This window comes from Sphingobacterium sp. UBA5996 (assembly GCF_002429765.1).
Classification (GTDB): Bacteria; Bacteroidota; Bacteroidia; order Sphingobacteriales; family Sphingobacteriaceae; genus Sphingobacterium.
Genome location: NZ_DJAS01000003.1, coordinates 57,672 through 173,014, shown reverse-complemented (window position 1 = coordinate 173,014; position 115,343 = coordinate 57,672). Strand labels below are relative to the sequence as shown.

78 protein-coding genes (2 of these 78 cut by a window edge) are annotated in these 115,343 nt (G+C 41.5%); 32 read left to right on the top strand and 46 right to left on the bottom strand.

Annotated elements, in window-relative coordinates; genetic code table 11:
- From B3E00_RS01970 to B3E00_RS01850, 25 genes are all read right to left on the bottom strand, one after another.
- Positions 1–82, bottom strand: the 5' end (the start) of a protein-coding gene (locus tag B3E00_RS01970; RefSeq protein ID WP_293936538.1) for a SusC/RagA family TonB-linked outer membrane protein. Its footprint begins 3,035 nt before the window's first position; 82 of the gene's 3,117 nt are visible here — the first part of the coding sequence; the start codon lies at positions 80–82; its stop codon lies off the left edge, out of view.
- Positions 83–170: 88 nt separating this feature from the next.
- A complete protein-coding gene (locus B3E00_RS01965; protein ID WP_293936536.1) occupies positions 171–2,567 on the bottom strand; it encodes a glycoside hydrolase family 2 TIM barrel-domain containing protein in 2,397 nt (798 codons plus the stop codon).
- A gap of 154 nt (positions 2,568–2,721) precedes the next feature.
- Positions 2,722–3,837, bottom strand: coding sequence for a glycosylase (locus B3E00_RS01960; RefSeq protein ID WP_293936534.1), 1,116 nt, complete (start codon positions 3,835–3,837; stop codon positions 2,722–2,724).
- 105 nt (positions 3,838–3,942) lie between these two features.
- On the bottom strand, positions 3,943–6,681 hold the full coding sequence (locus B3E00_RS01955; RefSeq protein WP_293936531.1) for a family 78 glycoside hydrolase catalytic domain: 2,739 nt from the start codon (positions 6,679–6,681) through the stop codon (positions 3,943–3,945).
- 39 nt (positions 6,682–6,720) lie between these two features.
- A complete protein-coding gene (locus B3E00_RS01950) occupies positions 6,721–8,184 on the bottom strand; it encodes a glycoside hydrolase family 28 protein (protein ID WP_293936529.1) in 1,464 nt (487 codons plus the stop codon).
- Complete coding sequence (locus B3E00_RS01945) at positions 8,181–9,062, bottom strand: sugar phosphate isomerase/epimerase family protein (protein ID WP_293936526.1); 882 nt, start codon at positions 9,060–9,062, stop codon at positions 8,181–8,183. Before B3E00_RS01945 ends, B3E00_RS01950 begins: the two co-directional genes overlap by 4 nt.
- Positions 9,059–10,471 carry an acetylxylan esterase gene (locus B3E00_RS01940; protein WP_293936523.1) on the bottom strand — a complete coding sequence of 471 codons (1,413 nt, stop codon included), beginning with the start codon at positions 10,469–10,471 and terminating at the stop codon, positions 9,059–9,061. Before B3E00_RS01940 ends, B3E00_RS01945 begins: the two co-directional genes overlap by 4 nt.
- Entirely contained in the window at positions 10,452–11,600 is a 1,149-nt protein-coding gene (locus B3E00_RS01935) for a sialidase family protein (protein ID WP_293883883.1), read from the bottom strand. The genes B3E00_RS01940 and B3E00_RS01935 overlap by 20 nt, the downstream gene beginning before the upstream one ends.
- A 40-nt stretch (positions 11,601–11,640) precedes the next feature.
- The gene (locus B3E00_RS01930; RefSeq protein WP_293936521.1) at positions 11,641–14,382 is read right to left on the bottom strand and encodes an alpha-L-rhamnosidase; all 2,742 of its coding nucleotides are present in this window, start codon (positions 14,380–14,382) and stop codon (positions 11,641–11,643) included.
- The gene (locus B3E00_RS01925) at positions 14,382–17,159 is read right to left on the bottom strand and encodes a glycoside hydrolase family 2 protein (RefSeq protein WP_293936518.1); all 2,778 of its coding nucleotides are present in this window, start codon (positions 17,157–17,159) and stop codon (positions 14,382–14,384) included. Before B3E00_RS01925 ends, B3E00_RS01930 begins: the two co-directional genes overlap by 1 nt.
- 12 nt (positions 17,160–17,171) lie before the next feature.
- Positions 17,172–18,605: a sialate O-acetylesterase gene (locus B3E00_RS01920; RefSeq protein ID WP_293936516.1), complete on the bottom strand. Its 1,434-nt coding sequence runs from the start codon at positions 18,603–18,605 to the stop codon at positions 17,172–17,174.
- The gene (locus tag B3E00_RS01915) at positions 18,606–20,438 is read right to left on the bottom strand and encodes an exo-alpha-sialidase (RefSeq protein WP_293883889.1); all 1,833 of its coding nucleotides are present in this window, start codon (positions 20,436–20,438) and stop codon (positions 18,606–18,608) included.
- Between the two features lies 1 nt (position 20,439).
- Entirely contained in the window at positions 20,440–21,369 is a 930-nt protein-coding gene (locus B3E00_RS01910; protein WP_293936514.1) for a glycoside hydrolase family 43 protein, read from the bottom strand.
- Positions 21,369–22,769 (bottom strand): glycoside hydrolase family 140 protein, encoded by a 1,401-nt coding sequence (locus B3E00_RS01905; RefSeq protein WP_293936512.1) that lies wholly within the window; start codon positions 22,767–22,769, stop codon positions 21,369–21,371. Before B3E00_RS01905 ends, B3E00_RS01910 begins: the two co-directional genes overlap by 1 nt.
- A 4-nt stretch (positions 22,770–22,773) precedes the next feature.
- Positions 22,774–25,890 (bottom strand): DUF6298 domain-containing protein, encoded by a 3,117-nt coding sequence (locus B3E00_RS01900; protein ID WP_293936509.1) that lies wholly within the window; start codon positions 25,888–25,890, stop codon positions 22,774–22,776.
- Between the two features lie 2 nt (positions 25,891–25,892).
- Positions 25,893–27,527 carry a polysaccharide lyase gene (locus B3E00_RS01895; protein ID WP_293936506.1) on the bottom strand — a complete coding sequence of 545 codons (1,635 nt, stop codon included), beginning with the start codon at positions 27,525–27,527 and terminating at the stop codon, positions 25,893–25,895.
- A gap of 4 nt (positions 27,528–27,531) precedes the next feature.
- On the bottom strand, positions 27,532–29,163 hold the full coding sequence (locus B3E00_RS01890; protein WP_293936503.1) for a polysaccharide lyase: 1,632 nt from the start codon (positions 29,161–29,163) through the stop codon (positions 27,532–27,534).
- 119 nt (positions 29,164–29,282) lie between these two features.
- Positions 29,283–31,313 carry a RagB/SusD family nutrient uptake outer membrane protein gene (locus B3E00_RS01885; RefSeq protein ID WP_293936500.1) on the bottom strand — a complete coding sequence of 677 codons (2,031 nt, stop codon included), beginning with the start codon at positions 31,311–31,313 and terminating at the stop codon, positions 29,283–29,285.
- A gap of 86 nt (positions 31,314–31,399) precedes the next feature.
- Complete coding sequence (locus B3E00_RS01880; RefSeq protein WP_293936498.1) at positions 31,400–34,663, bottom strand: SusC/RagA family TonB-linked outer membrane protein; 3,264 nt, start codon at positions 34,661–34,663, stop codon at positions 31,400–31,402.
- Between the two features lie 15 nt (positions 34,664–34,678).
- Positions 34,679–35,251 (bottom strand): DUF3826 domain-containing protein, encoded by a 573-nt coding sequence (locus B3E00_RS01875; protein WP_293936496.1) that lies wholly within the window; start codon positions 35,249–35,251, stop codon positions 34,679–34,681.
- A gap of 220 nt (positions 35,252–35,471) precedes the next feature.
- Positions 35,472–38,966, bottom strand: a complete 3,495-nt coding sequence (locus B3E00_RS01870) for a malectin domain-containing carbohydrate-binding protein (RefSeq protein WP_293936493.1) — start codon at positions 38,964–38,966, stop codon at positions 35,472–35,474.
- 14 nt (positions 38,967–38,980) lie between these two features.
- Complete coding sequence (locus B3E00_RS01865) at positions 38,981–41,779, bottom strand: glycoside hydrolase family 95 protein (RefSeq protein WP_293936490.1); 2,799 nt, start codon at positions 41,777–41,779, stop codon at positions 38,981–38,983.
- Positions 41,779–43,365: a glycoside hydrolase family 28 protein gene (locus B3E00_RS01860; protein ID WP_293883910.1), complete on the bottom strand. Its 1,587-nt coding sequence runs from the start codon at positions 43,363–43,365 to the stop codon at positions 41,779–41,781. Before B3E00_RS01860 ends, B3E00_RS01865 begins: the two co-directional genes overlap by 1 nt.
- 1 nt (position 43,366) lies before the next feature.
- Positions 43,367–44,905: an MGH1-like glycoside hydrolase domain-containing protein gene (locus B3E00_RS01855; RefSeq protein ID WP_293883912.1), complete on the bottom strand. Its 1,539-nt coding sequence runs from the start codon at positions 44,903–44,905 to the stop codon at positions 43,367–43,369.
- 107 nt (positions 44,906–45,012) lie between these two features.
- The gene (locus B3E00_RS01850; protein ID WP_293883914.1) at positions 45,013–47,724 is read right to left on the bottom strand and encodes an alpha-d-galacturonidase; all 2,712 of its coding nucleotides are present in this window, start codon (positions 47,722–47,724) and stop codon (positions 45,013–45,015) included.
- Positions 47,725–47,889: 165 nt separating this feature from the next.
- On the opposite strand from B3E00_RS01850, the gene B3E00_RS01845 reads away from it, so the two are divergent.
- Together B3E00_RS01845 and B3E00_RS01840 are read left to right on the top strand one after the other, a co-directional pair.
- A complete protein-coding gene (locus B3E00_RS01845) occupies positions 47,890–48,510 on the top strand; it encodes a 3'-5' exonuclease (RefSeq protein ID WP_293883916.1) in 621 nt (206 codons plus the stop codon).
- Positions 48,511–48,520: 10 nt separating this feature from the next.
- Positions 48,521–50,434 carry a DUF294 nucleotidyltransferase-like domain-containing protein gene (locus B3E00_RS01840; protein ID WP_293936487.1) on the top strand — a complete coding sequence of 638 codons (1,914 nt, stop codon included), beginning with the start codon at positions 48,521–48,523 and terminating at the stop codon, positions 50,432–50,434.
- Positions 50,435–50,625: 191 nt separating this feature from the next.
- On the opposite strand, the gene B3E00_RS01835 is transcribed toward B3E00_RS01840, so the two are convergent.
- The 7 genes from B3E00_RS01835 to B3E00_RS01805 form a co-directional block, all read right to left on the bottom strand.
- On the bottom strand, positions 50,626–52,587 hold the full coding sequence (locus B3E00_RS01835; RefSeq protein WP_293936485.1) for an alpha-L-arabinofuranosidase C-terminal domain-containing protein: 1,962 nt from the start codon (positions 52,585–52,587) through the stop codon (positions 50,626–50,628).
- 51 nt (positions 52,588–52,638) lie between these two features.
- On the bottom strand, positions 52,639–54,180 hold the full coding sequence (locus B3E00_RS01830) for an alpha-N-arabinofuranosidase (RefSeq protein ID WP_293883922.1): 1,542 nt from the start codon (positions 54,178–54,180) through the stop codon (positions 52,639–52,641).
- A 12-nt stretch (positions 54,181–54,192) separates the two neighbouring features.
- Positions 54,193–55,341 (bottom strand): aldose epimerase family protein, encoded by a 1,149-nt coding sequence (locus B3E00_RS01825; RefSeq protein WP_293936482.1) that lies wholly within the window; start codon positions 55,339–55,341, stop codon positions 54,193–54,195.
- A 95-nt stretch (positions 55,342–55,436) separates the two neighbouring features.
- Complete coding sequence (locus B3E00_RS01820) at positions 55,437–57,137, bottom strand: sodium:solute symporter family transporter (RefSeq protein ID WP_293883926.1); 1,701 nt, start codon at positions 57,135–57,137, stop codon at positions 55,437–55,439.
- Positions 57,138–57,209: 72 nt separating this feature from the next.
- Entirely contained in the window at positions 57,210–58,712 is a 1,503-nt protein-coding gene (gene araA, locus B3E00_RS01815) for an L-arabinose isomerase (protein WP_293936479.1), read from the bottom strand.
- A gap of 42 nt (positions 58,713–58,754) precedes the next feature.
- Positions 58,755–59,447, bottom strand: a complete 693-nt coding sequence (locus tag B3E00_RS01810; protein WP_293936476.1) for an L-ribulose-5-phosphate 4-epimerase — start codon at positions 59,445–59,447, stop codon at positions 58,755–58,757.
- Between the two features lie 16 nt (positions 59,448–59,463).
- Positions 59,464–61,152 carry a ribulokinase gene (locus B3E00_RS01805; RefSeq protein ID WP_209578176.1) on the bottom strand — a complete coding sequence of 563 codons (1,689 nt, stop codon included), beginning with the start codon at positions 61,150–61,152 and terminating at the stop codon, positions 59,464–59,466.
- Positions 61,153–61,482: 330 nt separating this feature from the next.
- On the opposite strand from B3E00_RS01805, the gene B3E00_RS01800 reads away from it, so the two are divergent.
- From B3E00_RS01800 to B3E00_RS01715, 18 genes are all read left to right on the top strand, one after another.
- Entirely contained in the window at positions 61,483–62,187 is a 705-nt protein-coding gene (locus B3E00_RS01800; RefSeq protein ID WP_209578175.1) for an NUDIX hydrolase, read from the top strand.
- A gap of 147 nt (positions 62,188–62,334) precedes the next feature.
- Positions 62,335–62,985 carry a hypothetical protein gene (locus B3E00_RS01795; protein WP_293883933.1) on the top strand — a complete coding sequence of 217 codons (651 nt, stop codon included), beginning with the start codon at positions 62,335–62,337 and terminating at the stop codon, positions 62,983–62,985.
- Between the two features lie 305 nt (positions 62,986–63,290).
- On the top strand, positions 63,291–64,793 hold the full coding sequence (gene atpD, locus B3E00_RS01790) for a F0F1 ATP synthase subunit beta (RefSeq protein WP_293936474.1): 1,503 nt from the start codon (positions 63,291–63,293) through the stop codon (positions 64,791–64,793).
- Between the two features lie 21 nt (positions 64,794–64,814).
- A complete protein-coding gene (gene atpC, locus B3E00_RS01785; protein ID WP_209578172.1) occupies positions 64,815–65,063 on the top strand; it encodes an ATP synthase F1 subunit epsilon in 249 nt (82 codons plus the stop codon).
- A 396-nt stretch (positions 65,064–65,459) separates the two neighbouring features.
- On the top strand, positions 65,460–66,350 hold the full coding sequence (locus B3E00_RS01780; RefSeq protein WP_293883940.1) for a branched-chain amino acid transaminase: 891 nt from the start codon (positions 65,460–65,462) through the stop codon (positions 66,348–66,350).
- Positions 66,334–68,034 carry a dihydroxy-acid dehydratase gene (gene ilvD, locus B3E00_RS01775; protein ID WP_293889401.1) on the top strand — a complete coding sequence of 567 codons (1,701 nt, stop codon included), beginning with the start codon at positions 66,334–66,336 and terminating at the stop codon, positions 68,032–68,034. The genes B3E00_RS01780 and ilvD overlap by 17 nt, the downstream gene beginning before the upstream one ends.
- A gap of 94 nt (positions 68,035–68,128) precedes the next feature.
- Entirely contained in the window at positions 68,129–69,871 is a 1,743-nt protein-coding gene (gene ilvB, locus B3E00_RS01770; protein WP_293883944.1) for a biosynthetic-type acetolactate synthase large subunit, read from the top strand.
- A gap of 8 nt (positions 69,872–69,879) precedes the next feature.
- Positions 69,880–70,470 carry an acetolactate synthase small subunit gene (ilvN, locus tag B3E00_RS01765; RefSeq protein ID WP_209578168.1) on the top strand — a complete coding sequence of 197 codons (591 nt, stop codon included), beginning with the start codon at positions 69,880–69,882 and terminating at the stop codon, positions 70,468–70,470.
- Between the two features lie 14 nt (positions 70,471–70,484).
- Complete coding sequence (locus B3E00_RS01760; protein WP_293883946.1) at positions 70,485–70,949, top strand: DinB family protein; 465 nt, start codon at positions 70,485–70,487, stop codon at positions 70,947–70,949.
- A 45-nt stretch (positions 70,950–70,994) separates the two neighbouring features.
- Positions 70,995–72,476, top strand: a complete 1,482-nt coding sequence (gene ilvC, locus B3E00_RS01755) for a ketol-acid reductoisomerase (protein ID WP_209578167.1) — start codon at positions 70,995–70,997, stop codon at positions 72,474–72,476.
- A gap of 132 nt (positions 72,477–72,608) precedes the next feature.
- Positions 72,609–74,006: a 3-isopropylmalate dehydratase large subunit gene (gene leuC / locus B3E00_RS01750; RefSeq protein ID WP_209578166.1), complete on the top strand. Its 1,398-nt coding sequence runs from the start codon at positions 72,609–72,611 to the stop codon at positions 74,004–74,006.
- Positions 74,007–74,039: 33 nt separating this feature from the next.
- Entirely contained in the window at positions 74,040–74,516 is a 477-nt protein-coding gene (locus B3E00_RS01745) for a PEGA domain-containing protein (protein WP_293883949.1), read from the top strand.
- Between the two features lie 78 nt (positions 74,517–74,594).
- Entirely contained in the window at positions 74,595–75,185 is a 591-nt protein-coding gene (leuD, locus tag B3E00_RS01740) for a 3-isopropylmalate dehydratase small subunit (protein ID WP_209578164.1), read from the top strand.
- Positions 75,179–76,657 (top strand): ATP-binding cassette domain-containing protein, encoded by a 1,479-nt coding sequence (locus tag B3E00_RS01735; RefSeq protein WP_293889400.1) that lies wholly within the window; start codon positions 75,179–75,181, stop codon positions 76,655–76,657. The genes leuD and B3E00_RS01735 overlap by 7 nt, the downstream gene beginning before the upstream one ends.
- 85 nt (positions 76,658–76,742) lie before the next feature.
- Positions 76,743–77,816 (top strand): 3-isopropylmalate dehydrogenase, encoded by a 1,074-nt coding sequence (leuB, locus tag B3E00_RS01730; protein WP_293883953.1) that lies wholly within the window; start codon positions 76,743–76,745, stop codon positions 77,814–77,816.
- A 123-nt stretch (positions 77,817–77,939) separates the two neighbouring features.
- Positions 77,940–79,103, top strand: coding sequence for a 2-isopropylmalate synthase (locus B3E00_RS01725; RefSeq protein WP_293883954.1), 1,164 nt, complete (start codon positions 77,940–77,942; stop codon positions 79,101–79,103).
- Positions 79,104–79,242: 139 nt separating this feature from the next.
- The gene (gene ilvA, locus B3E00_RS01720; RefSeq protein ID WP_293883955.1) at positions 79,243–80,490 is read left to right on the top strand and encodes a threonine ammonia-lyase IlvA; all 1,248 of its coding nucleotides are present in this window, start codon (positions 79,243–79,245) and stop codon (positions 80,488–80,490) included.
- A gap of 173 nt (positions 80,491–80,663) precedes the next feature.
- On the top strand, positions 80,664–81,179 hold the full coding sequence (locus B3E00_RS01715; protein ID WP_293883956.1) for a DUF2911 domain-containing protein: 516 nt from the start codon (positions 80,664–80,666) through the stop codon (positions 81,177–81,179).
- A 113-nt stretch (positions 81,180–81,292) separates the two neighbouring features.
- Here B3E00_RS01715 and B3E00_RS01710 read toward each other — a convergent pair whose 3' ends face one another.
- Positions 81,293–83,695: a S9 family peptidase gene (locus B3E00_RS01710; protein WP_293883958.1), complete on the bottom strand. Its 2,403-nt coding sequence runs from the start codon at positions 83,693–83,695 to the stop codon at positions 81,293–81,295.
- Between the two features lie 460 nt (positions 83,696–84,155).
- Between B3E00_RS01710 and B3E00_RS01705 the strand changes: the two genes are divergently transcribed.
- Genes B3E00_RS01705 through nrdF form a run of 4 tightly spaced genes read left to right on the top strand, consistent with a single transcriptional unit; the run spans position 84,156 to position 87,927 of the window.
- Complete coding sequence (locus B3E00_RS01705; protein WP_046673718.1) at positions 84,156–84,389, top strand: thioredoxin family protein; 234 nt, start codon at positions 84,156–84,158, stop codon at positions 84,387–84,389.
- 34 nt (positions 84,390–84,423) lie between these two features.
- A complete protein-coding gene (gene nrdI / locus B3E00_RS01700) occupies positions 84,424–84,831 on the top strand; it encodes a class Ib ribonucleoside-diphosphate reductase assembly flavoprotein NrdI (protein WP_293883963.1) in 408 nt (135 codons plus the stop codon).
- Positions 84,791–86,896 carry a class 1b ribonucleoside-diphosphate reductase subunit alpha gene (nrdE, locus tag B3E00_RS01695; protein WP_209578156.1) on the top strand — a complete coding sequence of 702 codons (2,106 nt, stop codon included), beginning with the start codon at positions 84,791–84,793 and terminating at the stop codon, positions 86,894–86,896. Before nrdI ends, nrdE begins: the two co-directional genes overlap by 41 nt.
- A gap of 44 nt (positions 86,897–86,940) precedes the next feature.
- Positions 86,941–87,927: a class 1b ribonucleoside-diphosphate reductase subunit beta gene (nrdF, locus tag B3E00_RS01690; RefSeq protein ID WP_209578155.1), complete on the top strand. Its 987-nt coding sequence runs from the start codon at positions 86,941–86,943 to the stop codon at positions 87,925–87,927.
- 226 nt (positions 87,928–88,153) lie between these two features.
- On the opposite strand, the gene B3E00_RS01685 is transcribed toward nrdF, so the two are convergent.
- From B3E00_RS01685 to B3E00_RS01660, 6 genes are all read right to left on the bottom strand, one after another.
- Entirely contained in the window at positions 88,154–89,716 is a 1,563-nt protein-coding gene (locus tag B3E00_RS01685; RefSeq protein WP_293883967.1) for a RagB/SusD family nutrient uptake outer membrane protein, read from the bottom strand.
- 18 nt (positions 89,717–89,734) lie between these two features.
- Positions 89,735–92,917, bottom strand: coding sequence for a SusC/RagA family TonB-linked outer membrane protein (locus B3E00_RS01680; RefSeq protein ID WP_293883969.1), 3,183 nt, complete (start codon positions 92,915–92,917; stop codon positions 89,735–89,737).
- A gap of 403 nt (positions 92,918–93,320) precedes the next feature.
- On the bottom strand, positions 93,321–95,036 hold the full coding sequence (locus B3E00_RS01675; RefSeq protein ID WP_293936472.1) for a GMC oxidoreductase: 1,716 nt from the start codon (positions 95,034–95,036) through the stop codon (positions 93,321–93,323).
- A 7-nt stretch (positions 95,037–95,043) separates the two neighbouring features.
- Positions 95,044–95,532: a gluconate 2-dehydrogenase subunit 3 family protein gene (locus B3E00_RS01670; protein ID WP_293883973.1), complete on the bottom strand. Its 489-nt coding sequence runs from the start codon at positions 95,530–95,532 to the stop codon at positions 95,044–95,046.
- An 87-nt stretch (positions 95,533–95,619) separates the two neighbouring features.
- Positions 95,620–96,279 (bottom strand): HAD family hydrolase, encoded by a 660-nt coding sequence (locus tag B3E00_RS01665; RefSeq protein WP_293883975.1) that lies wholly within the window; start codon positions 96,277–96,279, stop codon positions 95,620–95,622.
- A 36-nt stretch (positions 96,280–96,315) separates the two neighbouring features.
- A complete protein-coding gene (locus tag B3E00_RS01660) occupies positions 96,316–96,951 on the bottom strand; it encodes a DUF6266 family protein (protein WP_293883977.1) in 636 nt (211 codons plus the stop codon).
- A gap of 372 nt (positions 96,952–97,323) precedes the next feature.
- Between B3E00_RS01660 and B3E00_RS01655 the strand changes: the two genes are divergently transcribed.
- The 4 genes from B3E00_RS01655 to B3E00_RS01640 all read left to right on the top strand — a co-directional run bounded on the left by B3E00_RS01655 (position 97,324) and on the right by B3E00_RS01640 (position 101,710).
- A complete protein-coding gene (locus B3E00_RS01655) occupies positions 97,324–97,935 on the top strand; it encodes a fumarylacetoacetate hydrolase family protein (RefSeq protein ID WP_293883978.1) in 612 nt (203 codons plus the stop codon).
- Between the two features lie 12 nt (positions 97,936–97,947).
- Positions 97,948–99,672, top strand: a complete 1,725-nt coding sequence (locus B3E00_RS01650) for a M23 family metallopeptidase (protein WP_293883979.1) — start codon at positions 97,948–97,950, stop codon at positions 99,670–99,672.
- A gap of 74 nt (positions 99,673–99,746) precedes the next feature.
- Positions 99,747–100,208, top strand: a complete 462-nt coding sequence (gene bcp, locus B3E00_RS01645; protein WP_293883980.1) for a thioredoxin-dependent thiol peroxidase — start codon at positions 99,747–99,749, stop codon at positions 100,206–100,208.
- 32 nt (positions 100,209–100,240) lie between these two features.
- Positions 100,241–101,710: a glycine--tRNA ligase gene (locus B3E00_RS01640; protein WP_293883981.1), complete on the top strand. Its 1,470-nt coding sequence runs from the start codon at positions 100,241–100,243 to the stop codon at positions 101,708–101,710.
- 90 nt (positions 101,711–101,800) lie between these two features.
- Here B3E00_RS01640 and B3E00_RS01635 read toward each other — a convergent pair whose 3' ends face one another.
- The 5 genes from B3E00_RS01635 to B3E00_RS01615 all read right to left on the bottom strand — a co-directional run bounded on the left by B3E00_RS01635 (position 101,801) and on the right by B3E00_RS01615 (position 109,821).
- Positions 101,801–103,243 (bottom strand): hypothetical protein, encoded by a 1,443-nt coding sequence (locus B3E00_RS01635; RefSeq protein ID WP_293883983.1) that lies wholly within the window; start codon positions 103,241–103,243, stop codon positions 101,801–101,803.
- A 250-nt stretch (positions 103,244–103,493) separates the two neighbouring features.
- Complete coding sequence (locus B3E00_RS01630; protein ID WP_209578144.1) at positions 103,494–104,354, bottom strand: helix-turn-helix domain-containing protein; 861 nt, start codon at positions 104,352–104,354, stop codon at positions 103,494–103,496.
- Positions 104,355–104,419: 65 nt separating this feature from the next.
- Positions 104,420–105,622: a DUF4369 domain-containing protein gene (locus tag B3E00_RS01625; RefSeq protein ID WP_293936469.1), complete on the bottom strand. Its 1,203-nt coding sequence runs from the start codon at positions 105,620–105,622 to the stop codon at positions 104,420–104,422.
- Positions 105,609–107,948 (bottom strand): glycoside hydrolase family 95 protein, encoded by a 2,340-nt coding sequence (locus B3E00_RS01620; protein ID WP_293936466.1) that lies wholly within the window; start codon positions 107,946–107,948, stop codon positions 105,609–105,611. Before B3E00_RS01620 ends, B3E00_RS01625 begins: the two co-directional genes overlap by 14 nt.
- Positions 107,938–109,821, bottom strand: a complete 1,884-nt coding sequence (locus B3E00_RS01615; protein ID WP_293936464.1) for an alpha-L-fucosidase — start codon at positions 109,819–109,821, stop codon at positions 107,938–107,940. Before B3E00_RS01615 ends, B3E00_RS01620 begins: the two co-directional genes overlap by 11 nt.
- Before the next feature lie 325 nt (positions 109,822–110,146).
- Between B3E00_RS01615 and B3E00_RS01610 the strand changes: the two genes are divergently transcribed.
- Entirely contained in the window at positions 110,147–111,319 is a 1,173-nt protein-coding gene (locus B3E00_RS01610; RefSeq protein WP_209578140.1) for a trans-sulfuration enzyme family protein, read from the top strand.
- 78 nt (positions 111,320–111,397) lie between these two features.
- Here B3E00_RS01610 and tpx read toward each other — a convergent pair whose 3' ends face one another.
- Complete coding sequence (tpx, locus tag B3E00_RS01605; RefSeq protein ID WP_293883993.1) at positions 111,398–111,898, bottom strand: thiol peroxidase; 501 nt, start codon at positions 111,896–111,898, stop codon at positions 111,398–111,400.
- A gap of 147 nt (positions 111,899–112,045) precedes the next feature.
- Between tpx and B3E00_RS01600 the strand changes: the two genes are divergently transcribed.
- From B3E00_RS01600 to B3E00_RS01590, 3 genes are all read left to right on the top strand, one after another.
- On the top strand, positions 112,046–113,272 hold the full coding sequence (locus B3E00_RS01600) for an OmpP1/FadL family transporter (protein WP_293936462.1): 1,227 nt from the start codon (positions 112,046–112,048) through the stop codon (positions 113,270–113,272).
- Positions 113,273–113,294: 22 nt separating this feature from the next.
- A complete protein-coding gene (locus tag B3E00_RS01595) occupies positions 113,295–114,623 on the top strand; it encodes an SGNH/GDSL hydrolase family protein (RefSeq protein ID WP_293936459.1) in 1,329 nt (442 codons plus the stop codon).
- Between the two features lie 150 nt (positions 114,624–114,773).
- Complete coding sequence (locus tag B3E00_RS01590; RefSeq protein WP_293883999.1) at positions 114,774–115,190, top strand: OsmC family protein; 417 nt, start codon at positions 114,774–114,776, stop codon at positions 115,188–115,190.
- Between the two features lie 141 nt (positions 115,191–115,331).
- On the opposite strand, the gene B3E00_RS01585 is transcribed toward B3E00_RS01590, so the two are convergent.
- Positions 115,332–115,343, bottom strand: the final stretch of a protein-coding gene (locus tag B3E00_RS01585; protein WP_293884001.1) for an outer membrane beta-barrel family protein. 2,358 nt of this gene lie beyond the right edge of the window; only the last 12 of its 2,370 coding nucleotides appear in the window; the start codon falls outside the window, past its right edge; it ends in the stop codon at positions 115,332–115,334.

Sequence of the window (115,343 nt, the reverse complement as noted above, 5' to 3'; positions counted from 1 at the left end):
AGAGCATTAACATCGGATACTTTGAACCGGAAGCAGGGGCCCCCAATGTCATTTTTCCGAGATTAATCTTGTTTTTGTTCATAGTTGAGTTATTAGATTTAATTTGTTTAATATGGTTATTATTTTACTGTCAATTTAGCTGTTCATTCGTGAAAAATATTTAGCTGTGCTTAGATCATAATTTGTTGGTCTCCCAAAGCCGAACGGATTATTACAGTGCAAGGCGTATCAGCTATTTTTTGAATAATTCCTAATGCTTTCCCTTTAAATGTTTTTCTGTTGGGACGATGCAATCCCCTTAGATCGGCCTGAAATCCATTGTCTGTTCCCAGAACTTTCGCATCCCCCTTTACAATGAACTCAATTTCCTGATCATTTAGCAAGACGGAGTTTCCTTCCTGATCCACCAGTTCTGCTGTGACAAAGTATAGATCACGGGATTCCCCTGTGGCATATTTTTCATGTTCTAAGGAGACTTTTACCCTATTAGCATCTCCCGCTGTACGCATACTTGTTTCCTGAACAACTTTACCATCTCGTTTTTTAACGACTTTCAATTCCCCCTTTTCAAAAGGCACCTTCCAGCTGGCGTGCAGACGATCTCCGGTTTTAGCTGAAGTTCCCAGACTCTTGCCATTGAGAAATAGTTCGACATCATCAGCCTTATTATAATAGGCCCATACATCTACACTATCGCCAGCTTTCCAATTCCAATGCGGTAAAAGATGGAGGACATCCTGGTTTGTCCATTCAGACTGATACATGTAGTACACATCTTTGGGAATACCAGCAAGATCAACAATACCATAATAAGAGCTTCTTGCAGGATAAGGGTAAGGAACAGGCTCCCCAAGATAATCGAAGCCGGTCCAGACAAATGTTCCCGCCAAAAAAGGACGGTTCTTAACCGCTAGCCAGGCTTTCTCATGGCTTGTACCCCAATAGGCAGCAACATTATCATAGGCCGAAACCGTAAAATCAGGATTACCATTGGCGACATATTTGTCCTTTGATGATGCTGGCCACAGCTGAATCGTATCTTGCAATTTGTCATACACCCCTCTAGTCTGTAAGGCAGAAACAGTTTCTGATGCCAACAGCGGTATATTTTTAAATTCTACAGGTAATTTATCATAATCTTCATGTTTGTAGTTGAAGCCCAGTACATCCAAAGCCTCTGCCTGTGCGATAAAGTTCTTTACATAATTATTTTCGGTCAAGGCGGCTGTAACGGGGCGTGTTGGATCCAAAGATTTTACCAATTTGGCCATTTCTTGCGTTAAGGCAATACCCGTGGAGTCAAATTGCTCCCGGATTTCATTTCCGATGCTCCATAGAATAACCGAAGCATGATTACGATCTCGACGCACCCATGTTTCAATATCCTTAAGGTGTTCCGTAGGAAAGTCAATGTGGTAGTCGAACTTATTTTTTCGCTTTTTCCACATGTCAAATGCTTCATTGTAAACCAAAATTCCCATTTCGTCGCAGAGATCAAGTAACTCGTCTGCGGGTGGATTGTGTGCAGTTCGAATGGCATTTGCACCCATTTCTTTCATCATGACAAGCTGTCTTTTCGCAGCAGACTTATTAAAAGCGGCTCCTAAAGCACCCAAATCATGATGCATACATACTCCTAAAATTTTCAAGGCCTCGCCGTTTAAGTAGAAGCCAGTTTTCGCATCAAAGCGAATTGTCCGGAATCCGATTCTCTTTTCAATTTGATCTTCGACTGTATTATTTTTAGTTAAAAGAGTGAGTTGCACACGATATAAATTTGGCGACGCTAGGCTCCACAATTGTGGCTTTTCCACTTGAAGTGATGCATCAATATATCCATCTTTCTCAACCCCTGTCTTTTTTAACAGTATATTTCCTTTGGGATCCCATACAGTAATTTGATATTTATTCCCTGCAACGCCTTTAGGTCGCGCCAACTTATTCAATTTAGAACGCACTTTAAGCTGTCCCAATACACCCTGTATTTCCGGCGTAGTGATAAAAGTTTCTTGTTCGTCGAGGTGTACTTCGCTGCTTTTTAGGAGATAAACATCACGGTAGATTCCGGAACCTGAATACCACCGGGAGTTTGGCTGTTTACTATTGTCCACACGAATAGCAATGCGATTGGGTTGATTTCCAAATTTAATATGCGGAGTCAGGTCCAGTGTAAAAGAGAGGTAACCATTGGGCTTTTTCCCAAAATAAACACCATTAATCCATATTTCTGCATAACGGTAAACTCCGCCAAAGTACAACTGTATATTTTTACCCTGATCTGCGGTCGGCAACTTAAACTCCTTACTATACCAGCCAATTCCGCCAGGCAATGCTCCTCCTGCATTACCTGCTGGGTAACTAGCATCAAAATCAGCTTTGATACTCCAATCATGAGGCAATTCAACCGATTCCCAAGCTTGGGCATCTCCGTCGTTCAAGCGATAGCCCAGCTGATCCTGCAACGTAAAATTCCAATTGTCATTAAAGCTGATTTTTGAACGTCCTTGTCCGTATACAAGCTGAAGTTGAAATAAAAAGAGAATAGAAATAAAATAATATAAATTCATAAGTAAATGGTTATTTATAAGCACTGCTTTCATTGCAGTCAATGATGGCTTCGTGCTTGCGTCTTTATTCGTTAGTCTATATGGAGGTATTTAAACTTCCCTCGGGTTTATCCATTAGGAATAGTTTTTTGAAAAGTGACCTAGGCCTGAGGGGCTATTCTTGCTCATGGCTTAAGTCTTTAAAACGCACCGTACTTGTACCTAAATCTTTCGAAGTTGCCAAGGCGATACCGCGGTTACCTTTGCCGTCCACTGCACAATAAAAATGATAAACAACACCCTCCGCTTTCAATACAAATGATTTGTGCGCATATTGCTGATCAAAACTTTCACTTGATTCAATCAGATTTGCACCATCCCAATCTGTCCAGTGGATTAGATCCTTGGATGCCGCAAATCGATTGAATGCCCCTTTACGGTCTTTCCAGAAAGCGCCAAAATAAAACATGACCCAAGTATTGTGGATCCGCTGAATCATAGGGTCTCCCGTAATTCCTACCGGATGGTGAACCACAGGGTTCGGCTGGAACCTCTTCCAGTTTTCCAGATCATCTGACACAGCCATACCAATACGTTCATACCATCGTGTTGCTTTATTATTGGGTAATGAATCGCCTACGGCATTGTAATACATGACGAAGCGATGGCCCGTCTGTTTATCAGTATCTTCAATCACATAGCTTTTGAATAGCTTATGCCGATTTTCCCACCAGGAAACATCCGGATCCGTACTGGTCAACACGGGCTTGGACAACCGTTGCCATTCCACAGGTTGTGTTGGTTTTTTAGTTGTATAAGCCATCCCAATCGCCAGCGGCTCAGGTTCGTAACCAGGTGTGGAACCACCGAAATAGGACATCCAGTATTTTCCAGCGTAGCTGTTGAGCTTATACTTCCCGCCCCATTTTGTATCCACCAAGGCATTATATCCTGCTCGCTGCTTAGCATCCCAGCTGCCATCTGGTGCCACGGAGAGTTGTTTCCCCAAGGTCTTCCAGTTCAAAAGATCCGAGCTCTGCGCCAGCCAGGTCTCATAACCACTTCCATCAAACACAATGTAGGTCATATACCAATATTTCCCCTCCTTATAAATGGTCGGACAATCCATCAATTCACCTTTATGCGCAGGTACTAAAACAAGTCCATACTTATAGGGGGTCTTTACTTCTTCATAAATTTTTGTCATTTCCGCACTGGAAACTGCCGGAGTTTGAGCCTTTAATTTAGGACCGGCCAAAGCAATGGATAGCAATAGCATTAATCTTTTCATCTGTCTACTCTTTTTCTTCGTTAGTACAATCTGAACTATTTACGTTGTTGTCTAATGGTATTTCAATGGGTTTATAACTGGCTAAAATAATCACGATATCAGCTTTCATTGAGTAATTGTATATTTTCCTGAGCCCAATTTGAATTCAACATGGTCTTCTTTTACATTGACAGTTTGGGCCTCCATGGCCTTTCCATTGACCTGATAAGTTCCCTTTGGCAAAACCAATGTACATTGGCTATTGACAGGTATCTCTACTTGATAATTTCCTTTAGATTGTTCTCGGTTAAAATAAATTTTTCCATATGGACTTCTAAAACTTATCTCACAGTCTTTCAGTGCATCCATCATTTTGGGCTCGATTCGAAAGTGTTTAAATGCGGTCGATCCTGCATCTTGCTGTATTCCGCCCAAGCCGGTATGAAACCACTCCATCAGGTGGCCAAGCATAAAATGATTATTGGAGACGTTTGGAAGACCCGCCCAAGACTCGGTCAGTGCCGTGGCACCTTTTCGCAGCTGATAACCATATCCGGGCCGGTCATCACGATGGTGCATGGCATAAATCAGATCATCACGGTTGTTGGAGTGTAACACCTGTAGCAGGTAACGATGACCGATATCTCCCGCCGTCAACGCCGTATCATTTTGGCAAACCGTTGTTGTTAGTTTTTCAAAAACCGCCTGTTGGGCCTCCTGAGGTACCAGTCCAACATACAGTGGCATGGCCAACGCTGTCTGACTACCGGAGCCATAGCTATGTTCCTGAGGTCGATAAAATTGTTGATTGAAGGCACTGAAAACGGCCTGCCGTAACGTTTCAAATTTTTCGGCATCTTCTTTTTGTCCAAGTAGCATAGCGATGTCTACCATGAGTTTCAAGTCATAGTAATAGATTGCCGTAGCCGTAATCCCGGGAGTAGTCAGCTGGGAAACACCGGGACGCTCCGGTCCCAAATCATACCAGTCACCCAAACCCTGTGTTAAAATGTGTCCCTTCGCTTTTGTACCCAAATAATCGATATAACGGGTCATCATGGCATAATTATCGGCAAGAAAAGACTTGTTTCCATACCAGCGATAGGCATACCAGCCCAAGATAATCGAGCTGCTTCCCCACTCGGGTGAGTCCCTGAACATATCGCCGCCCCAGTCAAACTGCACATATTCGGGCGCTATTTCAGGAACTAGACCATCGTTTGTCTGAGATTGCCGCATATCCCGCAGCGACTTGGCAAACAGGCGTTCAGCATCAAAGTTAAATTGTACCGACGGCCCCATTAAATGTAGCTGCTCCAGCCAGCCCAATTTTTCGCGGTGTGGACAATCGGTAAAGACACTGACCATATTACTCTTAATAGCCCAATTGATCAATCCATGGATCTGATTAAATAGCGTATCGGAGCTTTGAAAGCTTCCTACCTGCGCTGTACTATTCCGGATATGGGCCAACTGTATCGCATCCATCCGAACCGCTTTGCTGCCGGCAGGATGCAACTGAACTTCAGCATAGCGAAATCCATAATACGTAAAACGTGGCTGCCAGGATACCGTCCCATCTTTTGCAAAAATATATTGATAATAATAAGGGCTTCCTGAATGCTTTTGACTGGGGCGTCCATCCGCCGTCAACAATTCGGCCGGATACACCCGTACGGTATCTCCCGCTTGTCCGGTCATTTGCATAGTGACAATGCCCGACGCATTCTGTCCAAAATCATAGGTGATCCGTTTTCCCCCATCAGCCTGCTGAAATCCAACAGGTGCGAAGCGTTGCATAATTTTTACCGGATCAATATCCTGAGCCCGTAGATGTGGTCCATCCGTTATGCGCGCTTGCTGCCAGTTCCTGTCATCGTAAACAGGGGCTGACCAATGATCAGGTAAAATCCGTGCATCGTAATCCTCGCCCCCATACATGCTGGAAAAAGTAATGGGTGACCGGTGTGTTTTCCAGCCTGCATCACTAACGATGATTTCTTGCGTCCCGTCCGTATAGGTATTGACGATCTTAAGTTTGAGCTTTGGCAGACCAAAAGCAACTTTATGTTTTTGAAATCGGCCTTTAATTGGTGGAATATAATAAAACCCATTTCCTAATAGGGCAGCAATTGTATTCTTTCCCTGTTGCCAGGCTTGGGTAAGATCATAAATCACATAATAGGCTTCTTTGTCATATTTTGTCCACCCCGGCTGTAGCACTGCATCATCTACCCGCTTGCCATTCAATAGCAACTCGTAATGTCCCAGGCCTGCCACATAAGCAATCGAAGAACTGATCTTCTTTTTCACCTGAACTGATTTCCGGAAAACCGGAAGGTCATAACTTTTATCCAGGCGGAGCTTGCTGGAGCTTAGCGGTAGCGGGTTGATCAACGAATCCGGTAATATATCTTTAGCAATCCATCGGGCATTGCCCCAATCTTCTGCATTCAGCAATCCCGTATGAAATCGTTGTACGGCGCTTGTTGCTGTCTCCTTTTTATTATCACGAACGTGTATTCTGATGTAATAACTTGTACCCGTAGCTAAAGGATTTCCCTGGTATAACAAATTTAGGGATTGCTCTGCCGCTACCCATTGGGAATCCCAAAGCAAATCCTGCTTTGCAAAACGAGTGCTTTTACTGACCTCGATACGATAAGCCTGTTGTTGCACATCAAATCTATCGCTGTGCAATTGCCAGCTAAATGAAGGTTTTAATGTATTTATACCCAATGGGTTTTCGCGTCCTTCTATCAAAACACGCGTTACTGATAACTTAGCCATACCCACTAGGGGCATAGCTAGCAATAACAGGAAAATGCTTCCTAAAACGATTCCCTGTTTTACAATATTCTTCATTCTTTTTCTTTTTTCCCCGACTGTATTCATAACCAACTATTAGGGCGATTCCGTGATGACACGTACGCGATCTTGTATCAGCCCCAAAACATTGGTTGTTGAGATACTGGTATCTTTACACACAAAAACACTATTTTTAATCTTGATATTTTTAGCATCTTTAATCGACAGATACCGGTCTCCGCGTCCAAAAACACGATCAATAGATACGTTTTCCAAAACAGACTCTGGAATACCTTCGATCTTAATACAATTTTTAGCCGCATCAATATATATATCCTTTATTTGGATATCCGAGAAACGTGGTGTCAGAGCGTTCTTTTGAACTTCGAAATCACGGCTAGCCTGATTGCCCACATGTTGGGCTTGTCCAAGCATATCCCAGCGTAAAGCTGATTCCACCTCCTGCATCCGGATACGCTCAAAGTGAATATCAGATCCGCCACCACCGCGTGGCCTTCTGGTCTTAAAACGGATGCCAACATTGGTTTTTCCAAACACACAATCATGGACATACACCTGCTTGGCCATGCCGGCAGTCTCACTACCGATCGTAAATCCACCATGACCTTTTTCGGAAAAGCAATAGCGGACAACTATATTTTCCGAAGGTCTATTCACCCGTAGTCCGTCGACCCCACGTCCTGCTTTCACGGCAATACAATCGTCTCCAGTATTTAGGGTGCAGTACTCCACAAGCACGCGGTTGCATGATTCAATATCGATCCCATCCCCACGTGGTATACCCATAGAATGGATGCGAACTCCACGGATCACGACATCCTCACAATAAGTGGGCACGATATTCCAAAAAGCAGTACGCTCGAGCGATACACCTTCAATCCAGACACTTTTGCAGTTAATAGGCGCTATGAGTGCCGGTGGGAAGATGAAATCTGCGGTCTTTCCATCGTAGATCCGCTGCTCAACAGGCGTATCACTATCGACAATATTTTCAATGACGTCATGCGTCATGGTTTTATTCCGGACGCTGCCTTCACCGGGGCCAATAATTCTACCTGATCCCGTGATGGCAATGTTTTCTGCCCCATTGGCATAAATACAAGCCCCCAAGCTATATAATTCTACTCCTTCGTTCCGTGTAAACACCACAGGCAGAAAATCATTGATTTCATGCTTAAATTCCAAAACGGAACCTTCACCCAATTTTAGATTAATATGGGACTTTAGCGTAATCCGTCCTGTATAGTGATGTCCTTTCAGTACTAACGTACCTCCCCCCTGTGCCGCAAGCTGATCGAGCTTAGCCTGTATATTTTCAGCAGGCCCTGCAGTATCATGTCGCATCGGAAATGTCGGCCGCTGGACCTTCCATGCCGTAAAAGGGGATTGTATCTTCTCTGGCTCAAGAGGCATCTCTCCCGCTCCTACCTGATCGGCACGTAACAGGGTCTTATCCAGTTGCTTTTTAACCGAAAGACTTCGACATCCCTGCATGCCCATTACTACCACTACAAGCGATATTATCCAGTTTAATTTCATTGAAACACCTGTTTTACGTAGCGTGTATTTGCACCAAAATTTTCTTTGACGGCACGTGGTGATAGATTAGCGTCACGGGATCGCTCGATCACGAGCCAACCGCGCCAGCCCATACGGTCCAAGGTTCGTTTTACCAAAGGCATATGCAGTCGTTTGTTATTTTCGAGCCATACACCATCTTCATCCGTACAATGAATCTGACAGATCCGCTTCTTTCCTAAAATAGTCAGCTCCTGAATCAGATCACGCCCTTCTTTCAACGGATTGGAAAAATTAAAATAGATCTGTATATGTTTGGACCCAATTTCCTTTAAAAGATCAACCTCAGCTTTTGCATCCAATGCTGTTTCAATCCCGATGATCACACCGGCTTTTTTTGCCATCTCACCTACTATACGAAGACGCTCCACAATAGCAGGTCGCAGTTCGGGATATTTAACCAAGTCGCACGTCACGCCCAAAGGCAAGAAAGCGACTTTAACCCCCATATTCTGGCAAGCTTCCAAACAATCCCCTACCATCTGCTGATAAGTCGGCCGCGTAGCAAAAGACTGTGCATAAAAGCCGGTCATGGCCAACGAACAGATCGTTATTCCGGTTTCCTTTGCTTTGTCAAGAAAAGCCTTCCGTTGTGCTAGATCGCCCAACTTACTATCAAAAGTAATCCGGTTGCCCAGTCCGCCCATATCTACCTCCAACCCGTCTGCTCCTATTTCTTTTGCCAGGTCAAAGGCACTTAGCTTTTGCCGCTTTAAGATCATCAGATCAATTACGGCGACGTTGTAACGTCGCTTAGGTGCAGCAAAGACAGCAGAAGGCAGGGCTGCTACGGCAATTAAAGCCAAGGTATCGCGTATAAATTTTTTTCGGTTCATCATAGATCAATCTGATATGATTTTAACAATGCTTTCAACTGTTCCATCCCACGAATCGCGTTCTTTGGTAAGTTTTCCCCCTTCTTTCCAAAACTGTATAATAACTCCTCCGGCTCGATCTGAATACCGGTTTCCACGATGATATCGGCAGCTTTAGTCTGATCTAAATGAAAATGATCCAGTAGGAATTTGTAGAGTGCCTGCCTTTTGTTGTAGCCAAAATCATGACCTTCTTCGGGAAAATGTGCGTGTTGCACCTGATTTTGCTGACCATAATAACCATAGATATGCTGCAGATATGGAAAATCGTTAATAGCGGTCTCCTTCGTCCAATCCTGTCCATCGGAGATGATCAGTTGTGGTTTGGGCGCTGTCATCGCAGCCAGTTCAACATTATTGGTCCCACCGCAGACAAAATGTACGGGGATTCCACTTTCACAGGGACATCCACCAAAGAAATAAGAAGACATTGCAACGACAGGAGCGACCAACGTGAAGCGATCGTCTAAAGCAGCCATTAAAATACTGTGGCTACCACCACCCGATCCGCCACTGATTCCTATTCGGCTTCGATCGACATTAGGCAAGCTCATTACATATTCCATAATTCGTGCTGCTCCCCAGGTCTGCATCAACATGGCTTCGCTGCTGCGATGATCTGTCGAAGCAAACTGCAATAGGGATTCTCCCCAGGCAAATAGGTCATAGCTTACTGCCATACATCCTAGTCGAGCTAAGGTGATAAATCTCTTTTGCGCATCCGAACGATACCGCTGATTTGGCCAATGGCCATCAGGAGATAACATCACAGGGATATTTTTCTTTTGCTTGAGCGGCGAATAGATACTACCATTGATATATACTCCCGGGATAATTTCTAAGGCAAAATTCTCAACTTGGTAATCCGCATAGCGACGTGCCTTGCCCAATCGGATCGGTTGATTCGGTATACTTTTCAGCTTATCCCAGTACATCGCTTGTCTCACCGCAACACGCAATTGATCTTTTCTCTTTTCCCAACTTGCCTGATCCGTATATTTTTTGGACAGTAAGTTTAGAAAGTCCCAACCTTCCTGTGGTTTCCAGCGGTAATACTCGTATGATTTTAATTTATAGATATTGGGCTTGGCTTCCTCCTGCAGTTTAAAACCCAAGGGATACAGCAAATTGACTTCTGTGCCCACAAGATCTGCCCTAAACTTCCAGGGTGCGTAGTCCACCATAATGTCTTTGACATTACGTGGATCATATTTGATCTTGACCTGATACCGTTTTTGCATCAAGGCAAGCACTTTTTCCAGGGGTTGCTTAAATTTATGCTCATAATTGAGTAAGCTGTCCTGCCCCTTGACAACAAGCGAAACCACAAACAGACATGCGGTGAAAACAAGCTTAATCTTCTTCTTTGACATATGCATTAGGGTCTGGTTTTTTATATCCTTTTTTTGTTGGCCAGATGCCATCCTCAATCGGGATTAATTTCACTTTCTTCGGATCTACGACGACATGTTTCATTTTCTTTCTACGCCAGGTATAGCCAAAATGCAATAGCCCATCTTTGGTTTGAATCACTGCGGGATAAGAATACTGACTGATTGGCGAATCCTCAAGTATAAGTGCGGCCTGCCACTGCTTGCCATCTTTGGAAAAAGCAACATTCAATGGTGTACGTGCCCCTTTGGCTAAGTTACCTTCCGGAAGCACGTGGTTATACACCAACACATGCCGTCCGTCTTTTAGCGTTACGGCATCCGTCCCCGAATTATTGTTTGGGAGCGCCGTTTTTTCCAGTGGGGTCCAATGTTCGCCCCAGTCCTTAGACCAAGATGTTACGACCGCACGGTTGCGTGTGCGCGCCAATATTTGCAACCGACCATTTCCGTGGTCAAGTATGCTCGGTTGTATGGCATCCAGATTATCTGCACCACGGGCGATAGGGCCTATTTTACGCCAAGTCTTACCAAAATCCGAACTCGCCTCAAAATGTACATTCCAGCCATTTCCTTCTGTACTGGAAGGACTCAGCAAGGTGCCATTTTGCAAAAGAACAGGCTTATTTTTCACCGGTCCAATAAAGCCCTCGGGCAACTTCTCGGCAGCAGACCAAGTCTTACCGCCATCTTTGGACCGTTTGAGCATCCCCCACCATTCCGATGGCTTGGGTCCAATTTTATAGAATAGCAAGAGATCTCCGTTGGGTATTTGATATAAAACTGGGTTCCAGGTTGGCAAGCGCTTGCCGTCTGGCTGTACACCATCCGCTGCCGACACTGGCGCTAACCAGTTACCGTTTTCAAGTCTACTCACATAGATTTCCACATCGGGATGACGTTCTTTCGTTCCACCAAAAAAGGCATATACCAGGCCTTGATCCGTCTCTGCCATCGTAGCAGAATGGCAGGACGGAAAAGATGCTGTATCATAAATAAACTCATCTTTTATTACGCCTTTTTGCCATTCTTTTAATGTCGGATTTTGTCCGTAAGAACACAAGGAATATAAAAACAATAGGGCTGTTGCTAATTTAATTTTTATCTTCATAAATGTATTTTTAATATTATACATGTATACTAAATACTGCTTATAGTTTAATTTTGAATTGGTAATCTCCTGATCCTATTGCGAGCCAAACACCTGATTTTTCCTGTCGTAGGATCTGAATATCTTTATCGTTTTTTATTTTTTGATTATTTTCCAGGATCGTGGACAGTTCTGTCGTAGGCAGATAGATCTCTGCTCTGGTATTGGCCGGAATAGAAATCTTCCATTCGAAAGTCGATTTGCTTTTGCTCCAATTGGATTGAATGGTTCCATAAACACTTTTATAGCTTGCATCCACATGATCCAATCCTGCTACGACCTGCGGTTTCATGACAACAGTCTGAAAGGCATGCTCTTTTGATTTGATGCCCGCCAAATCCTCATAGAGCCATACCAAGAGATCGCCCAACATCATCACATGATTTTGTGAATTCATCTTGGGATGGGCTGTATTGCCATTCCACAACTCCCAAATTGTTGTGGCCCCATTTTCGACCATATAACCCCAGGAAGGATAGGTCTTATTGGTTGCAATTTTATAGGCAAGATCCACACGGCCGATTTTGGTCAGCGTGCGCATAATCCATTGTGTTCCGATAAGTCCTGTACTCAGGTGCCCGTGATTTTCTTTTTCCACAATCTCCACGATCCGGTTGCTAAGCTTTTCTTTGTTCGTATCTTCGACTAAGCCGAAAGATAACGCCAATATATTATCAGTCAATGAATTGCCACCATAATATCCTGCTTCGTGATAGAACGCAGCATTAAATGCTACTTTCATCTTCGCTGCGCGATCCAAAAAGTTAGCCTGATCTTGTCCATTGCCGACGAGGATGCTAAATCGGGCCATCGTCTGCAACAAATGATAGTAATAGGAAGTTGCGATCAATGCACTCGGATATTTTTTATCGGCAATCTTACCTCTTCCAGCTTCAATGGTTACCGGTGGGAAGCACCAATCACCATAACTATCCTTGGTAATAATACCATCCGTTCCTGTATAACGTAACTGCATATAATCCATCCATTTTTTCATGGCCGGATAATGTTTTTTCAAGATTCGCAGATCGCCAGCCTGCTGATAAAGCATATCGGCGATCAATAGGTAAGTTCCAGGCCAGCTGATATTATCACTATAGTAGCGCCAAAATGCTGGTGCAACATCCGGTAATGCGCCATCCTCCTTTTGGGACAGCCGAATATCTTCGAGCCATTTAGTATAAAAATTAGCGTTATCAAAGAGAAAGTTCTCACCGTATGCACTCACTGGACGATCACCCAACCAGGGCTGACGCTCATTGCGTTGTGGACAATCTACCGGTATACCTTTGTAGTTTGAAGCAATCCCCCACCATGCATTCTGATGGATCTGATTGATGAGTGTGTTGGAAGACACAAAAGTTCCCGCATTGGGTATATCGTCGTAGACAAAGCGGCCAACAAAATTACTTTTTGAAGCTATACCCGGATAGCCGCTGACTTCGACATAACGAAATCCATGATAGGTAAATCGCGGCTCCCAGGTTTCCTTTCCGCCACCTTTTAATACATAATGGTCCGTTGCTTTCGCGTCACGTAAATTGGTCGTAAATAATTCACCTTCTTCCGTCAAAGATTCTGCAAAACGCAGTGTCACTGCTGTTCCACGCCTACCGGACACCTTCATCTTTACCCAACCCGAGAAATTTTGTCCAAAATCAAGGATGTATTTTCCTTCGGACTTTTTGACGATCGAAATTGGTGCAATATCTTGCATCACCTTCATACCTTCCGACTGCGCTTCGTAATTGCCACCGGACTCTTGCACAAAAGCAGCCTTCAACCATGTTTTATCGTTAAAACCTGGATTTGCCCAGCCCGTTAGTTCTTTTCTGGCATCATAATCCTCACCATCATATTCGTTATTTGCCGTTATGGGTCCTTCGGTCGTTCCTTTCCACGAATCATCGGTCTTAATGACCTCTGTAGAGCCATCCGTATAAGTCAGCATAAGCTGCATTTGCAATTTTGGGAATCCAAAGGTTTTTACTTTATAAGGTTTTGCTTGACGCATGGCATAAAACCGTCCATTTCCCAAGATCACCCCGATCGCATGCTTACCTGCCGAAAGTGATTTTGTTACATCCAAAACATTATACTTAATGTTCTTGGTATAATCCGTAGGCACTGGAGCCAGTACTTGATCACCTATCTTCTTGCCGTCAATATATAATTCATAAAGTCCTAGCCCCATCACATAGGCTGTAGCCTGCTTAATCTGTTTGGTTGTTGTAAATTCCTTTCTGAAATAACGGGCAGCCAATTGACCAGTCTTTTCATTGTCTGATGGGAAATACTGATCAAAACCAATCCAGCGTCCTGTCCAATCTTTGTAATGCAGCAGTCCCATAGTCCAACCAGCCGGCTCAGACCAGCTACTTTCACCCTTATTCGTATACACTTTTACTTTCCAGAACACTTCCATGCGGCTCTGCAGAGCGCTGCCTGCATAAATAACATACGTGGAATTATTCGAAACCTGTTTCCCAGAATCCCAAAAATCGCCGATATTCTGATCCAGTTTTTCTTGTGAGGAAGCGACAAGTACCTGATAGGCTTCTTGTCGGATAGACCGCTCACTGCCCTGCAATTGCCAGCTCAGTCTTGGAGCAATGACATCTATACCGATCGGATTCGAACGTAATTCAGTCCGCAGGTTTGCAACAGTGATCTGCGCTGTAGCCTGATGCCACAAGATCGACAAGAACATGGATAAAAAGGATGCAAGAGTATTAGCTTTCATTAGTTTTCAAAATCAAAATAAAGTACCATATGCAAAGCCCGAGCTGGCTCCTTCTCAAAATCATAGTAGACGTGCTTCATACCCATCGGCCCGGTCGTTTCTGGCTTTTGTGTTTTCGTGCCGATGGCTGAAATACCATTCATAAAAGAAATATCGCCTTTCGGAAAAGTAGGTTCCATGTTTTTCCATTGGGTATCTTGCTGTTCTTTTGGCGTATATAAACGCAGAAACACATCCTCCCGATCGGTAAACACGCGGAAACTTTGATCCTTTCCGATAAATTTGGTCCAATACATATTGGCATGGTACCCTTTAAATTCGGGATATTCGAATGGCGATTCGCCCGTTGCGGTGTTATTGTACTTCTTTTTCCACACGCCAAACTGATTCCCTTTCATCCGGTTTTTCCAAACCCGATAAGGGCCCATTCCCCGATATTCAACACCTTCGATTTGATCTTCTGGAAAATCGAAATTCACTCCGACAAAACGTGTAAAATAACTTTCAGGAAAATATTGAACATGCATTTTCAACTGTCCCGAAGCAAGGATTTCCCAACGCAAGGTATTGTAACTATCTTTTTTATCAAAAGTAGATGCGATAATCACCTTTCCATCCTCACGGTCCAATTTGAAATTCTTATAATTTGTCGCCGCTTCCTGCAAAACCGGTCCGTTTTTGAAAGGAATTACTCCTTTGGCATTTTGAACCTGCTCCAGCAATCCGCTTGTCTTATTGATCTGATAGCTAATACCATTCGCTTTCACCAAATAGGCATTCGCGGTCTCCTGTACGGCAATATCCCCTGTTCCATTTGGTTTCAGGAGGCTACTTGCCACCTGATTCGGCAATGTAATCGGAAAGCTCCAGGTGAAGAGTTCCTGTTGATACACATCTTTTGCGGTAATATATAAGACATCAAAGTCCTCCCAACCTGTAGGGAAATCAACTTTTAAAATCCCTTTATCACCGGGGCGGATATTGGGAGCGACAATCGTTCCTTTTTTTGTTTCCTTAACCTCATCATAACCGCCCAACTTTTTGAGTTCGTACGAAAAGGTACACTGGTTAACATTGGTAAATGCGTATCTATTTTCAATATGGAATGCCCCATCAAATCCCTTGGTCATTTCCCGCTTTTCAAAGAAAATAGGACTCCATACCTCTTTTATCGTAAAGAAGCTTCCTTCTTTTTCGCCATGTGGGCCAATAATACCATCCGGACCACGATTTCCATCAGTATCTATAATACCGCCTTTATCCGTCCTGACGATTCCCTGATCACGAAAATCCCAAAGAAAACCACCCGCAGCAAGGGGATTGGCAAGCATCGCTTTCCAATAATCCTCCAATCCGGCACCATGCCCGCCATCGTACATGCCATGCAAAAACTCCGTCGGCATAATGATATTGTGCCCATGATCATAGGTACCAATACCATAGTTATATTCCCGGTAATGGGTTGTTTCAAAACCATCATGTACGGCCCAAGGATAAATCACAGCACGTTTTTGAATATCCTCTTCTGCGAAGATGGGATCAAAATCTGGATTATGTCCACCTTCATTCCCATTTGCCCAGAAAACAACGGAAGGATTATTTTCAGATACGACCATCATCTCCCGTAATAATTTAGTACCGACTTCCTTATCGTAGTGTCCGTGCCAGCCCGCTATCTCGTTCATGACATATAAACCTAATGAATCACAGACAGCCAGAAAATGATTGTCTGGTGGATAATGGGCCATCCGAACAGCGTTCATATTCATTTCCTTCATGAGCTTCACATCGGCAATGCTAACTTCTTTACTCGTCGTCCGTCCGGATTCCGGAACGAACGCATGCCGATTGACCCCTTTGAATCGGACCTTTACGCCATTGACATAAACGCCATCACGTTCTTTGACTTCTATAGTCCGAAAACCAAATTTTTGCTCCAGCTGGTGCTGTACCTTACCATTTTTCGACAAGGTAAATTGCGCTGTATATAAGTTCGGAAATTCGGCAGACCATAATTGCGGAGCTGAAAATTTTCCCTCGAGCCAATTGTTTTTGTCTGACAGCTTTGCTTTCAGCTGTTTTCCAAATTTCTTTCCTTTTGCATCAAGCAGTTGAACCGTAATTTCGTCCGCTTCTCCCGCTGTCGCTATTTTTGCCCGGAATGTACCATCGGCCTTTGCGTCCAATGAAACACGTTCAATATGATGCTGGGGCAGGGCCTCCAAATAGACCGGTCTAAAAATGCCGCCGAAAATCCAGAAGTCACCTTCCCGTTCCGCCGCATTCACTGACTTGTTTGCCGAATGCTTAGCAACATGGACCTCCAATAGATTTTCTTCCCCAAATTTCACTAGTTTTGTAATATCGTATTTGAAAACATAATATGATCCTTGATGGATAGCGCCAGCCAGCTTGCCATTGATCTTGACTTCGGTATCGGTCATCGAACCTTCAAAAACTATCCGAACCTGCTTATCTTTCCATGCATCGGGTACTTTAAATCTATATTTATAGTGACCGACCTCTTTGCCTTTATCAGCCTCTTTATTGAAACCGTAATTATATTTCCCAAAACCCTGTTGTTCCCAGTTGGAGGGAACTGGTATTTTAGTCCATTTCCCAGCGTTCAAGCCTTCGGTCACATAAAAATCCCATAACACACCATCATCCTTTCCCGTTCCAGAGAGGTATTGGCTCGCTGTTTTTTGGGCAGATACCTGCAATCCCATAGTCCCAAAAAAAAGTAAGGATAACGCTATTTTTGTTTTCAAGTTCATGATCGCTAAAGACTATTTCAATTTAATATGTTGTAGTGGATTATTTGTTCTAAAGGGTGCCGCGGGAAAACCTGCAGCATTCACCAGATTAGGCTGGGCAGCTTCGTCCCATCCGAACCGGACCTGATGGACCTGTTGTACCTGTTCACTTTCAAGTACGACTGTCTGTCCGTTGATAGCAGCCTGCGCTGGATAAAAGATGCCATCCTCACCCGCAACTTCAAATGATGTTAAGGGCTTGCCGTCTACGGACTTTAATCCGGCAGCATGTTTCAATTTTACCCTTGCTTGTTTGCCTTGATATTTTACGGCCTCTAGTTCAGGACCATCGGCTACAATATTTTTATGATAGACATATTTTAAAGCCTTAAGGGCATGACGACGACCGATTTCCCATTTATAACTTGGATGGAGATCGTGTGGATCATCGACCAAATCTGTCGTAATGATACGTGCTGTATGCGGCAATTGTAAAACCAGATCTTGGGCTTCCCGAAATTCTGGCAACACTGTTCTCGGCATACGGACATGGCCTTTTTCGTCCAGAGAATAATAAAAAGGTGCGATCTCGGTAAAATAGAACGGTAATTTGGGATTCTCCCAAAGAGTCCGCCAATTTTCGATCAGCGCCTTCATTTTATAGCTATAACTAATATTCTCTTTTAGAAAGGTATTGGATTCACCCTGGTACCAAATAAATCCTTTTAAGGTATAAGGCGCTAATGGTGCAATCATCGTATGAAAGAATTTACCGGGATCGCCTTCTTTCTTTTTATCTTTCAGATAAGGTGAACTTGTCCAATATTCTTCGGAGAACCAGGGCTCGATTCTGCTGCCGCTCACAGCTGATGAAATAATGCCTACAGGAACACCTAATTCTTGCTGTAGCGTTTTCCCGAAGAAATAGGCCGGTGCAGAAAATTGACGCAGTGCCGAATCCCGGGCTACAGCCCAGCCCTCATATTGGCCATCCGGCTTGGCCAGAAATTTTCGGCGTACTAAAAAAATTCGGATATTGGGATTGTTTGCTTCGGAAACTTCGCTTTTAGGGAAATAGGTAGCTCTCAACGGAGCTTTAACTTTCTCAATTTTACGCATTTGGTATTCCATATTCGATTGGCCCGAGCACAACCATACTTCACCGACCAAAACATCTTTAAGTTCGATCGTATTGTTTCCCCTGATGGTCAACGTCTGTCCAACCGCATTAGCCGGCATGGCTTTTAGTTCAACTTTCCAACGACCGTTTTGATCGGCTTCTGTCGTCTTCAACTGGTTTTGAAAAGCTACGCTTACCTGCTCGCCAGGGCTCGCTGAACCAAAAATGGCGACCGGCTGGTTGCGTTGCAAAACCATGTGATTCGCAAAAATATTCGGCAATATGACATTCGCCCTTGCCGAAAAACCGGCTACCAATAAAGCTATATGTACAATAAACCGTCTCATTTATTTCAGCTTTTGAGCTTTCAGCGAAGTAATCTGATAAATGGCTTCTTTGACCGAAGCACCTGCATTTTCAACATCAAAATCTTGGTCTGTTTCCGTATCCGCATTGGGAAATCTTCTGACATCGCCCGTACGGAACGACACCTTGCTCACGTTGCTTACCGGTTGGAAAAATAACTTTGTCCCTTTATCTTCTCCATTGATGGCAACTTGATAAGAGCGGGTGCTCACATCGAAAGTCAACGCAAAATGATACATCTTTCCCATCTCATATTTCGTCAACGATGCATTTCGGTACCCGGCTTTATTTTTAATAATGCCATCTTTATCCATAATAATTCTAGCAGCTGCCAAGCCACTATCATTCACCAACTCAATCTGTAAAGAGCCATGATCATTTTGCTGTGGCGTCACCGTAAATTCAATGGTCCCTTTTTGGGCCGATTGAATGACGCGATCTGCCTTTGCATAGTCGAAAGGATCTTTATCTCGCAAAACCAACGCTGTACCTTCGACCTTGGCAGTTGCCCACAGCGGACTATAAATATTCCAGTTGTTATAGGCTTGTCCTGCATTTTTCGCAAAATCATCGTTCACGGCCTCTTCTACGGTAGACTTGATCGGAACAGGTACAACAGCAGTCCAAATATCTTCTTTGTTCATACTGTAGGTCAACCACATGTTACGATCGGGAACCTTGCCATTTCCTTCGACGATACCACGAACATATTGCGGTCCATATGACTTATAGTTACCGCCATAACGCATTGTGGTGATCTCCCCGTTAACCAATAACAAATCCGTGTAATTCAATCCATCATTACTGGTCGATACGGCCAAGGGCCATCTGAATTCCGATGGGTTATACACTGTTGCATAGCGCCCGTCGGATGTTTTTTGTCCCCAGATCTTCGCATTGCTGTTCACAAACCCGGGGGCGCGCAATGGTGAGTACTGCCAGGTTTTTCCATTGTCCTTGCTCATCGATGTCAATGCATGCTTCCATAAACCGACGACCCTTCCATCATTGAGATGATAAAAGGAAAATGCTTTTACCGGACGCTGCAAAGGAATTAATGGATCGTTTCGGTCGGACTCTTCCACCCATTGCTGCATCATAAGTGGTGTGCCGAGCAACTCGTCACAAGCTTGTACGAAAGCCTTGTCTTTGCTCTTTTTATAAAAGGGATATTTGGCACCCTTCTCATCAAAAGAGGCATTGAAGTGAATAAAATAAATAGGTCCGAAGCTACCATCTTTGTGAATTTCCCGGACTACACGCCCAAGACCATTTCCATCATTTGGATCGTCCTTGGCATCCAGTGCTACACCGTAATATGCGAGCGTCAGCAGTTTATCATTCTTTGCATGATAAAAACCCATACGTTGGTGCATGATTGCATATAAATCTCTCCCGGCCTTATCCGTACGTCCCGGCTTGGTAAAACCTTCCGGAACGAGATAGGTCGGGAATAAATCTGTCGGATTAGACCAATTTCGGCCATCTTTTGATGTCAGCAACAAGGTTTTTCCTTCTGCAATATGCTCCCCCACAGGATTGCTGAGAAACTGTAGGTAATAAGTATTGTTCCAATACGCTAAAAAAGGCTGGTGGTTATAGGTAAAACTATGCCCTCCGGCCAAATCAGGAAACTCTCTATTGGCTCGAAATACCTGGATATTGTGCGTACCCACAGCAGGGGTCAGCTGTCCATGATGGTAATCTACATTGGATAATGTCTTTCCTATATACTTTACTGTATCTTGTTGTGCTACCGCCTGGTTCATAACAGAAGACAGCGATAGCCCCACTAATACTAATTTGATACACATACTATTTCTTTTTGGCTTCAACCCGAAGCAAATTTTTTAAATCTTTATTGGATGCTTTGAAGATCGTTCCATGTTTATGCCCTTCCGGAACGGAAATCTTGTCGTTGATTTTTTCGAAGACCTTAAAATCTTTGGTGGACACAGCCTCATAGCTTTTGCTACCATATGAATCGAAATAGATTAACCATTGATCCTTGACTTTAAGCACCGCAGGTCCCTCACTTAAATAGGGCGAGAAAGGCTCAGAGATCTGCTGAAATGGCCCCAACGGATTTTTTGCAAAGGCCACCTTTAGATTTCGATTGGGCCGCGTATTATCCTTTAATACAAGCACATAATCTTTTTGCTTTTTTTTGACAATGACGGCATCAATGATACTAAAGCCCGGATCACTAAATAATTTCGTCTCCGTAAAGGATTTAAAATCCTTTGTTGTCGTATAGTACATGCGGTGATTGTTTTTCTCTTCTTCTACGCCTTTTGCAAAACGATAAGGAATGGTGGAAGCCCAAATAATAATAAACCGGTCTTCTATATCATCATAAAATAACTCTGGCGCCCAAACATTGACGGTGGTTGCTTCTTGTTGCATCACTGGAACGATCTGTTGATTTTCCCAATGGATCAAGTCTTTTGAACGTGCATAGCCGATTCCTTCATTTCCCTGCCACCCAATGGTCCATACCAGATGATAAATACCTTGTTTATCCCGTATCATCGACGGATCGCGCATGATTTTCTGTTTTCCTAATTCTGGTTTTAAATAAACCCCATTAATTGCATTCCAATGGTAGCCATCTTTGCTATACAGATAGCGCAAACCTTCATTGGCGGGTTCGTGGAACGAGGTAAATAGGTAAACATCCCGCTGACAGGAAGCCAAGATCGATGCCACAATAAATAAAATAAACAATTTGACCAAATTCCTCATTAAATGCTATCTAAGATCAATACCCAGTCGTTTCCATCCTTTTGTCCTCCCGCAGGCACAAAAGTTTGTACACCTTTATTTTCAAACTCCCCGATCACTTTGATCGACCCATTTCGGGGATCAAACCAGGACGCTTTTACTTTGTCCCCATTGATTTTTCCCATATTAATTTTCATTTCCCTACCGTTGTAATTGTAGATAAATGCGTAATCCGCTGTTCGTGTCGCTAGTAAACGATTGTATTTCTCACCATTATCCGCAATTAAAGACTGATCGGGAACACGATCAAAATAATTGTCTCTGGAAAGCATAAGTTCCTTCAAAAATTTCATCTGAGTAGCCCCCGGCGCATGAATTGCCGAATTCCATAGCTCATCCGAACCATACGCCGATGTCGAGTCTTGTTTTCCATGCATCTGCATCACTGAGTTCTGTCCATAAGTATAGCCAAACGCCCCCGCAAATACAGACCAGTAGCCGTATCTTCTGACGTCAGCATCTTTCCAGCGCGGCTGCTTAATATCGTGTAATCCCTGAGGAATACCTTCATAAGAAGGTTCTCCGTCGATCGTTGGTTTAATGGGCTTTACATTCCAGTCGGCTGACATAAACTTCCAGTTATCCTCGCCATAATGTTTCTGTTCATTCGCGGAAGTGTCCTGAGCGTAGGTACGATGTCCAGATTGCACCATATTGAAATCTAGCCAAGGCCTATCGTGAAACCAATCCGAAGAAGCCGTTCGTCCTCTAGGATGAAAAGTCATTAAATGCGTATGATCAATGGATTTTATTGTTTGGCCAATTTTCTCCCATACTTCCATCTTATCTGATCCTTTGATGTCTCCACCATTTAACCAAATGATATTTGGGCGATCTTTCCAACGCTCCGCAAGAAATGTGGCGTACTTTCCTGCCTGCTCTACCGATACTTTTCCTTCCTTCACTGGTGACCCCCAAATCGGGACCAAAGCAACATATAGTCCCTTTTCGGCAGCTTTATCAAGGATGTAATCGATATGGTCCCAATAATCGTATTCCAACCCATTATCTGGATTGTTTCCCTCAGTCACCAGTGGTCTCGAAATATCTTTGTTGAAAACCGAAGAGTCCCCATAACTATTTACAGAAGGAACGGTATGCAGCACCATGGCCTGAATGACATTAAAACCTTTTTGCTTTCGATCTTCCAGGTATTGATCTGCTTCAGAACGGTTTAGTTTATTAAATAATAACCAGCCTGTATCGCCCAACCAAAAGAAGGGCTCTCCATCTTCTGTCATCATGTACCTACCATTTTCCGATATCTTCAATAGTGACAGGTGCTTCGTCTCTTTATTGGATGCACACGAAAAGAGTGCTCCTGCAACTGCAAATAATATAAGTTTCTTACGAATCGACATATTTTTATTTCTTATTTAGCCAAATTATTTCTGGCTCTTTTGTATAATTGCTCAAATGAATATGCTTCCCGAGATTGATCTTCTCTATTTTGATAATCGTTCCGTTTTTCGGATTAATGCGTGTCATTTCAAAACCGCCTTTATAATCGGATAGATCAATATCTTCTGCATCGGATTTTTCCTTATAAATGATCAGACCTTGGCTACCTTTTAGCAACCAGGCGCCATTGATTTCTGTTGCTTTCATCTTCGATGCCGCACGGTAGAAATCGTTGTTTCCTATTTTAGGTAAGTTGGCCATAGACCCACCAGCCATAAAAGATGCCCAAGCCATCGTTGGGTAGTTGTCAGCAAAGTATAACACTGCTTTATCCGGATATTTTGTGCGGTATTCGGATACGGCTTTATAAACGGCCTCCATCGATGTTTTCTTTGGTTTCAACAAGCGTGCATGTTGACGCGGTGCCAGATTTTGCCCTCCTTGTGGCGCATAGGTCTTTCCGTCGGCTTGGTAGTGCCAGTAGCGGATATCAATGACCTGGATTTCTTTGGCACGTTCGGTATCCGCCAAAATAGCATCCTGTACGTCTTTCGTAGCACTTAAACCAATCATTGGATTTTTACCCGTCTCAGCCTTCCATTCTTTGATCACATCGATCCAAAACTGAACGAAATGCAACGGTCCGGTATATTCGGCGCTAATCATCTGAATAACTCCCGAGTTGTCTTTAAAATTATTTAAACATTGACGGATGTATACGCGGTGTAATGAACGACGAACAGGGTTATCGATATCGTAGAACTGTTCTGCCATGAAGATTCGTTTATTACCCGCATAAGGAACCGGTTCTGGAAATCCGACATTATTGATATTATTAGCTGCACGCCATGGGAAGTCCGCGTAATGTGCACCAGCTTCGATAATATTATGTTGAAAATAATTTTGATGCAGCAATACCAAACCTTTTTGGTCTGCTAGATCTGCATATTGTTTCAAGCGTCCCCAATAAAATTCGTTGTACTTTGTTAAATCATACTTAGACAAGCCGTCATAAGCTAAGCCCTGGCCACTACGCGCAAATGGCAGTTCATAAAACGGAGGCCACACCTCCCCATTGATCCGACGAATACGCTCGTGGTCATCACGTCTCCGATCGTACCAAAGCCCGTAATTATGATCAATGGCGATAATATTATCTTTTTTTAATGCATCCGTCATCTCTTCAAGATCGTCCGTCAACCCCGTGCCAACCTCCCCAGGCACATAGCGCGTGATATGTGGTTTAGCTTTTTCAGCACCATGCGGTCGAGCGCTACCATTCCACCACGGAACATCCGATTTGGCCCCTATGAGTACTTCATCACCACGTACCAACCAACCGTTTACGACACGCATATCGGCTTGTTTTTTTGCTGGGGTGGTCTCTTTATAGCCGATTTGATCGATGGTTTTTACATTTGCGGTCGTATTTAAGGGATAACGATCACCGGCTTCTGCAATAAAGTCAACCAGTTTCGTCATTGGATTTTCAGACTGACGTGTCAGCTCCATGGCAACACTGACGGGCGGACTACTGGATGCTTCGGTCAAAACTGGCAACAGTACTGTGCGTTCATCAGCCGCTAGGCCAATTCTTTCCCGTAACTGTGCATAATACAAGCTTTTGGGCTTGATATATTCATTCGATTGCTCCCAATAGCCATTTCCCTGAAATTGAGACCAAATACCAAAAGCCCAGTTCTGTGCCGTTGGGGGTTGATAACACTCTACAAGTCCAGCTGTCGACTGCCAAAATACAGAATTTGCTGCCGACCAGCCAGCTCCCTGGCCATCTTGACCTCGGTTTTTATAGCTTAGTGCCTGCGCATCTATATCTGCATTATCAAAAAGAACTCCCGACGCCCAGCTGTCTATCCCACCACTGAAACTGAAAGGCTCTACTGCCTGACATTGGACAAAAGCATTTGGCCCTGCTGCCAGATAGCCCACTGCGAAATCATGATATCCCTGCTCAGAATAGAGCCGCTGAAATAAGGTCTGTTGTCCTTTTGTGAAAAAAGTATATCTTCTTTGGCCACCAATTTCTGAAACCGGGTCCCGGGAAATACAATCCTCAACAGTTAATTTTTGGGTACTTGCTAAAGCGTAAACGGCTGATCCTGCGAAATGCTGGAACTGCATGCGACGCACCCATACATTTTCCGCATTTTCAATAGTAATCGCCATCCAGCGATGGTCTTCGTCTTTCGGGTTATTCGCATCGAAAGCAGATTTAAGTGTGATATTTTCTATACCGACATTTTCGATTCTTCCTTTCCAATTATATTGCTCAACAGTCGCTTGGCCATAGCGTCTGTCCAATGCTGTTGTGATTGGTGCATCAATCTCGATACCATTACCTTTCACTGCGACAATCGTTCTATCCCAAGTAACATCGCGTTGCCCGGGTTTCCAACCTAGCGAAGTAATGCCACCACCAAAATGATCAGTACCCAGCTGATTAATCCAATCTTGCGTGGAAGGTCTTGTAATCCTAATTTTATCGCCAGCTTTATAGGAAGCTGCATGATCAATATCCAATACCCGCGCGTTGACAGGGACGTAAGTACTTGTTACGTTTGTCTTTTTTGCAAACGTGATATCGTCTTTTCCGAGAATACGGATGAGTGTTTCTCTTGTTGTTCCTTCACCAATGATGACAGTTCCATTTGTTGTGAAACCACTACCACGCAGAATAACACCTGAGGCACTAATTTTAAGAGAACCGGAAACAGAATAAACTCCCGCTTGTAAAAGCACCACTCCTCGTAATCCATCTTTACCCAACGGTAGCATTGACACATAGTTGATAGCAGCTTGAATACGCTGTGTAGCATCACCTGTTTTTAGAGGAACAACAACAGCAATCTGTCCGGTAGGAATAGCTTCATTGCCTCCTTTGTATCCCGCATAGGAAAAATCAGGAATCTGATTTCCAAGCGAATCTGCATGGTATACAAACTTTGCCTCATCCCATACTAGAGGACTATATGCCTTCATTTGTTGTGCATGTGCAGTAAAAGCAATGCAGGTGAAAGCATATAATGCGATACAAGAAAAGAGCGAAATTCTTTTTATCATGATTATTTTTTATTTTTTGGCACGACGGCATCTATTGCAACCACCCCATTTAAATAATTCTCAATATTGGCGTAGCCGTTTTTCGCTATCTTTCTAGAATCACTTGGATCATTTGGATTCAACCCCATACTTTTTTCTACATTATCTGGAATGCCATCGTTGTCCGAATCTTGGTAAGGCATCCCCTGATAAGTCGGATATCCGCCTACTTGTGCAATATGGGATATAATCCCTTGTTTGTAGGAGTCTTCTGGAAGGCGTCGTTTAACATATGCAGACACAAATCCATGTTGCGCTTTTGTTGTATCATAATACACTTTATTCTCTGACACTTGCCTAATAATCCGTTGATCAACAGCGTCCTGTTTTGGTAGAAATGCACCTACATTTTTAAGAACATAGTTGTAAGCATCCTGAGCAGATAGTGCGGTAACGGGAGCCATTGGAAACGCCTTATCCACACGGATTTCTTTTTCACGATCACCAACATTCGGTAAATCTTCAATCTGAATGCCTCCGGCCCAGTTATTTTTAGTGACCTCTGGGAAACCTTCTACCACATTTCCATGTGCATATACTTTCCCATACTGATCTTTAAAGGCTTTATCTCTTCCAGATTCTGGCTTTAAGATACGGTACGCAATCGGCTTATCTTTGGGTGTAATTGGCCCCGGCTTATAGTAATTATTGATAAAGTTGAATAAGGATTTATTATCTCCGCCATCAGCACTTCTATTCCACCAGTTCCAAATAACATTATTAACAAATCCAAAGTCACCATACATTCCTATGGAAGGATTCCGACTGATATTTGACGCCCATAGGTTACGCATAAAGGTACTGTTTAAACCACCTATTGTACTTCCGAAAGCGTGGTTGTACGCATCCAGTGCTTCAGAAAAAATAGAATTTTGGATCGTAATATTGACAGTAGGTAATTTGAGATTTTTACCTTCACGGTCGTATACATGTCGATAGATAGACATATTTTCATCCAAACCCCAGCTTGCAGACACGTGGTCAATCATAATATTGCCAACCACATTGCCTCCTACAGCATCATCACGTCTCGTTACATCGGTTTCACCGCGGCGGAAACGTAAAAACCTTAAAATGACATCGTGCGTATCAATCAGAAAAGATTCTCCGGCCACACATACCCCATCCCCTGGCGCTGTCTGTCCGGCAATCGTAATATAAGGCGCTCTGACAACAATTGGCTTTTCAAGTTGAATAATACCAGCGACATTAAATACAACGATACGGGAACCACCGGCCTCACAGGCTTCTCTCAACGTTCCAGGACCAGTGTCCGCAAGACTTGTCACGACAAAAACTTTTCCTCCTCGTCCACCAGCGGTATAAGCGCCTCCACCTTCAGCACCAGGAAATGCTTTAATTTTTGCCTGCGGTAAGTCACTCGGTTTTGCAGCCCAAGGGATATAGGGCTTCCCTTCCTCCTTTATAATTTTTTGTGCTTCTGCCCAGACTTTTTCTAAACGTATGATTTCTGCCTTGTCCCGTTCTGTAGCCAATTTTTTCAGGGAATCTGGAAAAACCGGATATTGGCCCAATGCCGCTACGGGGCTTATTAGCCCCAATAGCAACACAGTATTTCGATTCAGTAACGATGTCATAGCTTTATTTAGCAGCTAATTTATTCAGATAGATTTCGATGTTCGCATAACCTGATGCTGTAATCTTCGCTGAATCGCTCGGATCATTTGGATTGAGCCCCATTTCTTTCTCGACTGTATCTGGAATACCATCATTGTCCGAATCTTTGTACGGTGTACCTTTATACACTGGATATCCGCCAACTTGAGATATGTCGGTAATAATACCAATTTTGTACGAATCCTTTGGTAATCTTCGATGTTCAAAATCTTTTTCCGGCAATTTCACATTGCTTAATAATTTGACTGGTTTACCATTTTTCACATCACCAACAACCCGTGTGTCGACAGGGTCTCTTTTGGGCAAGGTGGCTCCTGCATGTTCGAGAACAAAGCCGTAAGTTTCCTGCGCAGTCATTACCGGAAAACTAGCATGTGGGAATGGTTCCTTAACGCTCATTGCAGCGAAATAAGGCTGAGCTTCAGCATAAGTCATCGCATCCCCTTTTTTATTTTCCAGTTGCACACCACCATCCCAGTTGTTAGCCGTTACTTTCTCGTTTCCTTCTACAATATTACCTTTGACATGCGCCCGGCCGAATACCACATAAGGCAATTTACTTCTACCCGATTCAGGCTTCAAGATGCGATAACTTACAGGCTGATTTAAAGGTGTCGCTGGCCCTGGTTTAAAGTAATTGTTGACAATGTTGTATGTAGCTTGATAGTCTCCACCATCAATTGATCGATGTACCCAATTGTACACAACATTGTTGTAGAAATTGAACAGACCATTCCACCCAATAGATGGGTTACGAGCCGCATTATTTGCCCAGAGATTGCACATGAATGTGCAGTTCTCACCACCTAAAGTACTACCAAATGCATGGTTCCATGTATCTAAAGCTTCAGAGAAAATAGAATTTTGGATGGTAATATTTACAGTACCACGTTTTTCTTCTGCTTTTCCAGTACTATCATTATACATGTGGCGGTACATGGACATATTTTCGTCCAAGCCCCAGCTTGCCGAAACGTGGTCGATCATAATATTTCCCACCGGATTACCACCGATGGCGTCGTCCCGACGGCCAACGTACGTTTCGCCCCGTCTAAATCTCATATGTCGGATCAAGACATCGTGTGTATTGATCCAAACAGATTCACCGGCCACGCAGACACCATCACCTGGTGCAGATTGTCCGGCGATAGTCACATACGGCGCACGAATAATCAATGGCGTTTTTAGGCGGATGATACCAGAAACGTTAAATACGATAATGCGAGGACCACCTTTTTCACAGGCCTCCCGCAATGAACCAGGACCATTATCTTCTAAGCTAGTCACCACATATACCTGACCGCCACGACCACCAAAAGTAAATTTACCACCACCTTCCGCTTCCGGGAAAGCCAAAATCTTAGCTTGTGGAAGATCATCAGGCCGCCCCGCCCAAGGAATATAAGGTTTACCCAGCTTTGCATATTCTTCTATGACAGGTAAAGCTTTTTGCCACGCTTCGTCAGATTGCTCATATGCTTTTTTCATTAGGTCATCTGTAGACTTCTTGACGTCTTCTGGTATTTTGGGATATTGACAAAAGGCAATGCATGTGAAAAGGCTCAACAATGCTGTCAGCGTTATTTTATGTAACATGTTTATCTAGTTAGTAGGATTTATAATTTCTATTTCAAATATATGTCAACTGTACATTTATTAAAAGCAATGTATGTCACAATACGCATACATTGCCTTGATATTCTGTACGTGGGAAACTATTTTAAAGGATCGAAAGATCCAGAACCATTCATGCTATCCCAACCCAAAGTTTGCTGTAAATAGGGAGAGGTAGACAAGATTGTCTGATTGAGTCCGAAGAAGTAATATTGTGGATACCAGGAGAAAGTCCATGCTCCATTTGTGGGATCCAAATCGTCTTTTTCTGCAATATTAAAGTAATTGTCGTATAAATAATCCAAATATTCATCTTGATTCGTGATTCCAGAAGGATACGAAGAGGGCTGACGCTCTATTACCGGCACGCCGCTTTTACTGTCCCTTAATAGCGGATCTAGATCACCAACGTATTCCGTACCACTATTTTTTACAGTAATAAATAAGCCTGTACGCCTTGTTCCATTCAATGGTTTCACTCCGATTCTTTGCGCAGTAGGAGAGTCTGCCTCGAAAAGCTTCCATCTCCTTAGATCGTAGAATCGTTTTCCCTCGTAAGCGAACTCTAATCTACGCTCATTAATCACAGCCCCAAATAACTTATTTCTATTTCCTATTGCAACGCTTAAACCATAAGATCCATCCTTATTTTCAAGCCCAGCACGTTTACGAATCTCAATAATTCCCGCAAGTCCTTCTGTTAATTTATCTGAACCAATAGCCGATTCAGCTAAATTCAATATCACTTCCGCAAAGCGTAATTCAATAAAATCAGTTCCACTTTGTTGGAACCCTGCTCCGCCATTCGATATTCCAGAAGCTTTTGGATCAGCACCCTTTTTCAAATATATACCGCTGGCATTGGCACCTTGGGTTTCTGTAGACACATACGCTCCCTTTTTATTTTTCCAATAATAAGTCCACTGGCGATATTCGCTACCATTCGCATATGGGAAAAGCGCACCGTTAAATACAAATGTCTTTGAAAATCGTGGATCCCTATTTTTATAGAACTTTCGTTTATCATAACTATAAGTAGATGATGGATCATCTATACTTTTCCCATCTAACATTGGAAATGCATCCAGCATTTGTTTAGTAGGGGAAATAGACCCAGAACCAGAGAGTGCACGAGGTCTAACCACTTGTTCCCATCCATTATTTTTAACAGCCCCGCTTGTTGAGGTTAGATTATTAAATCCATAGACTATTACCGCTTCCGAATTTGCACTGCCTTCAGTCAAAAACAAGTCAGCCCAAGATTTGCCATTTGCTGTACCACCATTCTGAAACAAACCAAAGCCATTTTGCTCCAGCAAGTTTTTCGCCTCCAAATTGGCAGTATATGCCGCTTGCCACCTCTCACGAGAATCGTTTGGATTAAATTGCGGACTAGCATAGGTTAACAAAACGCGTCCTTTTAATGCTGCTGCTGCCCCACTTGTGATACGGCCCCAATTTGCGGCATCCCATTTTCCTGGCAAAAGACTCTTTGCCAGGTCTAAATCCTTTACAATTTGAGCAACGCATTCCGCAGTGCTGCTCCTTTGAACAGAATTCTCTTCATTATTTCCGACAACGGGTGTCTGTGAACTTAACACTAAAGGCACACCGCCATACATCCGAACCAATTGAAAATATTGAAATGCGCGCCAAAAATATAGTTGACCTTTCATTTGGTTTCGCGTTGCCTCGTCAACTCCTCCTTGATCGATTTTTTCTAAAAAAACATTGATCTCCTTCATTCTGGTCCACACGTTATTTCCTACACTTGCTGACATTCGTTGACCAAAATATTTATTAGCATGATTATTAATATAAGAGATCGTATTCCATTTTTTGTTATAATCTGTTTCCCCCGCCAATTCATCTGTCGTTTGGGTAAATGTATTGCTATACCCTCCATTTTCAGACGCATCTTGCGTCGCCACAAATGTTTGCGCATTATTTGGCGGCAAAAACAAACCGTAAACATAATCTACATATGCACGCGCCAATATGGGATCTTTGAATACATCATCCTCTTTGACAGCAGCTAAGTCCGTTTTCTCCTCTAGAAAATTATCCTTACAAGCTTGATTTGCCAAGAGTAGGCATACTAATGCTATATTGAAAATTGATATTTTTTTCATCTGTATATAATTTTATTCCATCATTCGATGGAGCTGACCATTCAATCAAATTATCTTTAGTTTGTATTGAACAGTTTATTTTCACGTTATAATGTTACATTTACACCAAAAGAATACGTGCGCAAGTTTGGATATGTATCCCAAGCCGCTCCATTACCATCCTTATATTTAAATGGATTATAGATAGTTAATGGATTCATAGCGCTGGCATACACACGAGCATTGGCTACTTTTAGATATTTCACCAGTTTTTCAGGTAATCTATAACCGACATTGAAACTACTCATACGGAGCTGAAATGCTGGAACTGACCAAAAATTAGATACTCTATTATAAATATCAGACCATTGTGGGTTCGGCATTGTACCCGTAGGATTAAGATCTGGATCGTAGATATTTCCCCAAATGACAGGAAGATTGGTATAAACACGCGAAATATCGTTATTCAGTTTATTCCGTTCAGTAATTTCAGCATATCCGCCAAAGGTTCCAGTCAATACCGCCTCAGCGCTAAAGCCTTTATAACCCGCTTTAAAAGTCATCCCTAATGCGTAATGGTTTGTATTATTTTTTGCTAATTGTATTTGGTCATTTTCGTTAATGATTCCATCTGGCCCCGCAAATGTACCATCCGCCTGGAGTGCCCCACGGACATCGCGGTAATAAAGCATACCCGGTCTTAGCTTATCAGCGGTCTCTTCAAATACTTGTTTAATATTATATTGACTTACGTAGTTGTCAATATCTTGCTGCGTTTTAAACATTCCTAAATAATCGTATCCCCAAGCACCGTTGTCAGATGGCCCATTCGGACGTGCTTTCCAAGGGTATAGAATATCTATGTCATTAAAATCTCCCAAGATAACCTTATCATTAGACCAAGAAAAACGTGTGCTGATACCATAGTTAACTTCATTAACCTTATCTTGCCAACCTAATTCAAACTCATAGCCAAAGGTATTTTTACGGCCATAATTTTCCGCCGCTACAGATCCCCCAACTGAAACAGGAATATTCCCTGTTCGTATTACCAGAAGATCATAACCTTTGTTGTAGTAGCCATCGATTGTTGCGGATAATCGACTATCTAGAAACCGCGCATCAATTCCAATATTATTTTTATATTCATTGGCCCAAGTCGCATTTCTATTCGGGGATTTTTCCATTTTTAAGCCAGTACTCGCATCAATGGAGTTATTATTTTCACCAAAGACACCACCTTTCCCCTGCTGATACGTGTAACGTTGTAACCACCCCCAGGCAGCAGTCTGGTCATTACCGAGCTTACCATGAGACAAGCGTAACTTCAAATAATTAATCGCATTCGAATGGAAAAAGCTTTCTTCACTGATCACCCAACCTGCAGAAACATTGTAAAAATTTCCCCAGTAATTCTCCGGAGCAAATTTTGTTGACGCATCCGAACGAAACAAAATCTCTCCAAGATATTTATTACCATAACGATAGTTCAAACGTCCCACATAACCTAGTGTTCCTGATTCATAAGCGGCCGTACGCCCGCTCACCGCTCCAAAAGCGGTGTTAAATTGGCCATTCGTTGTTGCCAAAGGATCGTCTTTCCAAACATCTTCTTGTGAACTATTAGCCTCCGCTTTTTCAACAGAAAATAACCCAGAGAAATTATGCTTTTTCCATTGCTTATCATAAGTAGCGGTAAAATTTACCTGATAGTTGCTACCTGCCGCATTCGAAAAATAGACTCTGTTACCATTACTAAAAGTAACTGCTTTAGGATCTGTAGCAAGATCATAGATATGTCCATTGTCGCCTGCTCTTGTAAAGGTATACGTCTGATATTTTGTACCTATTTGTGTACCTCTATCATTTTTTAAATTTCGATTGTAAGATCCGCGTAAGATCAATCCATCAAGCCATGGTGCTCGATATTCCCCATTTAAGTTGATACTGAATTGCCGGGTGTCTGACGTTGCCAGATTACCAAGTTTTTGCAATTCAAAATAGTGATAGGCTGATAGATCTCCTGATGTCCCGGGTAATCGAACGGGCAAACCATTAACATACGACGGCACATAAGGAGAGGCCAACAATAAGTTACGATAATCGTTGTCATCATTCTCACCGCCTATTTTGTTAAAAGTTTTCTGCAAGTTTCCGGTATTTCCAGACACTTGTATCCCTACTTTGAAGTTACTTGCTACTTGAATATCGCTACCTGCCCTAAAGTTCCAACGATCATAGTCGAGCGTGCCTAAATTTCCGTCTTGTTTGCTGTATGCAACATTCGCAAAATAGGTTGCTTTATCAGTTCCCCCCGAAACATTCAAAGAATGTCGGGTCAAATAACTCGATTTCCATGCATCATCCAGCCAGTTGTAGGAATGATTTTTAAAGTAATCCAGCTCATCCTGTGAAAAAAACCATTTATCAAAGCCCGGCTTTGTCGCGTCACTATTGCTTCCATTCGGCCCGTTCATGATATTGAAATACATACCATATTGGTAAGCATCCATCATTTTTGTTCGATAAGCTTCATCGTTAATGGCATATGAACCGTTATAGCTAATCTTTGGCGTGCCTACTTTTCCTCTTTTCGTCGTAACCAAAACAACACCATTTGCCCCTCTAACACCATAAACTGCAGCTGCACCATCTTTCAAAAAAGATATACTCTCAATTTCAGAAGGATCTAAATTGCCGAACAATGTTGCATCAGGTTGATTCTGCCCATCTACCTGAACCATACCATCAATAACGTATAGAGGATCTGTTGTCCCTCCATCTTTACTTGGCCCCATAGGTTTTCGTATAGTTAAAGACGCTTTCGTGCCAGGTCGAGTATTGCCTCCACTTACACTTAGTCCAGTAACACGACCCGCTAACGCAGCACCAATATTCGTGGTAGGTAAATCTTCTATCTCTTCCGCTTTGATCGCCACAACCGACCCTGTCAAATGTGCTTTTTTCTGTGTGGTATAACCAACCGTAACAACCTCATCGAGCTCCTGACTTTCAGCTTCCATGCGTATATTTAACACACTTTGGTTGCCAACCGGTATTTCCAATCTTTTATAGCCAACAAAATTGAGCACCAAAATCTCATTCCCAACGGGCAAGTTCAGCCTAAAAGTACCTCCCTCGTCTGTTGAAGTCGCAGTTTTAGATCCTTTAATGGATATCGTTACTCCCGCCAAAGGTTTTCCATTTTGATCAACCACCCTTCCTGTTATATTTTTAAAAAAAAGCAGATTGAGTTCACTTGGATTCGCACCATAAGAGAAGCATGGAATGGCCCCACCTGTCATTATTCCAATGGCGAGCAGCTTTGCCAACCGAATAGAAGATTTCCTTGGGAATATAAAGTAATTCATAATTTAGGTCCTTGTTTATTGGTTTGTTTTTTTGAGTCTCGCGGCCCACTTGTCACCTTCCTCTTTTAAATTATAGCCGTGAGACGCTAAATAGTTATTGATTTTGCCTTTGTATTTACCGAACCAGGCGTGTTTTTTTTCCGAAGATTCGGCCTGCATGGCAAAATCTCGAGCTTCATAAAGTAAACTGTCAATCATATGTACTTCATCTTTTGAAAGACCAGGAATCATATCTTGATAGGCCTTCACGGTGTTCGGATAAACATGATAGGTCATGCCGTTTTTAACTGCTTCAACTTCTGCCGGTGTTAAAACTTGTTTTAACCGGATTACGAAAGCTTGATTTAAATTGGAAGTTTCCTGAAGCGTCTCCTGTGCGATCTGTTCTTTTAGACTCTTATCCGTATTCTCCTTGATTTTCAAATCACGAAGCGAATAACAGGCATTCAAAAGATAATATTGATCACGAATAATGTGGACCGCTCTCTCTTGCTTGGCCTGATCTGCTAGCGCTAGTTTAGCTACAATTTTTGCAGACCGATCTGTAATAGTTTTCCAATAGGCGTCCTCTGTTTGACTAAATGTCATAGACACGCTTAAAAATAAAATTGTGAATAATGTAAAACGTTTCATAGGCATGAAATGGTTTATCCCTTTTTGGTTATTAAATATTAAATTAAATAAAGCCCCTTAACTTTATTTCCGTTATAATTGCTCAAAATAAACGTCAAAACGACACAAAATTTCAAGTGCTCAATATAACTGAAAATTTCATCGGCAACCGTCATGTACTATCCTGACCCACTTGCTATTTGACCTCTAGATTATCCACAACAACACCCTTAGAATCAAGACTATAAAGTTTGATAAAATAGGTCCCAGCATTGATCATTGTCTTTGTATCAGTATTGATATAATTCCATTTTCCGGAACGCGTAGGTTCCAATGATACAAGAGTTTTAGGCACCAACACGTGCTTATTTTTGTCTAAAATTTCATAGTAAGCACGACGAACTTCCTTAAATGGATTATGATACTTCACCAATAATGAATACACATCCGCTGCACCGACCTGAAACTCCCAAGCGATATAACTCTCACTAGCATTAAATACTAAACGTCTTTGGCCGGCAAACTCAATTTCGGAAACACCTTCCCGCCAAAGGGTTTGATAGGCTTTATAGTTTTTGACCTCCTTCAAGTCATACACTGGAAGAAGCCCACTTTGCTGCTGAAAGACCACAATATCTCCGCCGCGCTCAGTTTTCAGCAAAATTTCCTCGCCTACCTTTAGCACCCTACGGAATACGGCAAAATATTTTCCCGTATTCAATTGTACACTGTCTTTGGTCTCTTCAAAATTGTCCGGTTTCTCATTTCCTAGATAGAAAGCAGTGGTAGGTTCTTTAAAACGTAGATGATAGGTGCTATTGCTATCAAGCTCAAAATAATCTGAGCCAAACAAGGATGGTGGCAAGGAAAAAAACGATGTTACGCTAGGGCCGTCCTTTTTCAATACACTGCCTATATCCAGCCAACTATGGAGTTTTATATTCTGACGCGCTAAATCTAGATTATAATGATCTTGACCGCTTGATTCTGAAACTATGGCAATACCCTTCTTTGAGGCAATAGCAATGGCGTGCATTACTGCTTGTCCAGCATAAACGCGTGGGAAATTGATAACAATCTTTCCGTCAGCAACCCTAACAGTATAGTTTTTTCTGACTACGCGCTGGAATCCCGCATTTTTATAAATATCAAACTTATGCTCAACAAGTTGGCCATTGATAGCAATATCGAAAACTCGATCGCCATTGCCTGACGAAAACTTACCATACCAAGGTTCGGCGAAATATAATTCAACTAAATATTCTCCATTAGGTACGTCAAATTGATAGCCCAACTTCTCAAGCCCATATCGGAAGCTCTGAAAAAGAGGCCAGTCTTTAGTTCCTTTAATTGGATCAAAAATAACGCGTTGACTGGCAAAATAAGTGTTCATCCCTTCAAAACTATCCGCCCAAGATTTACTGCCCCAGCCCAATTTCGACCGATACGGTTGGTCAGCTTTCCACTCTACCCCGTATTCATCTGTATAATTATCGCCACCGCAATTAACACGGTAGAGATAATGATATCCAAGATCTGGTTTTAGCATCTTGGATGAGCCTACGGAAAAGTCTCGAAAATGTGGACTTTCGGGAAAATTATGTAGTATAATGGTGTCACGGCTAACGATCTTTCCCCCTATTCGTCCCTCGGCGTACAATATATTATACCTCACCTCAACACCATTAAATTCAATATGCTTTCCAAAACCAGGATGTTGCTTTTTTCCAAGTGACAGGGATCCTAAATCATTGAAAAGTTCGACTTCCTCACAATTCGAAAAAATACGAATGTTGTCTTTCACTCCAGGGGCCAACCACCGATTTGGCCAAGAATGCATTGCGATATAAACCATTGGATGCTTCTTTTTACCATAATGCGACAGATACATGTAATAAGCATCCGTAGGCTCTCCCCAGGGGGTTAATAAACCTTTATAATTAACCGGGCCAATCCTGTCAATATCACGATTTCCTTCTCCCCCCTGAATACGCCCCGGATTATCATGTGAGTTCCAAAGCCATAAATAATGACCAATCGCTTTGGCTTTAACAGAATCTGCTAAACGAACTTTTGTTTGTAGTATATCGACAAAGCGCTCTTCGTTGTAGTTACTCTCGTTAGGAAGATAGGGTGGTTCGGCATGTAAGCCCAAGCTCCTCCAAGCGCCGTACTCCCCTACAAGCTGCTGCTTTTTAAGATCCTCTCCATAGGTGTTTTGATTTCCCCCGTAAGTGCCTGTCCAATTTTGCTGAACATCCCAATCGGTACCACTACCGCCATTACATGTAGTCACCAGTCGTTGTATAGATGCTGTAGGATCTAATTTCCGAATTAGTGCTGTACATTCCCATGCAAAATCTTCGGGTAGTGTACTCTCATTTTCAAGGCCCCACAAAATTACTGAAGGGCTATTTCTACGTTCTCGTACCCATTCTGTTAACAATTTTTTGAAATTTTCTCGAAATGCTGGTGTGTCAAACCAAATATGGGCAGCAAGCTGTGTCCACAATAAAATGCCATGACGATCCCATGCGTGTTGATATCGCAGGTTATGGGGTTGATGTGCATCACGAAATGAATTGAATCCGAGCGTTCTAATTTGTCTAATCCGGGCATCAATCTCCTCTTTATCAAAGGCATGTGATTGCCCCAATTTATGTTCATACTCCGCAATGCCATTAATAAATATAGGCTTTCCATTAACCAAGAGACGTGGGTCGCCAGAGGGCTTTAAACCTTTTGACCAGCGAACAGACCTAACTCCATAACGTGTTTCAACCTCATCGGTAATCTGCCCACCAATTTTGATCTGCATTTTTATGCGATATAGGTAGGGTGAATCCACAGACCATAATTGCGGATTGGCCAAAACCAGATCTTTCAGCCGAATTTTCTTTGTTGTGTTTACTTTTATCTGATCTTTCGATGTAGATTGAAGAATTGATATCCCTTTCTGATCCAACACTTCGGTTACAATCTCCACATCTTTATTTCTCTGGCTTTTATTGCTCACTTCTACAACTTGATGTACGATTGCTTTTCGATGATCGGCAGTCTCATCGTTCCAGTAATGCTCGCCAAAAGGAGTAATAGCTACTTCATTTTTAATTAATAAACTCACAGGTCTAAAAACGCCCATAGGCTGTGATCCTTCTGAAAATCCACGCTCAGTAGAACAGCCGCCATCCACCCAAGGAAGATCCATGATATGAGCTGGATGGTCTGCCCGAACAGCTAACAAATTAGGACTCCCATCCAATTTAATCGCATCAGTAACATCCAATGTAAATGTGGTTCTTCCCCCTGCGTGATATCCTACGCGCAAACCATTTAACCAAACTGTGGCATAGGAACCTACTCCCTCAAAAAATAAATAGAACCTATTCTTTTTTCTTTGCTGTTTGAGCGAGAAATTTTTCCGATACCAGGAGTAACCATGTAAATTGCCATGTAACAATCTACGATAACCTTCGTAGCTCTCCCAATTATGAGGAACATCGACTTTCCGCCAGTTATCGTCTGTCTTAAAAGAAGCCTGGTGAAATCCATTATATCTCGCGGAATCTTTTTGATCCATTATCGTCATCCAGTCAGCATCCAATGTTACTATTTTACGAACGTTCTGACCAAAAGAAAATAGCCCAAACACTAAGATACATATACAGCAAAAGAGTCTTCTAATCAACATCAACGTGGTCTTCATTATTTCTTTAAAATCAATTCCCTACTAAAGGCATAAGATTTGCCCTTCTTTGTTTGAATCTTTACTTCATGGTTCTGATAACGCAAATGGAGGTCTTCTCCTGAAAGTGATTCAACGGTAACCCCTAACAACTGACTGTCTTTCCACTCCATATTGATCTGAAATGCTCCTCGCGCTTTGATTCCTTGGACTTTTCCTGTTCCGATTTCCGCCGGTAATGCCGGTAATAGCTCAATTCCATCCGTGTGGCTCTGGAGTAACATTTCTATAATTCCCGATGCCCCACCGAAATTCCCATCGATCTGAAACGGTGGATGGGCATCAAATAGGTTTGGATAAGAACCACCTCCATTATCCGCCGGCCGCAATAGCATTTTTACCATGTGATAAGCATGCTGAGCGTCTTTTAATCTCGCCCAAAAATTAATTTTCCATGCTAAGCTCCAACCTGTCCCTTCATCTCCCCGTAACACCAACGAGCGCTTTGCAGCTTCAACCAGCTGTGGTGTACCAATCAGATTGATTTCATTTCCCGGGAATAAACCCCACAAATGGGATACATGTCGATGTTTATTCTGCGGATCGTCCATATCTACCAACCACTCCTGCAGTTGTCCATATTTCCCGATTTGGTTAGGTGCAATCTGATTCCGCATGTTGCTAATCGAATCCCGTAAAAGATTATCGCTATCCAGTATCTTGGAGCTTTGGTTGAAAATATCAAATAAGGAGCGAATAATCTGATGATCCATAGTAGGCCCCTTGACCAACCCTCCATTCTCGGGGGAGTTTGAAGGTGAGCTGACCAACCATCCCGTTACTTTGTCCTTGACAAGAAAGTCCTTAAAAAATAAGGTAGCATCCTTAATAATTGGATAATATTCTTTTAAAAAGTGTAAATCTTGTGTGTAAAGATAATGTTCCCAAAGATGTCTCACCAACCAAGCTCCACCTGTTGGCCATATACCATGGTTGGAATTATTAATGGGAGCTGTACCCCGCCATAAATCCGTATTGTGATGTAAAACCCAACCCCGGGCAGCATAATATTCTTTGGCCGTTTCTGCACCCGCCACATGCAAATCTTGAATCATTTGGAATAAAGGATCCTGCAATTCAGAGAGATTTAAAACCTCGGTCGGCCAATAGTTCATCTCCAAATTTATGTTAGTCGTATATTTGCTCCCCCATGATGGTTCTAAAGATGAATTCCAAATGCCCTGAAGATTCATAGGTTGGCTACCTGTTCGAGAAGCTGCAATTTGGAGATATCGGGCGTATTGCACATAAAGCGCGAGCAGCCCAGGGTCATCCAACATTACTGCCCTTCTTAATCTTCTATCTGTTGGAATAGTATCGAGCTGGCTGCTATCGTAAAGTTCTATTGCAAAGCGACGGTACAAATTCTGGTAATCTTTTTGATGGATTTGATACAATTTATCAAAGTCCGACTTCCATAAATTTTTGGATCTATCCAATGCGACAGTAGCATACTGATCGTTCAGTTCTCGATAAGATTTAAAATTGGTTGATGCAGTTAGATAAATCTGGACCTCATCGGCTTGTTTAACAACAAGATCATTACCTTCATAAAATACCCGACCACCTTTCAATTTGAGCTTTACGAAGGCTGTTCCTCGCATCGAACCATTTTTGACCCATACCTCCATACCGATGGAGGAGTCCATCATGTGATCAAGTTTGGCACGCTGATGTTTGGTATTCAAGCGTAATCTAAAAGTGATTTTTCCCTTCTGATCTGCCTGTAATCTTAAGCCGATAAAATTGTTGGGATAACTTGCAAAATAAGTTCTTTTATAGTGAATTCCATGAGCATCATAATTGACACGAACTTCACCTTTATCCATATCGAGTATCCGGCTGTAGCGCTTTGCCTCTTTGTGATCAAATTGCAAATTTAACGTACCAAAAGGCTGATAAGATGCCTGATAACTTCCTATTTTGGGACTGTTTGGATCTTGAATATAGTATTTCCACTCTCCATTAAGCGAGATTAGTTTTCCGGTGGAACTTTTTAATCCTATTGACTGCTTTGTGTCCTTATAACCAGCTACACCTCCTTTTCCTTCTAAATTGATCACCTGAATTGCGATACTATTTCTCCCTTCTTTCAGTAGCCCTTTAGGTATTTGATAAAGTCTTCTGGTATCATCCCCCACCGACTGACCAACGAGCTTACCATTGATATACGTATAATCGATGGTCCTGATCTTATTTAAATCCAACGCCCAGACCTCTGACAGCTGATTTTTTGAAAGGTGAAATTCATAACGAAACCAAACGGCACCATCCAAACCCTCCAGTCCTAGACTCTCCCAACCCTCATAATGCGGAGCCCTTATAAGCGGCCATTTACTATCGTCAAAAACGAACTCAAAAGGCCCATGCTTTTGCTCGCGAATTTTCCCAATTTTTTCCAGCCAAGCATCAGGATCTTCTGATTCACTTTTAAGCCCCATAAATTCCCGCATCGCTAAAGATTCCGCACCTCTCTGTTGCCCTTGATCAAGCAACTCCCGTATGTTTTGAAGATACTTTGATGCGCCTTTTTTATTATAATTTCGTGGTCCATCCGTCCACAATGTCTCCTCATTAAACTGCAATTCTTCCTCCTCGACTCCCCCATAAACCATGGCTCCGAGTCGACCATTGCCAATAGGTAAAGCCTCCTCCCATTGTTTGGCAGGATGATCAAACCACACACGTGTTTGTGCAAAAGCGAAGCCCAAGGGCCATATCGAAAAAAAAGACAATAAAATATACAGATACAAACGCATTATTTAGCTTCCAAAGGGTTTACATTTGACGTTAACTGACCGTTTCTATAATTACCACGGAGTATTTGTTTTACACGAGCTAGATTATTACCGTGAACATAGATAGCTTCATTCGCTGATCCGACTAAATCCAAAAAGAGTGCTGTACCTAACAATGGAAAGCAACTCTGCACATTCACTGATTTACAATTTTCAAGCTCGATAAGCGATCTTTCAGCCACCGGTGTTGTGTTTTTTATATTCAATAGATTCAGTTCTTTACCGTTCTTGACGGATAATAGCGCACCCTGTGTGATCGCGACGTTTACATTACTCAATGTCAATCCATTCACATTGAGCGCTGAAAAACCTGTGGTTCCCTGCATGTTAATATCCGAAAACACGACATTTTCAATTGGCATTTCTGCTAAGCCTCGCATATAACCAATGCGATTTGTTGTACCAGATAAATTGTTGATAAAGATGTTCCTGAATTTAGGCGTACGTTCACTAACAGGCCCCGGTTCACTTTTAGCATATTCCATATCTAGTACAATAGCCTGATCTCGAATATCACGCATGACAATATTGGAGACTTGAATATTTTCTACAATCCCACCTCTACCTCTTGCGGTTTTTAAACGTATACCACGATCTGTTCCGTCGAAAATACAATTGGAAATAACAATATTTTTCACACCACCTGACATTTCACTCCCAATAACTACCCCACCATGTCCGCGAAGCATCGTACAGTTTGTAATGGTATAATTCTCTGCGGGGATATTGATTTTCCTTCCCGAACGATCCTTTCCAGATTTTATGGTAATGCAATCATCCCCTACACTAATGTGGCAATTGGCAATGCGAACATTGGAGCAAGATTCTGGATTGATACCATCTGTATTAGGCGAAGGAGGGTTATCTATTGTAACGCCTTCTACGGTAACGTTATCACAATATTGTGGATTAATTGTCCAAAACGGCGAATTTTGAATTTTAATATCTCTGATCTGTACATTTTTACAGTTTAAGAACTGTATAAAAGGCGGGCGTAAAAATCCTCTCTCAATCCATCCCGGAAGGTCCGGAGCCAAAACATCTTTATTGAGGCGTTTAAACTCTTTTTGCCATTTGCTATCTTCTGTCTGCTTCTTAACATCAACCTCTGAATAGCCCCACCATTTTTTACCGTGTCCGTCAATGAGCCCACGTCCTTGGATACTGATATTCTCTAGATTATTACCGTAAAATAATGGCGAAAAGTTTGTAACAACAGTTCCTTCCCAACGAGATTCAACCATAGGTAAATACTCATCAAAATTATCGCTAAAATGTAACTCCGCTCCAGCATCGATATAAATCGTAATATTACTTTTAAGATGAATGGGCCCGGTGACGTATTTTCCAGCTGGAAAATAAATCGTCCCCCCGCCTCTATTGGACGCTGTTGTAATAGCTTTTTTGATAGCCAATGTATTACTTCCCGTGCTGTCCTTCCGACCACCAAAATCCATGACGTTAAGCCAAGTTTGTGCCTGCAAACCCAACATGAATAAACAGAGTAATACAGTTATTATTCCATGACGATAGCTCTTTCTGATCATATTACTTTAAGTTAATCTTACAATTTTTTAAATCCTTTTGTTGCATTGACTTTACACCGTCCACATAGATGATCAGTCCCTTGCCTTTGTGATATTTCTCGCCAGTGACATCCCAGTAAATAGCAATGTTCTTATTGTGATACGTTAACTGGGTGAGTGAAAAGTAGTCCCATTGATCTTTCGAAATCAACGGTTTTATCTCAAGAATAGGATTAGTTTGTGGTTTTATTCCAATTAGATCCTGAATAATGATATCCGCAAATGTAGAATGGTTATAAAACTTACTTCTCGGATGATCTCCCTTCAACCATTCGCCAGTTTTCTCATCTTGATATTCACCGATGTAGGGTTTACCATTCATAACATGGGATTTGGCATATTTATGGATTTGCTCGTATAAATCGTTTGCGTCAACTGCTTTATTCCTTTTATAATCGCTTAAATAATTAGCCATCCCCCTGATGGTCTGTGAACTTGTAAAAGGCCAAATTGCACCATCCCATTCACAGCTATGTCCAGTTCCACGGGTTCGAAATGTCGGTTCACGCCGCTCAGCCGTTGTTGTTCCCCAAGGTGCATTAAATCCTGCGGTATCGGGTAGCTGCAGCCAAGCTTTTCCATAAGCTGTTCTATCCGGAGGTAAATGAAAGTACCATGGGATAAAACCGATTGCTTCCCGCGTGGGGTGTAGCTCCCCTTTTTCCATCTTTGTTTTAAAAAATTGATCTTCTTTGTCCCAAAGCGAATCCAATATCAATTGGCGTAAAGTCTGTGCATAGGAATTGTATTTTTTCTCTAATTTTGGATTAGACACCAATTTGGCAATTGTCGCAATCGCTACAGCGTTTCCATACATATAGCTATTGATTGACGGACGCATATTATGAACCTTACGTCCACCCGACACCGACTCTTCCATACCATCTTGAACGTCAAATTGCCAAAAGAGTCCATTTTTAGTCTTTCTTTCTTTTTCCCACTTTTTAAAATCCAAATCCAAATCCAATAGACGGTCTTTTAGATATTGATTATCAGGATTAACTTTACAATAAGCTAGTAAGGCATCAGGTAGCCAAGAACTGAATTGATGAAACCTTGGCTTCGATTGATTCTTGTCTGCATGATAAAGCCAAAAGTCGATGTATTCTTTTAGAAATGCATTGTCACGAATCCACCTTCCTTCATACAAATGGTGTCCGAGCGCACAACTGATTGAATTGTATTTTCCAGCATGCTTCACTGGCTCAATAAATTCGGTCACCAAGGTGCCTTCCGGACTAGATTTGATATGTTTTCGGTAAGACCACCATCGAAAATAATAGGTTTGCTCGATTTCCTTATCCGGACAGTCAAATAAAGGAATATTAGCCATCATCCAGTCATAGGCATCCTTATTCGGAATATTATTGATTACTGCTTCGTTATCGTTTTTGTTAAACTCTTGAACATAGCTGTGAACTTTATCTTCTAATTTCTGCTGTGCCTTTACACATGATAGCGCACAGAAAAGAAGCGCAAGAATAGATTTTATAATTTTCATTCCTTATTTAATATCAAAAAAGTTGAAGTAGATGTATTGTGTTCTCGTAAAATACCCACTTCGTTTAAGTTGTTTATCCTGTACTATCCTGAAGGACATGGTTGTATTTACAATTTGGTTTCCCGATAATAGCCAAACAAGTCGTCTAGATCATCTCCTTGATTGTCCACGTCTGCATTATATGAATTAGAGAGTTGCTCATGATCCACTATACCCAAAATAAGCACCTCTCCTTTTGGAATCTTCAGCTCATTGACCCCTGGAGGAAAGGAATAGGTATGAATATCCACCATCGGCATGTATTGTATTCGTATAGCATTACGTATTCTTGCCTCTGCTTGACCAAAATCATTTGCACTTGCATCAATTTCCAGTATAGGTTTAGGCGCAAAAACTTTGTCATTACTATTAAAATAACCAATCAATATCTTCACTGCTTTATTATTCTTAAAGCGAAGATGTGTTCCCTGAAGCTTTTGCTTTTCGGTATTAATCTGTACCGCTTGCAGTCCTTCCAATTCGTTGGCCAGATGGGTAACAACTAACTCCTGATCTGCATACAATTTTGCGCCCTTTTTCAATGGAATAAGTTGCTGATCATCCAAAAACGTAATCTCTTCTGACTTTAATACCGCTTTGGCATGTGTATAGACATCCGAAATTGTAGCTAAAGAATCTATCGCATGTTTAAAATTATTCAACTCCGCTTCAAATACAGGAAGCATCTCTTTCCAGTGAATGAACGAAGCATCAGCTCCGCGCATGGGTATCTTACGTTGTTTAGTCTGCATGCTATTTGCATATAAATAGGCCTGATTTGTGATCTGCGTAAGTTTTCGATATTCCGTCACACTTTGCTCCAAATCTGGCAGCGCTTTCCGAAGCGCGCCAAGATCATGGGAATACTTGTATTGAAGCAGCTGAAGAGCTGCCTTAACCTTATAGCTATAATGATTGGCCAACAATTGATGAATCCGTATATCAGTAAGCCAGCGATTAAATTCTGCAACATTTTTCATTGGTTTTCCTAACTCCTTAATCAGCGCAGCTGCACGATCTCCATGTTTCACAATTTCTTCCGACACTTGCAGAGGTGTCTCCCCAACATGGCCTTCCTTGTGGTAATCTCTCTCGACATAATCAATAATCATTTCTCCTTCAGGAGCTTCAGATTCATAAAGAAGAGTAAACAGACCATAACGATAAGGATTTATCAATTGCGTCATCAGCATTCCGAGTGAAGACGTCTGTCTATTACCATCTGTAATACCAAATCGCCTAAGTATTTTAGGCGATATCTCACCAATTTCTTCGATAGCCAATAGTAAATTCAGTGCATCCTTCTCGGGAATACCATAATATCGGGAAAGTTCATTCGACCAATAAGATTGCTCTTGTGACAAATCTCGATTTTCATTCCAAGCATATCGTGACCATGCCTTGTACCACATCCAGTCGCGATCTACCTGAAGCAATCTATTATTTACCTTGTCTGCTGCATATGGCCAGTCCCAGTAAGATGCCTGGGGGTAGATATGAATACCGTTTGAATGATGAACTTCATGCATAGCTTTGACCGATCTCTGGATAAAATCAGGTGAGCCATATCTAAATGGTTCCAAGTTGGCTAAAATATGAACATTCTGAATATGGACTGTACCAATGGCACTTAAAGAGCGATGTAACTCGGCCCACTTCCCTCTTGGAGTATAGGTGGTCAGCGCCTCACCATTATATTTAGCCATAGTATAGAGGTTTTTATAAATTGGTAATGCAGCTTTCATAACAGCTGGTGCATCAGTGTCGTGGGCTCTTAAAATAATAGGTGGCTCGCCATTAGTACCTGATGCATGTAATCCGTCCTTTACTCCCGGAATGATGGTATTGGTAAACCAGTTAATATCATCTTGACCGACTCCCTCCATTGCCTCGCCCAACGTGATTAGTAATCCGACGTTTGGATACTTAGCCACAAAAGCAGCAATACTTTTGCGGGTGTAATCAGAAATTAGCGGTGTAATAGCACGATTGCGCTCTTGAGTTTTTAACCCATGACGATCGGCAAAAGGCTTCGGCAGGATGATGTTATAAAACATCTGGATAATCCAAATCCCCCTTTTATTAGCTTCTTTTGTCAAAAAAGTATAGATCTCCTCGTTTTTATCAAATGTTGTCTCATCTACTTCAAGCGCATAAGAATAATCTTTTAATTTCACCAATGAAGAAAAAGGGTGCCCATTCCATAAATACAAAGCATTGTACCTGTTTTCAACCATCATATCCAAATACTTCAACCACAATTTTTTATCATAAAACCATGGAAAAGATTCAGGTGTATAAGGATATTCGTAAATATCATGCCCCGGCAAATACGCAGTTTTTTGAAGGCCAATGCTTGTGCCACGCATAACCATTTTTGGTCCATCGGCCAAAAAGAATGGCCCAGCGTTCAGCCAATGCCTATCTGCCAGCAACGCCATACAGCCATACAAAACCCCCGATTCATCCGTACCGATCAAAGTGATCGGATCTGTTTTGCTCTTTCGAAATAGAACAAAATGTTCTTTTTCAATCAATTTACTCCTGATTGAGTCTGGTAAAGATTTTCTTTGTACTGCCGTACTTACCTCAATATCGAGATCGTCGGTAACACTTGATTTAATCAATTCTTTTTGTAACAGGTCAACTGCATATTGAAACCGTTCTTGATTTACAATTCCTTCCATCGTGTAACGAACGGTACTACTTTTATTTCCGGCATAAAGTTCAGCAAGTATTGAAAAGACAAAAAGAAACATGCATAATAGTCTTTTGCACATAATTGGTTATTTATAATTCACTAATAAATGTTAATTTTACATATAAAATTTCAAACATTAAAATTCGTATCTCGTTTTTTACAAAGGAGATGCTTTACAAATGCAGATTTCTCTATTATTAACTAGAATATTTTAGTATTTTAGAGCATACTCAACAATAATTCATTGAAAAAATATTTGCTATTTCTAGATACAGAAACGTCTGGCCTACCGAAAAAATGGAATAAAAGGTACACAGAAATCGATAATTGGCCACATGTACTGCAATTGGCCTGGATCATTTTTGACGAAGCCCAAAATGAGATCAAACGGAGCAATAAATATATCTACGAACCACTCATTCCGATCAGTCCGGCATCAGAGCAAATCCATGGGTTGACGCCCCCTTTCTTAAGGCAATATGGTGAGAAGAAAAAAGAAGTGTTGCGCAAGCTCAGTCATGACATCAAAAAATATAAACCTCAGATTGTTGGACATTTCCTTTCCTTTGATTTACAAGTATTATCTGCGGAATTCTACCGATCGAACCTTGCGCTTCCGTTTGGTGAAATAGATTATTTTTGTACACTTTTACATAGCAAAAGGTATGTTAGAAATCCAAATATGGTACATCTTCCACTGTCGCTGTTACATGAATCCCTATTCTTGTCTCCACCGGAACATTTACACGATGCAGAAAAGGACGCTGAGATAACAGCTAAATGTTATTTTGAAATGATTCAACGAAAGGATCTAACTCATCAAGATATCCTTAACCAGCAAATAGAATTTCATAACATCTTTTAATTTTTTCCTAATGAAAAATTCCGAGATTATCCTTTCTACACTAAAATCTACCCCTCCATTTCAGGCACTGCCCGAATCCCTGCAGCTCAGTATTGTTGATATATTCAATGAGTACCGCTTCTCCAAAGACACGCTTGTTTATCGACAAAGCATTACAGACATGGATGGGGTAGACTTAATCTATGAAGGTGAATATGAAACATTTTTCTTGGACGATTTAGACAACAAAAGATTAATAGAAATTCACCATAAACCCTATTGTTTTGGCGGAATATCCGTGCTTTTAAATAGAACAAAAGCATTAAAATCCGTAATTGCCAAAAAAGGTACAATTATCTATCGGTTACCTAGGAAAAACTTTATCGAGCTTTGTAACGCTAATGAAGAATTTTTTCATTTTTTCACTAATTCTTTTGGAAGAAGAATGTTGGATGAAGAATTTTCCCATTTTGTCAAATCTCCAGCTTCCTTTGAAGAAAGCTATTTTGCTGCAGATCAATTATATTCAAGAAAGATCGAACACATCACCTACAAAGATATTGTTGCTTGCTCCCCTCAAACGCCCATCTATGAAGTTGCGAAGACTATGGCGAATCAAAAGGTGAGCTGCCTGTTCATAAAAGATGATAACAGCATTATTGGTTATGTAACCGATATGACCTTGCGCGATAATGTAGTTGCTAAACAGGTGCCAGTCGACCACGAAATTATGGAAGTCATGGACAACCCTATTGTTAGCATTTCAGATCAATCTTATCTTTATGAAGCAGTATTAAAAATGTTCCGGACAAAATCCAGATATCTGCTGGTTGAAAAAGAAGGTAACTACGTTGGATTTTTAAGCCGGAACAGATTATTAAGCGAACAGGGCCAATCTCCACTTGTTTTTATTCAATCTGTCAAGCTTGCAGAAACACTCAATGAATTGCGTGAAAAATGGAACAACGTTCCCGAGATTATCCATCAGTTGCTTGGCAGAGGCGTAAATGCTGAAATTGCCAATCAGGTAATCACAACCGTAGCAGACAGTATTGCACTAAAGGTCATCGAAAAAGTCATCGGAGAAATGGGCGAACCGCCTGCTAAATTTGTCTTTATGGTGACTGGCAGTGAAGGGAGAAAAGAGCAAACATTAATGACGGATCAGGATAATGCCATTATCTATGAAGATAAGGCAAACGAACAGCGTGAACTCGTCCGAGAATATTTTTTAAATTTTGCTACCCGGGTGTCAGATCATCTAAATACAATAGGTTTTAGCTACTGTACGGGCGGATATATGGCCAGCAATCCCGAGTGGACACACTCCCTATCCCATTGGAAAAACAACTACAAAAAATGGATTGAAGAAAGTATTCCTGAAAACGCGATTAAGTTTTCAACTTTTTTCGACTGCAGACGCTTGTATGGCGATCAAGGCATTATTAATCAGCTTAAAGAATTTCTCAATATTGAATTACAGCGGCCAAATGATCGCTTTTTTACCTTTATAGCAAAAAATGCCCTTCAATATGAGCCACCGCTAACATTTTTTAAAGCGATAAAAACCCAAACTATAGGATCATCCGAAGTATTCAATATAAAAAAAGCAATGACGCCTATTGTTGACTTGGTCCGCGTATACGCGCTCAAAAACCGAATTTATGAAGAAAACACTGGTGGTAGGCTCAAACAGCTATTAGAATTAGGAATATTCACACAAGAACAATATGAAGAATTACATCAATCCTATTATTATCTGATGTCGATTCGTCTGAAAAATCAAGCAAATCAGATTAGAATAGCCAAACTGAGTCCAAACAATTATGTACCGATGGACAGCCTGACAAATATTGAAAAAGCAACCATCAAAGAGATATTTAAAACGATCACTAACTTTCAGTTGGGAATCAAAGTAAAATTTACCAGCAACCTCTTCGGTTAACAGGTCGAATTAACACCAAATTGTTAAAAATCTCTTTCCGAAAGTTCAATTTTATATCCCTATGTCCATAAGGAAAACAAGGAAGCCATCAGTAAACTGATGGCTTCCTTAACGCATATTCAACTTATTTCATTAATCGACAGATTCGGTTGCTTTACCTCTATCAACGATTGATTAGATGGTTTTGCTGCCTATTTCGTAGACAGTCTAATCAGCGTAAAGGAGTATGGTGCAAAAGTTTGAACAAGTTTTTTCCCATTATAAACAACAGTACTTTCCTTTGGACGAATATTTAATGGTTCTTCCAAACTATTACTGACATTTAGGTCGGGATTCGCCAGCGTAACAAGCTGTGCCGTGGCCGTTAGCTTCTTCTTGGAAACTACATCAAGATTAACTTTTTTCGGCTGACTATTGTAATTGACAACTTTCACAATCAATTCCTTTGAAGACTCGTCATAAACTGCAGATGCATACAAACTATCTTTACCCGCAACGGATTCACCATCACGCATAATCGGAATAATAGCTGTGCCCCTGTTGGTTGCATACAACTTTTGAACCTGGTAGCTAGGTGTACCATATACCTGCAGATTATCAACCCAAATTAGATCCGGAGACCATTGCCACCCATCAACATGACCAAACAATGGCGCATAAGATGCCATTTCAACCACATCACCATTTCGTTCAAGACCAGTCATGAATGCAGCTTCAGAAAGAGCTGCCTCCCACGTACTTTTTCCAGGACCATTTGGTCGTGTCGTATGTGAAGCGTATTCACCCGCAAAAATCTTTGCGCCGTTTCGGTTGTAATTGTCATAACGGCTCGCACTTGAAAGAAACCAGGATGGTGGGCGATAATAATGTTCATCGATGATATCGATATTCATGGCACGCAACTTATCATCTAAGAAATCAAAGCGATCCCCCTCTGGATCAGTACCTGAACTCGCTATAATTTTGATCTCTGGATGCTTTTCGTTCAATGCCTTCTTAAAGATGGCCAGACGTTCAATATATTGAGGACCCCAATTTTCATTGCCTACGCCTAACATTTTGAGATGAAATGGCTCAGGGTGCCCCATTTCTGCACGCAATTTACCCCATTTTGTAGCAGTAGATCCGTTGGCAAATTCAATCAGATCCAAGGCATCCTGAACATACTCATCTAACTCATCTAATGGTACAACTTCGCCTGTATTAAACTGACACGCCATCCCACAATTAAGGATAGGCACCGCAGTGGCGCCGATATCTTCTGCCAATAAAAAATATTCGAAGAAACCTAAGCCAAAAGTTTGGAAATAATCTGGCGTTAAACGATGTTTAAATTCAGTATTCCAACGGTTAATAATCAGTTCTCGTTCACTAATTGGACCAACCGTTTTTTTCCATTGAAATCGATTGGCCAAATCTCTACCTTCCACAATACAACCTCCCGGAAACCGGATAAAACCAGGTTTCATATCCGCAAGCATTTGAACCATGTCTTTGCGTAATCCCTTTCGTCTCCCTTTCCAAGTGTCGACGGGAAACAAAGACAACATATCGACGTCTAAAGTGCCCTCACCTGTAAACCAAACATTTAATTTAGCCTTTTCTGTTGTTTGGTCAACAGGAAATTTAACCGCAGCTTCCGACCACGATGCGACGGGATCAAGAGGAAGTTCAGCGGCCCCGATTACCTTATTTTGAGGATCAAGCAGTTCAACGTGGATTGTCATTCCTTTCGCAGTACTTTGGTACTGTAAAGAAAACTCATATGCTCCTCCCGCTTTTACCCCCATTCCCCTAAAGCCTTCATTTTGCAATCCTAATTTTAGATTGCCCGCATTATTTAATCTTAAATAACGTTTATTACCCTTCCGCTTACTGTCATTCACCAGCAAATAAGTCCCCTCAACACCATTTTCGAGCTTCTTCCAGCCCATCCAAGGTTCATCAAATTCAAAGGATCTATTCTTCACCAATTCAGCATAAATTCCCCCATCAGCGCCCAAGTTAATGTCTTCAAAAAACACGCCCCACATATGTGGCGATATTTTCCCCGAGGGCTTATCTAACTGAATATTTAATGCTATTGGTGACTGCGCCGCAGCTGAAAAGCCTAAACCCGCTAGCGCTACCATCAACGATACAACTTTCTTCATCTATATAATTATTTGATCATTAATGTTTAATTAATGAGTTTTAAAACTATCTTAGGTTAATTCCAATACGATTACTGAAAAAGCAGGAATATCTACTTCAACGGTACCATTAACAACCTTCGCCTTATTGTACACGGCAGGTGTAATCGTTGTCGGTTTGTCGAACGAATTAAAATCGCGCAGATGCTCAGCGGTAAGTATTCTACCAGTTACTTTTCCGGCTTTCAACGAGCCCAAATCCACCTGCACCTTATTTTTCTTTTTTGGGTCAATATTCACAAGGGAAATATGTGTACGGCCTTGTTTGTCCTCTGAGGCTGAAACCGAAACCGCAGGGATTTTCTCTTGATTAAATTCAAAATCAGTCGATTGCAGCGATATAGGAATTAACTTAGCGTCCTGATGTACCTTATACATTTCCATGACATGGTACGTAGGCGTCAAAATCATATTCTTCCCTTCCGTAAGAATAACCGCTTGTAATACATTTACTGCCTGGGCTAAATTGGCCATCTTAACCCGACGAGCATGATTATTAAAGATATTCAATGTCATACCAGCAATCATAGCATCACGCATGGTGTTCTGTTGGTAGAGAAAGCCAGGGTTCGTCCCTGGTTCGACCTCATACCAGCCCCCCCACTCGTCTACGATTAGATCTATCAGTCCTTTTGGATCGTATTTGTCCATGATGGCAATATTCTTCTCCACTAGTTCATTCATAAACCAAGCTGATTTCATGGTCTTGAAATACTCCTCTTCCGAATATTTCGTTGCAGAGCCTTTCTTATCCCAGTTGATGACCGCATAGTGATGTAATCCCATACCTTTCATCAAACCACTTGGAATTTTCTTCATGAGTGTTTCGGTCCAATTGTAATCTGCACTATTGGCTCCAGAAGCAATTCGATATAGACCACTCCCATTCGTCCAATCCGACATGAAAGTCGCGTATTTGCGGTAGATATCAGTATAATAATCGGCAGTCATATTTCCACCACAGCCCCAAGCTTCATTTCCTACACCCCAAAATTTAACCTTCCAAGGTTCCTGCCGTCCATTTTTACGTCTCCAATCTGACATGGGGCTTTCTCCTTTAAAGTTTACATATTGAACCCAATCAGCAAGCTCCTGCACCTCACCACTACCAACATTACCAGCTAGATAAGGTTCTGCCCCAAGCAATTCACACATATTTAGAAAATCATGCGTTCCGAATGAATTATCCTCTGTCACGCCACCCCACCAGTTATTAACCATAGCAGGACGTTGGGCTTTGGGGCCAACTCCATCCTTCCAATGATACGTATCGGCAAAACAGCCACCGGGCCAACGTAGATTGGGGATGTTCAGATTTTTGAGGGCTTCGATAACATCTTTCCGAACGCCATCAGCATGGGGAATCGAGTCATTTTTTTCACCAACATAAAATCCATCATAAATGCAGCGGCCCAAATGTTCAGCAAAATGACCATATATATGTCGACTTATAATCTGCTCTTGCTGCGGAGTTTGCAATTTGACACTACTCTGTCCATGGAGTAGCCCATTGACCAGCGCGAATACAACGCCTAATGTAAATCTTAGCTTCATCCTATGTTGACTTTACTTTTTCACGATAAATTTATAAGTCGTTTTGGAGCTATATTGCTCTCCAGGCTTTAATACTGTCGATGCAAAATTGGGATGATTCGGTGCATCTGGAAAATGTTGCGTTTCCAAACAGAATGCCGAACGGAATGGATAGACTTTTCCTGCTTTCCCTTTAGGGTCTGTATCCTTCATAAAATTGCCACTGTAAAACTGCAAACCAGGTTCGGTCGTATAGACTTCCATTGCAATACCAGTCTTGCTTGTATACACCTGAGCAACCTTTTGGAAACCATCTTTCTTATCAAGTTCAAAATTATGATCATAGCCCTTTCCGATCTTTAGCTGCGCATTTTCATCCTCAATCCGAGCACCAATACGTGCCGGCTTCTTAAAATCGAATGCTGTACCCGCTACCGGCAAACTCTTTCCTGTTGGAATTAAGCTGTCGTCAACTTCTGTAATCGCCTTTGCATCAATCTGAAGTTCGTGATCCAAAATCGAAGAATCACCGGCCCCATTAAGATTAAAGTAAGCGTGGTTGGTAAGGTTCAATACGGTCTCCTTATCCGTTGTTGCTTGATAGTCTATAGCCAACCCATTGTCGTCCAAGGTGTAAGTTACCTCCATCTTGACTGTCCCCGGATAACCAGCTTCTTTATCGGGTGAAGTATAGGCCAATGTAATGGATGTTTCCGTGCTACTAACGACATCCCACACTTTATTATACACACCATTTGTACCACCATGAAGGGAATTTTCGCCATCATTCTTTTCCAGAGAATACACCTCTCCATTCAGCTTAAACGAAGCTTTACCAATCCGATTACCATACCGTCCTACAATAGCCCCATAAAAATTATTATAGTTTTCCTTGTATTCATTAGCTGAATCGTAACCCAAAATCACATCTGTCATTTGACCATCCTTATTAGGAACATTTAAACTCACCAAGCGTGCACCATAATTTGTCAAGGTAATGGCAAGTTTGTCATTCTTAAGCTGGAATAGTTTAACCTCTTTACCATCAATCTGGCTGTCAAAAGCCTGGTTGGAAGAAGAATCAGCCAATGTCGATGCTGGCTTATTTTGAGTTGACGGGGACTGACAGCCATAAGCTAATGAAGCACAGGTCAACAAACCAATAATAATTTTCTTATTCATCTGCAATTAAGTTTTGTTCCATCGTTTTGATGGAGGCTTCCTAATTTCAATTAGGAATGGTTCATAATCATTTATTTAATCAAACAGCGTTAATGCTACCAAAAACGCACATAAATAGCAGTGACCAATAATAAAGTCACGACAATTAATGCCAATACGGATGGTTCTACTTTGAACATCGATCGATCCAAGACGAAAGCTTTTGGATTAACCTTCGGTCCGAATAAGCTAACGGCAATCATAGCGATCATAGTAAATACAAAAGCTAACCCCATACAGATCTGGAACGGAATTTCATATACACCAGCTTTATTCAGATACGCAGTATAGATCCATGTCTCTGGTCCAAAAACTTTCGTTGCAAACTCGTTGAAGAATATAGACAATGCAAATCCAGTGATCAGTCCAGTGATAGCCGCCGCTCCGGTGGTTCTTTTCCAAAACATACCCAACAAAAACATCGCAAAAACCCCAGGACTAATAAAACCAGTATATTTTTGAATGAATGTAAATCCTCCGGCCCCGCCGATGCCCAGCGCATCATTCCACGTAAACAGCACAGAAAGTAAAATAGAGATAACGATCGTTATCTTTCCTACCCAGACCATTTTAGCTTCACTCGCATCTTTATTGATATATTTTTTAAAAATATCCAATGTGAAGATTGTTGCGATACTATTTGCTTTTCCTGCTAATCCAGCAACAATAGCAGCTGTTAAGGCAGCTAATGCAAGTCCTTTCATACCATTTGGCAAATAGCCCAAAATTGCTGAATATGCATTATCGGCATGAAACACCCCCCCAGGGGCCATTTCTTGTTGTAATGCCCCATTTTTATAGAGCACATAAGCAGCTATGCCTGGAAGCATGACAATAATTGGCATAAACAATTTTAGAAATCCCGCAAAGAGAATTCCGGTTCGCGCAGTCTTCAAATCAGCACCCAAAGCGCGTTGGGTGATATATTGATTGCAACCCCAGTAATTTAAATTGACTATCCAGATTCCCGCAAGGTACATCCCTATTCCAGGTAACATCAGATATTTATTAATATCTTCCTGACTGGCGCCTGGTCCGGGTTTATCAACAAAAAGGTTGAAATGCTCCGGAGAGTCTTCCATCAGTTTATTAAATCCAGCTAACGCATCTTTTCCTAAACCAAAATGTTCGCTGACTAAAGTCAACGCTACATAGGTCGTAGCTATACCACCAATAATCAACACAACAACCTGAATAACATCCGTAAAACCAATAACACGCATTCCACCTAGGGTAATAATCACCGCAAATACAGCTAAAGCGACTGTTATCGTATGAAAGCTATCTCCGCCACCGGCCATACTCGAAATGGCAATTGCCCCTAAATACAAAATCGATGTCAGGTTGACAAAAACATATAAAAACAACCAGAAAATTGCCATGATAAGACTTGTCGTTTCATTGTATCGATTATTCAAAAACTGGGGCATGGTGAAAATCTTATTTTTCAAATAGACCGGTATAAACCAAACCGCCACAATAATTAGCGCTACCGCCGCAATAAGCTCATATGCCGCCACAGCAATACCAACCTCAAAGCCGTTACCGCTCATCCCGATAAATTGTTCAGCCGAGATGTTTGACGCAATCAATGAAGAGCCTATGGCCCACCAGGTAAGTGATCCTTCCGCCAAAAAGTAGTCCTTGCTACTGCTCAAACTATTGGTCTTTTTACGATAAATCCAGTAGCCATAGCCAGCTACGATAAAGAAGTAAATTACAAAGATGATGTAATCTACCGTTGCAAATTTTTCCATATTTCCCAAATTGGTTATTATAAATAAGCCATTTATGCCTTCACGAGAGAAGCACATAAATGGCTTAAGTTATTATTTACTGAGTAAATAATAAAGTTCATTCCATTTTAATTGATCTTCGAGTTTCGCTAGTGTAGTCTCCTCATCGATCAAAACATATTCCAGTCCGGCAATACGCGCAAAATCTTCGAGATATTCAGGCGTCAAGCTCAAACTGTAAGCGGTATGGTGAGCACCTCCAGCTACAATCCAGGCGCTGCAACCTGTTTTCATATCAGGAAGCGGTTTCCATAACACGCGTGCGACGGGAAGCTTTGGTAAATCCTCTTCCACGGAAACACCTTGTACCTTATTAACGATCAAACGAAAGCGCGTTCCCATATCGACCAATGAAGCATTCAGTGCATTTCCGCTCTGACCGTTGAACACCAAACGGGCAGGGTCCGCCTTGCCACCAATCCCTAGCGGATGCACTTCGATACGCGGTTTTCCGGTTGCTAATGCCGGGTCTACTTCTAACATATGTGAACCAAGTACCATTGGATTCTGTGGATCAAAATGATAAGTATAGTCTTCCATAAATGCAGTGGTTCCTGGTAATCCTGCTCCCATCACTTTACATGCACGCACCAAAGCTGGAGTCTTCCAATCTCCTTCACCTGCAAAACCATATCCCTCAGCCATTAATCGCTGTACTGCCAAGCCCGGAAGTTGCACCATACCATGCAGATCCTCAAAAGTATCCGTGAAACCTTTAAAGTTTCCTTGTTCCAAAAACTTCCTTAAACCAATTTCGATTTTAGCGGCCTCGATTAAGTTCGTATGAAACGCTCCGCCAGCTTTCACATTTTCGGCCAACTCATAAGCCGATTCGTACTCCGCCAGCAAGGCTTCAATTTCCGCTTCAGTACTGGCGTTGATAACCTCTACTAAATCACCGATGGCGTAAGTATTTACCGAAAAGCCAAATCTCAACTCCGCTTCCACTTTATCGCCGTCTGTAACCGCCACATAGCGCATATTGTCACCAAATCGTGCAAATTTTGCGCCCTGCCAGTCATGCCACCCAGCTGCCGCGCGAGCCCAAATATTGATCCGTTCAAGCACCTCCGCATCTTGCCAATGGCCAGTCACGACTTTACGCGCTATCTTTAAGCGGCTAACGATATGTCCAAATTCGCGATCTCCATGAGCACTTTGATTGAGATTCATAAAATCCATATCGATACTATTCCATGGAATATCCTGGTTGTACTGCGTATGCAGATGTAACAATGGCTTTTGTAATGCCTTTAAACCTCTAATCCACATCTTTGCTGGGGAAAATGTATGCATCCATGTGATGACGCCTATACAATTTTCTGCACTATTGGCGGCAGCCAATGTGGTATATATCTCATCCGTATTCTTTACGATCGGTTTATATTTTACTCCTACCGGAATCGCTTTTTGCGTATGAAGGTAATTGGCTATCTCTTCTGCATGTAGAGCAACTTGTCTTAAAGTCTCCTCTCCATACAGGTCTTGGCTCCCCACGACAAACCAGACCTCTAGTTCTTTTAAATTGATATTCATGTTAAATTGTAGTTTTTCTATAGATTTTTTATTACTCAAACATTATTGACCATAATAGGAATTAGCACCATGCTTCCGTTCATAATGCTTTTTAACCAAAGCAGCTTTTAATCGAGCGGCTTTGGGATTGATCTGTTCTGTCAGCCAGGCCATTTTAGCAACCTGTTCCAGCACCGCACTGTTATACACAGATTTTGCTCCAGTTTTACCCCAGGCAAATGGAGCATGGTTGCCAACGAGAATCATTTCCACTTCTTTATAGTCTAGCTTGTTCTCACTAAAATGATTGATAATCTGAAAGCCTGTTTCATGTTCATAGTTTCCTGCAATCATTTCATCGCTCATCGGTGGAGCACATGGAATATCTTTTGTCAGGTGATCGGCGTGTGTGGTACCAAAAATAGGAATATCCCGCTGCGCTTGTGCCCATGCTGTGGCATAGGTTGAGTGTGTATGGGTTATACCTCCAATCTCTTCCCAGTGTTTGTAGAGCAGCGCATGCGTCTTTGTATCGGACGACGGGCGGAGATCACCTTCAATGATTCGACCGTCAAAATCTACAATTACCATATGCTCTGGCGAAAGTTCTTCATAGGGAACGCCACTAGGTTTAATAGCAAATACACCATGCTGACGATCGACCACACTCACATTTCCAAATGTAAAAAGCACTAAGCCCAATTGGGGCAATTGCATATTGCAATGATATGCTTCCTCTTTAATTGAATTATACATGATTAAATTTGAATGGTTAAACAGTAAGGGCACGCAATTCTTTTCCTTCTACGAAAGCACCCAAAGCACGGTAACGTTCGTAGCGTTTAGCATACATTGGCACCCATTTTTCCTCTGGTATGTAGGTTTGTTCAAAGCCTTGCCCCATCGCTTTCATCGCATCTTCGACCCGGTCATATAAACCCGCTGCCGTGGCGGCAAACATCGCTGCGCCGATAGCGCACGTCTGCTCACTTTTATGGATACGAATCGGCATATTCATTACATTTGCCATCATTTGCATAATAAAAGGTGATTTTTTTGCGACACCGCCCAAACCAATCAAACCTTTCACAGGAATACCCTGAGCGACAAAACGGTCCACAATCGCCTTTGCTCCGAAACATGTTGCTTCGACAATCGCCCTGAAAATACGTGGAGCATCAGTTCCGAGGTGTAAGCCCGTAATCGCACCTTGCAAGGATTGATCTGCATCGGGTGTGCGGCGACCATTGAGCCAGTCAATTGCTAATTCAGACGCTTCTGTTACCGGAAGCAACGCAGCCTGCTCACTTAACCGAAACAATAGCTTATCTTCCAATGTGGCGATCAACTGTTCACGGTTGTCCTCAGACATACCTTCAACCTCTTGTATTAAATTCTTCGTTGGCCACAATAACACTTGCTTCAGCCATGCGTAAGCATCACCAAATGCAGACTGTCCTGCCTCCATGCCAATCATTCCCGGAATAATCGAACCATCTACCTGACCACAGATCCCCTTCACCAAAGTATGCTGTACTTCCTCCTTTGGGGCAACTAGCATGTCGCAAGTAGATGTTCCCATCACCTTACTTAAATAATACGGTTCAATTTGCCCCCCAACCGCACCCATATGACAGTCAAAAGCACCTACACCGACAACGACCGACGTCGTAAGCCCCAATCGTTGTGCCCATTCTTCCGAAAGTTGACCAGCAGCTTTATCGGCCGTATAGGTTTCGGAAAACAGTCGGTCTACTATACCGTCCAACAAGGGGTCTAGCGACGAAAAAAAGGAATTAGGTGGCAATCCACCAAATTCTTCAGCCCAAAGCGATTTGTGACCAGCCGAACAGACACCACGTTTCATAGCAGCTACATCTGTTCCTCCAGTTAATAAAAAAGGAATGTAATCGCAATGCTCCACCCAGCTGTATGTAGCGGCACGCACCTTTTCATCAGCCCTAAAAACATGAAGCAATTTGGCCCAGAACCATTCCGAAGAATAGACGCCCCCCACATACTTCAGATAATCGACTGAACTATTTTGATTATAAAGGTTAATCTCCTTGGCCTCCTGAACGGCCGTATGATCTTTCCATAAGACGAACATGGCATTGGGGTTGTGCTCAAACTCTGGCAGTAAAGCTAACGGAATGCCCTTTTCATTTACGGCAACTGGAGTAGACCCCGTTGTATCAACGGAAATCGCTCTTACGGTTTCACCTATATTGCTTAATCCCGATTTGCTTAAGCAATCTTTTATGGTCGCTTCCAATCCTTCGATGTAATCCAAAGGGTGTTGCCTGAACTGACTTAAAGCAGCATCACAATACTCACCTCTTTTCCAACGCGGGTAGTAAAATACCGAAGAAGCGATTTCCTCGCCATTGTTAGCATCGACCAATACCGAACGGACCGAATCACTTCCATAGTCCACCCCAATGACATGCGATTTATTCATTTTTGCTGAATTTGGTTTATAACTTATAATTGTTCTTAACGTCTTACTTTTCAATTTTCCATCTCTAAAGTTAGCATTGAAAAAAATAATTAGTGTCAAATAAACATTTAATTTTTTAAATATGAAAGAAAATTTTCATATTTAAAAAATTGATCTAACTTCATAGCAGCAAATTATGATTGACCCTACATCCTGATATAGGCATATAATACGGTTTAAAGGAGTATATCAGCCAATTATTGTACTTATTTTTAGCTATTTACTTTTTTACATAGTTTTGCCCATGGAATTGGTGGGGTGAAGTCAGATAAAACGATAAAACGATAGACAATGGAATATTATAAAAAAGATTCAGGGATCCTTTTGGCTGTAGACTGTATCATATTTGGATTTAACGGCGAATCCCTAGAAGTACTTTTAATTAAACGCGATTTCGAACCAGAAAGAAATAAATGGAGCCTAATGGGAGGTTTCGTTCAATCCAATGAAAGTCCTGAAGAAGCTGCAAGCAGAGTGCTGAGACAGCTAACAGGACTTGAAAATGTATATATGGAGCAATGTAGTGTATTTGGGGAGCCTACCCGCGAACCTAACGATCGCGTTGTCAGCATCTGTTACTTTGCCCTGATTGATACGCAGCAATACAAACATATCCTCAGTGATGATTACGAAGCAAAATGGTTTCCTTTGCAAGAGCGCCCGGCACTTATCTTCGACCACGACCAGATGATTACTTCAGCGCAGCACCGCCTACGCATGAAAGCAGCGTTATATCCCATATTATTTGAATTGCTCCCTGAGAAATTTACCATTCCTCAAATTGCTGCGCTCTATGAAGGCGTATATAATATCGAGCTGGATAAGCGCAATTTCAGCCGAAAGCTGCTATCTTCAGATCTTATCATCAAACTCCAAGAAAAGGATAAAGAAAACTCGAAGAAAGGTGCCTATTTTTTTAAATTGAATACGGCTATTTATAAGGAAAAGATCATGTCCTTTCTTCGTTATTTACCGAGCTGGTCTATCGAACCCTAAAAATAAAGCAGGAAAATCTAACCTGACAATAGGAATATATTCACTTTCAATTTTCGTTTTTTCAATTATTCCTTATATTTATCACAGGTATATCCTAGCTTTACATCTAGGAAAAGCTAAATGATGCATTTTATAACTATAAACAACATGAGCAAATTGAGATTAGCATTTATATTCTTTACAATTTTATTTATTTCATCATATACTACACTACAGGCACAAAATCCTGCATCGGCTCCCCCGACTAAAGCAGCGCAACAGGATAATGCCTTCAAGTATAGTCCCGATGGATTAAAAAAAGGAAGTTTGTCCAATCAATTTGACCACCTTAACTATATTTCGAAAAACAACTATGATTTCAAGATGGTGCGTAAAACCAATCTTGACATTGTCAAAAGGAATGTGATTGATACTGTAGCAAAACTTCACAAAGAAATCAGCTCATTGAAATCTTCTTCAAGCAATTATTCTTCGAACACAAAAAATTTGCAAGATTCTATCCAGGTCTTAAACGATCAGCTGGCGCAAGAGAAGGAAAAGACAGAAAGTTTATCTTTCTTGGGAATCAGTACATCGAAAGCTTTTTACAATACCGTTGTTTGGACGATCATTGGGATATTGGCAGTAGCGACATTTATCTTTCTATTTTCCTATCGAAAAGCGAAAGTGGATACAGTGGAATTCCAAAAGACAGCGGAGCAATCCCAGGAAGAATTTGCAACTTTTCGCAAAAAGGCTATGGAAAAAGAACAACTGCTTAAGCGTCAGCTACAAGACGAATTAAACAAAAAAATCTAGTACTCCTTTTCCTAAAATTAGGAGATATATCTTGATCGACCTGTAGCGAATCCATGAACCATTCGATGACAGGTCGATTTTATTTAGCGGTGTAGGTTAAAGAAGAAAAACTATATTTGCATCGATCGAAATTGAAACAGACAGAATTACAATAGATAACATTTTGACCTACATTAATAAATTTATAATTTAATTACAAATTCTATTTGTTTTTAAATACGAATAACCTTATTTTTGCTGACCAAAAAAGAGGCCTTTTATGTCTCTTATATAAAATTGATTAATAAATATTTAGTCCCTATAATATGCCCAAGATTGGTAAAATAGCGCAGATTATCGGCCCAGTTGTTGACGTCAACTTCGCCGACAGTGAAAATCTACCTAAAATTTACGATGCATTGTACATTCAAAAAGAAAATGGACAACGTGTTGTATTAGAAGTTCAACAACACTTAGGTCAGGATCGTGTACGTACAATTGCCATGGACGCAACTGAAGGTTTAGTTCGCGGAATGGAAGTTGTCGATACTGGTGCTCCTATCAAAATGCCTGTTGGTGAAGAAATCAAAGGTCGTGTATTCAATGTAGTTGGTGATGCCATTGACGGGATCCAAAATCTGAATAAGGAGAATGGTCGTCCTATTCACAACGTACCACCTAAATTCGAAGATTTATCAACTGAATCCGAAGTACTTTTTACTGGTATCAAAGTTATTGACCTTTTAGAGCCATATGCTAAAGGTGGTAAAATTGGTTTATTCGGTGGTGCCGGTGTAGGTAAAACTGTATTAATCCAAGAATTAATCAACAATATCGCAAAAGGTCACGGTGGTCTTTCTGTATTCGCCGGTGTAGGTGAACGTACTCGGGAAGGTAATGACTTGTTGCGCGAGATGTTAGAATCTGGTATCATCAAATATGGTGAGCATTTTATGGAAGGCATGGAAAAAGGCGAATGGCCTTTAGACGCTGTAGACCACGAATTGATGAAAGATTCAAAATGTACATTCGTATTCGGTCAAATGAACGAGCCTCCTGGTGCACGTGCACGTGTTGCTTTATCAGGCCTTACAGTAGCGGAATACTTCCGTGACGGTGATGGCGAAGGTCAGGGCCGTGACGTATTATTCTTCATTGATAACATCTTCCGTTTTACACAAGCAGGTTCTGAAGTATCAGCCCTATTGGGTCGTATGCCATCAGCCGTAGGTTATCAACCAACGTTGGCAACGGAAATGGGTTTAATGCAAGAGCGTATCACATCAACTAAAAACGGATCTATCACTTCTGTACAAGCCGTATATGTACCTGCCGATGACTTAACTGACCCTGCTCCAGCGACAACTTTCGCCCACTTGGATGCAACCACAGTATTGTCTCGTAAAATTGCTGAGTTAGGTATCTACCCTGCCGTGGATCCATTAGATTCTACATCGCGTATCCTTTCTCCAGCCGTTTTAGGTAACGAACACTACAATACCGCTCAACGTGTAAAAGAAATTCTTCAACGTTATAAAGAATTGCAAGATATCATCGCCATCTTAGGTATGGACGAATTATCTGAAGAAGATAAATTAACAGTACACCGTGCACGTCGTGTACAACGCTTCTTATCACAACCTTTCCATGTTGCAGAGCAGTTTACAGGTTTAAAAGGCGTATTGGTAGATATCAAAGATACCATCAAAGGATTCAATATGATTATTGACGGTGAAGTAGATGAGTATCCTGAAGCTGCCTTCAACTTAGTAGGTAACATTGATGATGCTATCGAAAAAGGTAAAAAATTATTAGCAGAAGCAGTTTAATTTAGATTATATCTAAGAATAATGAAATTAACAATTATCACTCCTGACAAATTAGCATTCGAAGGCGAAGTAACGGCTGTTACTGTACCTGGCTCTGCAGGCTCTTTCCAAATTTTGAAAGACCACGCTGCCATCGTTTCTACTTTGGAAGATGGAAAAGTAATTATTCAACAAGGTAAAGGTGAACAAGAAGTGTTCATTAAAGGTGGTGTTGTCGAAGCAAAAGACAATGTCATTACCGTGCTTGCTGAAGGAATTATCGGAGATTAAATCAAATCGATTTTATAAAATTTAAAAGCTTCCGATATTTCTATCGGAAGCTTTTTTTTTAAAGTTTTTTTGACGTTTTCATCATTTTAAGAAGAAAATTGACCGTTGTCACAAAAAATTATTTTTCACAACAGTAGACCGATATTAAATATGGTATACGACTAACAAAATATAAAACTGACCAAACCTACTATTTTATCAAAAAAAATTGCAAAAAGCATTTAATATAAAATTTTATTCTAAATTTAAAATTAGCAGTTTGCCTATTGCCAATTATTGTAATTCCTGCTACCTTGAGGAAATGAAAATCGAAAGTTTCTATAGAAACTTGAGATCACATGATTTACCACCAAAACACCACGAAGGGAATTATTATACTGAGGTAAATTCAGGGTTATGAAATACTACGATAAAAATACATTGATCTATTTGAATGGAGCTTTTGTAAAAGCTTCCGAAGCGGCGTTGGATCCGTTTGCGCAGTCACTGCATTATGGGTATGCTGTATTCGATGGATTACGCGCATATAATACCCACAATGGCCCCCGTATCTTTAAAGCTGATAAGCATTTCGACCGTTTGAAGAAATCATGTGAAGGAGTTAATATTCCTTATCGTTGGAGTAATAGAGAGCTGATCGAAATTTGTTATGAGCTTCTGGCCACCAACAACCTCAGAGAAGCCTATATACGTCCATTGGTATTGACCGGTTCAAATATGCACTTAACCTCATCAACCGAAGCAACCATCATGATTGCAGCCTGGGAATGGGGGCCATATCTTGGTCAAAACTTATTACGGGTATGTATTTCGGATATCAAAAGACCTAATCCAAAATCGTTTAAAATTGACTCGAAAATCTCTGGGCAATATGTTAACTCTATTCTTGCCACAACGGAAGCCATCAAAAGAGGGTATGACGAAGCTTTAATGCTCGATCATGAAGGCTATGTTGCCCAAGCATCCAGTGAAAACATTTTTATTGAAAAAGATTTCAAAATCTATACACCGCCCACGAAAAACATCTTCCCGGGCATTACACGCCAAACGGTGAAAAATATCTGTAAAAAGTTAAATTTCGAAGTTATCGAAAAGCAACTGACTGTTGAAGATATTTATACCGCAGACAGCGCCTTCTTATGTGGGACTGCCGCAGAAATCATCGGAATCAAACAAGTCGATGATGTCATCTATCAAGAAGCTTGGGAACATAGCATAGGGGCATCAATCCAAAGACGTTATAAAAATTTAGTATTAGAGAACGAAAATTATGAAGTCATCATCTAACGGCGAAAATGCAATGAACAAATACAGCCGTACATTTACACAAGACGAAACGCAACCTGCTGCAAAAGCCATGCTTTACGGTATCGGTCTTACAGATGCCGACATGGACAAAGCACAGGTCGGTATTGCCAGCATGGGATATGATGGTAATACGTGTAATATGCACTTAAATGATTTGGCACAAATCGTCAAAAAGGGCGTTTGGAACAATAATTTAGTAGGCCTGACCTTCGGAACCATTGGCGTCAGCGACGGGATGAGTAATGGTACAGATGGCATGCGTTATTCATTGGTAAGCCGGGATGTGATCGCTGACAGTATCGAAACAATCTGCGGTGGGCAATATTATGATGGCTTGATCTCTATTCCTGGCTGTGATAAAAACATGCCCGGCGCTATTATGGCAATGGCTCGTCTGGACCGTCCTTCTTTAATGGTATATGGTGGAACAATCGCTCCTGGCCACTATAAAGGCGAAGAATTAAACATTGTATCTGCATTTGAAGCATTGGGACAACGCATCTGCGGAAATCTATCCGATGAAGACTATGAAGGGATTATCAAACATACCTGTCCCGGTGCAGGTGCCTGTGGCGGGATGTATACAGCAAATACCATGGCTTCTGCTATTGAAGCCTTGGGCATGAGCTTGCCTTACTCGTCTTCCAATCCAGCAATATCGGAAGAGAAGAAAAATGAATGCCTCGAGGCAGGTAAACACATCCGTACCCTACTTGAGAAAGATATCAAGCCTTCTGATATCATGACACGCAAGGCATTTGAAAATGCTTTACGCACCATTGTTATCTTGGGGGGAAGCACGAATGCTGTTCTTCACTTTATTGCTATAGGTAAAGCGATAGGCGTAGACATCACCCAAGATGACTTTCAACGCATGAGCGATGAAACGCCTGTGTTAGCCGACTTTAAACCATCCGGCAAATACTTGATGCAAGATCTCCAACAATATGGTGGAACTCCTGCTGTCATGAAGTATCTCTTAGACCAAGGCTTACTCCACGGCGACTGCATTACTGTAACAGGAAAAACCATTGCCGAAAACTTGGCTGATGTTAAATCAATCATGGAATATGATCAACCGATTATCAAACCATTAAGCGATCCTATTAAAGCCACAGGACACTTACAGATTCTTTACGGAAATCTTGCTGAAAAAGGTTCTGTAGCAAAAATCTCCGGTAAGGAAGGTGAAAAATTCACCGGCCCTGCACGCGTATTCGACGGCGAACATGATTTAGTAGCAGGTATTGCATCGGGACGAATCAAGCCTGGGGATGTTGTCGTAATCAAAAATGAAGGTCCTGTAGGGGCACCAGGCATGCCTGAAATGCTCAAACCGACCTCATTGATTATCGGCGCGGGCTTGGGTAAATCTGTTGCTTTGATTACTGATGGCCGCTTCTCTGGTGGAACGCATGGTTTTGTCGTAGGGCATATCACACCGGAATCTTACAAAGGTGGGCTGATCGGCCTTGTACATGATGATGATATCATCGAGATTGACGCGGTCAATAACAGCATCAATGTCATCCTTTCGGATGAGGAGATCGCACAACGCCGCACAGCTTGGGTACAACCGGCATTGAAAGTTAGCAAAGGCGTATTATATAAATATGCTAAAACAGTTGCAGATGCCTCAGAAGGTTGTGTAACCGATCTATAGAAATCAAGAAATGGAGACGTTGAGCTCTAACGTCTCCTGATCGAATAGCTAAATACTAAAAAGACTGAATAATCAACAAAAAAAAATCAACGTAATGAGTACACTGGAAATAACAGAAAATAAGGCTACCGCAGCGCAACAAACTCCGACACAAATTTCGGGATCTAAAGCTGTACTGGAAGCCTTATTGAGCGAAGGAGTTGATACCGTATTTGGTTATCCTGGAGGCGCAATTATGCCCATCTATGATGCCCTTTATGATTATACGGATCGTCTGAAGCATATTTTAGTGCGCCATGAACAAGGTGGAATCCACGCGGCGCAAGGTTATGCAAGATCTTCAGGTCGTACCGGTGTCGTCTTTGCGACAAGTGGTCCTGGAGCAACAAACTTAGTTACTGGATTGGCTGACGCCATGATTGACAGTAACCCGATCGTCTGTGTCACAGGTCAGGTCTTCGCTTCACTATTAGGAACTGATGCATTTCAGGAAACTGATGTCATCAATATCACGGCACCGGTTACAAAGTGGAACTATCAAGTTACCGACGCCACTGAAATTCCAGCTGCACTTGCAAAAGCGTTTTACATTGCCAGCACTGGCCGTCCCGGGCCGGTACTGATCGATATCACGAAAAACGCGCAATTGCAATTGTTTGATTATTATGGTTACGAAAAGTGCAACCATGTACGCAGCTACCGACCTGCACCACAAGTACGAAAAGAATATGTCGAACAAGCGGCAGCCCTAATCAACAATGCCAAGAAACCATTTGTTCTTTGGGGACAAGGAATTATTTTAGGAAAAGCCGAGGAGGAATTTAAAACATTTATCGAAAAGGCCGGTATCCCATCTGCGAGCACTGTTATGGGTTTGAGTGCCCTACCAACAGACCATAAACTTCATGTCGGCATGCTTGGTATGCATGGTAACTATGCGCCAAACGTGATGACCAATGAATGCGATGTGTTGATTGCTATCGGTATGCGATTCGACGACCGCGTAACGGGTCGTTTGGATAAATACGCCAAACAGGCAAAAGTAATCCATTTGGATATAGACCCCGCCGAGATTGACAAAAATGTACAGACAACCGTACCTGTATGGGGCGACTGTAAAGAATCACTCCCGATGCTGACGGAATTGATAAATGCAACAGACCATTCTGCTTGGTTAGCGCAATTCCGCGAACTTGAAAAAGAAGAAATCAAGGAAGTTATCCAGGATGAACTTCATCCGCAAACAGATATTATGACGATGGGTGAAGTAATCAATGTGTTGAATGAATTGACGGGAGGTGATGCAATCATCACAACCGATGTTGGTCAACATCAAATGGTAACTTGTCGCTATGCTAAATTTAATAACAGCAAATCAAATGTAACCTCAGGAGGTTTGGGAACCATGGGTTTTGGACTTCCAGCAGCTATCGGTGCTTGGTATGGCGCTCCAGAAAAAACCGTTGTGGCCATCATCGGCGACGGTGGTATACAGATGACCATCCAAGAGTTGGGAACGATCATGCAATTTGGTGCAAAAGTCAAAATTATGATTCTCAACAATGAATTCCTGGGCATGGTGCGTCAATGGCAGCAATTATTCCACGACAGGCGCTATTCATTCGTGAATATCACGAGTCCTGATTTTGTTGCTGTAGCGAAAGGCTATTACATCGACGGTCAGAAGATTTCGGAAAGAAAAGATCTTCGTAATGCCCTGAAAACAATGATTGATCATGACGGAGCTTATCTATTGGAAGTGATGGTCGGTAAGGAAAATAATGTATTCCCAATGGTTGCGCAAGGAACATCGGTATCTGAGATACGCTTAAAGTAGAATTTAACATGGAAAAACAAGAATATACCATCACCCTATATACAGAGAATTCTATCGGTCTTATCGGTCGGATTTCAACGATTTTTTCGAGAAGAAAAATCAATATCGAAAGTTTGAACACTTCCCCTTCTGAAGTGGAAGGGATACATCGTTTTACCATTGTGATCACAGAAGCGGAGGATGTTCTGCGTAAGCTTTGCCGTCAGCTGGAAAAACAAATTGACATCCTCAAAGCCTATTACAACACCAATGATGAAGTGATCTGGCAAGAACAGGCATTATATAAAGTGCCTGCGGATGTTGTGAATGAAAAAGTTTACGTCGAGCGGTTGTTACGCCAATACGGTGCGAATGTCGTTGTGATCCGCAACGATTATATTGTATTTGAAACGGCCGGTCACCGCGAAGAGATTGATAAGTTAACCGAAGAGCTGACAAAATATGGCTTGATCGAATTTGTACGTGGAGCTCGTATTGCCATCATCAAGGATAGTGCTGGCTTCCACTCCAAATTGGTTCAGTTTGAAGCCCGAGAGCCTTCTGAAGAAATTGTAGAAAACGAATATCTCGACAAAAGAGATGATGTATTTACAATGTAAGCATTAAAAATATCATGCAAGAAACATTTAAATTTATCTTAAAGTCACGTCAAAAATTCATTGAATTAATTGAAGGCCTTTCTATAGAACAGCTTAACAAAATTCCTGTAGGATTTAACAACAATATCATCTGGAATTTTGCGCATATCGTTGTCAGTACCCAGACCTTGATCTATGTGCGTACAGGAATTAAAGCCGATACGGCTTGGGTAAAATATAACGAAGATTATAAAAAAGATACCAAACCAACCCGCTTTGTTGAACAAGCGGAGATCGATGAATTAAAAGAAATCGCCATCCGTAGTATTGAGCAAATTGCCGCCGATTATGACAATGGTGTCTTTGGAGAAATCACTTCCTTTTCAACAGCAACCTATGGTTATCCAATGGACACCATTGAAGAAGTTATTGCCCTGACATCTGGACATGACAATGTTCATTTCGGCTATGCAATGGCACAACGCAGATTAGTACAATAATTAAAACAAATAATCAACAACCCATAACAGAAAGAAAGTAAAACAATGGCAAATTATTTCAACACTTTACCGCTTAGAGAGCAGTTAGAACAATTAAGTCACGCTGAATTCATGGACAACACCGAATTCACGGATGGCGTAAATGCTTTAAAAGGTAAAAAAATCGTAATCGTAGGATGTGGCGCACAAGGCTTGAACCAAGGTTTAAACTTAAGAGATAGCGGATTGGACGTTTCTTATGCTTTACGTAAGGAAGCTATTGAACAAAAAAGAGATTCTTGGAAAAATGCTACGGACAACAATTTTAATGTAGGAACTTACGAAGAATTGATTCCCACTGCAGATTTAGTCATCAACTTGACTCCAGATAAACAACACACTTCAGTTATCAACGCCGTAATGCCTTTGATGAAAGAAGGCGCTACATTATCGTATTCACACGGTTTCAACATTGTGGAAGAAGGCATGCAGATCCGTAAAGATATTACTGTCATCATGGTTGCGCCAAAATGTCCAGGTTCTGAGGTTCGCGCAGAGTACCTTCGTGGCTTTGGTGTACCTACCTTAATCGCTGTTCACCCGGAGAATGACCCACAAGGAAAAGGCTGGGCTGAAGCAAAAGCATATTGTGTAGGAACAGGTGGTCACAAAGCAGGTGTATTGAAATCTTCATTCGTAGCTGAAGTAAAATCAGATTTGATGGGTGAGCAAACGATTCTTTGCGGATTGTTGCAAACAGGTTCGATCTTATCTTTCGATAAAATGATCGAAAAAGGAATTGAAGCAGGCTACGCCTCTAAATTGGTACAATATGGCGTAGAAGTGATCACAGAAGCCCTAAAGCACGGTGGTGTAAGCGGCATGATGGATCGTCTAAGCAACCCAGCAAAGGTGAAAGCTTTTGAAATCTCTGAGGAATTGAAAGATATTATGCGTCCATTGTTTCAAAAACATCAAGACGATATCATGTCAGGACACTTTAGCAAGACCATGATGGAAGATTGGGCTAATGGTGATGCGAACTTATTGAAATGGCGCGCTGAAACAGGTGAAACGGCATTCGAAAAAACACCTGCTGGTGATGTTAAGATCAACGAACAGGAGTATTTCGACAACTACACATTGATGGTTGCTTTCATCCGTGCCGGTGTTGAATTGGCGTTCGAAACGATGGTTGAAGCGGGTATAAAACCTGAATCAGCATACTATGAATCATTGCACGAAACACCATTAATCGCCAATACAATCGCCCGTAAGAAATTGTTCGAAATGAACCGCGTCATCTCTGATACAGCTGAATACGGTTGTTACCTATTCGATCAGGCTTGTAAACCGTTGTTGGCAGACTTTATGAAAACTGTAGATACTGATTTAGTCGGTAAAAACTTTAACGAAGGCCGAGATGGTTCAGTTGACAATGCTCAATTGGTTGTTATCAATGAAATTTTACGCGACCACCCCGTGGAAATTGTTGGACGCAAATTGCGTAAAGCAATGACCGCAATGAAAGCGATCAAAACTGTTTAAAGTTTATACGGAATTATACATGCTTCAAAATCATGAAAATTTCGTAATTTAGTATATTGAAACCAAGGTGATATTGAGACATTTACAATATCACCTTGGCTAATATAAAAATAACATAAGAGAGAATAAAAAATGTCAAAAACTTTAGTAGAAAAGATTTGGGATGCTCACGTGGTTAAGCGTGAAGAAGGGTTCCCAGATATTATTTATATCGATACCCATTTAATTCATGAAGTTACTTCACCTCAAGCTTTTGATGGCCTACGTAAAAGAGGAATCCCAGTTTTTCGCCCAAAACAAACGGTAGCTACTGCCGACCATAATGTACCGACACTTAATCAGCATTTACCAATCAAAGAAGAACTATCGCGTTATCAGGTTGATATGCTCACCAAAAATTGTGCTGAATTTGGTATTGAATTATACGGTTTGGGACATCCCTACCAAGGTATCGTACACGTTATCGGTCCAGAGCTGGGTATTACCTTACCGGGTAAAACAATGGTGTGTGGTGATAGCCATACCTCCACTCACGGTGCTTTTGGAGCTATTGCTTTTGGTATAGGAACCTCTCAAGTAGAACAAGTCTTCGCTACCCAGTGCCTATTGCAGTCGAAGCCCAAAACAATGAAAATTGAAGTCAACGGTACCCTTCAAAAAGGCGTTGGAGCCAAAGATATCATCTTGTATATCATCTCCAAAATTTCAGCTGCCGGCGGTACGGGTTACTTTATCGAATATGCTGGTTCAGCGATCCGTTCGTTAAGTATGGAGGCACGTATGACCATCTGTAACATGAGCATTGAAATGGGGGCTCGCGGAGGGTTAATTGCACCTGATCAGATTACATTTGATTATGTGGAAGGTCGTGAATTTGCGCCGAAAGGAGAAGAATGGGATAAAGCGCTAGCCTACTGGAAAACATTATATTCCGACGAAGATGCCATCTTCGATAAAGTATTGACTTTTGATGCGGAAGACATCGCTCCCATGATTACCTACGGTACCAACCCCGGGATGGGAATGGGAATTGCAGAACATATTCCAGCAACTACTGCTCAGCCAGAATCAGAAAGACCATCGTATCAAAAAGCATTAGACTACATGGGCTTTAAAGACGATTCAACAGTATTAGGCAACCGTGTTGATTACGTCTTCATCGGAAGTTGTACCAATTCCCGTATCGAAGACTTACGTGAAGTTGCTTCATTCGTACAGGGTAAGCAGAAAGCACAGGACGTTGAAGTATGGATTGTACCAGGCTCAAAACAAGTAGAAAAACAAGCCAAAGAAGAAGGCTTGGATAGAATATTTGAGGCAGCGGGATTCCAGCTACGCGAACCAGGATGCTCGGCATGTCTAGGGATGAACGAAGATAAAATCCCTGCTGGCAAATATTGCGTTTCGACTTCAAATAGAAACTTCGAAGGACGTCAAGGGCCTAATGCACGTACCATGCTGGTATCTCCTTTAACAGCAGCCGCTGCGGCTGTAACAGGTAAAGTAACAGATGTGAGAGAGTTGATCTAAAAAAAATAAAGCGTAAAATATATTAATCCAAAAATGAAAAGTACTACTAAAATCACATCTATCATCTTAGCGGGGGCTACACTTTTTACCAGTTGTGCGAGCAAAACATTGATTCAATCAAATCCAGTTGGGGCAAAAGTTTATATTCAAGGAGAGTATGCGGGTACAACACCGTATTCTTATAAAGACACCAAAATCGTTGGCAGCACAACTGACTTGAAAATAGAAAAAGAAGGTTATGAGCCTTTTATTACCAGTTTTTCTAGAAATGAAAAAGCTGACGTCGGTGCTATCATCGGGGGGATATTTGTACTCGTTCCATTTCTATGGACCATGAAATATAAAGAGCAACATACGTATGAATTGATACCTCTAGGTAGCGGAGCAAAAAAAGAGTCAACAGACACATCATTGTCAGCTAAATTACAAGAGCTAAAAAAGATGTACGATGACAAGCTCATTACCAAAGAGGAGTATGAAAAGCAAAGAGAAAAGGTTTTGAACAATTAGCGTTCGACAAAAAATAAAACAGATAAAAAACGGAGGGCTAATAGACTCAGCTCCGTTTTTTATTTTGACTTTGAAAAAATGAAAAAATTTGAAACTTTAACTTCACGGGTAGTTCCACTACCTATTGAAAATATTGATACCGATCAGATCATTCCAGCGCGTTTTCTAAAAGCGACAACGCGCGAAGGATTTGGAGATAATTTATTCCGTGATTGGCGCTATGAATCAGACAATCAGCCCAAAACGGATTTCGTATTGAACAACCCGACCTATTCGGGAAAAATATTGGTTGCGGGGAAAAACTTTGGCTGTGGCTCTAGTCGCGAACACGCTGCCTGGGCTATTCAAGACTATGGTTTTGACGTTGTTATCAGTTCATTCTTTGCAGATATCTTCAAAGGAAATGCGCTGAATAATGGGGTTTTGCCCATTCAAGTTCCAGAAGAGTTTTTAGGGAAAATATTCGAATTAGTACATCAAAATCCTAATACAGAAATTATCGTCGACCTGGAAAAACAAACAGTTATGTTGAAAGAAACAGGCGATCAGTTTGAATTTGAAATCAATCCATACAAAAAATCATGCTTGATTAATGGATATGATGATATCGATTTTATCCTTAACCAAAAAGATTTAATCAAAGCATTTGAAGTAAACAGACAATGGTAGATCCTGTCGTCCATATTGCCAATTTAACTGTTCAGTACGGTAGAGATATCGTATTGCAAGATTTAAATTGGCAAATTTTTAAGGGTGAACAATGGATCTTAGGAGGACCGAGTGGTACCGGAAAAACGACGCTTGCAAAAGCAATTGCCGGTCAAATAAAATATGAAGGAAAAATCGAATTCAACCTCGGCTCCAACAATACCCTTTCTTCAAAAATTCACTATGTTTCCAATTGGTTTCAGTTTACCAATCTGGAAGGCGACCGCAACTTTTATTATCAACAGCGCTACAACAAATTCGCGAAAAACGATACGTTAACTGTTTTTGCAGAGTTGAAACATTTTGCACAGGAGGAACAACTCTCTTTTGACGACGTACGCAACTATCTGACAATTTTTGGTTTTGAAAATTTCAAAGATCAACAGTTGATCGAACTCTCCAGTGGGGAGCATAAAAGACTACAATTGATCAAGGCGCTATGGCTCCAGCCTGAGGTACTTATCATTGATCAACCTTATACAGGTTTAGACGTACAGTCTCGGCAAGACCTCAATCACATTTTTGATCAGTTGGCAAATAAAGGTGTGTCGTTGTTGCTTATTAGTAATGATGAGGAATACCCCAGCTGCATCAATCGCTTCGCAGAAATTCAGGAGGGCAAGATCGTTATTCGCCAACGTAGCGAAGAGCTATCCAGAGGGTTACGCCGAACGAGAAAGGCACTGCCTTATTTTCTGCAACGAGCCCCAGAAGTTTCTTCTCAGATCATGGTAAAGATGAACAAGATTAATATCTCTTATGGAGAAAAACAAGTTCTAAAAAACATAGACTGGGAGGTAAAAGCTGGTGAAAAGTGGCTACTGCAAGGTCATAATGGCTCTGGAAAATCAACTTTGCTTAGTTTAATCAATGGAGATCATCCCCAGGCCTATGCCAATGACATCTATCTTTTCGGTAAAAAAAGAGGATCTGGAGAAAGTATCTGGGACATCAAAGAACATTTGGGGATCATATCGCCAGAATTACATTGGTACTACGATATGAATGCCAACGTTGGACAGACCATCGCTTCGGGATTCTTTAATTCCATGAGCCTCTATCAACGATTAGGATTTGAACAACAGCAGAAGCTGGAGCAAATTCTTCATTTTTTTGACCTCAAAGAGGTTAAACATAAAACATTGGGATCATTACCCCTAGGCCAACAACGTTTGGTTCTACTGGCCCGCACGATCGTGAAACATCCTGAATTGTTGATTTTGGACGAACCATGTCAGGGGCTGGACAAAGAGCAGACACAGTATTTCAACGACGTCATCGATGATCTGAGTAAAAGCGGCCAAACCCTCATCTATGTAGGGCATTTCCACGCTCAGCTACCAACTTGCATTGATAAGAAAATGGTGTTGGAAAAGGGAGAAGTGAAAGCGATAACCAGAGTTATCCACAAAAAAGAGGCTTTTTCCACATAAGAAATGTGGAAAACGACCAGTTAGAATAGAAAATAGATGTTAGCGGTTAGCATTTAGAGACTAACAGCTCAATAGTTATAAAACAATGAAAAAAAATATTTTAATCATACCTGGAGATGGCATCGGCCAAGAAGTAACCACTTGGGGTAAAAAAGTTCTAGAAAAAATCGGTGAAAATTATGGTCATGAATTTAGCTTCGATGAAGCCATCATGGGCCATACGGCGATTGAAGCTACTGGCAATCCGCTACCTGACGAGACATTAGCGAAAGCAAAAGCTTCTGATGCGATCCTTTTCGGTGCCATTGGCCATATCAAGTATGATAATGACCCATCTGCTAAAGTTAGACCTGAACAGGGTTTACTAAAGATACGTAAAGAGCTGGGTCTTTATGCTAATCTTCGCCCGATATTATTATTTGATGAATTGTTGGATGCTTCAAGCTTAAAGCCAGAAATTCTTCAAGGGACAGATATCCTTTTCTTTCGTGAATTAACAGGCGATGTATATTTTGGCGAGAAAAATCGCAATGAGGACAACACCTTTGCGTCAGATTTGATGAATTACCACCGTTACGAAGTTGAGCGTATCGCACGTAAAGCTTACGAGGCAGCGCGCACACGTAATAAAAGATTATGCTCTGTTGATAAAGCTAATGTTTTGGAAACTTCACGTCTTTGGAGAGAAGTTGTACAAGAAATCGCAAAAGAATATCCAGATGTTGAAACAGAGCACATGTTCATTGATAATGCCGCCATGCAATTGGTTAAAAATCCAAAGAAGTTTGATGTTGTTTTAACCGCCAATCTTTTTGGTGATATCCTAACAGACGAGGCTTCTCAAATTGCAGGATCCATGGGTATGTTGGCTTCCGCTTCCGTAGGCGATGGTACAGGCTTCTTCGAACCTATACATGGCTCTGCGCACGATATCGCTGGTCAAAATAAAGCAAATCCACTTGCGTCAATATTATCTGCAGCCTTGATGCTTGATATTAGCTTTGGCCTACAGGAAGAAGCTAAAACGGTTACCCATGCTGTAGCTGAAACATTAAAAGCTGGTTGGAGAACCGGTGACATTGCAAACAGTAGCACAGAAGCTTCAAAAATTTTAGGCACCCAAGAAATGGGGCAAAAAGTATTGGAGTTTATTAAATAGTATTGAGATATGAGTAATGAAGTAGTGAGTATTGGGAATCAGATGCCGCAAGCCTTTGCTCGGGCACTTTAAATGCATTGCTTCTTACATATTTAGTTTATAAATCTTTTGAATTAAGAAATTATGTTACACGATCCTAATCATCTTTACATCTTCGACACCACATTGCGTGATGGCGAACAGGTACCCGGATGCCAATTAACTACTCGAGAGAAAATTGAGATCGCAAAGGACTTAGAAAAACTTGGCGTTGATATTATCGAAGCTGGTTTCCCAGTGTCTAGCCCTGGTGATTTTCAATCGGTGGTAGAATTGTCTAAAGCCGTGAACGATGTCATTATATGTGCATTGACCCGTGCCAATAAAAACGATATTGATGTCGCTGCCGAAGCATTAAAATACGCCAAACGCCCGCGCATCCATACGGGTATAGGCTCTTCGGACATGCATATCAAATATAAATTCAATAGCACACGAGAAGAAATTTTAGAACGAGCTGTTTCCGCTGTAAAACATGCTAAATCCTATGTTGAGGATGTCGAGTTTTATGCAGAAGATGCTGGTCGCGCAGACTTAGAATTTCTAGCTAAAATGGTGGAATCGGTCATTGCTGCCGGAGCTACTGTCGTTAATATTCCTGATACAAACGGTTATTGTTTACCGGACCAATATGGATCAAAAATCAAGTATCTGAAAGAACATGTACGCAATATTGATCAAGCGATCATTTCCGCTCATTGCCATAATGACTTGGGACTTGCAACGGCAAATTCCGTCGCTGCGATACAAAATGGTGCCCGTCAGGTAGAATGTACAATAAACGGTATCGGTGAGCGTGCTGGTAACACGTCGCTGGAAGAAGTGGCCATGATCCTTAAGGTACACAAGCAAGCATTCGGAAGTTTAACATCGAATATTGATAGCCGCATGTTTACCTACTTATCCCGCAAGGTAAGTGAAATGATGAATATGCCTGTGCAGCCAAATAAAGCTATTGTAGGTCGCAATGCCTTTGCACATAGCTCAGGCATCCACCAGGATGGATTCTTAAAGCATCGCGAAAACTATGAGATTATCAGACCAGAAGATGTTGGTTTGTTGGAAGCTGATATCATTTTAACGGCCCGTTCTGGAAGACATGCACTTAAACACCATTTAGAGCGCTTAGGATTTCACCTTGAAAAAGACGATCTAGCAGATTGCTATCAACGCTTTTTGGTTCTGGCCGACGAAAAGAAAAATATTTGTGATGATGACCTGAAAAGCCTCGTCCAAGAAAAAATCTAGAAAAGGAAGGCTGCTCATGCAGCCTTTTTTCTTCAAAAAAAAATCAACTATATTACAACACACAGTAGCGGTAGAATCTTTAGTATAATAGCGGGTATCTGCATTTTCTTACCTACCTTAACTGGGCAATCCTCTAACAATGAATCTTTCAACCTTAAATATCGACTCCGAGGCCACGCTTGAACGCATCAAGTCTGTGGTCAATCGCACCCCCTTACAGTATAACAGGCATTTATCCGAAAAATATGGCGCCGAAGTTTACCTCAAACGAGAAGACCTACAGGTCGTACGTTCGTACAAGCTACGAGGAGCCTATAATAAGATTATTTCACTTACAGAAGAAGAGCGGCAGCTTGGTGTTGTATGCGCAAGCGCAGGTAATCATGCACAAGGCGTCGCTTTCTCCTGTAATAAACTCGATATCAAAGGGGTGATATTTATGCCCGGTCCGACACCACGCCAGAAAATTTCGCAAACCGAAATGTGGGGTAATGGCAATGTAGAAATCATCTTAACCGGCGACACCTTTGACGACTGCCAAAAGGCTGCGCTAGCTTATACAGCAGAGTACGGCATGACTTTTATCCCTCCTTTTGATGACCTCAAAATTGTAGAAGGTCAGGGCACCGTTGCTGTTGAAGCCTTGCAGGATCTACCCGATATGGACGCTATGTTTATTCCTATTGGTGGTGGCGGTCTGGCTGCAGGCGCTAGCTATTACCTTAAAAATAAAAACAAAGCAATCAAATGTTATGGTGTAGAACCCGAAGGTGCCCCTTCCATGCAAGCTGCCCTGACACATGGCGCACCGATTGAACTTGAACATATTAACAAATTCGTTGATGGGGCCGCTGTTAAAAAAATCGGTGCCACAACATTCGAAATCGCCAAACAACTGCTGGATGATACGCGTTCTATTCCTGAAGGAAAAATCTGTACCTGTATCTTAGAACTATATAATAAGGATGCAATTGTCGTCGAACCTGCAGGAGCACTTTCCGTAGCAGCGCTCGAGTTCCACAAAGATGAAATTAAAGGAAAGAAAGTCGTCTGTATCATATCCGGTGGAAATAATGATATTGACCGTATGAGTGAAATCAAAGAACTGTCTTTACTTTACGAAGGTTACAAACATTATTTCATCGTTCGTTTCCCGCAAAGGCCTGGCGCATTGAAACTTTTCGTATCCGAAGTATTGGGACCTAAAGATGATATTACACGATTTGAGTTTATCAAAAAGACTGAGCGAGAAAGGGGGCCCGCGCTAGTCGGCATCGAGCTCAACAAACCCGAAGATTATACAACATTGATTGAACGCATGAAAGAATATAAGTTTGATGTCATTGAGATCAACAAAGACCAAACATTATTCGAGTATTTGGTATAAAAATAAAAAGCCAGCGCTTAAAACGCTGGCTTTTTATTTTTATCTATTTCCAGGATACAACTCATAGCGCCTAAGACCGACCGGTCATGATTTCGTAAAGTTCTAATAAAACGGAAAATTTTCATCACATAAAAATCTTATATTTAATTGTTTAATCAAAAAAATAAGCACATATGAGAGTAGTGATTTTAGCAATTCTGACCTTAATAGGTCAGCTTACCTTTGCGCAGACAGACAAAAGTAAACGACCAAGTCCTCCTGACAACACCAAGGTGACTACGGTCGATGGTATCACAATCGACATCAATTACAGCCGTCCATCATTGAAAGGCCGTCAATTGGGTGTTGATGTTGCCCCTATCGGTAAAGTATGGCGAACCGGAGCAAATGAAGCCACCACGATCGAATTCGATAAAGATGTATTGGTTGAAGGCAAGAAATTGGCCGCTGGAAAATATAGTCTTTACAGTATCCCGGGCGAACATGAAACAACGCTCATGTTCAATAAAGTTTGGAATCAGTGGGGAACGAAATATGATTCCAAAGAAGACGCCTTAAGCATTTCCGTCAGTAATGCAACAGCAAGTACCTCACAGGAACAATTTAAGATTAATGCAAGTCCACAGGGAACAGTCTCCTTGGAGTGGGGAGCATATGTCGTACCCTTTACGGTCAAAGCGAGCAAATAGGTACGATGCTCGATAGTCAAGCAAAATTTATTGCACAGAAAAAGGGACTGACAGTAGTCCCTTTTTTCTTAAAATAGCGTCTTGTCCGGATCACAATAGTTTCGGCCAGACAGTTAATTTTTTAAGTATTTTTGCAAAAACTGATCCTGCTCCCACAATAGATGGAAGATATTTTCTTTGGCAACATATCCATGCGCTTCACGCGGCAAAATCACCATGCGCACAGGAGCTCCCAAATTTTTCAGCGCCTGGAAATAGCGCTCTGTCTGCAAAGTAAACGTCCCGGGATTATTATCTGCTCCACCGTGAATCAATAACAGTGGCGTTTTCATCCGATCGGCACTTACAAAAGGAGACATGGTCATATACAATGCGGGATCATCCCAGAAGTTTCGCTGCTCACTTTGAAAACCGAATGGCGTTAAGGTTCGATTATATGCTCCAGAACGTGCTATTCCCACTGCAAACAATTTAGAATTGGACAACAAATGCGCTGTCATAAATGCACCATAGGAATGCCCGCCTACCGCAACTTTTTTTCGATCGATATAGCCCAGCCGGTCTACCGCATCGATTGCTGCCTCAGCATTGGCCACAAGTTGCTCAATAAAAGTATCATTCGGTTCTTTTGTCCCTTCTCCAACAATTGGAAAGGCAGCATTATCCAATACAGCATACCCTTTGGATACCCAATAGATAAAAGAACCATAACTTGGGAATGTAAACTCCTTAGGGTTGGCCGTGCTCTGTCCAGCGGTATGCTTATCCTTGTATTCCCTTGGGTAAGCCCACATGAGCAATGGCAATTTTTCCTTTTTATTAAAATCATAACCGGCAGGCAGATAAAGCGTTCCCGAAAGCTCTACCCCATCGTTACGTTTGTAATTCAAAATCTCTTTATGAACTTTTTCCAAGGATTTGAACGGGTTTTCAAGAGCTGTTAGTGTCGTCTGTTTCCCTGATTTCATATTTTTCATGGAATAATTGGGGTAGATCGATGCTGATTGAAGCGAAATTAATAAGTCACCTGTTTTGGGATTTACTATTTGGCTGATACGTTCTTGTAGTGCGGATGCTGCTGCAGTGTAAATTCGCTTTTTCTTTAAAGAGTGTAAATTGAGTTCATCCACAAAGGGAAACTCGCCATCTTTAGTAAACCCCTTGCCCACAAATAAGACCTTATCCTTATCTATATACATAGCGTAAGTGCCTAAGCTATTTCTTTCCGTATACACGTCGCCAGGATCATTATACACGTCTTGACTGTTCCGATCGTGCAACAGTTTGGATTCTCCCGTGGAAGGATTAACCACAAAAGTTTTTTTATTTCTAGTATCATACCATTGCGAATGAACCAAAGCATACTTCTCATTGCCCCATACTACACCTGCATAACGGTCTTTGGTTTTAAAAATAAGCTTTCCCGCCCCTTTAAAAGGGTATGGCAAGGTATATAAGGCATCCCGAAACTCCGTTTTATTATTCGCATCCCCGCCGTCAAGGGCTTCAATATAAGCTAACGTAGCAGGTTGGTCGCTCCGCCAATGCCAGGCCCGTTTTCCAGCGCGTGTAGATGAAAAGCCCTTTGCCATAACTTCCGTTAAAGGCACCTCATTTACAAGTGCGATTTCCTTACCTGACCGATCATAGATATGTACCTTCTGTGGAAAATACGAAAGCGGAACCACATACGAATAGGGCTTCGCGATCGTTGATACCATCACATATTCGCCATTCGGGGAAAAGCTGATCCCTGTATAAATGGCTCTGTCTTTAAAAGAGGAAATTTTGCCGTTAAGATCCACAATTTGCAGATTCGACTGCGCCAATGTTTCAAAGTTTGCCTCGTCCAACGGGTTCTTCAGCAAGTCCTGATACGTTCTCAACTGAGAAACCTTTCCATCGCTTGTGGAAACAACCGGCCCTTTCGGCAAATCTTTGGAAGGATCCAATAGTGCAGGCCTATCCTGCGGCAGACTGGTGATCATTAAACCTGACGAATTTTTCAACCATTGAAAAGGTGCCGTCATTGTTCCATTCAAATTGTAATTGGTTAACTGTTTGACGTTCCGCGTAGCGAGATCAACGACAAATAAAGCTGTACCACTATCATTGCTATTGCTGAATGCCAAGCATTTATTGTCCGGAGAAAACATAAAATTGGATAGTGCAGCCTTTTCTGGCATCCCGGAAAAGTCAGTATATTCAACATTTTGATCGATTTTTTTTAAGGCTATCTTATCGTAAAAGAGCGTTGAGCTCTCCATATATGTTTTCGGATTAATCCTTAATCCCGCCAGTTTCATTTCTTCCTGCCCCAATTCAGCTAGACTTTTATAAGTCGGGCGGAATGTAAAAAGCATCCAATTTTTATCGCCTGAAATTTTCAGCTGAGGAGGGCGTACATAATCCGCTAACGCCAGAATTTCAGTAGAAGGTTTTTGAAAGGTAATGTTTTCCTGCGCTTGCGTTTGTAGTGAAGTTAACAGCAAGAGACCATAGAATAGTTTCTTCATAAATTTATTTTTCAAATTAAGGCAAAATAAAATAATAAAACTTTCATTAAGAAGCAAGATTTGTAGCTTTTTTATGACACTCAAATTAAACTTAAAACATTTGTAAAATAGCGGTAAAAATTACCAATTTAAAGTTATCCACATTCTTAACGCTAACAAAATCAATAACTTAACCACAACAATCTTCTACAAACGCATGCTCTGTTAAACTTTTACCCAAAATGTGGAAAAGTCAACCTACCGCATAGCAGGAAAATGTAGGATATTTGTTAAGCTAATAAAAGAATTAGCAACTCAATGAAGTTTTTTACGTATCGGAAACAGACCGTTCTATTTGGTAATTGTCTGTTTTCAATGCCCGGCCTAACCTTAGGATCGGGCTCCCCTATTAAAATTGATACAATTAACTTCGTTCCGAGTTTTTCTATAAAGATTGGAATAAAAAAAATAAACAAGTAACATGGCAAGAATTATCAAATTTGAGAAAAACGATTGTGCCCCTTGTGCACAAGTATCGGCTTATTTGGATCAAAAAGGTATCCAATATGAAACGGTTAATCCTTTTGATGAACCAGACTTGGCCGCAAGATTCAAAATCCGCACAGTTCCTACTGTAATTGTGTTGGAAAATGAAGAGATTCAACACCGTATCATTGGCTTTAAACCAGAAGAATTGGCTGCCATTGCACTTTAATAAATTCAGCGTATCATTTAAACCAAACAACAACATGATACACATTTATTATGATTCCAAAACGGGCAACGTACAGCGTTTTATGGATAAGGTCGCTCAAATAACAGGCTGGCAAATCCATAAAATAACCCCCGATTTGAGGGTAAAAGAACCTGGCCATTTGGTCACTTTCACCACAAATTTTGGGCAGGTACCCGAAAATACAGTAGAATTCATGAAACGCGAAGCTAAAAACATCTATTCTGTTACTTCCAGCGGTAATCGCAATTGGGGTCCGAATTATGGCTTAGCAGCTGATCGCATTTCACAAGATTTCGACATTCCACTGGCATTCAAATTTGAACTGTCCGGAACAATGGAAGACATTAATCAATTTATTGACATCTTAAAGAACTTTTGCGATGGTAGCAAACGAAGTAGCAAAAAACTGGATATTGCTTAATAATGAAATCATGATTAAGCATGATGACGAATTCAGCTTACATAAAGATAAGGAAGCAGTTCGTGCCTATTTCTTAGAATATGTAAATAAGAACACGGTGTTCTTTTATACATTGAAAGAAAAAATAGACTATTTGGTAGAGAATAACTATTATATTGACTTTTACCAATGGTTTACATTTGAAGAGATGGAAGAAGTATTCAACTATGTATACGCTAAAAAATTCCGTTTTGAATCTTTTATGGCGGCCTTCAAATTCTTCCAGAGCTACGCTTTGCGTGACGATTCTGGTGAGAAATTCCTAGAGCGCTATGAAGACCGCGTTGTTGCTGTTTCCCTATTCTTGGCAAGAGAAGAAGGTGTAAAAAAAGCAATTGAATACGCCGAAATCATGATCAATCAAGAATACCAACCAGCGACACCTACATTCTTAAATGCAGGAAAGAAACGCTCGGGAGAATTGGTATCTTGTTTCCTTGATGAAATCGGTGACAACTTAAATGGTATTGGTTACGCTGTTGATTCTGCTATGAAGTTATCTTCTATCGGTGGTGGCGTATCCTTCAATATTTCGAAAATCCGTGCTCGTGGCGAGGCAATTAAAGGTGTTGAAGGTCGTGCGGGCGGTGTACTTCCTATTATGAAAATCATGGAAGATACATTCTCCTATGCCAATCAATTGGGACAGCGTCCGGGTGCAGGTGCCGTATATCTCAATATTTTTCACTCCGATATTGAAGAGTTTTTGGATTGTAAAAAGATCAATGTCGATGAAAAAGTACGTATCAAATCCTTGTCTATCGGTATTATCGTGCCTGATAAATTCATGGAATTGGCAGAAAAAGATGAGCCTTGCTATTTGATCTACCCACATACCGTCATGCAAGAGTATGGACAATTCTTGGACGAGATGGATATGGACAAAATGTACGACGAATTGATCACGAATCCAAACGTAAAAAAGAAAAAGATCAATGCCCGTCACCTCTTGGTTAAGATTGCACAGACACAAAAAGAATCCGGTTACCCGTATATATTTTTTAAAGAGAATACCAACCGTGTCCATGCGTTGAATGAAATCGGTCAGGTAAAATTCTCTAACCTATGTACGGAGATCATGCAGGTATCTCAAGTATCCGACATTGAGATCTATGGCAAACAAGACACGATCCGTTATGGGATCTCCTGTAATCTTGGTTCATTGAATATTGCAACTGTAATGGACAACAAACGTATCAAAGAAACCGTAAAAACGGCTATGCGTGCTTTAACTGTCGTTACAGACGTAACCAATATTGATATGGTCCCTTCGATTGCAAAAGCAAATCGCGAGTTGCATTCCGTAGGGCTAGGTGCGATGAACTTACACGGTTATCTTGCAAAAAGCTTCATCATGTACGAATCGAACGAAGCATTGGATTTTGCCAATACGTTCTTTATGATGATGAACTATTATTCATTGGAAGCGTCCATGGAAATTGCCAAAGAACGTGGTAAAACATTTGTTGGATTTGAAAAATCAGCCTATGCTGATGGCACCTATTTCAACAACTATGTCAACCGCGATTACATGCCAAAGACAGCGAAGGTAACGGAGTTATTCGAAGGTATACATATTCCAACGGTAGAAGATTGGTTGGCGTTAAAAGCACAAATCAAAGAACATGGCATCTATCATGCTTATCGCTTGGCTATTGCTCCAAATCAGTCGACTTCCTATATCATGAATGCTACTGCATCGGTTATGCCTATTGTAGATATCATTGAAGTACGTGAATATGGCGACAGCACAACTTACTATCCAATGCCATATTTGACAAATGATAATTATTTCTATTTCAAATCGGCATATGATATGGATCAATTCAAAGTATTGAAGCTGATTTCAGTCATTCAACGTCATATCGATCAGGGTGTATCCACTATTTTGCATACCAACTCAAAAGATTCGACGAGAGATTTATCGAGATATTATATCTATGCACATAAACTAGGGTTAAAATCCCTTTACTATACACGGACAAGAAAATCAACGATTGACGAATGTGTCTCTTGTTCAGCTTAATTTTGCGATTTGGTAAACTAAATGCCTAATACTTTAAACTAAAAATGAGTAAAACATATAAAGCCGTCAACTGGAATACCCCCGAGAACGATTATGTATTAATGTTCTGGGAACAAAATATCCGTCAATTCTGGATCGACACAGAATACATTCCATCGAAAGATATTGATAGTTGGAAACGTATCAGTCCAGAAATGAAAGATGCGTATAAAAAAGCATTGGGTGGCTTAACCTTATTGGATACCCTTCAGAGTCATACGGGTATGCCTAAGATCATCGATCATATCGACACATTACAGAATAAAGCAGTATTGTCCTATATGTGTATGATGGAAGCTATCCATGCAAAATCGTATTCCACTATTTTCACGACAGTTTCTACAACCGCTGAAATCAACGATATTTTCGAATGGGTTCAGCAAAATAAATACTTACAATACAAAGCGCAAACAATCGATGGTTATTATCGTGCGATCGATAAAGAAGATGCTTCAGAAGAAGAAATCTATATGGCGATGGCTTCTTCGGTATTATTGGAGTCCTTCCTGTTCTATTCAGGATTCTTCCTACCGTTATGGTTATGTGGGCAAGGCGAGATGGTCGCATCAGCTGATATCATTAAAAAAATCATCGCTGACGAATCCATACATGGCGTATTCGTAGGATTGATCGCTCAAGATCAATTCAAAAAATTAAAAAATCAAGATCAGGTCAAAGCACGTTTCTTGGCACTTCTTTACAATTTGTATGAGAATGAATTGAAATATACCGAAGAGATCTATACCGAAGTGGGCTTAACTGCCGAGGTGAAAGAATATGTTCGTTATAATGCCAACAAAGCGTTAATGAATCTTGGATTTGATCCGATCTTCGAAGTAAAACAGGTCAATCCAATCGTATTGAATGGATTGAATACCGAGACAACACAACATGATTTCTTCTCCAAGAAATCAACTAACTACGAAAAAGCAACTGAGATTGTTCATCTAAAAGATGATGACTTTAAAATGGATGTGGTCGTAGATATATAATATTGGCGATAACGTAAAAAAGCCGTTAAGATCAATTCTTAACGGCTTTTTTTATGTGGCTCCGATACCCGACCAACACTGAACAGTCACTGATTTTTTTGCGTGAAGGAGCATTAGACAAAGCGCTGGTTCTAAAATAACTTTGCTGATTCGGGATTTTCACCTATAAATCAGTTTAGATAGTCATGGCTATCCATTTTGATAGCCATGACCACTATTGAAAGATCTATTGATACCCTGGATTCTGAGTCAATTTATTGTTGCGTTGAATCTCATCAGGTGAAATAGGCCATAAGAGATCGGATTCTTTAAATGTCGCACCAGATGCGTTTTTCGCACCGATTAGCGGAACAAAATCTACTTTTCCGGCTTCTGTTGTGGAGATTACAGGGAACATCTTTGTACGTACAATATCATCCCACATTTTGTATTCCAGCGGTAATTCGCGTAGACGTTCTTTCCAGCATTCTTTGACAAAATTTTCTGCTGACAATCCTTGTAGTTCTGCCGTGAAAGCAGCAACGGATTTTCCAGCTGTGTTCGCACGTGCTTTGACCTGTGCTAAATATCCGGCAGCTTCAGCACTGACTCCAGTTGTTTTAGCGATACTTTCGGCCGCAGTTAACAAAGCTTCTGGATAACGGTAAAAATTCCAGTCCTTTGTCCCTCTTCCCGTCGTTAACAGAGCTTGCTCATCGACATAATACCATATACCAGCATCTTCTGAAGTCCATTTTTTACCATTAATCGGATTGGTATAAGACCAGTGATAGAACTGGTTAGGTTTGATCCGTAAATCATCTTTATCGTAAACATTCAAAAACTGTTTCGTAGGACCAAAAACACGCTCAAATATCGAATAAGTAGTAAATACCGAAACTGCGGACGAGCTAAAAGCAGTGGCTGTTCGCGCCCCACTATTGGCAATAATATCATCAAATTCTTGCGCATAGATAACCTCATCCAGATTATCCGTACGACGCAACAAGTTGTAGGCACTATTTTCTGCAAAGTCCGTATTTTGTGTCATCTTGTGCGGCGAGTTAACCACAATCTTAGCCATAGTAGCCGCATCGGCAAATTTACTTTGCTGCAAATAAACATCTGCCAACAGCATTGCCGCCACGTATTTTGTAATACGATGACCATTGTCTACGAACGTCTTGGCTGGCAGTACCTCTACAGCACTTTTCAGGTCTGTCTCTATCAATTCATAGATTTTCGTCGCCTCGGTACGTTCTAGATAAAGTGGATCGTTCAATGTCTCATTCGGGAGTGTATACAAGGGCACTGCTCCAAATGTTTTGACAAGATAAAAGTAGTTGTAGGCTCTAAAAAATTTGGCTTCAGCCAATAAGGTATTTTTCTTGGTCTCATTGACCATGTTTATCTGCGGGATGTACTTTACACCTGCATTAGCGATATTAATGGCTTCGTAAGCTCCATCCCAAATCGTATTCATTGTAGGAGATATTACGCTCGTATTTTGTTGTCGCGTCAACTCACGCGCAAACAAGGTGACACGCTCTTGCCCTTCATAACTATTCGTAAAATACCCGGTTAAAATGGTATTAATGGAAGCCGTAGAACCTAGATAGGAACCTGTTGTAGAATAACGTAATGGTGAACCCCGACGGTAAAGTGCATTTACAGTTGCTTCGGCCTGTCCTTCATTTTCATAATAACTAATTAATGACAGGTTAGAGCTAGGATTTTCGTCCAAAAATTTATTACAGGATGTTGTGAGAGCCAGTCCGGCCAATAACAACAGAAATAATTTATTCTTCATCTTTTTAAATTCTATGCATTAAAATGTAACATTAACACCCAAAGAGAATGTTTTCGCTCTAGGATAGGAGAAAAAGGTCATGTTTTGTCCAAATTTTCCATTCCCTTGTGCAGTAAATTGAGAAGTCATTTCTGGATCATACTGAGAAGTACTTTCCGGGTCGTAACCTTTAAAATCTTTTGATGTGAATAAGAATGGATTATTTGCATTCGCATAAACACGTAATCTGGATAATCCTATGCGCTTTAGTACGTCCGAATTAAACGTATAGCCAAATTGTATCAAATTTACACGCACATAAGAACCATCCGCAACCCAAGCATCGTCCACATTGGTGTCCTGACCAGCATGCCCTCCATTGGTCAGGTAGATCGCCTGTTGTTTGGTATCCGGATTTGAACCGTTATACGCATCCGTCAGGATTTCTTTTAGACCATTGGTAATACCAAAACGATCATACGTTGAATGGAAGAATTGTTGCATGACATCCACTCCCTTCACAAATTGTAGATCTAACGTAAAGTCGAAGTTTTTATAACGCAAGTTGTTGATTAAGCTACCGGTCCAATCTGGTAGACCTTTACCGATAATTTCTTTCTCGGTTGTGCGTTTTGCACGGCCAATTTGCTTCACCGTAGCGTTTCCAGCATCAACATCTGCTTTCGTGTAGACACCTAACCTTCTATAGCCGTAGAAGCTGTTGAGGTTTTCGCCAACGCGGATCACACTATTTGCACCACCGACCCAATCATTCTTTAAGATATCTGCATTGTTCTCCCCCAATTTCAATACCTTATTCTTGTTGTAGTTGGCGTTCAACGATGCTTTCCAATCAAAATTCTCATTGGTCACAATCGTACCGGTAATCATCATATCCAGACCTTGATTTTGTACGGCGCCGATATTTTTCATGACGGATTTGAAACCGGTCGCTCTTGGTATCGGTGTCTCCAACAGTAGGTCTGTTGTTTTTCGACGGTAATAAGAAACATCAAAATTTAGACGATTTTGAAGTAAACCCAATTCCACCCCAACATCAAACTGTGCAGTTTTCTCCCACTTTAAATCTTCATTTGAAATCGTGCTGACATAAGACCAGGGCGCCCGTGTATTATTTAATAAAATTGTACCAGCATCTACGATTGATAACGATCTATAAGGATCAATTTCAGAGTTCCCTGTCAAACCGTAACTTGTATGCAGCTTCAAGTTGCTAATGGTCTGACTATCCTTTAAAAATTCCTCGTTGGACACATTCCAAGCCAAACCTAATGAAGGGAAAAATGCATATTTATTGTTCTTGCCAAATTTCGATGAACCATCATAACGACTTGTAACTGTTGCAGAGTAGCGATTATCATACGAGTATGCTGCCCGCAAGAAATACGAATTCATCGCCCAATCATTGTAGAATGATTCAGGCGTAGCTGGCGTTACACCTAGGTTCATTCGATTATACTCATAGAAATCATCTGGGAATCCTTCCGTCCGCATTTTATCGTAGTCATAGGTCTTCTTTTGCCACGACAGACCTGCCATCGCATTGATGCGATGTTTATCAAATTGCTTATTATAGGTCAGATAGGTTTCTTCCTGCCAATACAGCGTATTCGTATGCGAACGTTCTGCCCAGCCATTTGGTCTGGAAATATTATTTAATAATTTTGAAGAGTATCCTTTATAGTCTTTTCTATGGTGATCAATCCCCAATTGCGTTTTCAAATCCAATCCATCGGCCAGATGAAACGTTAATGCCGCATTTCCAAAAATCTGTGTATTGTAGCGTAGGCGTTTTTGCAAATCCAAAATGGAAACCGGATTGGCCATTCCTTCAAAACTTAATTTTTCGGCTACCGTAGACGATGCAGAATTTGTATAGAGTCCATTTTTATCATAAACAGGATACCAAGGAATCATCTCGATCATGGTACGACGCGCTTCCTGTCCACCACCGTCTTCCGGCGTATAACGCCCCCAGGTGTGATTGACGGTTAAATTAATTGCTGTAGAGAGCCATGTTGTCGGTTTTGCATCATAAGCCATTTTTGCATTGATCCGCTTATTCCAGGTATTGTTCATGATTCCCTGTTGATCCGTATAATTCAAAAATGCACCAACAGATGATTTTTCATCACCTTGTTGCACATTTAATTGGTGGTTATGTGAAATGGCCGTACGGGTTGCCTCGCGTTGCCAATCGGTATCATACAGTGGATTGCCGTTTGCATCAAAATAGTCTGCATCATTAAACCACGTCTTTTTATCTAAAGACCATGACTTTCCTTGGTACTTATTTTCATTTTCCAACCCAATCATAAAGGCATCCACCCATTCCTGTGCATTGAGCAAATCCATGTATCGCTGAGCCGAGCTAACACCCGCCGATCCTTGATAGCTAATCGTTCGAGATCCATCTTTGTTTCCACGTTTTGTGGTTACCAAGATAACACCATTTGCTCCGCGCGCACCGTAGATTGCCGCAGAAGAAGCATCTTTTAAAACCTCTATGTTTTCAATATCATTCGGATTCAACAAATTGAAATCTTCCATCACGACTCCATCAACTACATATAATGGGTTGGAAGAAGAATTGATCGTTGCTACACCACGAATAACAACTCTATTCGCATTAGCACCAGGTTGGCTTGAATTCGAAAAGATATTTACCCCCGAAGCTTTGCCTCTCAAGGCATCTAAAGCACTGAAACTTTGATCTTTAATCAGGTCGGCTCCTTTAACCATCGCAATAGACCCCGTTACATCCGATTTACGCATGGTACCGTACCCTACAACGACAACTTCGTCCAATTGACTTTGATCATCGTCTAATTGCACGGAAACTGTTGTACCGGAAACAGTGACTTCTTTGGCTTTGTAACCAACGGAAGAAACTACCAGTACATCCCCCGATTTAGCATCTAGTGTAAAATTACCCAAGGCATCGGATTGCGTACCCTTTGAAGTACCTTTAACGGCGATGTTCACTCCCGAAATTGGCTTTCCGGTAGCATCCAATACTTTCCCTTTAACTTGTTGCTGCAAATGGCTCATCTCTTTCACGACGGATTTGCCCTCGTACTTGAATGAAGTTGCGACTGCGGCATTGGCTTGTTGGAAAGTACCAGCAATGACAGCTAATGAGAAAAATAGTTTTGATTTTTTCCCAAGCTGCGCAAGTGATTTTACGTCAACTTTGCTCATATTAATAGTGATTTGGTTTATAAAAACGTTTTAGCAAAATGAAGCTTAGAACGTCTAGTTTAATTTAGTTTCCCTTAATTGATGTTTTTTTGCAATCTACTGCTTGAAAAATTGCCTATTAGATTCCTTTTGCGTTCATTTACGATAAAATAAATAGCATCAGGTCTAAATATCTATGGAATTATTGTCTCACAGAATTCGCAATAAATTAGCTAAATCGCTTTTGCTTTTGTTGTAAAAATTTTTTGGTTTCCCAATTTTGGTTTTTTAATTGTCTATAAATTTTTGTCTTTCTTTTGGTTATTGTTTCTTGGTTGTAACATGTTATCCAGTTGGAAAGATAACATTTTATTTTTATTGGAGGAAGATTTTTAAAAAAAAATCTTCCTCCAATACCGCACTTTTAGATATTTCCTTTTTTCATTTCGCTGATCGCATAATCGACAGCCCGTGCCGAAAATGCCATATACGTCAATGAAGGATTTTGTGTTGATGTAGACGTCATACTGGCACCATCAGTGACAAATACATTTTTCACCGCATGCATTTGATTCCATTTGTTCAATACCGAAGTCTTCGGATCGTGTCCCATACGTGCACCGCCCATTTCATGAATATCCAAACCTGGAGCCTGCCAGTGTGTATCCGGACGAATATTTGTGAAGCCAGCATCTGTAAACATTTCCGTCATGACAGCGATGTAATCATTTTTCATTTTTTCATCGTTCTCATCATAATCGACAGCAATTTTTAATAGCGGAATGCCCCAGTCATCTTTTTTACTACTGTCTAATGAAACCATCCCCGATTCTTTTGGTATGGTTTCACCCATCATGTGAGATCCCACCTGCCACACACCTAATTTGGGATTTAACAAATTACTTTTCAGATCAAGTCCTAAACCCGAACGATCGGACTGTTTACCGCGCGAAGCTCCGAATCCGGCAGCATACCCCCTTAAAAAGTCGGTCTCCTGTTTATGCAAGTTCCTGAAACGTGGAATATATCCCCCACCCGCGGGATTCCGCCCTTCGGTTTTAAAATCCAACAGTCCTTCATATTCTGCATAGATACGAGCACTATAATTATGAAAGGCGACGTATTTGCCTAAAACGCCACTATCGTTACCCAAACCATTTGGAAAGCGGTTGGACTTAGAATTCAATAAGATCAAATTTGTATTAATTGCCGCCGCATTGACAAAAATCAGCTTAGCATAAAAATCAATCTCTTCTTTTGTATTGGTATCAATCACACGTACGCCCACGGCTTTTCCTTTTTGTTCATCATACAGGATGGAGTGAACTACAGAAAATGGTCGTAAGGTCATATTTCCGGTCTTTGCGGCCCAAGGAATTGTCGTGGCATTCGAACTGAAATATCCACCAAAAGGGCATCCGCGCTGGCAAAGTACCCGATTTTGACACTGTACGCGTCCCTGCTCGATGTGAATGGGATTGGGTTTAGAGAGATGTGCACAGCGTGCTGAAATCACCTTGCGTTCCGGAAATCTCTTTTGAACGCTTTCTTTAAAATACTTTTCAACAATATTTAAGGGGTACCCGGGCAGAAACTCACCATCTGGCAATTCTGGAAGTCCATCGTGGTTTCCAGCAATACCGGCAAATTTTTCGACGTAACTGTACCAAGGTGCTAAATCGGCGTAACGTATCGGCCAATCTACAGCAAAACCATCTCTGGCAGGGCCTTCGAAATCAAAGTCAGACCAACGTTGTGTCTGTCTCGCCCATAATAGCGATTTACCGCCCACCTGGTATCCCCTGATCCAGTCGAAAGGTTTCTCCTGAATATACGGGTGCTCTTTGTCCTTCACAAAAAAATGTGCTGAATCTTCATGAAATGCATAACATTTGCTGACGACTGGATTTTCTTCCTTTACTTTGAAAGGCATTTCGTTCCGATGCTCAAACTCCCAGGGCATCATATTGGTGGTTGGGTAATCTTTAATATGCTGAACATCACGTCCACGTTCCAACACCAATGTTTTTAACCCCTTCTCGCACAACTCTTTCGCGGACCATCCCCCGCTAATTCCAGAACCGATTACAATAGCATCGTAGGTCCTGTTTTTTTCACTGTCAATATTTAAGTTTGCCATGTGCTATTTACGCCTTAACTTTTACCTCACCATTATACGGACCCGGAATAAGTCTATAGATCACCTTATTCTTCATCACATATTCTGAGTTCATATACCCCTGAATTGCACGTGATTTGAAAGTTTCAAAAAAAGCCTTCTCGTCGGTTTGGTCTTTTAACGCCATCAATGTGGCCGCAGTCTCTGGACCATTTGCTAAATTTAACCGCTTCTTCAATGCGTTGAAACCTGCAACAAATTTAGCCTGATTTTCTGGCGACTCACAATCGTCCACCATTTTGATGACAAAAAGATGCAGATTCAGATCCTTTCCTCCCGGTGTATCCGATTTGGGAATCAATACGTCGGCGAGATTGCCCAAAAACTGCTCATCCTCCGCCGAAATCTTCAGCTTATTCAATACAATGGATGCACCACCATCATTCAGACAGGACGACAAGATTGTCAGTCCGCCTGCTACAATGAAAAATTGCTTTATCGCGGTTCTTCGGTTCATAATCAGAATTCCATTTACAATTCGGTAATATTACGTATATCCAAATAAAAATACAAATGCTAAAACGATTAAATTATCCGGCAATCCTTAAATCCATTGTGATAACAGCGCTTTTGCTTCAGATAAGTTTTCCACAATGTTATCCACAGCTGTTAGTCTAGCACGTTCTACCTCCTGTTTCGTCACCGCAATCAACCGCATACCCGCGCCCAAAGCCGATTTGCTTCCAGTTATCGTATCCTCAATAGCCACACAACTATCCGCTGCTAAGTTTAAGTTCGTCAATGCCAAACGGTATGGCTCCGGATTAGGCTTGGGAAATTCGACGCACTCACGGGTAACGAAAAATTCAAAATAATCCAAAAGCCCATGTTTACCCAAAACCGTATCTACCGTACTGCGGAAACTGGAGGTGACAAGTCCGATATGAATGCCGCTCTCTTTCAAAAACGTTAAGATTTCCCGGGCATCCGGCATCAATTCTATGTCGCTCATGTTGGAATCGGCATAAGCTGCACGTGTACGCTTCCACATATATTCTTCCGTCGTATCGTAGCCGTAGTCATCGACCAATCGCTTGACATTATGTGCTAAAGTATGCCCTGCAAAATCACGAATCCAATCTTCGTAGCTGATCACTAAATTAAATTCATCCTTTAATATCGGCGCCCAATTTTTGAAATAGAAATATTCCGAATCAATCAACGTTCCGTCTAGGTCAAATAACACTGCCTTAATTTTATCCATAGTGTTAAAGATACACAAGTAGGCTGAAAAATCCTATTAAATGACACCGCAATAGGTCGAATTGGAGAGTACACCTTGATAGGTATCCCAAAAACCGATGTAGACATGATAATCAAATTTGTCCATTTTAAATCTCGGGATCTCAACCGTACATTCACCCTGCCATGCATCCGCGATAGCCATTTTGAGATCCCCCTCCCTATCCAAACTGACCAAGGCCAAATTTAATTTAAAAGTGCTATCCCTGTATTTCGGATTCGGTATCCAGTGTAATTTCAGCAGATCATCCTCCCATCGAGCCTCAACACCTTCGGGTGACATGAGCTCCCCGACAAATACCTGCACTTTTTCCATATTAATAACAGGTCTATTTTCGACATCCAAATCAATCGCGTTTTTGAGAATCTGCTGTTGTGCAAGCTGAAATTTCCCAAGCCCCGATTTTTTAGATTCTTCAAATTGATACCCAAAGTTCACAATAGGCTTTATCCAACCACAAAACTTACCGGCCAATTTCATTTTTTCACGATGTGTCAATTGCGCGTGAGTTGGAGGTTTGGAACTCTTTCTACGTGAACCGCGTATCACCCATTTGCCATTGAGGTTATAACCATAGACTGAGCCCACTTTACCACGAAAACCACCATTCGGACCATCTTCTAATATTGCCATTTTTAAACCTTTTTATTGTAATGCTATAATCTATTTTACAGCCTAACAAATAATAGCCATCAATGTTTGACTTAGTTTAGTAATAAATTAGAATTTAGATAGGTTTAAGTTAGGTTTTAATTAGGCTATACCTAAACAAACCCTAACTAAACCCTAAACAAACCCTAACTAAACCCTATGCAAATAGACCATTTGACTTAGTGGATAATATAGGTTGTTTATCATCATTTTTGGATAAGGTTTGGACATTTACTAAGTTTGTTGAAGTGAGCTATACAGAAGGAATACCGCTTAACAGAGATATGCGATGGACGTCGAGCTTAAGTGTTCGCTAAGAAATCTAAAAGCTTCATCGCCTTAAAAATTTATATCATGAAAATAATTGCTATCGGTCGCAATTACATCGACCACGCTAAAGAACTCAATAATCCAGTCCCTGAAACTCCCATTATATTTTTAAAACCTGATACTGCGGTGTTAAAGGATAACAAAGATTTCTATTATCCTGAATTTTCAAAAAATATCCAGTTTGAAACCGAAGTCGTCCTTCGGATATGTAAGGAAGGAAAACATGTGACACCAAAATTTGCATCAACTTATTTCGATGCTGTCGGCCTGGGGATTGACTTTACCGCCAGGGATGTACAGCAAGAATTAAAAGCAAAAAGCCTTCCCTGGGAATTGGCAAAAGCATTTGACCATTCGGCAGTCATCAGCAACTTGATTCCTAAAGAAGAATTTGCGGAAGTAAATTCGATTGATTTCTCCCTGCAGCAAAATGGGCAAACAGTTCAACAGGGAAATACCAAGGACATGATATTTTCCTACGAAGATCTGATTGTCTACACCTCCAAATTTATTACCCTACGCAAAGGTGACCTCATTTACACCGGAACTCCAGTTGGTGTCGGATCTGTAGCCATCGGCGATTTATTGGAAGGTTTCATTGGCGAACAGAAGATGTTTAGCTGTAAAATCAAATAGCTGGGAAATAGCATGATAAAAAAAACGACAGCAATGCTCTCCCTGCTGGCCTGCATGACAGGTCTAATCAAGGGACAAGATATTATCAAAAGCCGCAATTATCCACAGAATTATTTTGTCCGCCCGATGGATATTCCTCCGCAGGCTTCGGGATCGTTTGGCGAATTGCGCGCGACGCATTTTCATGGCGGAGACGATTACCGTACACAACAACGTATAAATATACCTGTACACGCGGCAGCAGAAGGTTTTGTATCCCGTGTACGGGTACAAATTGGTGGTGGGGGCAATTATGTTTACATTGATCATCCGAATGGTTATACTTCTGTGTACATGCACCTCGAAAGTTTCAATTCGGATCTTGCGAAAATCGTCAAAGATGAGCAGTACAAACAAAAACGTTTTGATGTCGATGTATTTCTCAAACCCAACCAAGTTCCTGTAAGAAAAGGTGAATTTATTGCCAATTCAGGAAATACCGGTGGTTCAGCTGGCCCACATCTTCATTTCGAGATCCGGGATACAAAAGCACAATTGCCGCTTAATCCGCAATTGTTTGGCCTGTTGTTTCCAGACGGTGTAAAACCGATTATCCGCGGTATGACGGTCTACGATTTAGGTTCCGAAATATTCGACGAAAATACTCCTCGAAGACATCAAACGATCAAGTCGGCCGGCAATGGTACCTATAGCTTAGCGAGTACAGCGCCGATACCTGTGAATGGCACCTTTGGATTAGGAATCAACACCGTTGATAAACGGAGAGGCATCTCCTTTACGTATGGCGTGTATTCGATTGAACTATTTTTGGATAATAAAAACATCAGCACGGTACTGTTCGAATCCATTCCTTTTGATCAGACCCGTGCGATACAGTCCTACGTAGACTACCCTTACTTAAAAAAGTCGGGGGTACGCGTGCAAAAGAGCTTCAAAGATCCAAACAACCCGATCAACATCTTTAAAAACTTGGATAACCTCGGTAAAATAACGTTGAAAGACAATGAGGTCCATGATGTAAAATATGTGGTTAAAGATGTTCAAGGGAATACGAGTGAATTGAATTTTAAGGTACAAAACAATCTGTCGCTGTCAATCAGCCGCCCAACTGCGAAGGGCCTTAAAATGTTTCACTATGCCGACGAAAACAAATATGAAGCCGAGAACGCGCGTATTTACATGGGCAAAAACATCTTGTATGACGACCTTTACTTCAATTATACACAAGGAGCAAAACCAGCAAGGGGTTACTCGGCAATGCACTATATCCACAACGTGTATACACCGGTCTTCGGATACTACAAGCTCATGATCAAACCCGACTACACCCTGTCTGAAAACCTGTATGACAAAGCCTTGATCGTTTCTTCTGATGGCGGTGCACAAGGGGGTAAATATGAGAACGGCTGGGTGGTAGCCAATGTACGCGAATTTGGTGGTTTTTACATCGCTGTCGATACCATTGCACCGAATATCATTGCGCGTAACCTGACTGACGGCAAGAATGTATCTAATCAACGCTCCATCGATTTTACCATCAGCGACAATCTATCGGGTATAGCTACTTTTGACGCTTATATTGATGGGAAATGGGCGTTAATGAAATATGATCCTAAAACAAGACATATCTGGCATGACTTCGAACCAGACCTCAGCAGCGGCAGACACGACTTTAAACTTGAAGTGAAAGACAACAAAGGAAATGTAAAGACATACGAAGCTTCATTTATGAAATAGAGTCCTGATTTTCGGTAATAAATCAGCGGTTTTAAGAGATTAATCGTATCTTAAATGACTAAATACAACGTATTATGGCAACACTAGAAGCAGGACAGAAAGCACCGGATTTCAGTGCAAAAAATCAACATGGCGAGACCGTCCATCTTTCCGATTTTAAAGGGCAAAAAGTTATTTTATATTTTTATCCCAAAGACAATACACCTGGCTGTACGACAGAAGCCTGTAACTTCAGGGACAATTATCAGTCTTTGAAAAAAGATGGTTTTGAGATCATAGGCGTAAGTGTGGACAATGAGGCATCACATCAAAAATTCATCAGTAAACATGAGCTCCCTTTTCAGTTGCTTGTCGATGAAGACATGAAACTCGTCGAGGCTTATGGTGTATGGGTCGAAAAAAATATGTATGGCAAAAAGTATATGGGCACAGCACGTACTACCTTTGTGATTGATGCGGATGGTATTATCCAACATATAATCAAAAAAGTAGATAACAAAAATGCGTCTCAGCAGATCCGCGATTTAGGCGTTTAAAATCTAAATACTTATATCTATATTTGCCACTTATGAGCAAACAGACAGACGACTTTTTCAAAAGTGTAGTATCACACGCGAAGGAATACGGTTTTGTATTTCAATCGAGCGAAATATATGACGGATTAAGTGCCGTCTACGATTATGGTCAATTAGGTTCGGAATTAAAAAACAACCTAAAGACGTATTGGTGGAAATCCATGGTGCAATTGCACGAAAACATTGTTGGTATTGATGCCGCAATTTTCATGCACCCTACGACATGGAAAGCCTCTGGTCATGTTGATGGATTCAACGATCCGATGATCGACAATAAGGATTCAAAAAAACGTTACCGTGCTGATCAATTGATCGAAGATAAAATTGCGCGTTATGAAGCTGATGGTAAAACGACTGAAGCAACAGCACTATTAGAGTCGTTGAATACCGCATTGAATGCAGACGATCTAGCCGCTCTGAAAAGTATTATTGAAGAACATAACATTGTATGCCCAGTCTCAGGGACCAAAAACTGGACTGAAGTACGTCAATTTAATTTGATGTTTGCAACCCAAATGGGTGCTATGGCTGACGGTGCAGATCAAGTGTACCTTCGTCCTGAAACTGCACAGGGTATTTTCGTCAACTTCCTGAACGTACAAAAAACAGGACGCATGAAAATTCCTTTTGGTATTGCCCAAATTGGTAAAGCTTTCCGGAATGAAGTAATCGCACGTCAGTTTATTATGCGTATGCGCGAATTCGAGCAAATGGAAATGCAATTTTTCTGCCGCCCAGGCACGGAACTGGAATGGTACAATAAATGGAAAGAGACTCGCCTGAAATGGCATTTGGCTTTAGGCTTCGATCCTTCCAACTACCGTTACCACGATCACGATAAACTAGCACACTACGCCAATGCGGCTGTTGATATCGAATTCAACTTCCCATTCGGCTTTAAAGAAGTGGAAGGTATTCACTCGCGCACAGATTTTGACCTGAAACAACATCAGGAATTTTCTAAAAAGAAAATGCAATATTTTGATCCGGAGATCAATCAAAACTACATTCCGTATGTGATTGAAACGTCCATTGGATTGGACCGCCTTTTCTTAACTGTATTATGTAACGCCCTGGTAACGGAAGATCTTTCTACGGAAGAAAAACAAGATTCGCGCGTTGTATTGAAATTCCCTCCAGCATTGGCTCCGGTAAAAGCTGCAATTTTACCATTAACCAAAAAAGATGGTTTGCCAGAAAAAGCGCGAGAAATATTGAATACGCTGAAATTGGATTACAATGTTCAGTACGACGAAAAAGATGCTATCGGAAAACGTTATCGTCGTCAGGATGCTATCGGAACGCCGATCTGTATCACAGTTGATTACGATTCTTTGCAAGACAACACTGTCACGATCCGCCACCGGGATACTATGGCACAAGAACGTGTTGCCATTGCCGATCTTGAAAAAATAATAAATGACCTAGCTGGTTGGAATACCATGCTAAAAAAATTAATATAGCCAAAATGCTATAACAGAAAAAAGGTGTCNNGACACCTTTTTTCTGTTATAGATGTAGGGAGGCTAGATGGTAGATGAAAAAAGCTTTACTTAGTATGCTATCACAATATGATCATCCCAACGCTCGTTCTTCAAGATCTGGAAACCCAGTGCTCCATGGGCAGATTCCAACAATTTGCCCTTAAATTGTATTTGAACATTGTTTCGGATTTCGCTACCTAATTCAAATGTACGTAGTAACTGACCTGACCTGAAAACGCGGAACTGATATTTAATGACCTTGTTTTCTAAATAATAGCCCATAAATTGATTGAAAGAAAAACTTTGATTTTCTGCTGTAAAATGTGGGACTATAGTCAACATACTTTTATCGAGCTGATCATTACTTCGTGCTATAAAGGGATAATAATGAAATGCAGGATGAAGCTGCTCCACCTGTATACTATCTATTATACTTAGATCCTCCGTGTCGGTAAATGTCAGTTTAACCTCGCTGTAGATCCGATTTAAGTTCAATACCCGCTCGGTAACACCCTTCACTTCAAAAGTATCCCGACCGGCAAATAACTCTGCAGACTGTTCAGAAAAAGGATTCGTAGCATAGAAGTGTTCAAAATCAGCGGCCTCCGACATCACCAGAGGCAATGTTGAATTTTTGGCAATCAGGCTCAGATAGTAGGTGCCGTTCGGCAATTCTAAATCAAAAGCGTCCTGCGAGTTAAGCACCCCTGAGGTAACCATTGCCTTTGAATGCGCATCGAAAACATGATAGTAAAATTTGCTGGGTAGCGCTTCTGGATTTACTTGACCATAAATCATCAAATTATCCATCTTAAAAGTGCCTGTCGTTGCACTATAACCGGCTCCACCATCTCTATTTCCAGCCAATAGTGAAATTTTCAACCAAAGCTCCTTACTGTACCCTAGGGGTATATCTGCCAAAGAGGTGTTCACGGCGACTTTTCCTGACAACGATAGATTTGAGGGATACTTGATGGTATCTGAGAGCAGCGAAAAATTATTTCCCTTATCCAAAGAGTAACTCAATAAGAGCGCCCTTGGACCTGTGCTTGAGCTATTTGCATCAAATACCCAGCTGCCTATGGAACGAATACCTTGGGTAGGAATTTTAATCAAGATCTCTCTAGCACCTTTGAAACTAATGGCTTTCCCCGTTGTGGGCCAGCCGGCCAGAAAATCATAATCTGTCTTTCCATCGTTGTAATCGATTAAGATACCTTCATCTAGCGCAGCCTCAGGAATGGTGTTGCTGTTGTCAAAGGTCCAATGATACAGTAGTAACTCGTTTTCGGAAGCGGTTTTGCTTAAGGCAGCCCGATTTGTGCTTGTTGCTTGTTTTTTTAGCGGAGTAACAATCGTTTCAAAATCCTTGATCTTGAATTTTACGGCATGAATTGTTTCATTGTTTTCATCGGGAAGTTTTGCATGCTTTTTACACGAAGGCAATGCGGCTAAAACCAGGATGAATACACCCGAAAGAATTCCCCAAGTTGACTTGGATTTTCTTTTCATAAATATAAATGATTTATAAGTTAATTAACCGGCAGAATAAAATTAACTCATAAATTATTTAAATCCAAAATAGTAACCAAAATGTTACAACTCATTTTTGCTTTTTGGGAATACCGCCGCTGATTTACAAAGTTTGGCTGGATTATTCGTACAGTGAAGATCAACGTCATCTTTCACGTTTAATTGCGCTTCCAATGGGACCTGATGCGTGTCTGCCAATTGCGAACGACTCGCTGAAACATCAAACGCGCTAGTCGCGCATGCGGTGTTCCTGCAGGTATTCACTCGGCGAGAGTTTGGTTATTTTTTTGAATACCCGATTAAAATTCACAACATTATTAAATCCCGTCTTAAATGCTATGTTCGAAACGCTTTCCGAAGATTCATCTATCAACATTTTACAGGCGCGTTCAATGCGGATTTCATTGAGAAAAGTAACATAGGTTTTCCGGGTATGCTTTTTAAAATACTTACAGAATGCATGTGGTGTCATGTGTGCTACCGCAGCGATATCTTCCAGGGAAATCTTGTCTCCAAAGTGCTGAAAAGTATATTGGAATATTTCGTTGATCCGCAATCCTTCGGCATCTGAAAACTTCTTTTGTGGGATACCGGTATACAGTGAAGTCCATTGATCTACTTTTTTACTCAAAAAATTAATCAGCTTTACCAACGACAGCAACCGATCGATACCGTCACTTGCATTGATCTGCACAAACTTTTCTTTCAATGCTACAGCATATTCCGCATCCAATTTTTTACTGACATTAATGTGTTCCAAAAAATACTTGACATCATCAAATTCAGGGAAGTCCAAGAATGATCTAAAATGTTCATAGTCGAAAAAAATATGGATGGCATGAATACCATCCTTTACATCCTCTCCCGTTTTGAACATATGCGGTTCATCCGCGTCCACAATATAGATTTCATCCTGCTCGAAACTGTGCGTAAAGTTGCCGATCATAAACGTTCCCCGCCCCTTTAAAATATAGGTCAGCTGGATCTCCTTGTGCCGGTGGTAATTGCTGTAAAATGAAGGCAGGATGTCTTCCTGCACACAAATAGATCCTTGGTAAACTACCGGAACTGTAAATTGAACAACTTTCATTAGGTATAGAAATAACAAATATTAAACAGTTATTTCAAATATAGGGCTTTTTAAGACAATAAACGTTAATTTTTAACAAGAAATTCCCTTACCTTCCCAAGAAACGGTGGCATCGCTGGATCTTCACCGCTCAAAGATAAGATCTGGAGCGTCTCCGGATTAATCCACAAATAGCTTGGTGTGCGGTCTATCCCAAAATTATTTTCCATCATAGCCTGATCGTTGTAGTTTAAAAAGTAACTCTGTTTTCCCAGGGCAAGATCTTTGCTTGCTTTCATCCATTTGTCCAGATCCTTATCCAGCGAAAAGTAAATAACCTTTACCCCTAGGGCATTCAGTTGCGCTTCCTTTGTCCGAAGCATCTTGATATCAGCTTTACTATTGCTATTTGATGCTTTCCAAAATGCGGCAATCAACATTTTTGATTTTGAAACATCTTTCAGGTTCAGCGTATCCCTTTGCACATTCATCGGCGTTATCGATGGGAACACCGGCATATTTTCATAAAAATCTTTCACCTTATCGACCTTTTCCCTGGCAAATTTGAAATAAGGGTGTTTCTGTAGTTCAACATCGAAGCCCTGCAATGCCGCATCAAATTTCTTATAATTTGTCTGGTCGAGCGATACGTACTTAAAAAAATAAGGCAATAGCAAGGAGGAACGGTGGGTACTGTCGAGAATAAAATCGGCATAAAGTGTGCGTGGGTTAAATGCGCCAGTGCCGCTCAACCGCTGTATTTCATCCACCGCTTTTTCATAAGAACCGTCGTTTCTTGCTGCCATCGAAGGCAATTGCCCCTCCAGCTGCTTTATCCGTTGACTTTTATTGGTGCTTTTACTTTTTTCTTCCTGTTCACGCTGTTGATATTTCGCATTGAACTGCATAAAATCTTTAGCATTGGAAGAAGATGTAATCAACGTAAATTTCCCATGTTCTTCGTTCAGCTCGTAGTCGCTTCCAACTTCGAGAACTAACGTGTAAGGTTCCATTCCCTTGATCTGGATATCGTAAAATCCCGCCATAGCCAATTCGCCTTCCAGAACAAATTGTCCATTAGTGACCTCCGTTTTTACAAATTGCTGCAATGTATTGTCGTGATCCACGAGGCTTACCTGCGTCCCATCCGGGGCAGTGGTTTTTCCGGTGATCGTGTAACTGAAACTCTTCGCTATTGCCGCTTTCTTTTCCGATTCTGTGCGTTGGGAACAGCTTGTTGTCCCCAAGGCCAACACAGCTATCAAACACACATAGTTAACGCACTTCATAATCCCTGTAATTTCCATTTTCAAATAGTCGAATCTTTCCTTTTTTTCCTTTAATCTGCAATGCGGAGACTTTCCCATTCTCCCATGTGATATCTACGGTATAATTTCCTCGGGCCTTGAGACCTTTAACTTCCCCTTTTGGCCAAGCTTTGGGTAAGGCAGGCAATAGGTGGATATAACCATTGTGGCTCTGAATGAGCATCTCGGCAATCCCTGCTGCTCCACCAAAATTTCCGTCTATCTGGAAAGGTGGATGCGCGCAGAACAAATTGGGGTAAGTGCCCGCTCCAACACCTTGGTAAGTCGTTTCATTGCGATATGCCGGTTTGAGTAGCTGTCTTAGAATCTCGAGCGCATGATTTCCATCCTGCAGTCTTGCCCAGAACAATATCTTCCAGGCTCTCGACCAGCCTGTTCCTTCATCCCCACGTACAGCGAGCGTCTGACGCGCCGCTTCAGCCCATTCGGGCGTTGTTTGTGGCGATATAAATGCTGCTGGATATAGGCCATATAAATGCGATACGTGCCGATGTTTAGGTTCAACTTCCTCATAATCCTCCAGCCACTCCATCACGCGCCCAGATGCGCTAACGACCACAGGCGGTGGAATATTTTTTAACTTCAATTTGAGGCTATCAACAAAAATGTCTTTCTTTTTAAGAATAGAATCTGCCTGAATCAACGCCTGATACAATTCCCGAACGATCTGGTTATCAATTGTAGGGCCCATCACCACCGCAGCAACTTTCCCATTGGGCATCCGAAACGCATTTTCTGGCGATACCGACGGCGACGTCACCCACCACCCTGTTTTAGGGTCTCGAACAAGCGTGTGATCGTAAAACACGGCAGCTCCTCTTAATATCGGATAAATCTCGCTGAGGTAACTTTTATCACCGGTAAAGAGATAATGTTCCCAAAGATGATTACATAGCCAGCCCGAAGCCGTACTAGCTCCCCAGGAAGCTTGCTCGCCCGGAGCAGAATACCCCCATACATTGGTCATCATATAAACCACCCATCCCGGTGCATTATAGTATGCCTTTGCGGTCTGTTCACCCGTCTTAGCAATACGCTTGATCAGCTCGATAAAAGGCCGATGATATTCCGTCAGGTTGTTGACCTCTACTCCCCAATGATTCATCTGTGCATTGATGTTGAGATGATAGTCACCATTCCAGGGTGTATTGATTTCATTTGCCCATAGGCCCTGCAAATTAGGGGGAAGTGAATTTGTACTTTTCGGAGCAGCACTTGAAATATTCAAATATCTACCAAATTGGTAATAAATCGTTGCCAGATCTGGATCCTGTACTGGATTTTTGTAGAAATTGGCTATCCGTTCATTCGTAGGAATAGTGTCATTGGCTGCATTGCCGAATAGATTAAGTTGTACCCGATTGAACATCTTTTGGTACGCAGCAAGATGGTTGCGGTATATCTTTTGCTCGTCAGCAATTTTTGCCGCTGCCACATTTGCCTTAACAACAGGTAATGGATCCTTTCCATAATAGGAAGTACTTGCGGAAAAATAGATTGTGAGGTTGCCATTTGCCGATACTTCTAAGAATTGATCTTTTTTGCTGATCTGCAGATTTTTACCTTTTACCTGAATTAATCCAACGAAGTTCAGGTTTTTACCACCTTTTCCATCGGGTAATGATCCTTCAATTAGAATTCCATCATTCAGTAGGGTGTAACGGTCGATATTTTCTTGGCGCTGAAACGATAGGTCTACCGTCTGTACTTTATCTTTCGGTTGGTTCAATTGGATAAGTCCAACATTTTTGTCAAAGGAAGTATAATAGGTTCGTTGAAACTGCTGCCCATTGATTTTAAATGAAGTTTGCGCAGACGCTGTCGCTAAGTCTAATGAGCGTTTGTAGTCTTCCACTGTTCCGGCTGGCAATTTATAATCCAGTAACAGGTCGCCGAACAGTTGATAACAGCCATAGGGTACAGTTGCTCCGTTGCCAAATCCAGAACCCTTTCCTTTCGTAACAAAAGTTTCGTTGACCAGCTTTTCGGCCTCATCATTTTTGCCCGCTTTAAGTAGTGCCTGAATGGCGTCGACATTTTTATAGGCCTCATCCTTATTGGGATCCTCAGGGCTACCGGACCACATGCTGATCTCATTGAGTACAATTTTTTCCTGATGGGGATTGCCATCCGGCATCATGCCGATAAGTCCGTTTCCCAGTGGTAAAGTTTCTTCCCAGACTTTAGCGGGCTTATTATACCAAAGTACAAGCGCCTGTTGCTGAGCAAAAAGCATCGTGGTATGACTGGCACATACCACGATGAGCATTAAAATTCTATTTACCATACAATTCAAATTCTGCTATGGCTAATTCGCTGCCTTCTATAAATTGCTTGGGTTCAAATTTGATAAACTTGGTTGCGCTATTGGTATCAAAAAACACCTGTTGTAAAATTGGGTTTGCTTTAATATTAGAGAACTCTCCTTCTTTGGCGACAGTCCATTTTTTACCGTCGGCACTGGTAGATATGCGATACTGTGTTGGTGTGCCAACATGCTTTCCATCTTGACGAGGAAGGAAGCCGATACCAGAAACAGGTTTGTCTGTGGAGACAACAATTACGCCCTGGTCGGCAACTGTAGCGAAAGTATTCGCCTTTCCATCCAACATATAGGCATTGGCATTAGATCTGCCGGTTTTAATCTGAAAACCGCGTAGCTTTTTAACTTCTTCCGTGCGAAATGCAAATGGCTCATCATATTCCTTATACAATCCAAAATCACTAAGCGTAATCGCTACAGGCGCATAAACATGTAGCCTTAATCGACTTGCAGTCTGCGGCTGTTCCAATTTGATCAGGCGGTTTGCACCAATGCTTGTTGCTTTAGCTAAGGGCTTCCAGCTGTTATTTTCCCATTGTTCAACGGAAACACTATCGATACGTTGCCCCAGCTTAATATTCTCCCTTAACTGGATAAGATCAAATTTAGCCGGTGATTGTAATTTAATTTCTAGCGTAGCCGATGTTTTGGCATCGTCTGTTGCCCAATAACTGTAGCGGTCGTCATCGATAATAAACGCTGTACCGTAGGTTTTACCGTCGTCATTACGTGTATTTGATGCTATAATGCTTGCCCCTTTGGCTAGATTTGTACGGAAAGTTTCCTTCACTTTCTTTCCAAAAGCCTGCAACGACTTCACATCGTGCTCATGTAATGTACCGGAAGGCATCGGTGCTAAGCCCAGGTTCATGCAGGCTCCCCTACCTACAGATTTCAGGTAGATTTCAAACAGTTCGTTCGGTGTTTTTACGCGGCTATCTTGCTCCTCATGGTAAAACCATCCGGGGCGTTGAGGCACATCACATTCAGCAGGTATCCAATATTTACCATTACGGTCGCCCGTTTCGGCATTGTGTGATTCTGTTGCACCCGGAACAGCGACTTTTCCGTTTAACCCAATGGGCGTAAAAGTTGCCCATGATGTTTCGGCCGCATATCCTCTTTCATTGCCAACCCAACGCATATCCGGACCGATATCTGAAAAAATCACCGCCTGGGGCTGTAATTTACGTACGATAGGCCAAGTTTTTTCATGCCACTCATAGTAAGTTGTGCGATCGATGATGCGCTTCCCTTCATGTCCACCATAGAAGCCATCCCCACCATTTGCGCCATCATGCCAAGAGGTAAACAATGGACCATAATTGCTCATTAGTTCAGTGAGCTGTTGCCTGTACGCATCGGCATAGGCTGGAGTACCGTAACGTTCATCGTGACGGTCCCAAGCAGAAAGATATACACCAAATTTCATCCCATTCCGGTGGGTCGCCTCCATAAAGTCTTTGACCATATCACCTTTTCCATTTTTCCATGGTGAAGCGGCAATACTGTAAGATGTCGTCTTGGTTGGCCATAAACAGAATCCATCGTGGTGTTTTGCCACACTAATTAGCCCCCGGAAACCACCGGCCGCTGCAGCTTGCGCAATTTGGTTCGCATCAAAAGCCGAAGGATTAAACAACGCAGGCTGTGCATCACCGTAACCCCATTCTTTGTTTTGGAAAGTTGTTGGTGTATAATGGATCAAACAATACGTTTCCATCTCCTGCCACTTTAATTGACGCTCGGTCGGCAAAGCCCCATAAGCTTTTAAAGTATCTGACTTGGCTACAGTTCCGCTGGAAAGTAAAATGGAGGATAACAAGATTGTCAACATAGTCTTTATTTATGTGCTAGAAAATTAGGTTGTAAAGCCCTAAGATAAGAAGTTTTTACAAAATGCTGTATGTAACATTTGCGTACGATTGTAACCCCAAAATCACTTCGCGGATAAAAAGTCTTGAATGTTAATACCGCTAAGCATACCCGACAATCGCTTGGTCCGACTGAAACTGTGGCAATTCAATAGCAACTATGATCCACTGTGAGCAGGCAAACAAGTTTAACATGCAGAAAAATACCCTTGGAAATCTGATGAAAATAAATGATTTCACTACTTAAAAATGTGGATATAAAATTTTCATCTCGTACCTTTACACATCATGAAACAAGATCAATCTAAAATCATACGTGAACAGGTCGATCGTTCTGCACTTCGCGAACATTCGACCCCCTTATACCTTACATCAAGTTTTATCTTCGACAGCGCTGAACAAGGTCGGGCGGTCTTTGCTGGCGAAGAGGATGCGATGATATACTCCCGTTATGCCAACCCAAATACTTCAGAATTCATCAATAAAGTGTGTATTCTGGAAGGTGCAGAAGCAGGCTTATCATTTGCGTCCGGTATGGCGGCCGTATTTGCTTCCTTTGCGGGAATTATTGAAAGTGGAGACCATATCGTTTCTTCACGCGCAATATTCGGGTCTACTCACCAGTTATTTACGGAGCTATTCCCCCGCTGGGGAGTGACCACGACTTATGTGGATGCAGCAAATCCCGAAGAATGGGAAAAAGCGATCCAGCCCAATACAAAAATTATCTTTCTAGAATCTCCCTCTAACCCCGGGTTGGAATTGGTGGATCTGGAATGGTTGGGTAAATTCAAAGAGAAATATCCCCATATTATCCTTTCTATCGACAATTGTTTTGCCACACCTTATCTTCAGAAACCCATTCAGTATGGATTTGACCTGGTTATCCATTCGGCGACGAAGTATATGGATGGGCAAGGCCGTGTTTTGGGTGGGATTGTTGTCGGCAAACAAGCGCTTATCGACAAACTGATGTTCTTCATCCGTCATACAGGTCCGGCGTTATCCCCATTCAATGCCTGGATCATATCAAAAAGTTTGGACACTTTGGGCATCCGTATGGACCGCCATTGTTCCAACGCATTGGCTTTGGCTGAAGCATTGGAAAACCATCCGGAGATTGAAGATGTCAAATATCCATTCTTGCCCAGCCATCCACAATATGAACTGGCCAAGAAACAGATGAAAGCTGGTGGTGGCATTGTAACGTTGGTTGTCAAGGGAGGCTTCGAGCGCGCAAAAGCTTTTGTGGACCAGTTGGAGATGATTTTATACACGTCCAATCTGGGCGACTCAAGATCGATCGCTACGCATCCTGCTTCCACCACACACTCCAAACTATCCGAAGATGAGCGCCTAAATTTAGGCATCAAACCCGGCAGTATCCGTCTATCGGTGGGTTTGGAAGATCAACAAGATATTATTAACGATATCTTGCAGGCTTTGGAGAAAACAAAATAACAGCGAGAAAGCTCCACTTAAAATCAAAAACGCCTTCACTTATTGCGAAGGCGTTTTTGATTCGTTCTGACATCACCTTTAATTCAAGGAAGCGATGGCGGCTGCATAATTGGGCTCGTCTGCAATTTCCGCAACTTGCTCTTCATACAATACCTTTCCGTTTTCATCCAATGTGATGACCACACGGCTCAACAGACCTGCCAAAGGACCATCGGCGATAGTCAATTGATAAGCATCAGAAAAGTTTGAATCTTTATATTCTGATAATGTCACCACATTATTTAAACCTTCTGCTGCACAAAAACGTCCTTGCGCAAAAGGTAAGTCTTTGGATATACACAATACGACCGTGTTATCCAACTGAGAAGCCTCTTGATTAAATGCACGTACAGAAGCAGCACAAGTTCCTGTATCGACACTAGGAAAAATATTTAACACAATTTTTTTTCCTTTAAAGTCTGCAAGAGACTTATCGGAAAGATCGCCTGCAGTTAATTTAAAATCAGGTGCTTGCTCGCCAACCTGAGGTAAACTGCCTTTTGTATTTACTGGAGTGCCTTTAAATGTAATTGTAGCCATATAATTATGATCGTTTAATTTTGTTATCCTTGCACTTAAAGGTACGAGCAAAAAAAATATTACACAACATTTATTAATTTTAGTCAAACATTTATTATGTTAGCATTGTATTTGAAAGAGGAATGTTAACCAAAAATAAACACTAGTATGAAGAAACTACTATTCTCAATACTTTGTGCAAGCCCGTCACTCCTGTTTGCACAAGGATCTCAAGTGAATCTACAAAGTCCCAAAGCTGTGGGAATGGGGGGAGCAGGTTCTGCTTACTTTTTAGATGAGTCTTCCATTTTTTATAGTCCGGGTGCTTTAGCAAAAATGGATCATAACGCCATTTCCGTTGCTGGGAATGCTGTCATGTACAAATCTGCCTTTCAAGAGGTTGGAAGCACCGTTGTTTACAATACTAGAAATCAAATATCCACTCCTTTTTCAGTATTTGCTGCAATTGGGCCTAAAAATTCCTGGTGGAAAGCCGGTATTGGAGTTTATACACCATATGGTGGGGCTGTCGATTGGGGAAAGGATTGGGTTGGTAAATTCAGTTTAGTTAGCCTTTCGCTACGCGCAATCTATATTCAACCTACATTAAGTTTCAAACTGACTGAAAATTTTAGTGTCGGTGGTGGTTTCGTCTATAATGTCGGTACGGTAGACCTGGAAAATTCAGTTCCTGTATTCTATCCGGATGGTCATGCAGGACTTGCAACCTTAAAGGGGACCGGTACAGGTACAGGCTATAACGTAGGTATCCACTACAATTTAGAAGATGAATTTTCCATCTCTTTAAGTTACCGCTCGAAAGTTGTCACTAAACTTAAAAATGGGGATGCAACTTTTGACGTGCCGGAATCGGTGGCAAGTAATTTTCCTGCGGGTAACAAATTCAGTGCTGAGTTACCTCTTCCATCCACTTTTGCTGCCGGAATAGCCTTCCCGCTTTCGGAAAAGCTAAAAATGGCGATCGATGCAACACTAATCAATTACGACATTTATAAGGCACTGGATTTTGACTACAAAGAAAATACGCCTGTCTTACAAGATACGCATTCGCCAAAAAATTATGATAAAGCAGGATCGATCAAAGCAGGTTTGGAGTATATTGCCTCCGACCGTTTGCAATTGCGTGTAGGAGGAGGCTATATCGCCACTCCAGTACAACAGAGCGCCTATGTTTATCCAGAAACACCAGATAACACCCGATATTTAATCTCTGGGGGTTTTACAATAAAACCATCACCAAAATTTGACGTCACAGGTTCTTTTGCTTATCAGCGCATCATGGCTCGCCAGTCAACCAATATTGAGAGCCGTCTTTCGGGGACTTATGCGACTAACATTTTTGCTCCAGGCATTGGTGTAAGCTATAAATGGTAATTAACAGCCAAATTTGACTAAGATGAAAAAAAACAAACTTTACATAGCCGCAGCGTTAGCACTTGTCGCTATTGCTTCGTGCAAACCTTCTTTGGAGGAGTATACACCTTCGGCAGGATCGCTTAATTTTTCAAAATATGTTGCCATCGGGAATTCATTGACGGCAGGATACGCAGATGGGGGACTTTATCTGGAGGGCCAAAAGGTTGCTTACCCCAACTTAATTGCCGAGCAGTTAAAACAAGTGGGTGGTGGGGAATTTAAATCGCCGTTTTTCAGTGAAGATCAAGCCAACGGTTCTGGCTACATTACCCTAACAGCACTTGTCAATGGACAGCCTGTGACGGCACCTGTTACAGATAAACTGGCCTACAGACCTGGTTCAACAAAACTATTGACGAAATATACTGATCCGGTCAATAACCTCGGTGTACCGGGTATGCGGATGGATCTTTCTATGGTAGCAGGCATGGGCTCAACTGCCGGCAATCCGTATTTCGAGCGCTTATTGCCCGACGGGGACGCCTCGAAAACGTATTTCACCTATTCAACGACACAAAACCACACCTTTTTTAGTTTTGCACTAGGCAACAACGATGCATTGGGTTGGGCAACTAATGGTGGAGTGGTCAATATGAATCCAACAACGAATCAGCCCGATCCAACAACCGTATTGACTGAAACTGCCCAATTTACAGCAATTCTCAATGGTTATGTGCAGGCGCTGACTACCGGCGGGAAAAAAGGTGTACTGGCCACCATTCCAGATGTAACCGCAACACCTTATTTTACAACGGTTACCCGTGCAGCCCTGCTGGCAGCTGTCAACGCAACAAATCCCCCTGCGCCGGTAACGAATATTTATATCGCTACGAAATCTGGAACTCGTGCAGCGACTGATCAAGATTATTTTGTACTTCCTTTCTTGTCTGCAGGACTATTGGGTAAGCCAAACGCAGCACAGATTCCATATGGTTTACGTCCCGAAAATCCTGTTGAAGACAAATACGTGCTTGATGTAAGCGAAACAGCAACAGTTGTGAAGCGGATCAACGAGTACAATGCAGCCATCAAAGCTGCTGCAGCTTCAAAAGACCTCGCTTTAGCAGACGTACATGCATTCCTAAACAATGTAAAAGGTGGTGTTCGTATCAATGGATTAGCCGTTAGTGCCAAATACATCACTGGAAATGCATTCTCTTTGGATGGCATCCACCTCACGCCAATTGGGAATGCCCTCATGGCAAACATCTTTATCAGTGCCATCAATTCTAAATATGGATCGAAGATCCCACAAGTTGACGTAGCCAAATATCGCGGTGTTAAACTGCCAGATACCGTCACAAAATAAACAGTGACCAACATACTGACAAAAGGCAGACGATTATTCGTCTGCCTTTTTTGTATATTTGTGTTGCACAGATTTTGGTTAGATCTGTTATTACCAATGATGTGCTATTCGCTAAAATTGGTGTGCAAAAAATGAATAAAATATTTTAAGATGAAAATCAAATTAAACCGTGTCAACCAGGCTGTGCATTTTGAAGCCAGCAGTGAATTATCTTCGGTCAAAGTCAACATCGATGGTTCGGAAGCGATCGGCGGCGAAGGAAAAGGTGTTCGTCCCATGGAATTGGTTTTAATGGCATTGGGTTCTTGTAGTGTCTTCGATCTCCATAGTATACTGGTAAAACAACGCCAACAAATTGACGATATCCAGGTTGAAGTGGAGGGTAAACGCCGGGAAGAAATACCACAGGTATTTACAGCTATACACATCAATTTCTTCTTAAAAGGTGAAATTGATGAGGTAAAAGCAGCTAAAGCGGCTGAACTGGCCGTTAAAAAATATTGTTCTGTACATGATATGTTGTCCGCGGGTGGTATCAATATCACGTATTCTTTGAAAATAAACTAAGAAAACACTTTTCTGACATCTGATTGTACTCCACATCAGACGTGGAGGACGCTTGCTTTTAATTCTTGCCTTATTCATTTTCTTTATGGATATAAAGTTACAGTGATATGAAGAATTTGATTTTGTAAGAATTCAACAGATTTACAGGCGGTT

Excerpts from the sequence above, each read along its gene's own strand:
- B3E00_RS01965 (WP_293936536.1), bottom strand. The coding sequence starts at position 2,567 with ATGAATTTATATTATTTTATTTCTATTCTCTTTTTATTTCAACTTCAG.
- B3E00_RS01960 (WP_293936534.1), bottom strand. The coding sequence starts at position 3,837 with ATGAAAAGATTAATGCTATTGCTATCCATTGCTTTGGCCGGTCCTAAA.
- B3E00_RS01955 (WP_293936531.1), bottom strand. The coding sequence starts at position 6,681 with ATGAAGAATATTGTAAAACAGGGAATCGTTTTAGGAAGCATTTTCCTG.
- B3E00_RS01950 (WP_293936529.1), bottom strand. The coding sequence starts at position 8,184 with ATGAAATTAAACTGGATAATATCGCTTGTAGTGGTAGTAATGGGCATG.
- B3E00_RS01945 (WP_293936526.1), bottom strand. The coding sequence starts at position 9,062 with ATGATGAACCGAAAAAAATTTATACGCGATACCTTGGCTTTAATTGCC.
- B3E00_RS01940 (WP_293936523.1), bottom strand. The coding sequence starts at position 10,471 with ATGTCAAAGAAGAAGATTAAGCTTGTTTTCACCGCATGTCTGTTTGTG.
- B3E00_RS01935 (WP_293883883.1), bottom strand. The coding sequence starts at position 11,600 with ATGAAGATAAAAATTAAATTAGCAACAGCCCTATTGTTTTTATATTCC.
- B3E00_RS01930 (WP_293936521.1), bottom strand. The coding sequence starts at position 14,382 with ATGAAAGCTAATACTCTTGCATCCTTTTTATCCATGTTCTTGTCGATC.
- B3E00_RS01925 (WP_293936518.1), bottom strand. The coding sequence starts at position 17,159 with ATGAACTTGAAAACAAAAATAGCGTTATCCTTACTTTTTTTTGGGACT.
- B3E00_RS01920 (WP_293936516.1), bottom strand. The coding sequence starts at position 18,605 with ATGAGACGGTTTATTGTACATATAGCTTTATTGGTAGCCGGTTTTTCG.
- B3E00_RS01915 (WP_293883889.1), bottom strand. The coding sequence starts at position 20,438 with ATGTGTATCAAATTAGTATTAGTGGGGCTATCGCTGTCTTCTGTTATG.
- B3E00_RS01910 (WP_293936514.1), bottom strand. The coding sequence starts at position 21,369 with ATGAGGAATTTGGTCAAATTGTTTATTTTATTTATTGTGGCATCGATC.
- B3E00_RS01905 (WP_293936512.1), bottom strand. The coding sequence starts at position 22,769 with ATGTCGATTCGTAAGAAACTTATATTATTTGCAGTTGCAGGAGCACTC.
- B3E00_RS01900 (WP_293936509.1), bottom strand. The coding sequence starts at position 25,890 with ATGATAAAAAGAATTTCGCTCTTTTCTTGTATCGCATTATATGCTTTC.
- B3E00_RS01895 (WP_293936506.1), bottom strand. The coding sequence starts at position 27,527 with ATGACATCGTTACTGAATCGAAATACTGTGTTGCTATTGGGGCTAATA.
- B3E00_RS01890 (WP_293936503.1), bottom strand. The coding sequence starts at position 29,163 with ATGTTACATAAAATAACGCTGACAGCATTGTTGAGCCTTTTCACATGC.
- B3E00_RS01885 (WP_293936500.1), bottom strand. The coding sequence starts at position 31,313 with ATGAAAAAAATATCAATTTTCAATATAGCATTAGTATGCCTACTCTTG.
- B3E00_RS01880 (WP_293936498.1), bottom strand. The coding sequence starts at position 34,663 with ATGAATTACTTTATATTCCCAAGGAAATCTTCTATTCGGTTGGCAAAG.
- B3E00_RS01875 (WP_293936496.1), bottom strand. The coding sequence starts at position 35,251 with ATGACATTTAGTCAAACAGAGGACGCCTATTGGAAAACTATTACAGAT.
- B3E00_RS01870 (WP_293936493.1), bottom strand. The coding sequence starts at position 38,966 with ATGTTGATTAGAAGACTCTTTTGCTGTATATGTATCTTAGTGTTTGGG.
- B3E00_RS01865 (WP_293936490.1), bottom strand. The coding sequence starts at position 41,779 with ATGCGTTTGTATCTGTATATTTTATTGTCTTTTTTTTCGATATGGCCC.
- B3E00_RS01860 (WP_293883910.1), bottom strand. The coding sequence starts at position 43,365 with ATGATCAGAAAGAGCTATCGTCATGGAATAATAACTGTATTACTCTGT.
- B3E00_RS01855 (WP_293883912.1), bottom strand. The coding sequence starts at position 44,905 with ATGAAAATTATAAAATCTATTCTTGCGCTTCTTTTCTGTGCGCTATCA.
- B3E00_RS01850 (WP_293883914.1), bottom strand. The coding sequence starts at position 47,724 with ATGTGCAAAAGACTATTATGCATGTTTCTTTTTGTCTTTTCAATACTT.
- B3E00_RS01840 (WP_293936487.1), top strand. The coding sequence starts at position 48,521 with ATGAAAAATTCCGAGATTATCCTTTCTACACTAAAATCTACCCCTCCA.
- B3E00_RS01835 (WP_293936485.1), bottom strand. The coding sequence starts at position 52,587 with ATGAAGAAAGTTGTATCGTTGATGGTAGCGCTAGCGGGTTTAGGCTTT.
- B3E00_RS01830 (WP_293883922.1), bottom strand. The coding sequence starts at position 54,180 with ATGAAGCTAAGATTTACATTAGGCGTTGTATTCGCGCTGGTCAATGGG.
- B3E00_RS01825 (WP_293936482.1), bottom strand. The coding sequence starts at position 55,341 with ATGAATAAGAAAATTATTATTGGTTTGTTGACCTGTGCTTCATTAGCT.
- B3E00_RS01820 (WP_293883926.1), bottom strand. The coding sequence starts at position 57,137 with ATGGAAAAATTTGCAACGGTAGATTACATCATCTTTGTAATTTACTTC.
- araA (WP_293936479.1), bottom strand. The coding sequence starts at position 58,712 with ATGAATATCAATTTAAAAGAACTAGAGGTCTGGTTTGTCGTGGGGAGC.
- B3E00_RS01810 (WP_293936476.1), bottom strand. The coding sequence starts at position 59,447 with ATGTATAATTCAATTAAAGAGGAAGCATATCATTGCAATATGCAATTG.
- B3E00_RS01805 (WP_209578176.1), bottom strand. The coding sequence starts at position 61,152 with ATGAATAAATCGCATGTCATTGGGGTGGACTATGGAAGTGATTCGGTC.
- B3E00_RS01800 (WP_209578175.1), top strand. The coding sequence starts at position 61,483 with ATGGAATATTATAAAAAAGATTCAGGGATCCTTTTGGCTGTAGACTGT.
- B3E00_RS01795 (WP_293883933.1), top strand. The coding sequence starts at position 62,335 with ATGAGCAAATTGAGATTAGCATTTATATTCTTTACAATTTTATTTATT.
- atpD (WP_293936474.1), top strand. The coding sequence starts at position 63,291 with ATGCCCAAGATTGGTAAAATAGCGCAGATTATCGGCCCAGTTGTTGAC.
- atpC (WP_209578172.1), top strand. The coding sequence starts at position 64,815 with ATGAAATTAACAATTATCACTCCTGACAAATTAGCATTCGAAGGCGAA.
- B3E00_RS01780 (WP_293883940.1), top strand. The coding sequence starts at position 65,460 with ATGAAATACTACGATAAAAATACATTGATCTATTTGAATGGAGCTTTT.
- ilvD (WP_293889401.1), top strand. The coding sequence starts at position 66,334 with ATGAAGTCATCATCTAACGGCGAAAATGCAATGAACAAATACAGCCGT.
- ilvB (WP_293883944.1), top strand. The coding sequence starts at position 68,129 with ATGAGTACACTGGAAATAACAGAAAATAAGGCTACCGCAGCGCAACAA.
- ilvN (WP_209578168.1), top strand. The coding sequence starts at position 69,880 with ATGGAAAAACAAGAATATACCATCACCCTATATACAGAGAATTCTATC.
- B3E00_RS01760 (WP_293883946.1), top strand. The coding sequence starts at position 70,485 with ATGCAAGAAACATTTAAATTTATCTTAAAGTCACGTCAAAAATTCATT.
- ilvC (WP_209578167.1), top strand. The coding sequence starts at position 70,995 with ATGGCAAATTATTTCAACACTTTACCGCTTAGAGAGCAGTTAGAACAA.
- leuC (WP_209578166.1), top strand. The coding sequence starts at position 72,609 with ATGTCAAAAACTTTAGTAGAAAAGATTTGGGATGCTCACGTGGTTAAG.
- B3E00_RS01745 (WP_293883949.1), top strand. The coding sequence starts at position 74,040 with ATGAAAAGTACTACTAAAATCACATCTATCATCTTAGCGGGGGCTACA.
- leuD (WP_209578164.1), top strand. The coding sequence starts at position 74,595 with ATGAAAAAATTTGAAACTTTAACTTCACGGGTAGTTCCACTACCTATT.
- B3E00_RS01735 (WP_293889400.1), top strand. The coding sequence starts at position 75,179 with ATGGTAGATCCTGTCGTCCATATTGCCAATTTAACTGTTCAGTACGGT.
- leuB (WP_293883953.1), top strand. The coding sequence starts at position 76,743 with ATGAAAAAAAATATTTTAATCATACCTGGAGATGGCATCGGCCAAGAA.
- B3E00_RS01725 (WP_293883954.1), top strand. The coding sequence starts at position 77,940 with ATGTTACACGATCCTAATCATCTTTACATCTTCGACACCACATTGCGT.
- ilvA (WP_293883955.1), top strand. The coding sequence starts at position 79,243 with ATGAATCTTTCAACCTTAAATATCGACTCCGAGGCCACGCTTGAACGC.
- B3E00_RS01715 (WP_293883956.1), top strand. The coding sequence starts at position 80,664 with ATGAGAGTAGTGATTTTAGCAATTCTGACCTTAATAGGTCAGCTTACC.
- B3E00_RS01710 (WP_293883958.1), bottom strand. The coding sequence starts at position 83,695 with ATGAAGAAACTATTCTATGGTCTCTTGCTGTTAACTTCACTACAAACG.
- B3E00_RS01705 (WP_046673718.1), top strand. The coding sequence starts at position 84,156 with ATGGCAAGAATTATCAAATTTGAGAAAAACGATTGTGCCCCTTGTGCA.
- nrdI (WP_293883963.1), top strand. The coding sequence starts at position 84,424 with ATGATACACATTTATTATGATTCCAAAACGGGCAACGTACAGCGTTTT.
- nrdE (WP_209578156.1), top strand. The coding sequence starts at position 84,791 with ATGGTAGCAAACGAAGTAGCAAAAAACTGGATATTGCTTAATAATGAA.
- nrdF (WP_209578155.1), top strand. The coding sequence starts at position 86,941 with ATGAGTAAAACATATAAAGCCGTCAACTGGAATACCCCCGAGAACGAT.
- B3E00_RS01685 (WP_293883967.1), bottom strand. The coding sequence starts at position 89,716 with ATGAAGAATAAATTATTTCTGTTGTTATTGGCCGGACTGGCTCTCACA.
- B3E00_RS01680 (WP_293883969.1), bottom strand. The coding sequence starts at position 92,917 with ATGAGCAAAGTTGACGTAAAATCACTTGCGCAGCTTGGGAAAAAATCA.
- B3E00_RS01675 (WP_293936472.1), bottom strand. The coding sequence starts at position 95,036 with ATGGCAAACTTAAATATTGACAGTGAAAAAAACAGGACCTACGATGCT.
- B3E00_RS01670 (WP_293883973.1), bottom strand. The coding sequence starts at position 95,532 with ATGAACCGAAGAACCGCGATAAAGCAATTTTTCATTGTAGCAGGCGGA.
- B3E00_RS01665 (WP_293883975.1), bottom strand. The coding sequence starts at position 96,279 with ATGGATAAAATTAAGGCAGTGTTATTTGACCTAGACGGAACGTTGATT.
- B3E00_RS01660 (WP_293883977.1), bottom strand. The coding sequence starts at position 96,951 with ATGGCAATATTAGAAGATGGTCCGAATGGTGGTTTTCGTGGTAAAGTG.
- B3E00_RS01655 (WP_293883978.1), top strand. The coding sequence starts at position 97,324 with ATGAAAATAATTGCTATCGGTCGCAATTACATCGACCACGCTAAAGAA.
- B3E00_RS01650 (WP_293883979.1), top strand. The coding sequence starts at position 97,948 with ATGATAAAAAAAACGACAGCAATGCTCTCCCTGCTGGCCTGCATGACA.
- bcp (WP_293883980.1), top strand. The coding sequence starts at position 99,747 with ATGGCAACACTAGAAGCAGGACAGAAAGCACCGGATTTCAGTGCAAAA.
- B3E00_RS01640 (WP_293883981.1), top strand. The coding sequence starts at position 100,241 with ATGAGCAAACAGACAGACGACTTTTTCAAAAGTGTAGTATCACACGCG.
- B3E00_RS01635 (WP_293883983.1), bottom strand. The coding sequence starts at position 103,243 with ATGAAAAGAAAATCCAAGTCAACTTGGGGAATTCTTTCGGGTGTATTC.
- B3E00_RS01630 (WP_209578144.1), bottom strand. The coding sequence starts at position 104,354 with ATGAAAGTTGTTCAATTTACAGTTCCGGTAGTTTACCAAGGATCTATT.
- B3E00_RS01625 (WP_293936469.1), bottom strand. The coding sequence starts at position 105,622 with ATGAAGTGCGTTAACTATGTGTGTTTGATAGCTGTGTTGGCCTTGGGG.
- B3E00_RS01620 (WP_293936466.1), bottom strand. The coding sequence starts at position 107,948 with ATGGTAAATAGAATTTTAATGCTCATCGTGGTATGTGCCAGTCATACC.
- B3E00_RS01615 (WP_293936464.1), bottom strand. The coding sequence starts at position 109,821 with ATGTTGACAATCTTGTTATCCTCCATTTTACTTTCCAGCGGAACTGTA.
- B3E00_RS01610 (WP_209578140.1), top strand. The coding sequence starts at position 110,147 with ATGAAACAAGATCAATCTAAAATCATACGTGAACAGGTCGATCGTTCT.
- tpx (WP_293883993.1), bottom strand. The coding sequence starts at position 111,898 with ATGGCTACAATTACATTTAAAGGCACTCCAGTAAATACAAAAGGCAGT.
- B3E00_RS01600 (WP_293936462.1), top strand. The coding sequence starts at position 112,046 with ATGAAGAAACTACTATTCTCAATACTTTGTGCAAGCCCGTCACTCCTG.
- B3E00_RS01595 (WP_293936459.1), top strand. The coding sequence starts at position 113,295 with ATGAAAAAAAACAAACTTTACATAGCCGCAGCGTTAGCACTTGTCGCT.
- B3E00_RS01590 (WP_293883999.1), top strand. The coding sequence starts at position 114,774 with ATGAAAATCAAATTAAACCGTGTCAACCAGGCTGTGCATTTTGAAGCC.